The organism is Litorimonas haliclonae (assembly GCF_965138505.1).
GTDB lineage: Bacteria > Pseudomonadota > Alphaproteobacteria > Caulobacterales > Maricaulaceae > Litorimonas > Litorimonas haliclonae.
This window is the reverse complement of record NZ_CBCSCO010000003.1, coordinates 340,633-455,975: the sequence shown is the minus strand read 5'-3', so window position 1 is coordinate 455,975 and position 115,343 is coordinate 340,633. Positions and strand designations below refer to the sequence as shown.

108 protein-coding genes and 7 tRNA genes (2 of these 115 only partly in view) are annotated in these 115,343 nt (G+C 49.9%); 74 read left to right on the top strand and 41 right to left on the bottom strand.

The annotated features are described in order from the left end of the window. The 5 genes from ACNA05_RS09535 to ACNA05_RS09515 all read right to left on the bottom strand — a co-directional run. Window positions 1-120, bottom strand: the 5' end (the start) of a protein-coding gene (locus ACNA05_RS09535) for a glutathione S-transferase family protein (protein WP_415811239.1). Its footprint begins 516 nt before the window's first position; only the first 120 of its 636 coding nucleotides appear in the window; its start codon is at window positions 118-120; its stop codon lies off the left edge, out of view. 27 nt (window positions 121-147) lie between these two features. Beyond that, window positions 148-660: a DUF6702 family protein gene (locus ACNA05_RS09530; RefSeq protein WP_415811238.1), complete on the bottom strand. Its 513-nt coding sequence runs from the start codon at window positions 658-660 to the stop codon at window positions 148-150. Between the two features lie 9 nt (window positions 661-669). Next, entirely contained in the window at window positions 670-3,303 is a 2,634-nt protein-coding gene (locus ACNA05_RS09525; protein WP_415811237.1) for a M1 family metallopeptidase, read from the bottom strand. Between the two features lie 116 nt (window positions 3,304-3,419). Beyond that, window positions 3,420-4,478, bottom strand: a complete 1,059-nt coding sequence (locus ACNA05_RS09520; protein WP_415811236.1) for a glycosyltransferase family 10 domain-containing protein — start codon at window positions 4,476-4,478, stop codon at window positions 3,420-3,422. Window positions 4,479-4,519: 41 nt separating this feature from the next. Further along, window positions 4,520-6,193, bottom strand: a complete 1,674-nt coding sequence (locus ACNA05_RS09515) for a M28 family metallopeptidase (RefSeq protein WP_415811235.1) — start codon at window positions 6,191-6,193, stop codon at window positions 4,520-4,522. Between the two features lie 130 nt (window positions 6,194-6,323). Between ACNA05_RS09515 and ACNA05_RS09510 the strand changes: the two genes are divergently transcribed. The 6 genes from ACNA05_RS09510 to ACNA05_RS09485 all read left to right on the top strand — a co-directional run bounded on the left by ACNA05_RS09510 (window position 6,324) and on the right by ACNA05_RS09485 (window position 12,138). Continuing rightward, complete coding sequence (locus tag ACNA05_RS09510) at window positions 6,324-7,772, top strand: M20/M25/M40 family metallo-hydrolase (RefSeq protein ID WP_415811234.1); 1,449 nt, start codon at window positions 6,324-6,326, stop codon at window positions 7,770-7,772. A gap of 20 nt (window positions 7,773-7,792) precedes the next feature. Next, a complete protein-coding gene (locus ACNA05_RS09505; protein ID WP_415811233.1) occupies window positions 7,793-8,752 on the top strand; it encodes an NAD(P)H-dependent flavin oxidoreductase in 960 nt (319 codons plus the stop codon). A gap of 194 nt (window positions 8,753-8,946) precedes the next feature. Then, complete coding sequence (locus ACNA05_RS09500; RefSeq protein WP_415811232.1) at window positions 8,947-10,056, top strand: OmpA family protein; 1,110 nt, start codon at window positions 8,947-8,949, stop codon at window positions 10,054-10,056. 34 nt (window positions 10,057-10,090) lie between these two features. Continuing rightward, on the top strand, window positions 10,091-11,113 hold the full coding sequence (locus ACNA05_RS09495; protein WP_415811231.1) for a DUF2853 family protein: 1,023 nt from the start codon (window positions 10,091-10,093) through the stop codon (window positions 11,111-11,113). Window positions 11,114-11,203: 90 nt separating this feature from the next. Further along, a complete protein-coding gene (locus ACNA05_RS09490) occupies window positions 11,204-11,689 on the top strand; it encodes a YcbK family protein (protein WP_415811230.1) in 486 nt (161 codons plus the stop codon). Further along, window positions 11,674-12,138 (top strand): hypothetical protein, encoded by a 465-nt coding sequence (locus ACNA05_RS09485; protein WP_415811229.1) that lies wholly within the window; start codon window positions 11,674-11,676, stop codon window positions 12,136-12,138. Before ACNA05_RS09490 ends, ACNA05_RS09485 begins: the two co-directional genes overlap by 16 nt. Before the next feature lie 12 nt (window positions 12,139-12,150). Here ACNA05_RS09485 and ACNA05_RS09480 read toward each other — a convergent pair whose 3' ends face one another. After that, window positions 12,151-13,380, bottom strand: coding sequence for a DUF3667 domain-containing protein (locus ACNA05_RS09480; RefSeq protein ID WP_415811228.1), 1,230 nt, complete (start codon window positions 13,378-13,380; stop codon window positions 12,151-12,153). 125 nt (window positions 13,381-13,505) lie between these two features. Here ACNA05_RS09480 and ACNA05_RS09475 point away from each other — a divergent pair, with 125 nt between their 5' ends. Genes ACNA05_RS09475 through ACNA05_RS09455 form a run of 5 tightly spaced genes read left to right on the top strand, consistent with a single transcriptional unit; the run spans window position 13,506 to window position 17,891 of the window. After that, a complete protein-coding gene (locus ACNA05_RS09475; protein WP_415811227.1) occupies window positions 13,506-14,288 on the top strand; it encodes an SDR family oxidoreductase in 783 nt (260 codons plus the stop codon). Between the two features lie 30 nt (window positions 14,289-14,318). Beyond that, window positions 14,319-15,080 carry a glucose 1-dehydrogenase gene (locus ACNA05_RS09470; protein WP_415811226.1) on the top strand — a complete coding sequence of 254 codons (762 nt, stop codon included), beginning with the start codon at window positions 14,319-14,321 and terminating at the stop codon, window positions 15,078-15,080. Then, complete coding sequence (locus ACNA05_RS09465) at window positions 15,080-16,144, top strand: phosphotransferase family protein (protein ID WP_415811225.1); 1,065 nt, start codon at window positions 15,080-15,082, stop codon at window positions 16,142-16,144. Before ACNA05_RS09470 ends, ACNA05_RS09465 begins: the two co-directional genes overlap by 1 nt. Before the next feature lie 10 nt (window positions 16,145-16,154). Beyond that, window positions 16,155-17,402 carry an acyl-CoA dehydrogenase family protein gene (locus tag ACNA05_RS09460; protein ID WP_415811224.1) on the top strand — a complete coding sequence of 416 codons (1,248 nt, stop codon included), beginning with the start codon at window positions 16,155-16,157 and terminating at the stop codon, window positions 17,400-17,402. Window positions 17,403-17,405: 3 nt separating this feature from the next. Continuing rightward, the gene (locus ACNA05_RS09455; RefSeq protein WP_415811223.1) at window positions 17,406-17,891 is read left to right on the top strand and encodes a YajQ family cyclic di-GMP-binding protein; all 486 of its coding nucleotides are present in this window, start codon (window positions 17,406-17,408) and stop codon (window positions 17,889-17,891) included. 28 nt (window positions 17,892-17,919) lie between these two features. Here the strand turns inward: ACNA05_RS09455 and ACNA05_RS09450 are convergent, their stop codons facing one another. From ACNA05_RS09450 to ACNA05_RS09440, 3 genes are all read right to left on the bottom strand, one after another. Further along, window positions 17,920-19,632: an amidohydrolase gene (locus ACNA05_RS09450; RefSeq protein ID WP_415811222.1), complete on the bottom strand. Its 1,713-nt coding sequence runs from the start codon at window positions 19,630-19,632 to the stop codon at window positions 17,920-17,922. A 56-nt stretch (window positions 19,633-19,688) separates the two neighbouring features. After that, window positions 19,689-22,004 carry a PAS domain-containing hybrid sensor histidine kinase/response regulator gene (locus ACNA05_RS09445; RefSeq protein ID WP_415811221.1) on the bottom strand — a complete coding sequence of 772 codons (2,316 nt, stop codon included), beginning with the start codon at window positions 22,002-22,004 and terminating at the stop codon, window positions 19,689-19,691. A gap of 147 nt (window positions 22,005-22,151) precedes the next feature. Continuing rightward, window positions 22,152-22,226: transfer RNA gene (locus ACNA05_RS09440), tRNA-Thr, on the bottom strand. 472 nt (window positions 22,227-22,698) lie between these two features. Between ACNA05_RS09440 and ACNA05_RS09435 the strand changes: the two genes are divergently transcribed. The 13 genes from ACNA05_RS09435 (at window position 22,699) to ACNA05_RS09375 (ending at window position 34,555) form a co-directional block, all read left to right on the top strand. Then, window positions 22,699-25,293 carry a TonB-dependent receptor gene (locus tag ACNA05_RS09435; protein WP_415811276.1) on the top strand — a complete coding sequence of 865 codons (2,595 nt, stop codon included), beginning with the start codon at window positions 22,699-22,701 and terminating at the stop codon, window positions 25,291-25,293. A gap of 75 nt (window positions 25,294-25,368) precedes the next feature. Then, on the top strand, window positions 25,369-27,375 hold the full coding sequence (locus ACNA05_RS09430; RefSeq protein ID WP_415811220.1) for a tetratricopeptide repeat-containing sulfotransferase family protein: 2,007 nt from the start codon (window positions 25,369-25,371) through the stop codon (window positions 27,373-27,375). A 2-nt stretch (window positions 27,376-27,377) separates the two neighbouring features. Next, on the top strand, window positions 27,378-29,009 hold the full coding sequence (locus ACNA05_RS09425) for a BCCT family transporter (protein ID WP_415811275.1): 1,632 nt from the start codon (window positions 27,378-27,380) through the stop codon (window positions 29,007-29,009). 25 nt (window positions 29,010-29,034) lie between these two features. Continuing rightward, complete coding sequence (locus ACNA05_RS09420; RefSeq protein WP_415811219.1) at window positions 29,035-29,517, top strand: MarR family winged helix-turn-helix transcriptional regulator; 483 nt, start codon at window positions 29,035-29,037, stop codon at window positions 29,515-29,517. 71 nt (window positions 29,518-29,588) lie between these two features. Continuing rightward, window positions 29,589-29,738: a hypothetical protein gene (locus ACNA05_RS09415; protein WP_415811218.1), complete on the top strand. Its 150-nt coding sequence runs from the start codon at window positions 29,589-29,591 to the stop codon at window positions 29,736-29,738. A 94-nt stretch (window positions 29,739-29,832) separates the two neighbouring features. Beyond that, the gene (gene murA / locus ACNA05_RS09410) at window positions 29,833-31,101 is read left to right on the top strand and encodes a UDP-N-acetylglucosamine 1-carboxyvinyltransferase (RefSeq protein ID WP_415811217.1); all 1,269 of its coding nucleotides are present in this window, start codon (window positions 29,833-29,835) and stop codon (window positions 31,099-31,101) included. Continuing rightward, on the top strand, window positions 31,091-31,528 hold the full coding sequence (locus tag ACNA05_RS09405; RefSeq protein ID WP_415811216.1) for a DUF2948 family protein: 438 nt from the start codon (window positions 31,091-31,093) through the stop codon (window positions 31,526-31,528). Before murA ends, ACNA05_RS09405 begins: the two co-directional genes overlap by 11 nt. A 52-nt stretch (window positions 31,529-31,580) precedes the next feature. Further along, complete coding sequence (locus ACNA05_RS09400) at window positions 31,581-32,039, top strand: UPF0262 family protein (protein WP_415811274.1); 459 nt, start codon at window positions 31,581-31,583, stop codon at window positions 32,037-32,039. Between the two features lie 2 nt (window positions 32,040-32,041). Further along, on the top strand, window positions 32,042-32,476 hold the full coding sequence (locus ACNA05_RS09395; protein ID WP_415811215.1) for an arsenate-mycothiol transferase ArsC: 435 nt from the start codon (window positions 32,042-32,044) through the stop codon (window positions 32,474-32,476). A 94-nt stretch (window positions 32,477-32,570) separates the two neighbouring features. Further along, on the top strand, window positions 32,571-32,789 hold the full coding sequence (gene infA / locus ACNA05_RS09390) for a translation initiation factor IF-1 (RefSeq protein WP_189499413.1): 219 nt from the start codon (window positions 32,571-32,573) through the stop codon (window positions 32,787-32,789). Window positions 32,790-32,795: 6 nt separating this feature from the next. Further along, entirely contained in the window at window positions 32,796-33,365 is a 570-nt protein-coding gene (locus tag ACNA05_RS09385; protein ID WP_415811214.1) for a Maf family protein, read from the top strand. Beyond that, a complete protein-coding gene (locus ACNA05_RS09380) occupies window positions 33,362-34,384 on the top strand; it encodes a ribonuclease E/G (protein WP_415811213.1) in 1,023 nt (340 codons plus the stop codon). Before ACNA05_RS09385 ends, ACNA05_RS09380 begins: the two co-directional genes overlap by 4 nt. 6 nt (window positions 34,385-34,390) lie before the next feature. Continuing rightward, window positions 34,391-34,555, top strand: a complete 165-nt coding sequence (locus tag ACNA05_RS09375) for a DNA gyrase inhibitor YacG (RefSeq protein ID WP_415811212.1) — start codon at window positions 34,391-34,393, stop codon at window positions 34,553-34,555. Here the strand turns inward: ACNA05_RS09375 and ACNA05_RS09370 are convergent. The 3 genes from ACNA05_RS09370 to ACNA05_RS09360 all read right to left on the bottom strand — a co-directional run bounded on the left by ACNA05_RS09370 (window position 34,552) and on the right by ACNA05_RS09360 (window position 36,065). Continuing rightward, window positions 34,552-35,361, bottom strand: coding sequence for a glycerophosphodiester phosphodiesterase (locus tag ACNA05_RS09370; RefSeq protein ID WP_415811211.1), 810 nt, complete (start codon window positions 35,359-35,361; stop codon window positions 34,552-34,554). The two genes, ACNA05_RS09375 and ACNA05_RS09370, sit on opposite strands and share 4 nt — an antisense overlap. 71 nt (window positions 35,362-35,432) lie before the next feature. Beyond that, complete coding sequence (locus tag ACNA05_RS09365) at window positions 35,433-35,894, bottom strand: DM13 domain-containing protein (protein ID WP_415811210.1); 462 nt, start codon at window positions 35,892-35,894, stop codon at window positions 35,433-35,435. 95 nt (window positions 35,895-35,989) lie between these two features. Continuing rightward, a tRNA-Phe gene (locus ACNA05_RS09360) sits at window positions 35,990-36,065 on the bottom strand. Window positions 36,066-36,248: 183 nt separating this feature from the next. Between ACNA05_RS09360 and ACNA05_RS09355 the strand changes: the two genes are divergently transcribed. The 11 genes from ACNA05_RS09355 (at window position 36,249) to ACNA05_RS09305 (ending at window position 50,053) form a co-directional block, all read left to right on the top strand. Beyond that, window positions 36,249-36,533, top strand: a complete 285-nt coding sequence (locus ACNA05_RS09355) for a FeoA family protein (RefSeq protein WP_415811209.1) — start codon at window positions 36,249-36,251, stop codon at window positions 36,531-36,533. Window positions 36,534-36,535: 2 nt separating this feature from the next. Then, window positions 36,536-38,416: a ferrous iron transporter B gene (feoB, locus tag ACNA05_RS09350; RefSeq protein ID WP_415811208.1), complete on the top strand. Its 1,881-nt coding sequence runs from the start codon at window positions 36,536-36,538 to the stop codon at window positions 38,414-38,416. A gap of 219 nt (window positions 38,417-38,635) precedes the next feature. Continuing rightward, a complete protein-coding gene (tkt, locus tag ACNA05_RS09345; RefSeq protein WP_415811207.1) occupies window positions 38,636-40,630 on the top strand; it encodes a transketolase in 1,995 nt (664 codons plus the stop codon). 3 nt (window positions 40,631-40,633) lie between these two features. Further along, a complete protein-coding gene (locus tag ACNA05_RS09340) occupies window positions 40,634-41,065 on the top strand; it encodes a protein tyrosine phosphatase family protein (protein WP_415811206.1) in 432 nt (143 codons plus the stop codon). Window positions 41,066-41,105: 40 nt separating this feature from the next. Next, a complete protein-coding gene (locus ACNA05_RS09335; RefSeq protein WP_415811205.1) occupies window positions 41,106-42,851 on the top strand; it encodes a SulP family inorganic anion transporter in 1,746 nt (581 codons plus the stop codon). 131 nt (window positions 42,852-42,982) lie between these two features. Next, on the top strand, window positions 42,983-44,125 hold the full coding sequence (locus ACNA05_RS09330) for a Ppx/GppA phosphatase family protein (RefSeq protein ID WP_415811204.1): 1,143 nt from the start codon (window positions 42,983-42,985) through the stop codon (window positions 44,123-44,125). Further along, complete coding sequence (locus ACNA05_RS09325; protein ID WP_415811203.1) at window positions 44,122-44,883, top strand: RlmE family RNA methyltransferase; 762 nt, start codon at window positions 44,122-44,124, stop codon at window positions 44,881-44,883. Before ACNA05_RS09330 ends, ACNA05_RS09325 begins: the two co-directional genes overlap by 4 nt. A gap of 86 nt (window positions 44,884-44,969) precedes the next feature. Beyond that, window positions 44,970-46,427 (top strand): IMP dehydrogenase, encoded by a 1,458-nt coding sequence (gene guaB / locus ACNA05_RS09320; RefSeq protein ID WP_415811202.1) that lies wholly within the window; start codon window positions 44,970-44,972, stop codon window positions 46,425-46,427. Between the two features lie 113 nt (window positions 46,428-46,540). Then, window positions 46,541-47,839 carry an RsmB/NOP family class I SAM-dependent RNA methyltransferase gene (locus tag ACNA05_RS09315; protein WP_415811273.1) on the top strand — a complete coding sequence of 433 codons (1,299 nt, stop codon included), beginning with the start codon at window positions 46,541-46,543 and terminating at the stop codon, window positions 47,837-47,839. Then, window positions 47,836-49,416, top strand: a complete 1,581-nt coding sequence (guaA, locus tag ACNA05_RS09310; protein WP_415811201.1) for a glutamine-hydrolyzing GMP synthase — start codon at window positions 47,836-47,838, stop codon at window positions 49,414-49,416. The genes ACNA05_RS09315 and guaA overlap by 4 nt, the downstream gene beginning before the upstream one ends. Window positions 49,417-49,453: 37 nt before the next feature. Beyond that, window positions 49,454-50,053, top strand: coding sequence for a glutathione S-transferase N-terminal domain-containing protein (locus tag ACNA05_RS09305; RefSeq protein ID WP_415811200.1), 600 nt, complete (start codon window positions 49,454-49,456; stop codon window positions 50,051-50,053). A gap of 57 nt (window positions 50,054-50,110) precedes the next feature. Here the strand turns inward: ACNA05_RS09305 and ACNA05_RS09300 are convergent, their stop codons facing one another. The 8 genes from ACNA05_RS09300 to ACNA05_RS09265 all read right to left on the bottom strand — a co-directional run bounded on the left by ACNA05_RS09300 (window position 50,111) and on the right by ACNA05_RS09265 (window position 58,890). Continuing rightward, complete coding sequence (locus ACNA05_RS09300) at window positions 50,111-51,733, bottom strand: DEAD/DEAH box helicase (RefSeq protein WP_415811199.1); 1,623 nt, start codon at window positions 51,731-51,733, stop codon at window positions 50,111-50,113. Window positions 51,734-51,825: 92 nt separating this feature from the next. Further along, on the bottom strand, window positions 51,826-52,410 hold the full coding sequence (gene aat, locus ACNA05_RS09295) for a leucyl/phenylalanyl-tRNA--protein transferase (protein WP_415811198.1): 585 nt from the start codon (window positions 52,408-52,410) through the stop codon (window positions 51,826-51,828). Window positions 52,411-52,463: 53 nt separating this feature from the next. Further along, entirely contained in the window at window positions 52,464-52,946 is a 483-nt protein-coding gene (locus ACNA05_RS09290; protein ID WP_415811197.1) for a sterol desaturase family protein, read from the bottom strand. Beyond that, a complete protein-coding gene (locus ACNA05_RS09285; protein ID WP_415811196.1) occupies window positions 52,943-53,692 on the bottom strand; it encodes a fatty acid desaturase in 750 nt (249 codons plus the stop codon). Before ACNA05_RS09285 ends, ACNA05_RS09290 begins: the two co-directional genes overlap by 4 nt. After that, window positions 53,692-54,780, bottom strand: a complete 1,089-nt coding sequence (locus tag ACNA05_RS09280) for an ABC transporter permease (RefSeq protein WP_415811195.1) — start codon at window positions 54,778-54,780, stop codon at window positions 53,692-53,694. Before ACNA05_RS09280 ends, ACNA05_RS09285 begins: the two co-directional genes overlap by 1 nt. After that, window positions 54,777-55,727, bottom strand: a complete 951-nt coding sequence (locus tag ACNA05_RS09275) for an ABC transporter ATP-binding protein (protein WP_415811194.1) — start codon at window positions 55,725-55,727, stop codon at window positions 54,777-54,779. The genes ACNA05_RS09280 and ACNA05_RS09275 overlap by 4 nt, the downstream gene beginning before the upstream one ends. A 2-nt stretch (window positions 55,728-55,729) precedes the next feature. Next, the gene (locus ACNA05_RS09270; protein ID WP_415811193.1) at window positions 55,730-56,653 is read right to left on the bottom strand and encodes a polyprenyl synthetase family protein; all 924 of its coding nucleotides are present in this window, start codon (window positions 56,651-56,653) and stop codon (window positions 55,730-55,732) included. A gap of 26 nt (window positions 56,654-56,679) precedes the next feature. Continuing rightward, window positions 56,680-58,890 carry an exonuclease domain-containing protein gene (locus tag ACNA05_RS09265; protein ID WP_415811192.1) on the bottom strand — a complete coding sequence of 737 codons (2,211 nt, stop codon included), beginning with the start codon at window positions 58,888-58,890 and terminating at the stop codon, window positions 56,680-56,682. A 222-nt stretch (window positions 58,891-59,112) separates the two neighbouring features. Here ACNA05_RS09265 and nrdR point away from each other — a divergent pair, with 222 nt between their 5' ends. From nrdR to thiL, 7 genes are read left to right on the top strand one after another with little or no spacing between them, the layout of a single operon-like run. Further along, complete coding sequence (nrdR, locus tag ACNA05_RS09260; RefSeq protein WP_415811191.1) at window positions 59,113-59,598, top strand: transcriptional regulator NrdR; 486 nt, start codon at window positions 59,113-59,115, stop codon at window positions 59,596-59,598. A gap of 6 nt (window positions 59,599-59,604) precedes the next feature. After that, window positions 59,605-60,264 (top strand): RibD family protein, encoded by a 660-nt coding sequence (locus tag ACNA05_RS09255; protein ID WP_415811190.1) that lies wholly within the window; start codon window positions 59,605-59,607, stop codon window positions 60,262-60,264. Between the two features lie 17 nt (window positions 60,265-60,281). Next, window positions 60,282-60,917: a riboflavin synthase gene (locus ACNA05_RS09250; protein ID WP_415811189.1), complete on the top strand. Its 636-nt coding sequence runs from the start codon at window positions 60,282-60,284 to the stop codon at window positions 60,915-60,917. Next, window positions 60,914-62,056, top strand: coding sequence for a 3,4-dihydroxy-2-butanone-4-phosphate synthase (gene ribB, locus ACNA05_RS09245; RefSeq protein ID WP_415811188.1), 1,143 nt, complete (start codon window positions 60,914-60,916; stop codon window positions 62,054-62,056). Before ACNA05_RS09250 ends, ribB begins: the two co-directional genes overlap by 4 nt. Before the next feature lie 5 nt (window positions 62,057-62,061). Further along, window positions 62,062-62,496 (top strand): 6,7-dimethyl-8-ribityllumazine synthase, encoded by a 435-nt coding sequence (locus ACNA05_RS09240; RefSeq protein WP_415811187.1) that lies wholly within the window; start codon window positions 62,062-62,064, stop codon window positions 62,494-62,496. Beyond that, complete coding sequence (nusB, locus tag ACNA05_RS09235; RefSeq protein WP_415811186.1) at window positions 62,496-62,981, top strand: transcription antitermination factor NusB; 486 nt, start codon at window positions 62,496-62,498, stop codon at window positions 62,979-62,981. The genes ACNA05_RS09240 and nusB overlap by 1 nt, the downstream gene beginning before the upstream one ends. A gap of 2 nt (window positions 62,982-62,983) precedes the next feature. Then, window positions 62,984-63,979, top strand: a complete 996-nt coding sequence (gene thiL / locus ACNA05_RS09230; protein WP_415811185.1) for a thiamine-phosphate kinase — start codon at window positions 62,984-62,986, stop codon at window positions 63,977-63,979. Between the two features lie 18 nt (window positions 63,980-63,997). On the opposite strand, the gene ACNA05_RS09225 is transcribed toward thiL, so the two are convergent. Then, complete coding sequence (locus ACNA05_RS09225) at window positions 63,998-64,507, bottom strand: outer membrane protein assembly factor BamE (protein WP_415811184.1); 510 nt, start codon at window positions 64,505-64,507, stop codon at window positions 63,998-64,000. A 94-nt stretch (window positions 64,508-64,601) separates the two neighbouring features. Between ACNA05_RS09225 and ACNA05_RS09220 the strand changes: the two genes are divergently transcribed. From ACNA05_RS09220 to ACNA05_RS09125, 20 genes are all read left to right on the top strand, one after another. Continuing rightward, window positions 64,602-65,135, top strand: coding sequence for a ubiquinol-cytochrome C chaperone family protein (locus ACNA05_RS09220; RefSeq protein WP_415811183.1), 534 nt, complete (start codon window positions 64,602-64,604; stop codon window positions 65,133-65,135). A 100-nt stretch (window positions 65,136-65,235) separates the two neighbouring features. After that, complete coding sequence (gene plsX, locus ACNA05_RS09215) at window positions 65,236-66,288, top strand: phosphate acyltransferase PlsX (RefSeq protein WP_415811182.1); 1,053 nt, start codon at window positions 65,236-65,238, stop codon at window positions 66,286-66,288. Continuing rightward, window positions 66,288-67,247 (top strand): beta-ketoacyl-ACP synthase III, encoded by a 960-nt coding sequence (locus tag ACNA05_RS09210; protein WP_415811272.1) that lies wholly within the window; start codon window positions 66,288-66,290, stop codon window positions 67,245-67,247. Before plsX ends, ACNA05_RS09210 begins: the two co-directional genes overlap by 1 nt. A 106-nt stretch (window positions 67,248-67,353) precedes the next feature. Next, window positions 67,354-67,671, top strand: a complete 318-nt coding sequence (locus tag ACNA05_RS09205) for an integration host factor subunit alpha (RefSeq protein ID WP_415811181.1) — start codon at window positions 67,354-67,356, stop codon at window positions 67,669-67,671. A 38-nt stretch (window positions 67,672-67,709) separates the two neighbouring features. Beyond that, the gene (locus ACNA05_RS09200; protein ID WP_415811180.1) at window positions 67,710-68,324 is read left to right on the top strand and encodes a MerR family transcriptional regulator; all 615 of its coding nucleotides are present in this window, start codon (window positions 67,710-67,712) and stop codon (window positions 68,322-68,324) included. 61 nt (window positions 68,325-68,385) lie between these two features. Then, a tRNA-Pro gene (locus ACNA05_RS09195) sits at window positions 68,386-68,462 on the top strand. Between the two features lie 61 nt (window positions 68,463-68,523). Then, window positions 68,524-69,570, top strand: a complete 1,047-nt coding sequence (locus tag ACNA05_RS09190; protein WP_415811179.1) for a COX15/CtaA family protein — start codon at window positions 68,524-68,526, stop codon at window positions 69,568-69,570. Between the two features lie 136 nt (window positions 69,571-69,706). Further along, window positions 69,707-70,177 carry a 50S ribosomal protein L13 gene (gene rplM / locus ACNA05_RS09185; RefSeq protein ID WP_415811178.1) on the top strand — a complete coding sequence of 157 codons (471 nt, stop codon included), beginning with the start codon at window positions 69,707-69,709 and terminating at the stop codon, window positions 70,175-70,177. A gap of 4 nt (window positions 70,178-70,181) precedes the next feature. Beyond that, window positions 70,182-70,682 carry a 30S ribosomal protein S9 gene (rpsI, locus tag ACNA05_RS09180; RefSeq protein WP_415811177.1) on the top strand — a complete coding sequence of 167 codons (501 nt, stop codon included), beginning with the start codon at window positions 70,182-70,184 and terminating at the stop codon, window positions 70,680-70,682. A 90-nt stretch (window positions 70,683-70,772) separates the two neighbouring features. Next, the gene (gene argC / locus ACNA05_RS09175) at window positions 70,773-71,819 is read left to right on the top strand and encodes an N-acetyl-gamma-glutamyl-phosphate reductase (protein WP_415811176.1); all 1,047 of its coding nucleotides are present in this window, start codon (window positions 70,773-70,775) and stop codon (window positions 71,817-71,819) included. A 109-nt stretch (window positions 71,820-71,928) separates the two neighbouring features. Then, a complete protein-coding gene (locus tag ACNA05_RS09170; RefSeq protein WP_415811175.1) occupies window positions 71,929-72,261 on the top strand; it encodes a hypothetical protein in 333 nt (110 codons plus the stop codon). 9 nt (window positions 72,262-72,270) lie between these two features. Beyond that, the gene (locus tag ACNA05_RS09165; RefSeq protein ID WP_415811174.1) at window positions 72,271-73,476 is read left to right on the top strand and encodes an LL-diaminopimelate aminotransferase; all 1,206 of its coding nucleotides are present in this window, start codon (window positions 72,271-72,273) and stop codon (window positions 73,474-73,476) included. Between the two features lie 79 nt (window positions 73,477-73,555). After that, a complete protein-coding gene (glpX, locus tag ACNA05_RS09160) occupies window positions 73,556-74,509 on the top strand; it encodes a class II fructose-bisphosphatase (RefSeq protein WP_415811172.1) in 954 nt (317 codons plus the stop codon). Beyond that, entirely contained in the window at window positions 74,509-76,275 is a 1,767-nt protein-coding gene (gene recJ / locus ACNA05_RS09155) for a single-stranded-DNA-specific exonuclease RecJ (protein ID WP_415811170.1), read from the top strand. Before glpX ends, recJ begins: the two co-directional genes overlap by 1 nt. 84 nt (window positions 76,276-76,359) lie before the next feature. Further along, a tRNA-Glu gene (locus ACNA05_RS09150) sits at window positions 76,360-76,434 on the top strand. A gap of 90 nt (window positions 76,435-76,524) precedes the next feature. Beyond that, window positions 76,525-77,004, top strand: coding sequence for a DUF192 domain-containing protein (locus ACNA05_RS09145; RefSeq protein WP_415811168.1), 480 nt, complete (start codon window positions 76,525-76,527; stop codon window positions 77,002-77,004). A 48-nt stretch (window positions 77,005-77,052) separates the two neighbouring features. Further along, window positions 77,053-77,129 (top strand) — tRNA-Pro (locus ACNA05_RS09140). 87 nt (window positions 77,130-77,216) lie between these two features. Next, window positions 77,217-79,166 carry an ATP-binding protein gene (locus ACNA05_RS09135; RefSeq protein WP_415811166.1) on the top strand — a complete coding sequence of 650 codons (1,950 nt, stop codon included), beginning with the start codon at window positions 77,217-77,219 and terminating at the stop codon, window positions 79,164-79,166. Window positions 79,167-79,226: 60 nt separating this feature from the next. After that, a complete protein-coding gene (locus ACNA05_RS09130; RefSeq protein WP_415811164.1) occupies window positions 79,227-79,532 on the top strand; it encodes an ETC complex I subunit in 306 nt (101 codons plus the stop codon). A gap of 36 nt (window positions 79,533-79,568) precedes the next feature. Beyond that, a tRNA-Arg gene (locus tag ACNA05_RS09125) sits at window positions 79,569-79,645 on the top strand. Between the two features lie 38 nt (window positions 79,646-79,683). Here ACNA05_RS09125 and ACNA05_RS09120 read toward each other — a convergent pair. From ACNA05_RS09120 to ACNA05_RS09100, 5 genes are all read right to left on the bottom strand, one after another. Beyond that, window positions 79,684-80,904, bottom strand: a complete 1,221-nt coding sequence (locus ACNA05_RS09120; RefSeq protein WP_415811163.1) for a glucuronyl esterase domain-containing protein — start codon at window positions 80,902-80,904, stop codon at window positions 79,684-79,686. Then, window positions 80,904-82,046: a cystathionine beta-lyase gene (gene metC, locus ACNA05_RS09115; RefSeq protein ID WP_415811161.1), complete on the bottom strand. Its 1,143-nt coding sequence runs from the start codon at window positions 82,044-82,046 to the stop codon at window positions 80,904-80,906. The genes ACNA05_RS09120 and metC overlap by 1 nt, the downstream gene beginning before the upstream one ends. Further along, window positions 82,043-82,879 (bottom strand): sulfurtransferase, encoded by an 837-nt coding sequence (locus ACNA05_RS09110; RefSeq protein WP_415811160.1) that lies wholly within the window; start codon window positions 82,877-82,879, stop codon window positions 82,043-82,045. The genes metC and ACNA05_RS09110 overlap by 4 nt, the downstream gene beginning before the upstream one ends. Continuing rightward, on the bottom strand, window positions 82,873-83,871 hold the full coding sequence (locus ACNA05_RS09105; protein WP_415811159.1) for a cysteine synthase A: 999 nt from the start codon (window positions 83,869-83,871) through the stop codon (window positions 82,873-82,875). Before ACNA05_RS09105 ends, ACNA05_RS09110 begins: the two co-directional genes overlap by 7 nt. 104 nt (window positions 83,872-83,975) lie before the next feature. Further along, entirely contained in the window at window positions 83,976-85,196 is a 1,221-nt protein-coding gene (locus ACNA05_RS09100) for a DUF3089 domain-containing protein (RefSeq protein ID WP_415811158.1), read from the bottom strand. A 97-nt stretch (window positions 85,197-85,293) separates the two neighbouring features. On the opposite strand from ACNA05_RS09100, the gene ACNA05_RS09095 reads away from it, so the two are divergent. Further along, on the top strand, window positions 85,294-86,049 hold the full coding sequence (locus ACNA05_RS09095; protein WP_415811157.1) for a DUF502 domain-containing protein: 756 nt from the start codon (window positions 85,294-85,296) through the stop codon (window positions 86,047-86,049). On the opposite strand, the gene recG is transcribed toward ACNA05_RS09095, so the two are convergent. After that, window positions 86,050-88,149: an ATP-dependent DNA helicase RecG gene (recG, locus tag ACNA05_RS09090; protein WP_415811155.1), complete on the bottom strand. Its 2,100-nt coding sequence runs from the start codon at window positions 88,147-88,149 to the stop codon at window positions 86,050-86,052. An 85-nt stretch (window positions 88,150-88,234) separates the two neighbouring features. Between recG and ACNA05_RS09085 the strand changes: the two genes are divergently transcribed. Together ACNA05_RS09085 and mfd are read left to right on the top strand one after the other, a co-directional pair. Then, window positions 88,235-88,489, top strand: a complete 255-nt coding sequence (locus ACNA05_RS09085) for an FAD assembly factor SdhE (RefSeq protein ID WP_415811153.1) — start codon at window positions 88,235-88,237, stop codon at window positions 88,487-88,489. A 3-nt stretch (window positions 88,490-88,492) separates the two neighbouring features. Continuing rightward, window positions 88,493-91,966, top strand: coding sequence for a transcription-repair coupling factor (gene mfd, locus ACNA05_RS09080; RefSeq protein WP_415811152.1), 3,474 nt, complete (start codon window positions 88,493-88,495; stop codon window positions 91,964-91,966). Window positions 91,967-91,983: 17 nt separating this feature from the next. On the opposite strand, the gene ACNA05_RS09075 is transcribed toward mfd, so the two are convergent. Both ACNA05_RS09075 and ACNA05_RS09070 read right to left on the bottom strand, forming a co-directional pair. Further along, window positions 91,984-93,378, bottom strand: a complete 1,395-nt coding sequence (locus ACNA05_RS09075; RefSeq protein WP_415811151.1) for a PleD family two-component system response regulator — start codon at window positions 93,376-93,378, stop codon at window positions 91,984-91,986. Between the two features lie 60 nt (window positions 93,379-93,438). Further along, a complete protein-coding gene (locus tag ACNA05_RS09070; protein WP_415811149.1) occupies window positions 93,439-95,295 on the bottom strand; it encodes a M2 family metallopeptidase in 1,857 nt (618 codons plus the stop codon). A 153-nt stretch (window positions 95,296-95,448) separates the two neighbouring features. On the opposite strand from ACNA05_RS09070, the gene hemH reads away from it, so the two are divergent. Continuing rightward, entirely contained in the window at window positions 95,449-96,459 is a 1,011-nt protein-coding gene (gene hemH, locus ACNA05_RS09065) for a ferrochelatase (RefSeq protein ID WP_415811147.1), read from the top strand. Here hemH and ACNA05_RS09060 read toward each other — a convergent pair. The 3 genes from ACNA05_RS09060 to ACNA05_RS09050 all read right to left on the bottom strand — a co-directional run bounded on the left by ACNA05_RS09060 (window position 96,442) and on the right by ACNA05_RS09050 (window position 99,112). Beyond that, on the bottom strand, window positions 96,442-97,086 hold the full coding sequence (locus ACNA05_RS09060; RefSeq protein WP_415811146.1) for a shikimate kinase: 645 nt from the start codon (window positions 97,084-97,086) through the stop codon (window positions 96,442-96,444). The two genes, hemH and ACNA05_RS09060, sit on opposite strands and share 18 nt — an antisense overlap. Before the next feature lie 3 nt (window positions 97,087-97,089). After that, complete coding sequence (gene thrC, locus ACNA05_RS09055; protein WP_415811144.1) at window positions 97,090-98,433, bottom strand: threonine synthase; 1,344 nt, start codon at window positions 98,431-98,433, stop codon at window positions 97,090-97,092. A 61-nt stretch (window positions 98,434-98,494) separates the two neighbouring features. Next, on the bottom strand, window positions 98,495-99,112 hold the full coding sequence (locus ACNA05_RS09050) for a helix-turn-helix domain-containing protein (protein WP_415811142.1): 618 nt from the start codon (window positions 99,110-99,112) through the stop codon (window positions 98,495-98,497). A 162-nt stretch (window positions 99,113-99,274) separates the two neighbouring features. Here ACNA05_RS09050 and cysG point away from each other — a divergent pair, with 162 nt between their 5' ends. Genes cysG through ACNA05_RS09030 form a run of 4 tightly spaced genes read left to right on the top strand, consistent with a single transcriptional unit; the run spans window position 99,275 to window position 103,800 of the window. Next, on the top strand, window positions 99,275-100,660 hold the full coding sequence (gene cysG / locus ACNA05_RS09045) for a siroheme synthase CysG (protein WP_415811140.1): 1,386 nt from the start codon (window positions 99,275-99,277) through the stop codon (window positions 100,658-100,660). Continuing rightward, a complete protein-coding gene (locus tag ACNA05_RS09040; protein ID WP_415811138.1) occupies window positions 100,657-100,980 on the top strand; it encodes a DUF2849 domain-containing protein in 324 nt (107 codons plus the stop codon). Before cysG ends, ACNA05_RS09040 begins: the two co-directional genes overlap by 4 nt. Window positions 100,981-100,982: 2 nt before the next feature. Next, window positions 100,983-102,623 carry a nitrite/sulfite reductase gene (locus ACNA05_RS09035; protein WP_415811136.1) on the top strand — a complete coding sequence of 547 codons (1,641 nt, stop codon included), beginning with the start codon at window positions 100,983-100,985 and terminating at the stop codon, window positions 102,621-102,623. Continuing rightward, entirely contained in the window at window positions 102,610-103,800 is a 1,191-nt protein-coding gene (locus ACNA05_RS09030) for a phosphoadenylyl-sulfate reductase (RefSeq protein WP_415811135.1), read from the top strand. Before ACNA05_RS09035 ends, ACNA05_RS09030 begins: the two co-directional genes overlap by 14 nt. 115 nt (window positions 103,801-103,915) lie before the next feature. Here ACNA05_RS09030 and hisIE read toward each other — a convergent pair whose 3' ends face one another. The 9 genes from hisIE to ACNA05_RS08985 form a co-directional block, all read right to left on the bottom strand. Further along, entirely contained in the window at window positions 103,916-104,521 is a 606-nt protein-coding gene (hisIE, locus tag ACNA05_RS09025) for a bifunctional phosphoribosyl-AMP cyclohydrolase/phosphoribosyl-ATP diphosphatase HisIE (RefSeq protein ID WP_415811271.1), read from the bottom strand. After that, the gene (hisF, locus tag ACNA05_RS09020) at window positions 104,521-105,288 is read right to left on the bottom strand and encodes an imidazole glycerol phosphate synthase subunit HisF (protein WP_415811134.1); all 768 of its coding nucleotides are present in this window, start codon (window positions 105,286-105,288) and stop codon (window positions 104,521-104,523) included. Before hisF ends, hisIE begins: the two co-directional genes overlap by 1 nt. Then, complete coding sequence (gene hisA / locus ACNA05_RS09015) at window positions 105,282-106,007, bottom strand: 1-(5-phosphoribosyl)-5-[(5-phosphoribosylamino)methylideneamino]imidazole-4-carboxamide isomerase (protein WP_415811132.1); 726 nt, start codon at window positions 106,005-106,007, stop codon at window positions 105,282-105,284. Before hisA ends, hisF begins: the two co-directional genes overlap by 7 nt. Further along, the gene (gene hisH, locus ACNA05_RS09010) at window positions 106,004-106,603 is read right to left on the bottom strand and encodes an imidazole glycerol phosphate synthase subunit HisH (protein ID WP_415811131.1); all 600 of its coding nucleotides are present in this window, start codon (window positions 106,601-106,603) and stop codon (window positions 106,004-106,006) included. Before hisH ends, hisA begins: the two co-directional genes overlap by 4 nt. Next, window positions 106,600-108,249 (bottom strand): histidinol-phosphate transaminase, encoded by a 1,650-nt coding sequence (hisC, locus tag ACNA05_RS09005; protein ID WP_415811130.1) that lies wholly within the window; start codon window positions 108,247-108,249, stop codon window positions 106,600-106,602. The genes hisH and hisC overlap by 4 nt, the downstream gene beginning before the upstream one ends. Continuing rightward, window positions 108,242-109,543 (bottom strand): histidinol dehydrogenase, encoded by a 1,302-nt coding sequence (gene hisD / locus ACNA05_RS09000; protein ID WP_415811129.1) that lies wholly within the window; start codon window positions 109,541-109,543, stop codon window positions 108,242-108,244. The genes hisC and hisD overlap by 8 nt, the downstream gene beginning before the upstream one ends. 2 nt (window positions 109,544-109,545) lie before the next feature. Beyond that, a complete protein-coding gene (hisG, locus tag ACNA05_RS08995) occupies window positions 109,546-110,430 on the bottom strand; it encodes an ATP phosphoribosyltransferase (RefSeq protein ID WP_415811128.1) in 885 nt (294 codons plus the stop codon). Next, the gene (locus tag ACNA05_RS08990) at window positions 110,427-110,714 is read right to left on the bottom strand and encodes a YerC/YecD family TrpR-related protein (protein ID WP_415811126.1); all 288 of its coding nucleotides are present in this window, start codon (window positions 110,712-110,714) and stop codon (window positions 110,427-110,429) included. The genes hisG and ACNA05_RS08990 overlap by 4 nt, the downstream gene beginning before the upstream one ends. Before the next feature lie 89 nt (window positions 110,715-110,803). Beyond that, window positions 110,804-110,893, bottom strand: a tRNA-Ser gene (locus ACNA05_RS08985). Between the two features lie 574 nt (window positions 110,894-111,467). On the opposite strand from ACNA05_RS08985, the gene ACNA05_RS08980 reads away from it, so the two are divergent. The 4 genes from ACNA05_RS08980 to ACNA05_RS08965 all read left to right on the top strand — a co-directional run. Then, window positions 111,468-112,460, top strand: a complete 993-nt coding sequence (locus ACNA05_RS08980) for a septal ring lytic transglycosylase RlpA family protein (RefSeq protein ID WP_415811125.1) — start codon at window positions 111,468-111,470, stop codon at window positions 112,458-112,460. A gap of 125 nt (window positions 112,461-112,585) precedes the next feature. Next, complete coding sequence (locus tag ACNA05_RS08975) at window positions 112,586-113,731, top strand: D-alanyl-D-alanine carboxypeptidase family protein (protein ID WP_415811124.1); 1,146 nt, start codon at window positions 112,586-112,588, stop codon at window positions 113,729-113,731. A gap of 3 nt (window positions 113,732-113,734) precedes the next feature. After that, entirely contained in the window at window positions 113,735-114,394 is a 660-nt protein-coding gene (tmk, locus tag ACNA05_RS08970) for a dTMP kinase (protein ID WP_415811123.1), read from the top strand. After that, window positions 114,395-115,343, top strand: partial view of a DNA polymerase III subunit delta' gene (locus ACNA05_RS08965; RefSeq protein ID WP_415811122.1) — the 5' portion only. It continues 116 nt past the right edge of the window; the window shows 949 of its 1,065 coding nt (coding positions 1-949); its start codon is at window positions 114,395-114,397; its stop codon lies beyond the right edge, outside the window. It begins immediately after the preceding gene.

The following is a 115,343-nucleotide window of genomic DNA, read 5'->3' as shown; positions in this document are numbered from 1 at the left end:
CGCGCGATTAGTCTCAGGATTGCGCTCATAATGTTTAATTTCATATTCAACTTCCAGCTCCTCTAATAGCCAGAGAATACGCTGAGAGCGGGAATGGTTGAGATGGTGTACAACAATCATGCCCCTATATGCTCATTGAAACGGGGGTTAGGCAAGCACCTTTTTAATGCCGTCCGAGCCTCGAAACTGTAAAGAGGTGACTTTGCCATTAACGACCACATCCACATTATTGATCTGGTTGTGAACGAATTTGCGCATCATTTCTGCTTTAATAGAGAGCTCTCCAATGGGCAGGCTTAGTTTGCCTTGTTGGTAGGCCAGAACATTGCCGCGGTCGAGCTCAGCTCCGACGACCTCTAAAGGAACGATCTTCTCATTCTGATAAAGCGAGAACGTCTCTTGGGTGTAAAGAGCGAGCTGAGCGCGTTCCTTCAAAGCGGAGAGGTTTGGGGAATCTATGAGACCCTCCGTTGCCAGTGCCGTCTCTGTATCATGGACATGAAAGCTATGAATCACTTCCACCAGCCCTGTTCCAGAATCGATATCTACATGAGTGGTTGTTGTCGTTAAGCGGTGCGCTAAAACAGGGGAGGCCCCGCCCATGACACCCAGGGCGGCCGCGCCCAAAAGGGCGTGTCTACGATTAAGCCAATTGTCCATATTAAAAGCTTACTTTCCGCCCAACATTCTTTCGAGGGTTTTGCGCAGTGTCGATTTTTGCTCTTCAGTTCGGTCCTTGGTTTGAACGTCTTCGTCAGAGTCTCCCAGATTTTCGGCGGAGGTTTTGTCCTCTGCCTCATCGGTGGGTTCAACTGTCTCCATAGGGAGGTCTTTGTCCTCGCCGTCGTCGGACTTTGCTTCATCCGGATTACCTTTTAGCTCGACGAGCATGTCGGCCATCATAGAGGAGGCTTTATAATCCGACTTATACATTTCGATACGGCTTTGTGTGACTGATTGCGGGAAGCTATTGTTACCATAATCGGCATCTGCCGTCTGGTGATGCGCGTCCAGCTCAATCGAAGTAATTTTGCGGTCACGCACGATGAGCTTCGTTACGCTCTCCGTGTCACGTCTCCAGATTTCAGCCGGAATCATGATTTCTTCCGTGTTGCCGTCCTCATAAGTCAGCGTCAAAGGCAGGGGAGAAATCAGACCGCCGATATTTTTGAAATCGACAAAGTAGTAATAATCATTGTCTTCAAGAGCGCGGTCATAAACCTCTCTTTCCCAATCTTTCAACCCTTCGAGGAAAGATTTGAAAGTGTTCCGGTCTTTGTTTGTAACTTCGAAACGGTCGTTTTCATTATAGAAGTCTTCAAGCTCTTGATACCGGCTGACGCGGGTTTCAATACCTTCATCCCGATTGCGGCGCTGCGTAATCGTTTCCGGGGTGTTGGCGTTATATTCGTCCCGTTCCATATCATTTTCGATTTCAGGGTCCTGAGAGGAAATTTGATATTGGCGAACATCTGTCAGAGCAATGTCAACATGGTCGGTTCCAAAGAACCAACCGCGCCAAAACCAATCCAAATCAACGGCAGAGGCATCTTCCATAGTGCGGAAGAAATCCGCCGGAGTGGGACGCTTGAACTTCCAACGGGTCGCATATTCGCGGAAAGCAAAATCAAACAGCTCGCGCCCCATAACGGTTTCGCGTAATACCATAAGCGCCGTGGCGGGTTTAGAGTAAGCGTTCGGCCCAAACTGCAAGACAGAATCCGACTGTGTCATGATCGGCACTTGATTTGAACTGGTCATATAGCGGGAAATGTCATCCATTGGATTGTTGGACCCATAGCGGCTGATCGGGAAGTTTTCTTCCCACTCATATTCTGCCTGATATTCAAGGAACGTGTTGATCCCTTCATCCATCCATGTCCATCGACGCTCATCTGAATTGACGGTCATAGGAAAATAGATATGGCCGATTTCGTGAATGATAACACCGATAAGGCCGTATTTGATGTTTCGGGAATATGTGACTTCACCCGTTTCTTCATCCTCTGACGGACGATATCCGTTAAAGGTAATCATCGGATATTCCATGCCGCCGCGTTCCCAGGAGTTTACAGATTGGGCGACAGGGTAGGGGTAATTAAAAGCGAACTTGTTATAGACATCCATTGTGTGGACGACGGCTTGTGTTGAATATTTTGACCAAACCGGGTCGGCTTCTTTGGGGAAAAAGCTCATGGCGGTGACAGTTGGGTTGGCTTCGTCGTCCTGCTCAAACAGCATCGCGTCCCAAATATATTTACGGGAACTGGACCAGGCAAAGTCGCGTACATTTTCGGCTCTGAACTTCCAGGTCTTGGTTCCTTCGGCTTTGGTCTTTTCGTTTTCTTCAGCCTCTTCCGGTGTCACGATATAGATGGGTTCTTCCGTGCCTGCGTCTGCAAGACGGCGGCGCTGTTCTGCACTCAAAACGTCGCGTGGGTTTTGCAAAACGCCTGTGGAAGCAACGATGTGGTCTGAGGGTACGGTCAGATTGACGTCGTAATCGCCGAATTCGAGCGTGAATTCGCCGCGGCCTAAGAACTGTTTGTTCTGCCACCCGGTATAATCCGTATAAGCGGCGAGGCGAGGGAACCATTGCGCCATGCCGAAAATATAGTTTTCGTCCTCTTCGAAATATTCATAACCGCCTCGGCCGCCCACAGCGACTTCATCGATAATATTGTGATCCCAATCGATATTAATGATTCTGCGCTCTTCGGGTTGAAGCGGCTTTTCGAGATCAATCCGCATCATGGAGTCGTTGATTGTATAGTTTAGGTCATTGCCATTTTCGTCTGTAACAGCCTTAAACTCAAACCCGTATTCCCGGTCTTCATTCGCCTGGCTATAACGTAGGCTAGAGAAGCTAACCCGGTCTTGTTTGGAGGATCCGTCGCCGCGGCTTGAGCCGGCTGCGGCGGCTGTGGCGCTCTCGCGCGCCAAACTTCCATCCTTGAAACGATTTTGATCCAGAGCGACCCAAATGTAATTTAAAGGGTCAGGAGAGTTATTAATGTAATCAATCGTCGATTCTGCACTGATACGGCGCTCTTCTTCATCGAGCACGACGTCGATTGTGTAATTAGCTTGTTGTTGCCAATAGGCAGGTCCAGGAGCGCCGGCGGCGTTTCGGAAAATATTCGGCGTCGGTAATTCTGTCCCGAGTTGACGGAATTTACACACTTGGTCTTCTGAATTGCAAGCGGGTCCGTCTGCGAGCACTTCGCTTCCGAGTACCAGAGCGCCCATGGCTCCGCTTACTGAAATTAGACTGAAGCGAAAAGCTTGACTGAATTTTGGCATTGAGTACGTCCGTTATCGAAATTTGTTGGATGTTAGACCATAACATTAGGAGAGTTCTACTAAATTCTCGTAAACAGAGAAAAGTTGGTTCTAAACTAAATTGGAAAGCGTCAAATCTATGAGTTTGAAAGGAAGTGTCTTGTTTTAAGACCGTGAATAGCATCCGACAAAGCAAAGAAGGGGTGCTTTTTCCGGAAAACATGACGGCCCAATATCTCGCCTCCGTATGAAGAACTAGGGACTGCCAGCGGGTCCAGCCTCTCCACGGTTTTGGCAATGACGGCGATTAAATTGTATTTTTTGAGAATGAGAGTTCTTGCCTCCCAAATCGCAGGGAGCCTTTTCTCGTATTCACCCCTTGCGATTGAATGTCTGATCGTAGCCTCAGCTTCATCCATTTTAAAAATATCGATTGGTATGGCCGCCTCCACAGGAAAGAACGAGGCGTATTCGGGATCGCCATAATAAAAGGGCAGGCAGTTGGCGAGCCAAGCATCAGAAAGTTTTTCGGTCCAATGTCCCGCAGCGTGATGATTTTCAATCGCTAGCGTATAGCGATAGTCATCCATCGCCTCGTCTTTGCGGTCTATGGGGTTTATGCCGCGCCCATATACATCAAACATATCGCCCAGGCGGTCTTTCATCTCCATGGTGAAGTTGTAACGCTGGGAATGCACAGTGTGGGACATCTGTTTATTACTGCACACTGTTGAAAGCGTTTTGGTTTTGGGGAGAGGAGCGCGAGCTAGAAACTCATCATAATTGATATATTCCCCAGGCTGCCCTCCTAACGGACGCCCGTAAAACCAACGGAGGGGCGGGGTTTCGAAAATTTGATTAGGGTGTTTCATCACGCTAGCAGGCTTTGCGCTTAGAACATGTCCATACTGCCTCAGATAATGCGGGCCTTCCACCCGTATGGAAGCGGGTTCAGTGGTAATGAAAAGGGTTTTTTCCCTGGGGCAAGCCAGGGGCTCGATGCGGTTTACCTGCCTATCATTGGGGAGCATAGGCAAGCCTTCATAGACGACGAGCCAGTCATAGTCCCGGGCATCCATATCAAAGGTGAAAACGCAATCTCCCCAGCGCTGGTCTGTGCCGGGGAGGAGAGAGGTCCAAAGCTGCGGATCTTGCTCCGCATGGGTTTTGGCCATAAATTTAATGTTTATCGTCATGATCTTAGCGACGAATCTTCTTGGGTTTAAGGGGGCTTGATTTAGTTCTTTCTCATCTCGTCCCGTAAAGCCCGGAACTCTGTTCCTTCATACCAATTCGGCCATTCATCTGAATTTGCAATGTCCAAGCCGAGTTCATAGAAAATTTCTGTGGCTTGAGTAATGCCTGAGAGATCCCAGCTATTGTCATATTCGTCGCCCGGCTTGTGATAACGGGCCTTATTGTATTCCGATGCAAAATCTTCCCCATAGGTTAGACCCTTGGTCACATGATCATTCCCTGGATCCGCATAAAGCATTGGCACACCTTTTTTTGCCAGACTTATATGGTCTGACCGATAATAGGATCCGGCTTCCGGCTTGTCGTCTGGCACAATATACATATCGCGTGTGTCTAGTTCAGCTTTGAGCAAATCTTCCAATTCAGACGCACCATAACCTTTGACCATAATGTCTTTGGTTCGGCCTGTCGGAAGCATGGCATCGATGTTAATGCCTGCCACCGTTTGATTTAGTGGAATGAGCGGGCTCTCTGCATAGTAAGCGGACCCTAATAATCCGGATTCTTCCGCTGTGACAGCCACAAAGATGACCGAACGTTCTGGCGCCGGGCCTTGGGCCATGGCTTCGCCGATTTCAATAATGGCCGCTGTGCCTGTCGCGTTGTCGACGGCGCCGTTGTAAATTTTGTCATCGCCTGGGAGTTCGTCATTTTTTCCTAAATGATCCCAATGAGCCATATAAAGGACATACTCGTCGGGGTGAGTGGCCCCGGTTACGCCCCCAGCGACGTTTCGGGACGTCGTTGTTTTGACGTCTTGTTTAATGGTGGCGTCAAGACTGATGCCTTCAAGCGGAACTGGCTTGAAGCCCTTAATGGAAGCTTGATTTTTAAGAGATTGATAATCAAGTCCAGCAGAAGCAAATAAATCCTCTGCTGCGTCTAAATGGAGCCAGCCTTCGAGAGCTGTGCGTGAGGCGCCTCTGTCTGGACGAACAAGGTCGTATTGCGCCCCTGTCCAAGAGCCGGAGACAACATCCCAACCATAGCTGGCCGGTGCCGTTTCATGCACAATAAGCGCAGCTGCCGCGCCCTGCCGAGCAGCTTCTTCGTATTTATATGTCCAACGACCATAATAAGTCATGGCATTACCATTAAACAGCGCGTCATCCTGAGTGGCAAACCCTGGGTCATTGACCAAAATAACGACGGTTTTGCCTTCAACGTCGAGGTCAGCATAATCGTCCCAGCCATATTCCGGAGCTGTGACGCCGTACCCGACAAAGACAAGATCTGAATCTTCCACACTGACTGTTTCGTCCAGACGCTTAGTCCAATAGACGGAGTTGGACTTTAAATCTGAAGTAAGAAGAGGGGCTTCCTCACCGTCCTTATGAATGGACATAGAGGAATCATTTTTTCGAACGGTAGCTTCGCTCAATTCCACATTTTGGAAATATGTTCCATTATCGCCCATAGGGGAGAGGCCGGCGCGCTCCATTTCGTCAGCTATATATTGTGAGGCTTTCTGCCCGCCCTCTGTTCCCGGGGCCCGGCCTTCAAAGTCGTCCGAGGACAATGTTTCAATTCGGCGTCCAAGGTCGGCGGCGGAAATAGAGGCGTCCACTTTTTCGACGGGCGGTGCTTCAGAGCTACAAGCCGTAAGGAAAGCGGCGGCGGCCGCAGTGGCCACGAGAGATTTACTTGGTATCATTCTACACTCCTGAGGCGGCGATATTCAAAAATAATTGAGTCCGCAGCTTGAAAAAGACTTGAAACTGTTCAACCACATCCTGCACATCAGATAAAGATGATATTTATTCTCTCCGAAAAGGAATTTTCACATGCCCTTTACTCAACTGCCGTTTAAAAAAACCGTCTCCACAGTAACGCTGGCGTTTGTATTGTCAGGAAGTCCTTTCAACGCCGTGAGTTTTGCGCAGTCCGCAGACGCGCCCACAGCTGATGTGTCCTCAGCAAATAATGCGAGCGTCTCTGAGACGGTTCAAGGCTTAATCGATTCGGCGATGGCAGGCTCGTATGGATACGATATCACACGGGATCTGACGACCGAAATCGGAGCCCGAATGGCGGGTACAGAAGCCGAGGCGAGGGCACGCGAATGGACGGTCGAGAAGTTCAAAGAAATCGGTTTGCAGAATGTTCGCATTGAACCGTTTACGGTTCCAGGGTGGGAGCGCGGCGTGGAAACGGCAGAAGTCGTGTCTCCGTTCCCTCAGACCTTATTTATCACGGCTTTAGGAGGCTCTGTAGCGACGCCGGAAGAAGGTATCACAGCGGACGTCGTGTATTTCCCGACCTTTGAAGATTTGGAAAGCGCTCCTGAGGGCGGACTGGACGGTAAAATTGTCTTTATTTCAGGGCGTATGGAAAAGGCTCCGGATGGGGCGGGGTACGGGCCGGCAAATCGCAAGCGTCGATCCGGCGCAACAGAAGCCGGTAAACGCGGCGCGGCCGCCGTAGTCATTCGCTCAGTCGGTACTGACAGCCACCGTTTCCCTCATACTGGTCAGATGCGCTATGCGCCTGATGTCGAGCCAATTCCTATCGGAGCGCTCTCTGGTCCCGATGCGGATCAATTAGAGCGGATGCTGAAAAATCAAGAGGAGGTAGAGCTGAAATTGGTTCTTACGCCTAAATCTGTCGGCGACCTTCCTTCCGGAAATGTCATCGGTGAAATTGTTGGAACGGAACGACCGGACGAAATTGTTCTGATTAGTGGCCATTTAGATAGCTGGGATCTAGGGACAGGTGCAATTGATGATGGAGCCGGCATTGGAATCTCCGCCGGGGCCGCTCAAGTCATTCTTGAGGCTGGGTTAAAACCAAAACGCACGATCCGTGTCGTTGCTTTCGGGGCAGAGGAAATTGGTCTGAAGGGCGGCTTTGCTTATGTTGAGGCCCATAAGGACGAGCTGGCTAATCACGTTCTGGCGACCGAATCCGATTTCGGGGCTGGTCTGGTGTACGAAGTTCAATCCGGCGTGACAGAAGGCGAAGGTGTTTTGAAAGCGATGGCCAGCGCGATGAGTATTCCTTTTGCCGAAGGAAAAACTACGAATGGGGGACCTGATATTGGCCCTATGGCGAATGAAGGCGTACCGACCATGCGTTTCCAACAAGACGGCACTGATTATTTCGATTTGCATCACACGCCGGACGACACATTCGACAAGATTGACCCGAAAGAGATGGCCCAAAATGTGGCTGCTTTTGCCACAATGGCCTGGATGGCTTCCGAAGCGGAAACAGATTTCCGCGCTGATAAATAGTATTTGAAAGATATACTCTCATGACCCTACCTGCGATTTTGGAAGATTTGGATTTTCCCGTAATTGCCGCGCCCATGTTTATCGTGAGCGGGCCTGAATTGGTGATAGCGCAATGCAAAGCCGGAATTGTCGGATCCTTTCCTGCGCTTAACGCGCGCCCGGCAGAGATGCTGGAGAAGTGGATTGTTCAAATAAAATTGGAACTTGAAAAATTCCAGAAAGACAATCCAGACAAGAAAGTTGCTCCTTTCGCGGTGAACCAGATTTGTCACAAGTCGAATAATCGTCTTGAGCACGATATGGAAATTTGTCGCAAGCATGAAGTACCGATTATTATTACGAGCCTTCAGGCCTCAAAGATGGTTTATGATACGACACATAGTTACGGCGGAATTATCCTTCATGACGTGGTCAATATTCGTCATTCTAAGAAGGCGCTTGAAATGGGCGCCGATGGTTTAATTGCGGTTTGCGCCGGAGCAGGCGGGCATGCAGGACTTCTATCTCCTTTCGCTCTTATCCCTGAAATCCGCCAATTCCATGATGGCCCACTTCTGTTGTCGGGTTCTATTGCTACGGGCGGATCCGTCGCGGGGGCCCAAGCCATTGGTGCGGATTTTGCCTATATTGGAACACGTTTCATTGCTTCGGAAGAAGCCAATGCTGAACAAGCCTATAAGCAAGAGATCGTCGATTCGGCTGGGGAGGATATAATTTACTCCTCTCTCTTCACAGGAGTTCACGGAAACTATTTAAAAGGTTCAATAGAGAAAGCCGGACTGGATCCAAATAATTTGCCAACGGCAGATAAGAAGTCCATGAATTTTGGCTCCGGCGGAAATACGGATGCCAAAGCCTGGAAAGATATCTGGGGCGCCGGCCAAGGTGTCGGGAGCGTTTCCTCCGCTCCGCCCGTCGCCGAAATTGTGGCGCAGATGAAAGAGGAATATGCGGCGGCAAAATCCCGTTTGTCATTCTGAGCCTAATCCCGATTAATTGCTGTTTTCATTTCCGCTTTCCCGAGATTGAGGGAGGCTAAATTAAAAACCTTGCAAATCCTTCATCCTTATTGCAACGGCTTCACCCATGCTCTAAAGGATATTTATTAGTTTGGCTCCAAAGTTATTTAATTGGGCCATGGACTAATATTGATGCCTAGACCTTCGGAGGACTTATGGGGAAGTGGTTGTTAGGGATATTACTTTTAGTCATCGGCGCAGCGGCCTATGCGCTGATTATGGGGCCGAAAATATCTGAGAATATGGGGGACGATATTCGCGCCGCTCTTCAAAATCAAAATTATGATTGGGCCGGTGTAGAGATGAACGGCCATATTGCGACAGTAACAGGCAATGCGCCTTCTAATGATGCAGCTCGCGGCGCTGTGGAAACCGCACAAAACACTGTTTGTTCGGATTGTCAGACGGACAGTCCTTGGCATCGTGTTCTAAGTGACGTGACCGTGACAACCTCTCAGCAGGTTCAAGCCGTTGAGCCGCCTGCGGCTACTGTCGAATCTCCCTACACATTTAGTGTTACCAAATTGGAGGACGGGAATGTCACTCTTGATGGGTATGTCGGCAATGCTCAAGAGCGCGACTCGGTTCTAGCAAAGGCCAATACAGCCTTTTCTGAATCAGTTCAGAGCGCCAGTGTTGAGATTGCCAGCGGGGCGCCGGATGAAAACTGGGTAAGCGTTATCGAACAAGGTATCGAAGAATTAGCCCTTATGGATAGCGGACGATTTCAATTAGAGAATAATAACTTTTTAATTCACGGCCAAGCCAGTTCGGCAGAAATACGGGAGCGTATCAACAACTTCGCATCTGATGTACCAGCTGCCTATAATGGAGCGTCAAACATCAACGTCCCTAATTTGGCTTCTGATGTTATTGGACAGGTTGAGTCCCAGGCAATCTGTCAAACTCTATTCGATGATTTAAACGAAGGTACGAAAATCGAATTTCCGTCAGGACAGTCTGATATCACCGGAGATTCTAGTTTTGACCTCTTGGCAGAAATTTCCGCCGCCGCGAATCAGTGCCAAAATTTCCGTATTCAGATTGACGGTTATACGGATAACACTGGTGATACGGAGGCGAATCAGCAATTATCTGAACGACGGGCCAACCGTGTTCTGGCGTATTTGACCCAGCAAGGTGTCGAGCGTAACCGTATGACGGCAACAGGACATGGGGAGTCAAATCCGATCGGCGATAATGCCACGGCGCAAGGCCAAGAAATGAATCGCCGGACTACCTTCACGCTAACACAGGCCCAGTAGACACGCCTGATCCATTCTTATAGGAGACATTTAAATGAACTTAAGTTATATAATTGGATACCTAATCGTTCCCATGGTGATTGCAGCTCTGATCGGGCTTTTTCTAGGGTGGCTTTTATTCCGAGGTAAGAAGCAAGAAGGCGATTTATCTGTCGAAGGCGAAAAAGCTCTCCGGGCAGAAGCCGATAAACTGCGCACAGAGAACCAAGCTCTCAAAGGCAGACTATCTGCAAATGAAACGGAAGTCAGTGATCTTAAAGGTAAGCTCGCTTCTGCTGGCACTGGCGCGAGCGTTGCGTCGGCGGCCCCAGCGGCTCAAGGCGGCGATGATGATGAAACTTACGCGCTGGAATGGCGTAACCGTTATTTAGCGGCGCGGGTGAAATACCTTGAGGGCCGTTTATCGGAAGCGCCGAAAGCCAAGGCTAAAAAGGCGCCTGCGAAAAAGGCAGCAACCAAAAAACCTGCTAGCAAGAAGAAGGCGACGGCAAAAACTGCAGCTTCGGCAACAGCTAAAACCAAAACAGCTAAGAAGCCTGCTCCTAAAAAAGCGGCAGCTAAAAAGACGACAAAGCCTAAAGCCGTTGCAAAAACGGCCGCTGCGACAAAAACTAAGCGTAAACCTGGACCGAAACCGGGAACTAAACGCGGTGAACTGACAGCAGCTGGAAAGCCCCGCAAGAAGCCTGGACCTAAGCCAGGGTCAACGCGTGCCAAGAAACCAAAGGTAAGCAAAGAAGAAGCGGCGTTTGAAAAATACTACACCAATGTCAAAAAGTATGATTCAAAAGCAAAACGCAAGACCGTTGAAAACATCGTGAAATATTGTGGTGTGGCTCTACGTTCGCGCGACAGTTCTCTTGTTGCCTGTTCCGACGAAGCCGAGCTGAAACGGGTCGCAGATGGATTTGTCACTAAAAAACTAGAAAAAGATTCCGGTCAGATGGAACTTGTGAAAAAGGTTTGTCAGGAAATGAAAGGCGACCGGTTTAAGTCCCGCGTAACCTTCTATTACTTGGCGGCAAAGAAAGCCCGCAAGATGAGCTTGTTTAACTAGGGTTGCTCACAGGCTGGATTTAGATCCACGTTTATTTTACTCTAAAGGCCCGCTTTTAAAGCGGGTTTTTTATTGCGTCCTCACTCTGTGATGCTGAGCTATATTCAGATCATGATGAGACACACAAATAATTGTCAAAGGCGTACGGGTACATTCGTCCCGAGTGAAGAAAACAACAACCTATCTATCTCTGACGCTTGGCAGCCTAGGCGTTGGCCAAATTTTTCCTTCGCTGAAATGGCGTGCCGTCACTGCGGGGAGGGGTACATCTGGCCAGAGTTTCTGGATAGGTTGCAAAACCTTCGAAGCGATATGAAGGCCCCTCTGCATATTCTGTCTGGCCATCGCTGCGCGCTTCATAATGCGCATGTTGGCGGGGCGCCATTATCTCAACACCTGAAACTTGCCGCAGACATCAATCTACGGGACTTGAACCGGTTTCGATTACGAGACGCCGCAGAGCGAAACGGTTTTACGGGATTTGGTTTTTACTCAACATTTTTACACATTGACTTAGGACGCCCCCGTCACTGGATCGGCTCAGAGAAAGCGAGGAAATTATGGCAACTGCATTAACGCTTGGATTGGACGCTGCAGCGGGAGGATTATTTGGTATCGTGGGAACGGCTTTGGGCCGCATTGCTGGGTATTTCGAACAAAAGCAACAACACGTCCAAGAGCGCGCCCGGTGGGGGCATGAATATAAACTGCATGAACTCAATATGGCAGCGCGGCATCAGGAAACTGAGTTGGAGTTGGCTCTATCTGCACAACAAGGCTCCTGGGCGGGGCTGGAGGCTTCTATCAAAGCCGAAGCGGCTTTAGGCAAAGCCAGCCAATGGGTCATTAATATACTTCGGCTCGTCCGGCCGGCCATTACGCTTATCCTGTGGTGCATTACGGCAGCTATATTTCTGATCACAAAAGAGAGCGCGATTACGGAAGCCGCTGTATTCGCGGCAACGGCGGCGACGCTTTGGTGGTTTGGGGATCGGGCGCCGAAATCCCCCATCAGCATTTCTTGAGGTATACCGAAACTATCTTGCAATCAGATAATTCTGCATTCCCATTACCGAAAGATAGATCAAAATTGAAAACATAACCGTTAAGTAAATTCCGGCGATGCAGTACGTGGCCCAAACCGTTTTTATGGGGCCTCTTTTAAACATGTGTTTCAAACTGAGCGGCAGGTAAAAAAACAGGTAGGTGGTGAAAACAAGGAAAATCAATCCTCCGGGCAGAAACGAAAAACGGGCCAAAATCAAACCTGCGAGTAATAGGAAAAAGACAATGGCGTGGATATAGGCGGCATGGACCAAATGGTCATAGAGAAAAGCATTGCCTCTGCCTCTGATAAAAAGGGCGCCGAGAAACATCGTGAAGGGCATCATGACAAACATAATGCGCGGGATGTATTTTGAAAAAGTTTCACTGAAATCTGATGGATCCCGCATGAACCGAATGACGCCGTCTCGAAATGACGCTCCGGTCAAATCAACTTCCTGATTGTTTAACATCACTCGATTGGGTCTATTTCCCTGAGTAACAGCCGAACGAAACGTCTCTTCGATAGTTTGTTCAGAAACGGGCGCGCTCTCAGTATCACTAACATCGGCCTTTTCGCTCTCGTCTGTAGATTGGGTTGTTTCAGGGGGCTCCTTTTCAAAAACCAAACCGCCGTCGGAAATTTTCATATCATAGCCAGAGCTATCAAAAACCATCCCAATATATTCAAAATTTCGTTCAGAATTTCTTTTTTCAATTTGGGCTTTGGTCTCAAACATTGTCATGGCGAGAGTCATTTTAAGATCTTCAAGCGTCACTTCATCTGCCGGTTTTTCTACAGTCGCCTTGGGTTGGACGTTTATATCCAAGCTCACAATTTGAGTTTGTGTGATTGCCAGATATCCGAAGAGCAGTAAGCTCATAGCCAGATAAATTCTAACTGGACTACTCCATTTTGTACGTTTGCCATTGGCGAATTCGCGCGCAACTCGGCCGGGTTTCAGCAGAAGCGCAAACCAGGTTTGCCACATACGAGAATCAAGGGAGAAAACAGAGGCAACTCCGTCTTTCGCTAAGGAAAATATAGAACGCCTATAGTCGTCGTTTTTTTGACCGCAGTCTTTGCAATATAGACCCGTAATTTTACTGCCGCAGGAGAAGCAGGTCTCACTCTGATTTTGGTTTGGCACTTTGTCACGATCAAGGACACTCGTCGCGAGCAAGGCTTCAAATTCTATCGTTTCTGATGAGTTGCTATTCACAGTTTTTCCCCCGCTCCCTGTTTGAACAGTATAAGCTGATTTCGTAATCCGTGAACCCGCAAATAAGAACAAATCGGGCAGGGGAAAATACTTGCTCGTTATTTTGCGTTCCGTAAGGTGAGACTATGTTTGAAAATCAGATTATTGCTATCACAGGTGCAACAGGTGGAATAGGTCGCGGCATTGCCGAAATGTATATTGCTAACGGGGCCAAGGTGGCGATTAGCGATTATAAAGACTGCCAAGAAACAGCTAAAGAAATCGGAGCGAAAGCCTATATCTGTGATGTGAGCGATGAAGCGTCTGTCAAAAACTTTATCGCCTCCGTTGAAGCCGACCTTGGGCCAATTGACACCTATATCTCAAACGCAGGGGTCGGTTCCGGAAATGGCCGCTATGTTGCCAAAGCTAGTAATGAAAGCTGGGAGCAGGCGTGGCAGGTCAATGTGATGGGGTCCGTTTATGCCGCGCGAGCCCTGATGCCGTCCTGGGTGGAGAGAGGCTCCGGCCGCTTTGTTGTCACGGCGTCAGCGGCGGGTCTTTTAAATCAAATCGGAAGTGCTTCTTATACCGCAACGAAGCACGCGGCAGTCGCGTTTGCGGAATCGGTGGCAATTGAACACGGGGCAGACGGTATAAAAGCCAATTGTATTTGTCCGCAATATGTTCGCTCTGAAATGACAAAAGGCATGGCCATGGCTGAGAATAGTCAGGACGGATATCTTGAGCCGTCCGACGTCGCCAACGCTTTGAAAGCGGCTATAGAAAAAGACCAATTCTATGTTTTTCCGCATGAGGTTGTTCAGGAGTATTTTGTCAATCGGGCAAAATATCCGGACGCCTATCTGGACGGAATGGGCAAGCTAAAACAAAAAGTCGGCGACGCCTTTGCTGCGGCAAAAAAATAACAGGCACAATACCAACTAACGGGAAGAGTTATGACGAAGAGATTTGATTTATCCGGCAAGGTTGCTTTGGTCGCGGGCGCGTCTCGCGGTATTGGCGAAGCTGTCGCGCACGGCTTAGCGGAACACGGCGCGACAGTTATATGTTCAAGCCGGAAGCAAGCTGACTGCGAGAAAGTCGCGGAGGCTATTCGGGAGAAGGGCGGTAAAGCTATCTCTGCGGAGCTTCATCTGGGCGAACTAGATCATCACGACAAGGTCTTGTCCATGATCGAAAAGGAGTTTGGTCGTCTTGATATCTTAATCAATAACGGCGCTACGAGCCCGCATTTCGGCCCTGCCCACGAGGCCAGTGAAGGCGCGTTTGATAAGACAATCGAAGTGAATACACGCGGCCCGTATTTCCTGACAACCAAAGCTTATAAAATGCTCAAAGCTGATGGCGGCGGCTCAGTGGTGAATGTTGCGTCAATTGACGGGCTACAGCCAGCTGAGTTCCGCGTTATCTACGGCATGAGTAAAGCGGCCCTGATCGCGATGACAAAGGGTCTGGCCAAGGAGTATTCACAACATGGCGTAAGAGTGAACGCTCTGCTGCCGGGCTTCACGGATACAAAACTCGCCAGTGCTTTGAAAGACAACCCAGCCATGGATTTGTACGTCAAAATGAACTTGGCGATTAAGCGTATGGCTCAACCCGAAGAAATGGTCGGCGCGGTGCTGTACATGGCCTCTGAAGAAGCAAGCTATTATACCGGTCAATGCATGGTGGTCGACGGGGGCGCCGTTATTTAATGGCTGATATCAATCCAACAGTAGAGGTTCGTAAAGGCGAAGAACTGGATATCGACGCTATAGATGCGGTTCTGAAAAAAGAACTGCCTGATTTGAAAGGGAAACCCGAGGTCACTCAATATCCATCGGGCGCGTCCAATTTGACATATGCTCTAGATTATCCGGAGCGTCGTATGGTTTTACGCCGTCCGCCTTTCGGAGATAAGCCAAAATCCGGCCATGATATGAGCCGCGAATACAAAGTGATGAGCGGCTTGAAAGGTGAAGTCCCGGTTCCGAACACGCTTTATTACACGGATGATTCTTCCATTATTGGATCAGAATTTTATGTCATGGATCGTTCCGAAGGGCCGTTGATACACAACAAAATTCCGACAGAGTGGAATTGGACTGAGAAAGATACGCGAGAGCTTTGCGAGAATTTCTTTCAAACTCTGGTTGATCTTCATAGTGTTGATTATGAGGCCGTCGGACTTGGAGGTTTCGGAAAGCCCCAAGGATATGTGAAGCGCCAAATCACGGGCTGGAACCGCCGTTTCGAGGCTGCTTGGACGGACGATATTGAAAAATTTGAAGATGTTCAAAACTGGCTCGTTGACAATATGCCCGCCAAGGAACGCGGCGCGGCTGTTATTCACGGCGATTACCGCATTGATAATTGCATTTTGAAGGCAAGCGACCCGACCCGGATAGAGGCGGTCCTGGATTGGGAAATATCCGCACTCGGCGACCCCATGATGGATTTAGGCAATACGCTTGCGTACTGGATTCACGCGGACGACCCGCCCTTCATGCAAATGATGGTGCGGCAGCCCTCCGGCGCGCCCGGCATGATGACGCGGCAGGAAATTTTGGATTTTTACGCAGAAAAAACCGGAGCGGATGTCTCGGGCTTTCAGTTCTATTACGTTTACGGCATTTGGCGTTTGGCGGTTATCATCCAGCAAATTTATGCAAGATTTTATCGCGGGCAAAACGACAATCCGAGATTCAAAGACTACGGACAAATGACAAGTGCTCTCGGGCAACTTGCCAGACTGAAAATCAAAACAGGCGAATTATAAGGGAAAGATTATGGCAGTCATGGATTTAGGTATGAGCGAGCGCGTCAAGCCGCTCGTCGAAAAAGTACGGGATATGGTTCAGAATGAAATTCTGGACGCAGATGCAGAGTATCACGCCGAGGTCGGAAAAGCCGGGGATCGATTTAAATTTACGGATCGCCAAAATGAAATTCGTGAGGGTTTGAAAGCGAAAGCGAAGGAGCAGGGGCTTTGGAACTTCTGGCTCACAGACTCAAAACGCGGTTATGGTCTTTCTACTGTAGAATACGCTTATCTTGCCGAGCAAATGGGGTGGTGCACACTTGCCCCGGAAGTTTTCAACTGCTCCGCCCCTGACACGGGGAATATGGAAGTCTTGGAGCGCTACGGTACGGACGAGCATAAGGAAAAATGGCTTAAACCGCTTCTGGAAGGTGAAATTCGTTCCGCGTTTCTCATGACAGAACCTGATGTGGCGTCCTCTGATGCGACGAATCTGGACTTCAAGGCTGAGAAAGACGGCGATGAGTGGGTTTTTAACGGCGAGAAGTATTGGTCTTCCGGCGCAGGCGATCCGCGTTGCGAAGTCTATATTTTAATGGCCAGGACGGCCGCGCGTGATAGCGGCGTTCCGCGTCATGGGCAGCATTCTATGTTTGCGATTGAGGCTGATTTGCCGGGCGTTGAAATTCTTCGCCCGATGACCGTCTTCGGTCATGATGATGCCCCGCACGGACATATGCATATTAAATTCACGAATGTACGCGTTCCGGCTGATGCACTTTTGATCGGCGAAGGTCGCGGATTTGAAGTCAGTCAAGGCCGCCTCGGCCCCGGCCGCATCCACCATTGCATGCGCGCTGTGGGCCAAGCTGAACGGGCTTTAAAGCTTATGTGCGAACGCTCTTTGAGCCGGACAGCGTTCGGCCGTCCTTTGGCAAAACTGGGCGCTAATTACGACATCATCGCGGAATGCCGTATTGCGATAGAGCAGGCGCGCTTGCTTTGCCTGAAAGCCGCTTGGATGATGGACCAAGGCGACTCCCGGGCGGCGGCGCCTTATATTTCCCAGATTAAAGTGGCCGCGCCAAATATGGCTTTGAAAGTGATAGACGAGGCCATGCAGATGTTTGGCGGAACAGGTGTCTCGCAAGATACGCCTCTAGCCAATATGTATGCCGGAATGCGGACGCTTCGATTCGCCGACGGCCCTGATGCGGTTCACCGTATGCAGGTCGCCCGAAAAGAGCTAAAGCCATATACCAACACAAAGGTCTGATATATGCCAAGCTTTGACATCGTTTCAGAGGCCGATATGGCCGAGGTCGATAACGCCATCCAAAACGTAACGCGCGAAATTACCGTGCGTTATGATTTTAAGGGGTCGAAATCGACGGTTGAAAGTACAGACGGAGCGATAAAGGTCTTCGCTGATGACGAATTGAAACTCAAACAGATGCACGAAATACTGCGCGGCAATCTGCAAAAGCGCGGCATTGAACCGGGCCAACTCGACTATCAAAAAGTAGAGCCTGCTGCTGGGCAGTCTGTCCGGCAAAACATTCTCGTGAAAGACGGGATTGATAAGGAGATGGCGAAAAAAATCGTCAAGGAAATCAAAGGCTCAAAGATAAAGGTTCAGGTATCTATTCAAGGTGATACCCTGCGCGTCACTGGAAAAAAACGAGACGACCTTCAAGCGGCCATTCAGTTTGTAAAAGATATGGGACTTGAACAACCCGTTCAGTTCAAAAACTTCCGGGATTAAAAGCGCCGTCTTACGATAAGGACGGGAATTATTCTTCCCGTCCGTCAAATGCCATTTTACCGTTGACCATGGTAAACAGGGGTTCGCTCGTCAGTATTTCTGGGCCTGGCGCTGTCATTAAATCTGTTTTGAAGGCGCTAAAATCAGCGCGTTTGCCGACTTCAATTGTTCCAAGTTTATCTTCTTCAAATGACGCGTAAGCGGGCCAGATCGTAAACATTTTCAAGGCTTCCTGACGGCTGACCTTTTCCTCTGGGTACCAATTTTCATCGCTGTACCCTTCCATATCTTTACGCTGCGTGGCAGCATAAAATTCAATGCGAGGGTCGCCGACCTCAACTGGTGCGTCAGATCCACCGACTATGATAGAGCCGGAATCAATGAGGCTCCGCCATGCATACCCGCCTTCGAGGCGCTTCTTTCCCAGTCGATCAACCGCGAAGTGAAGGTCGCCAATCGCGTGGCTAGGCTGCATGGACGGAATTATTCCATATTCGGCAAAAAGAGGAATATCCTCGACATCAACGATTTGAGCGTGTTCCACTCGCCAGCGAGGGTCCTCCACTTTCCAGCTAGATTTAGGAACGGTTTCAAACGCGTCCTTATACCATTGCAGAACGTATCGGTTTGCCCGGTCGCCGATGGCATGAGTGTTTACCTGAATTCCGTTGCGTAGCGCTGTTTCGAGAAAAGCTTCGACTTGAACTTCTTTAAGAGTCATCAGTCCATCATTGTCCGGGTCGTCCGAATAAGGCGCGAGGAGGGCGGCGCCCCGCGAACCTAAAGCGCCGTCCGCATAAAGCTTGATCGCGCGCGTTGTAATAAGGTCGTTTTCTGCTGTATCCGTCTCCATGGTTGGTATGGCGCGGTTATTCTGAAGGTCAATAGAATTATAGACTCGGATTTTAATATCTTCTGAATTGGCAAGTTCCTGCATAAGAGCAATATCATTAGGCTCAACAGACATAGAATGGAGATTGGCCCATCCCCTCGAGGCATAAAGTTCCGCTCCTTGAATATATGCCTCCCGACGACGCTCGGGCGTTAGGGATGGCATGAGGTCAGAAACCAAATCCTGGGCTTTATCGATTAACATTCCTGTGGGTTCACCGTCTGAGCTCAGATTAATCGCGCCGCCAAAGGGAGCTTCCGTTGCTTTATCAATGCCGGACTTTTCCAGAGCAAGCGAGTTTACAACGGAGGCGTGACCGTCGGCCCGCGTCAGAATTACGGGATTATCCGGCGCGACTTCATCCAAATCTTGGCGAGTTGGAAATCGTTTTTCTGGCCAATGGGTTTCGATCCAACCCCGTCCATATACAGTCTGCCCATCTTCAGCCTTTTCCACCTCTTCTGCGAGTTGGGATTTTAAATCCGCTATAGAGTCTGTGCCTTCAAGATTGAGGGTCATTTCGCGCAGGCCGATACCGATAAGGTGAGCATGGCCGTCTGTGAGACCGGGATAGAGAGCGGCCCCGTTTAAATTAATACGCTGCGACGTTTCACTCTGGCACCACTGGTCTGTTTCAGGGCCCGCATAGGTGATTTCGCCAGACGTGACTGCTACAGCTTCAACAGTGGGTTGCAAGTCAAGCGCCGTGTAAATTGGGCCGCCCGAAATGCACCAACTTTTTTCAATGTGTGCGTTTGCCTGCCCGCGATTTTCAGCAACCTTTTCGGGCCCGCAGGCCGCAAAGGAAAAAGCGATTCCGGATAGCAGAAAAGTTTTGTAAAGTGTCATATCTTATTTCGGTCTGGGTTAAGTCCCAATCAAGATAAGGATTTTGAGACAAGAAACTAGCCCGTCTGTTGAATAACATTCTGAGTTTCGGAATTTGCCGATAGTTTTGGACTGATCGTCTCAAAAGCATTTAAGAGTTCTGTGAGTTTAACAGGTTTCGCTAGAGCTTCATCCATTCCGATGTTCCGGCAGAGGCGCTTTTGCTGATATTGGGGGTCCGCTGTTAAAGCAATGATTGGAATATCAGCATAGGGTTTCTTACTGCCGCGTATAGACAGAGTAGCTTCAATTCCGTCCATTACCGGCATATGAATATCCATGAGGACAACATCAAAAGCCTGACTGTCGAGCTGATCAATGGCTTCCTGACCATCGCTTGCAGTTACGATAGAGCCAACCACGCTTCCAAGCAAAGACGACACCACCATGTGATTGGTTGCATTGTCGTCGACGACCAACAGACGCAGATTGGAATAGGGCGTATTATCTTCTGTGTTGCCCTGTTTCTGAGGCGATGCCGCGAGCATATCGCTTATCAGGCTGCCTGATGTGGCCGGAGAAGTTTGCTCCGGCATTATGTCTGGCGCGACTGAAGTGTTTTGTTCTTGAGGTTCAACAGCTTTAACTGTCTCTGGCTCTTTGGGGGCCTGCGGCGTTGCTGCAGGTGCCTTAGGGCGGGGCAAATCAACTTGTCTTTGTGAGTTTTCCACGTTCGAAGCTTTCTTCGTTCCCGAAGGTTTGGGGGCCGAGGCGGAACACTCTTTAAACGGTATAGCAATGATGAAAACAGTGCCTTCGCCTTCAGCTGACTTTACCTTGATAGAGCCGCCCATGAGTTCTGCAATTTGCTTCGTAATCGTCATGCCGAGCCCCGTACCGCCAAAACGACTTGAAATGGATTCATCCGCCTGTGTGTAGGGTTCGAAAATTTGTGACTGTTGTTTCGGTGTCATGCCGATGCCGTTATCTTTGACGGCCAAGACTAGTCGTGCGGGGGCGCCAGGTTTCGAAATAGTGGTCAGGACAACGTGAACTTGTCCGCCTTGAGTGAACTTCACAGCATTGGAAAGCAGGTTGTTCAAACATTGCTCGTAACGAAAGCCATCCATCATAATTGTGGAGGGAAGGGACGGGTCAAAACTATAGGTTAGTTTTGTATTGTTCTTTTTGGCCTGATCCTCCCAAAGCCTGCACACCATTTCCACGCAAGCTTTTGGATCGGTCGGCACTGGAACTAGTGAAACTTTCTCTTCTTCCATTTTACTGTGATCCAGAGTGCCATCGACAATTCTGATGATTTTTTCAGCGGAGTTCTGAATAAGCTCCAGCTTGGGTTTTGTCACAGGGTCAGGGTGGTGGTGTAACAAGGCGTCGGAAATGCCGATTACGGCGTTCATTGGCGTCCGGACATCATGGCTCAATCGGGCAAGGATATCGTTCTTCGCCTTTAAAGCTTTTTGAGCTTTATCTAAAATTTGACGTTGTTTTTCTTGCGCTTCAACCTCTTTGGTAACGTTCACGAAATAACAGAACATGCTAGTTATTCGGCCGGTATCCGAAATCTGTGGCACGCCATTGAATTTAAGGTGAAACGCGTTTCCGCTTGCATCCACAATTCGTGTCTGAAGATCCCAGCTTTCTTTAGATTTTATGGCGTCGTTCCAGGCGTCTTCACAATGCTGCCTATCGTCTGGGTGCATTAGGCAACTGAAGTTCCCAGTCTCTGCCTGGCGAATTCGCTCGGCGCCCATAAGTTGTTCGAAGTTTTTGAACGAAGTTTTCCAACTCTTGGTTTCAAAGTTAAAAACCCAGTATCCGGCGGAACCGACATTCATGGCAATATCAAGGGCACGCTCTGTGACCACCCTGTCTGTAATGTCTCTTATCGTTACCAACATCCGACCATCACGCCCATAGCCTTGGGAAAACGACAGGTGTTTGCCAGCGGGGGTTGTGATCTTCCAGTCCGCCGTCTGCTTTGGGGCTTGCAAACGGGCGTTGGTGATCAAATCCTCGGTCAGGGCTTTTAATGTGGTTTCAGATCCTTCTCCGAAGTCTCCTCTGGCAACGCAATATTCAATTAGGTCGTCGTAGCAGGTCAGACGTTCAAAATCAGCGTCGCTCAGGCCAAAAAGATCATTGGTCAAGGCGTTGCAATATTCAAGATTTAGGGATTTGTCGAACACCATCAAGGCCTGTCCGGATAGTTCGCCGAGGCGCTCTAACCAGAAATAGTCTTCGGTTCTTCGATTTGTCTCGCGGCGATCCATGATCGTTTTCGTGGCAGCTCCGTCAGGGCCATTGACCGCGACATAGTTTTGTTCGCCTTTTACATCAGGCAAATTTTCACCGCTTATGCGTGTGCGAATCATCCAAAACGCCCCATTCTCTCTAAAATTTAGGAATAATAGGAACGGAAAAGACAAAATGTCGTTAACAAGTCGTCGCCTAGAGCTGAAGGTCGCCAATAATGTCCGAAAAAGGAAAACAGCACTAATAGAGTGTAAAGAATGGGAGGCTGGTGCCGCGAGGGAGAATTGAACTCCCGACCTCATCATTACCAATGATGCGCTCTACCACTGAGCTACCGCGGCGTTAAACCGGAAGCGCGGCCTATAACGCAGAGCCGCACAATTGAAAAGACCCTTTACGGGTTCCAACTCATAAAACTTATATCGAATCCAAACCTTATATCGAATCGCTTCCTCAGTATTTGGCCTGCGTGACGTATTGTCTCAAAACTTACCTTTTTTGGGGCCTTTTTTGCCAAACTTTCTCTAACGCCACCTGTTTTAAGGCTGATATCTCTGATTTGTGCCTTCTAGTTGCAAGTTAACTGTTTCGTTTTTCGAAATAACTTCCTATAAGACTTTCATCAATTTTAAATTTGGTGCCTGACGCAAGCCTCCTAGCTTTGCCTGTCACATCATTACCGAGGTCATCAGGGCCAATATTTCCTGACCAGATGAATCAACTATTCCGAACAATGAAGGAGTTCGTTACGTGAAAAGAAGTATTTTAAGTAGTGCCGCTATTGGAGCATTAATTGCCGCAGGGTCTTCGCAAATGGCTGTCGCTCAGTTGAAGGATGAAGTAATCGTTACAGCGACAAAACGGTCTGAGAGCGCTCAGGACATTCCGGTCACAGTTTCTGCGCTCGATAATTCGACTCTAGAAGAGCTAGGCGTTGATGTTTTCACAGATTATTTGATTCAACTTCCTGGCGTCACGTCCGGCGGTAACGGGCCAGGACAAAACACTATTTATATTCGCGGCTTGGCCTCCACGACTCCTGCTAACACAATTGCAGGTGTCGCGGGCTTGGCCCCTAACGTGGCGCTTTATTTAGACGAGCAGCCTGTTTCGCAGCCAGGACGTAACTTAGATGTGTACGCTGCCGACTTGGAACGCGTTGAAGTTCTTTCCGGCCCCCAAGGCACTTTGTTTGGAGCGAGTTCTCAGGCCGGTACGGTGCGGCTCATTACAAATAAGCCCAAACTTGGAGTTTACGAAGCGAGTGCTAATTTCGGAGTCTCATTCACTGAAGGCGCCGAAATGAGCGAGAAAGTTGAAGCCGTAATCAATGTGCCTGTATCGGATAAATTCGCTCTTCGCGGTGTATTCTATAATGATAATCAGGGCGGCTATATTGATAACGTTCTAGGGACGCGCACGACTTTGGGTGGCGGCTCTACTGGAACGCCTATAACTGGCCGATTTAGACCGGAAGGCACAGTTCGCGCCAACGGAGTCCCTGTTGGGGCCTTGCGTGCTGGTTTTCAGTCTCAATCTGACCTAAGCGGCGTCACATTCTTGACGGATACCAATGATGAGTTTGTAGAAGAGGACTTCAACGATACAAATTATACAGGGTTTCGGGCCAGCGCGCTTTACGAATTTAACCCGGATTGGAAGGCCTCTGTGCAGGTCGGACGTCAGGAGCTAGAGACAGAAGGGACTTTCTTTACCGATCCGACGCTGGACGATTATGAAATTGAACGGTTTACGCCGGATGACCTCCAGGACGATTACACGAATATCAGCTACACGGTAGAAGGCCGTCTCGGCGCGCTAGAGGCGCTTTATACCGGGGCCTTTACGGATCGAAACACCAACCAAATCGCGGATTATACGGACTATTCCTTCGTAGCCCAATATTTGCCGTATTATGTGTGTGATGGATCCGTCAGCTACCCTGGAACCGCAGCTCCAAGCGGGACCTGTCAGCCACCAACATCGCAAACCGTTTCCGTTTCCAATACAGAAGTGTTCACACAGGAATTGCGGTTTAATACGCCTGCTGAAAAACGCCTGCGGGCAACGGCCGGGGGTTTCTATAGCGACCTTGTTTTAGAAGAACGCAATGATTTCCAATATTTAGGCTCTACAGCGCCGGGCGTCGCGTTTGGCGCGACAGCCGTCGACAACTTCGCTCAACCCGCCCCGTCTTTTGCGACAGACCGCGGAGCTTTTCCGGATGCGACCGTTTTCAGAAATGATATTCGCCGTACGGACGAGCAATATGGCGTGTTCGGTGAGGGAACATTTGACCTCACCGAGAAACTGTCTCTGACAGTTGGCGCGCGCTACTACGATATCGATGTCGATATTGAAGGCAGTGCCAACGCTACGTTCTGTAATAGCAGCGGCGTCGACGAAAACGCCTTCGGGACGGACATCAGTGACCAATATGATGGTGACGGATCCTATACCTTTATCGGGAGTTGCGACGACTCCTTGCGTCAAACCTTCACGGCCGGCCAATCCGTTCAGGACATCATGGATGCCGGATTATCTTCATCGCAGGCCCAACAGGTCTTCAACGCGTTGTCAGCGCCAGATACGGCCTCCACAAGTGGTGTTATCTTTAAAGGGACAGCGAGCTATGAGCCAAACTCTGATTTGCTATTCTACGGGACATACTCCGAAGGCTTCCGCCCCGGCCTCCTGAACAGACCTGGCGGAGCGGTTCAAACTGGTCCGAATGGCAGCGTGAATTTCACGGTTCCGTTTGAAGTGGATACGGATGAGGTCAAGAACTATGAACTGGGTTGGAAGACGACTTTGGCCGGAAATCAACTGCGCTTTAACGGCAGTGCTTTCTATGTTGATATCAGTGATCTTCAAACAACGATTTTTGACCCGAGTATTACCAACCTCTTTTTCTCTGATAATGCGGCCGACGCTCGGATTTACGGCGTAGAAGCGGATTTTCAATATGCTCCGGATGCTATTCAAGGCCTCACAATTAATGGCGCTGTGTCAATTCTGGATACGGAAATCACCGACGTTATTACGCCTACCGATGATGTGGTAGAAGGCGGCGAACTTGCCTTTGCACCTAGTTTTCAGGGCAATTTGACGGCGCGTTATACGTGGGACTTATCAACGGAATATCAGGCTCATGTTCAGGCGAACGGTGTTTACTCAGCTGAACAGACAACGGATATCATCGAGATCAACCGCGATACTCTGGATAGCTACTTCCTTTTGGGGACCTCTATGGGCGTGGCCAAAGATGGCTGGTCAGCTGAATTATTCGTCAATAACCTGACAAATGATGTGGCGGCGACCTCTGGCTTCTTTAACTTTGATGTCCAGCGCCATGTGGTAGCGCGTCCTAGGACTTACGGGGCTCGCTTCTCGGTACGATTTGAATAGATCTGCCAGACGTCGTAAGACAAGGAATAGTAAGACTTGGAGGAGTGCTCTGCTTGGCAGGGCACTCTTCTTTTAATGACAGGAAGAGATGTGTCTGACGTGGAGCCTTTCACAGATCAGTTGGAGACCGCCAAGGCTCATATGCAGCAGGGCGATTTCGGATCAGCCCAAACCTTATTGAAATTGGTTTTGAACGAGGCATCCGATAGCCAAGACGGCCTATATATGTTGGCTGTTTGCGAAAGACATCTTGGCAATTTTGACCAGGCTGGTCTTAATTTGGATCACTTGCTTAGCCTCTCGCCGGAATATGGCCGGGGCTTCCAAGAAAAAGCTCACCTTCATCGCGACAGAAACGACTTGGCGGAGGCGCTCAAGGCCTATCAATATGCTACCCAGTTAAATCCAGCTCTACTTGCGAGTTGGGATTTTCAGGTCAAAATACTTGAAGGTTTTGGCCGTTTAGAAGAGGCTCAGGCGGCCCGACAACAAAGGCAATATTTTCAGTCCCTTCCAAAACATTTGCTCGCCGTTGTGAATTATATGCACGAAGGTAAAATTCTGAAAGCTGAAAAGATCTGTCGTCAATTTATGCAGCATAACCCTCGTCACGTCGAAGGGATGCGTCTTCTCGCCGAGATAGGAAAACGGTTCGGCGTCATGACAGATGCTGAATTTTTGCTTCAAAGCGCTGTGGAGTTCTCTCCGGATAATATTCAGGCTCGGCTGGATTACATCGACATTTTACGTAAGCAGCAAAAGTTTGAGACGGCGCATGACAACGTTAAGTATTTATATGATAACCAGCCCAATAATCCGCTGTTTCAGTCCCATTACGCTCTCGACCGGATGCAGGCCGGCGAATATGAACAAGCTTTCGAATTGTTCGATAACGTATTGGAAAAAATACCAAATGATCCTGCCACACTGACCTCTAAAGGCCATGCTCTAAAAACCTATGGTCGCCAAGACGAGGCCATTGCCAGCTATCAGGCGGCCTATCGGGCCAAACCGGATCACGGGGATGCCTATTACGCGCTAGCCAATCTTAAAACCTACAAATTTTCTGACGATGAAATCAGCTCGATGCGTAAAATTGAGAGTCAAACGGGACTGTCTCATCAAAACCGAATTTTTCTGTGCTTTGCGCTCGCCAAAGCGCTTGAGGACAAAGAGGATTATGAGGGGGCGTTTGAGTTTTATGAACGGGGCAACAGCCTGAAAACTCTGCAAACCCGTTATAAACCTGAAATTATGACGAAAGAACTTCAGGCCCAGATCGAGATTTGCACACCGGATTTATTTAACGCGGACGAGGCGCGCGGCCATGAAGCGCCTGATCCCATTTTTATTGTCGGCTTGCCACGTGCAGGCTCGACACTATTGGAACAAATTTTGGCTTCTCATAGCCAAGTGGACGGAACGCAGGAACTCCCGAATATACTGTCACTAGCGCATCGCCTGCGGGGCAGGGGGACTTCGACCGAAAGCTCGCATTATCCCGCTAACCTCCACGACTTAAGCGCTAAGCAGTTTGAGGAATTTGGCCGGGCCTATATCGAAGATACCAAATATCACCGCAAGGGGGCGCCGTTCTTTATTGATAAAATGCCGAATAATTTCCGGCATATAGGTCTCATTTCACTCATCCTGCCTCAGGCAAAAATTATTGATGCCAGGCGTCACCCGATGGCGTGTTGTTTTAGTGGCTTCAAACAACTCTTTGCAGAGGGGCAGGAGTTCACTTATGGACTTGAGGAAGTCGGAACATATTACCGGGATTATATTGGCCTGATGCGGCATTGGGACGACGTCCTGCCCGAAAAAGTTCTTCGGGTTCACTATGAGGACGTGGTGACTGATACAGAAGTTCAGGTGAGACGTTTACTTGAATTCTGTGGCTTACCCTTTGAAAAGGAGTGTCTCAGCTTTTATGAAACCGACAGATCGGTCAGGACCGCTAGTTCTGAGCAGGTTCGTCAACCCATCTACACCTCCGGGCTAGAGCAATGGAGGCATTTCGAGCCATGGTTGTCGCCCCTGAAAAACGCATTGGGCCAAGCCCTGACGGAGTACCGCTAGATATGGAAGAGAATAGTTTGCCCGAACTCAATACCGAACCTGCCGGGCTCATTTCCTATGATACGGAATATGAAACCGGACAGGACAACGTTCAGTTATTGGGAATGGATTTGCATAATCCGGTGTTTTTTATCTCTGCGGCGTCTATTTTGCTGTTCATCTCTTTTGCGTTAATTTTTCCGACTAGAGCAGGCGACCTTTTAATTGGGGCAAAGAACTGGACGCTTGAGAACTTTGATTGGTTCTTCATGCTGACCACAAATGTGGCAATTCTGTTTTGTTTATTTATTGCATTCTCAAAGTTCGGAAAAATTCGCTTCGGCGGTGAGTCTGCAAAACCAGAATATGGTTTATTGTCCTGGCTCTCCATGTTGTTTTCGGCTGGTGTCGGTATCGGGCTACTTTTCTACGGCGCGGCCGAGCCGATGGCTTATTATACGGACTGGTTCGGAACGCCCCTAAATGTCGAGGCCATGACGCCGGAAGCCAAGAGACTGGCATTTAGCAGTACAATTTTTCATTGGGCTTTATCGCCATGGGCTGTTTATGCGGTCGTAGGGATGTCTTTGGCCTTCTTCGCTTATAATAAAAAGCTGCCACTCACCATTCGATCCGCGTTTTATCCCATATTCGGGGATAGAATTTGGGGGTGGCCCGGCCATATCATTGATTTGCTTGCGGTGCTGGCCACTTTGTTTGGACTAGCAACATCTCTCGGCCTTGGAGCGAAACAGGCTGCGACTGGCTTGCATTTTTTGTTTGGCGTTGAGAATTCCCTAAATACTCAAATCATTTTGATCGTGTGCATTACGGGACTCGCGATTGTGTCAGTTATCCGAGGGCTGGACGGCGGCATCAAACTTCTGAGTAATATCAATATTGTGATTGCCGTACTCTTGTTTTTATTTGTTGTTTCTGCCGGACCAACCTTGGAAATATTCAAAGGTTTCGGGTTAAACGCGGTGAATTACGTCAAAGACACACCTCGGTTGAGTAATATCTTCGGCCGCGAAGATGAAACTTTTTACCATGGGTGGACTATTTTTTATTGGGCGTGGTGGGTCTCGTGGTCGCCTTTTGTCGGTATGTTTATCGCCAGAGTGTCTAAAGGGCGGACTATAAGAGAGTTTTTACTTGCGGTGCTTGGCGTCCCCATGTTGGTCGCAATTGGATGGTTTACGGCCTTTGGAACGACCGCGATCAAACAGATAGATGAGAATATCGGAGAATTACCGGATGGTATTTCAGATATTTCTCTAACTCTTTTTCAAATGTTGGACAGTTTGCCCTTTTCAGAAATATCCTCTTTCGTGGCTATCCTGCTCTTGATTGTGTTTTTCGTGACATCATCTGATTCTGGTTCACTTGTGATTGATAACATTACGGCGGGAGGAAAGCTTGCCGTACCTGTTCCGCAGCGTGTTTTCTGGGCCTCTGTAGAGGGGTTAGTGGCAATTGTACTTTTGGTCGGAGGAGGAACAAAAGCTCTGACGTCCATTCAGGCAGGGGCAATTACTGCGGGCCTTCCTTTTGCTTTTGTGATTTTAGTTTGTTGTTATAGTCTCTATCGAGGGTTATCCGAAGATAGCGCGGTTGCGCTTAACTCTTTCGAGACTAAAGAAGTTGAAAGTTAAACAGTGAAGTCTATTTTACACAATTATGCCGTCACGTTCTGAAGATGCGCTGATTTCTCTGAGGCAGATATTTCTGGCCGTCGAGATTGATTCGCGCGCGCTTGCAAAGCAAACGAGTTTAAATCCATCACAGTTCATTTTACTCCAACTTTTGAAGTCAAAACAATTTATGACTCCAGGAGAGATTGCCAAGAACATGTCCTTGGCTCATGCGACGGTTAGCACGCTGACTGAAAAACTTAGAAAAGCCGGCCTCGTGAAACGCGAAGTAAGTTCCAAGGATAAACGCAGCCAGACGATTTCTCTCACCGAGCTAGGGAGTGAGACATTATTTAAGGCGCCCGACATCCTCCAGAGGCGTTTCGAAAAACAATTCGAGAATATTAGAGAAGAAGAACAAGAGCAGATTGTGTTAGTCCTCAAGCAATTATCCTCTATTCTTGGAGCTGGCAACATTGACGCGGCGCCGTTGCTTGATGTCGGTTCGGCCACGTCTGTCGCTCAGTGAGCTCAATAAGAGAATGTTTCTATAATAGGGCTAGGCTTGCAGGCTGATTTGTGAGCCTGTAAGGCATTTTTATGAGCGACTCCTCAAAAAAGAAATCCGCCGACAAGACTATGAGCCGGGAAGAGCGTCTGGCAAAAACCTTGCGGGATAATCTTCGTAGGCGAAAACAGGCCGCACGAAAAAAAGCTGCTCCAAATGATAAGACCAAATCCGGGTCATAGACTTGACCAAATGAAGCCTCATTTCTTTGGAATAAGGTTTTATGCGCGATAATCTCCTTGCGCTGTAAATCGTCACTCAATAGGCACATACCCTATGGATAAAATTGTCATAAATGGCGGATTTCCGCTCAACGGTGAAATCGCAATCAGCGGCGCGAAGAATTCTGCTATTAAATTGATGGCAGTTTCCTTGCTAACGGATCAGCCTGTTGAGCTCCCCAATATGCCCCGGCTAAGAGATACGCGCTTTATGGGGCAGCTCTTGGCGCATCTAGGCGTGGAAGTTGAAGAGGGGCCGGGCCCTAAAATGACCCTCCACGCTAAAGAACTTTCGGGCACAGAAGCACCTTATGACCTGGTTAGAAAGATGCGGGCTTCATTCAACGTCTTGGGGCCGCTTTTGGCGCGCGAACACAAGGCGCGTGTATCGCTTCCCGGTGGATGCGCCATTGGTGCCCGCCCGGTTGACTTACATTTAAAGGCCTTTGAGCAGCTCGGCGCGAAAATCGAGCTTGAGAAGGGGTATGTGGTCGCGTCCGCAAAAGGCGGTTTGAAAGGGGCGGATATCACTTTTCCTTTCATCAGTGTTGGGGCGACAGAGCATACCATTTTAGCAGCTGTTCTCGCTGATGGGGAAACTACTCTGAATAATTGCGCGCGCGAGCCGGAGATTGTTGATCTGGTAGAGTGTTTGAACGCAATGGGCGCAAAGATTTTTGGAGCCGGACGATCCGAGATAAAGATAGAAGGGGTCTCCAGCCTGTCAGGTGTTTCGCACAGCGTCGTGCCTGACCGGATTGAGGCGGGGACCTACGCTCTTGCCGCAGCTACCGCCGGTGGGTCGGTAAGGCTTACAAATATCCGTTCGGATCACCTGGGTTCGTTGTGGCCGTTAATAGCCCAGGCGGGATGTAAGGTGAGTCTGGACGAAACAACCGTATTGATTGAGCGGGGCGGAGGTCGTCCCAAAGCGGTTGATGTCGAAACACAAGCCTATCCCGGATTTCCTACAGACCTTCAGGCGCAATTTATGGGGCTAATGTGTTTGGCGGACGGCGTTTCCATTATTAGAGAAAACATTTTTGAAAATCGGTTTATGCATTGTCCCGAGTTGGTACGTATGGGCGCAGATATTACAGTTAAGGGGCGAGAGGCGATTGTTCGCGGCGTGAAGGAGCTTTACGGCGCGCCTGTGATGGCGACAGACCTACGGGCCTCAGCGTCGCTGATTAATTGCGCTTTGGCGGCAAAGGGCGAAACGCATATTGGCCGCGTCTATCACCTTGACCGAGGCTTCGAGCATATCGAAATAAAACTTGGACAATGTGGAGCCAGAATAGAACGGATGCCGGATGATGAGTAAGAACACCAAACATTTGAACCTGAAAGCCGAGAGCCAAGAGGACTTGTCAGTCATCGCGGGGGCGGTGCAAGACTCTATCCTTAGGGTTCATGGGATCATGTATGACAAGAAGGCCAAGAGCCTGACGTTAGGACTGCAAAGGTTTCGGCGTGAAACGGACAAACCAAGCCGAATATTGTCAGGGCTTCGGTTTGATGGCGTTTTGGGAGTCCAGAGTACTGGCATAGATAAAACAAATAGCGAGGCCTTTCTGGTGCTCCTCTCTTGTTCATTTAAAGAAGAGGCCGAAGGAGCCGGGCAGGTGGTCTTTGAATTTGCCGGGAACGGGAAGTTAAAGGCTAAAGTAGAGTGTCTCGAAGCCATGTTATTGGATCGCGGGGAGGCTTGGCCGGCGAAGTCCATACCTGATCATTCCACAGATAGTTAGGCATGAGTGTTTGAACGACGAGTCAAATATCGACCCCGCCGAAGAGCATTATATCTCTGAGCTGCATATTGATGACGAGAGTCTGCCCGTCAGCTCTGTTGAAATGCAGCATGAACGCCGCGTCGCGATTTTTGACCTGTTGGAAGAAAATGTGTTTCGACCTTTGGACAGCCCGCGTGGCCCCTATCTCGTCCGGCTATCTCTCGCAGATGGAAAGCGGCTGATAATAGACGTGTCTCGAACCAATGGCGGGGATAGGGGAGAATATAAATTATCTCTTGTACCGTTTCGCCGGGTTATCAAAGACTATTTTATGATTTGCGAAAACTACCACAACGCGATTCGAACGTCGACGTCGGCTCAAATTGAGGCGATTGATATGGGTCGCCGGGGCCTGCATAATGAGGGATCCCGTATGTTAACAGACGGACTGCGAAACTCTATTGAGGTAGATTTTAATACCTCACGACGCTTATTCACGCTTATATGCGCCCTACATAGACGGACTTAATTATGGCGCTTCCTAACTCTATCCTCTTTGTTTGCCAGATGAACATGGTGCGTTCTCCCATTGCGGAGGGGCTCATGCGCAAGCTCTATCCGAGTGTAGAGCGCGTGGAATCGTGCGGCCTTGCGCAAGGGGATAAAGAGCAAATGGTTGAAACCATCATGGCTGAAATCGGTATAGATGTCAGCGATCATGAGCCGACCGTGTTGCAGGATTACAAGCCTGAAAATATTGATGTTGTCATTGCTTTTACGCCGCAAGCCTTTCACGCTGCTCAAAGTTATTTCGAGGGCAATGACACGGAAGTCCTCAACTGGCCGCTACCTGACCCCGGGGCAGGATCACTGGATGTTCGGGCTATGATGGATAGTTACCGGGCTATGAGAGATCTCATCAAAAACCGAATCTCGCGCCATTTTGGGCCGTCTGACGCCAAATAACCGCAATAAAACCTATGATATTTGTAAAAACCCCCTATATACGCAGGGTAATAACGCTCTGAATGAGCAGGCAAACTAAGAAAAAGGACTTGATTTGGCTAAAGAAGAACTACTTGAGTTTGAGGGTGAAGTTGTCGAACTTCTCCCCAACGCGACATTTCGCGTAAAACTCGTCAATGATCACGAGATCATTGCCCACACTGCAGGACGCATGCGTAAAAACCGTATTCGTGTATTGGCAGGTGACCGCGTTACTGTCGAAATGACACCTTATGACCTGACTAAAGGTCGTATTACTTATCGCTTCAAATAAACCGATATGCGCTTCATTTTGGCAAGCGCGTCGCCCAGGCGACTCTCTTTACTCAAGCAAATTTATTTGACGCCGGATGACGTGATTCCGGCAGACATCAATGAAGACCCGATCCCCGGCGAATTACCGGGGCCTCATGCCAGACGGCTCGCAAATGAGAAGTGCCAGGCCATCGCTGATATAGAAGCAAATGCTATCATTCTCGCCGCTGATACGGTTGTTGGGGTCGGACGGCGTATTTTACCTAAAACTGAGACTGAAGCGGAAGCCGAGCAATGCCTCGATTTACTCTCCGGGCGCGCGCACCGCGTCTTCACAGGCATTGCGGTACATTCTCCTGACCAAGGCTTGCAGAGCCGCGTTGTAGAAACCCGTGTGAAGGTGAAGCGGCTGTCGGAGCGTGAGAGGGAAATTTATATTGAGTCCGAAGAGTGGCGCGGGAAAGCCGGGGGGTATGGTATACAAGGCTATGCCGAGAGTTTCATTCAGTCCCTCTCCGGATCATATTCGAATGTCGTTGGCCTGCCTCTGACAGAAACCCGAAACCTTCTTCGATTTTACGGAATTGGAACATGAAACACCGCGCCGTGCTGGAAAAGGCAATCGGGGAAACTCGCGCCGCCGTCTATGAAGGCCGCCGTTTGGTTGAACTTCACTTGGAGCGAGAGAGCCAGATATCTGTTCCGCAGTCAGGGGATGTTTACCTGGGGCGGATCGCAAATTTAGAGCCTTCATTGAACGGAGCCTTTGTCGACCTCGGAGGCTCCAACAGCGGATTCCTGAGCTTCACCAACAATCGAACAATGCCGAAAGTGACGGAAGGTCAGCTATTGGAAGTGTCTGTATTGCGTCCCCCTCTGAACGGGAAAGAAGCGACACTTCGATTTTCCAAACCTGCTGAGAGCGGGAAGCCGGGGCCGGTCACAAAGATTGATTTGAAAACGCGTCTTTCTGATCGGTTCAAAGGTATCACCTTTGATGAGGCGACGGTCTCCGTCATGGATGAGGTCACAGAACGTCAAATCGCTCTCAAAGGGGGAGGGGCGGTGACGTTCGACCAGACCCAAGCCTTGCTCGCCATAGATGTTGATAAAGGGCAGGGGAAAACAGCTCTGGATGTTAGTTTAGCTGCAGCAGAGCTCATTGCGCACCAATTACGTTTGCGAGGTTTGGGGGGATTAGTTGTAATTGATTTTCCTAATTTGCGTCAGACGCGCCAGCGAAATCAACTTTTCAAAGCGGTAGAACGAGCTTTTGAAGCCGACCCCGCTATTGTGAAGGTCGCGCCGCTCTCTCGCTTTGGATGTGTAGAGTTAACCCGGTCACTCGATTACCCCTCTTTGGATTCGGTGTTGAATGACCGCTTCGGGGAGCCGACGGTTGAAACCAAATCTCTTCGAGCCTTGCGGCAATTGGTAAAAGAAGCTTCCGAAAATAAGGGGGCGCAGTTTTCTCTAACGGTTTCAAAAGAGATAAACGACTGGCTGGGCTCAAAGTTAATCGACTGGGAAACTGATTTGAACGATCGGATTGGACCTCGCTACACGATTAAAACCCAAAGCCGTGACGGGTTTTCGATTCAGGCGGATAGGTAAGGCATTATGGCGAAAGCACTGTGTCCGATATGCAAAAAGAAAGAATCGACTGAAGACTTTCACCCTTTTTGCTCAAAGCGTTGCGCCGATATTGATTTGGGGCGTTGGCTAAAAGGCGGCTACTCCATTCCGACAGAGGAAGTTGCGCCCGCCCCTGTAAATGATGCCTAGCGGGGCTTAAATTCTTCAAAAAGTATTTTGTTATCAATAAAATACGCGTCTAGCTTTAAGCGTTTGCTTTCCGACTCAATTGCTTTTTTTCTTGTATAAGAAAACGCGCTGACCTGAATGCCGTCTATTTGATATTGCGTTACGAGGTCAGGCCAAATTTGATTGGCCGGCACACAAACATGGGTCAGTATTCTTCTTAAATCGCCCCGCACCGCTCCGTCCACAAACCAACCCGAGCGTTCCCCGACAACTACCCTACGACTTGGCCGTTCTATGTGGCCTTTGTCCGCAGAGAAAACATGATGAATGGCCCGCGTCCACCGGCCGGGCCGCCGGCACCAATGGCTAAAACAAAGTGATTGGCCTGCTTCAATATCGTTCATGGCATAGAGAACTTCCGGGAGCCAAGACACCCAAATGATTCTATTTGCCAGTCCAAATGACTTGGCTAATGCGTAAAGCGCCGTCTCCACGCCAGCATCTTTTATATCAATAAGTAAAGCACAGTCTTTATGGGGATGTCGGGCAATATCTGAGAAGAGCTGCTCAGCCGTAGGCATGTGGGAGAAATCGCCACCTGTCTTCGCAAAATCTCGGGCCATGATCTGGCATAAATAACGAGATTTCCCAGAACCGTCGCGGGCGGTTTCATCATGATAAATCATTGGGGTGCCGCAGCGGGCCAGACGAATGTCGAATTCTATTTGGCGGACACCGAAGCTTAAGGCGCTATTTAGTCCTTCGAGAGAATTTTCAAACTCAGAAAAGCCTCTGAATCTATGAGATATAAGCTTTGAAAAATCCATTACAGGTTTTTGATAGCACGGCTTGATTTAGAGACAAAAGAAATACGGTGCGGGGGCGCTCCGAACTTGTTTTATAAGTCGAAACCACCCCAAAGCTTAGAAAAAGCTTCGCAATGAATCACCACACTTTTATAATTTTCCAGTGAGAGGTCATCCGGGATCACATAGCTTTGCGTGCCCTGTCTGGATTTAAGGACCCCAATTTTCACACTGTTCGGCGTAACAGTCGTATCTTCTAACTCTGAAATGGACAATCTTGAAAGATAGACTTTCAAATCTGGGCCGCTACGGGTTTCAAAATTATCGCTAAAGACAATTTCTGTCCCAGTTTGCGTCTTTAAGACCTTTGCTTCTCCGCCAATTGTATAGTGCTTTTTGGTGAAGTTGTGAGAAAATGCGGTACTTTCGGGTGATTGAGGGGTTTCATCTTGTGCAACAGAATCGGTTGGGAAGGAGGCGACGAAGAAACCGATTAGGATTAATCCAAGCAGTCCCAAGGATTTATTTTTTAAAACCATATTATCTTCTTCCATATTCTGGCCTGCGAAACCAGTCACGAGGCTGTTATTGCGCAGCTATAAGGTCGGGGCCGCCGCAAAATCTGTGAAAATTAGGCTTAAAAGAGAAATGGTGCCCGAACCTGGATTTGAACCAGGGACACACGGATTTTCAATCCGTTGCTCTACCAACTGAGCTATTCGGGCCCGGGCTCTATAATAAATCATAGGAGCCGAAGCGAAGCGCCTTATAGGGAAAGGGGTTTTGCGTGTCCATGCCCAAAACAGGCAAAAAACAGGAAAAAATGGACGCGATTTCTAGGCCAGCAAATTCCGCTAACATTATGTGCTTTTCCTTTGATTTCAGAATTGTTCGCATTACTAAGGGGCATGACACTTGATAAGCTAAAACGAAAAACGCCCGCTAAAATCACGGGCTTTTCCTGCGATAACAAAGATTTGGAAACGCGTTTGCGTGAAATCGGCTTCGCAGAAGGCGATAATATAGAAGCCTTGCACTTTGGTCTTTTCAATAGAAACCCAATATCTGTCCGGTTGAACGGGGCTATCATAGCGCTTCGCCGCTCCGACGCCTCAGCTATCACGCTTGAGCTTGTTGAGAGCTCATCTAGTCCCATCGATATCAAATCCGCCCGCGTAACCCGCGTCGCCTAATCATGGATACGGTTACATCGCCTGAGAGCGGAGTGGTTACGCCCATTTTTGCAGACAAAACCTTGCGGCTTGCTCTGTTGGGAGCGCCTAATTGTGGGAAAACCTCATTATTCAATGCTCTGACAGGCGGCCGAGCGAAAATTGCAAATTACCCCGGGGTGACGGTTGAATATCGTGTTGGGCATTTTGAATTACCAAGCGGGCAAAATGTAGAACTTTTGGATCTTCCAGGCGTTTACGGCGATTGCGGACACTCTATGGACGAAAGGGTCGCGTTGGATGCCGTTCGAGGAAATCTTGAGGGTCAAAGGGCTCCGGATGCTCTCGTCTTTATGATGGACGCTTCTCATATCTCCACTCACCTCCATAATATATTACAAGCCAAACAGCATGGTCTGCCGATCGTTTTGGTTTTGAATATGATGGACATGGCCGCTCGGGACGGCATGACCATTGATATTGCCCAGCTTGAAGAAAAGCTTGGCGTCACCGTGATTTCCTGTGTTGCTGTTAGGGCGTCAGGACGCGGGGCACTGATTCAATTTTTGGATGCTTGGTCAGGGGATGTTCTGGCAGGTAAAGCTGACTTGCCATCGCGAGCCAAAGGTGAGCTTAAAGATTTACAAGCTCAAGCGAGGGCGATTACCGCTACGACAGTCAAGCGAGTGAGAAAGGTCGAAACCTTTACTCAACGAATCGACCAATTCGTCATGAACCCCGTTTTGGGGTTGTTGCTGCTTTTCGGCATTCTCTTTTTAATGTTCCAAGCCGTTTACTCTTGGTCGGCGCCTATGATCGAGGGCATCGAAGCAGGCTTTGCTTGGCTTCAAGCGGTTGTAGAAAGCGTCATCCCAAGCGGGTGGGTTCAATCTCTCATCAGTAGCGGCATTATTGCCGGCGTCGGAAGTGTGATCGTTTTTCTGCCCCAGATCGTGATACTCTTTGCTTTTATTCTGTTACTGGAGGCTTCGGGCTATATGGCCCGTGCGGCGTTTCTCGTAGACACGCTGATGTCAAAGGTCGGTCTAAATGGCCGCGCCTTCATTCCGCTTTTGTCCAGTTTTGCATGCGCTATTCCGGGCATTATGGCCGCGCGGACAATTGAACAAGAACGAGATCGTCTGACCACAATCATGATCGCTCCGCTCATGACCTGTTCTGCACGCTGGCCAGTTTACTTTCTGATTATCGGAGCTTTTATTCCAGACGAGAAGGTTGGCGTATTTAACCTTCAAGGCGTCGTCGCATTTGGTCTTGTTATTTCAGGCATCATATTTGCCATGATAATGGCGTTGGTCTTTAAAAAAACCCTCACGCGCGGAGAATCTTCCAGTCTGCTGATTGAATTGCCTAGCTATAAGATGCCGGTCTTCAAAGACTATCTCCAAGGTTTGTGGGATCGGGCGGCTATATTTATGTCTCGCGCGGGCCGTATCATCTTACCAGCTTCCATTCTGATTTGGTTCCTTGCGAGTTATCCGTCGAATGCGACATCCATCCGTGAGACCTTCGCCGGGAAAGTCGGCAGCGTTCTAGAACCGCTTTTAGCTCCTATTGGTTTTAACCTTGAGATTGCAATCAGCCTGATTCCCGCCATGGCGGCGAGGGAGGTTGCCGTTGGCTCACTTGCAACGATTTACTCTTTGGGCGAAGAGGACGTAGATGGCCTTGGAACTATGTTGCAATCTGCTTGGTCGCTTCCGACGGCGCTTGCCTTTTTAGCTTGGTTTGTTTTTGCGCCGCAATGTCTGTCGACATTTGCGATTATTCGGAAAGAAACGAATAGTTGGAAATGGCCGTTCTTTGCTTTCGCCTATCTCTTTGTTCTGGCCTATGTGGCGGCGGGCATCACATTCCATGCTGCAACGGCTGCGGGTCTTTAACCTCAGCGTCGCCGTTATCTATAAAGTCTTTCGGAGGAAACTTATTCAAATTGGATAAGTGGTGTTTTATCAGGTGTATATCTGTGGACAAGGCGAGAATTGACAGCGCTATCTAATCCATTTACCGCGAGGCCGCATCTGGCACATACCGACAAATTGTGACAGGGTGCGCGGGAAAATGTGACTCGTAGCGTCGAACGGACTTCAACAAGGACTATCATGACTGACCTATCAAAATCTCAGCAAGAACATCGGGATATGTCCAATGCGATCGCAGCTCTTTCCATGGACGCGGTTGAGAAGGCCAATTCCGGCCATCCCGGCATGCCAATGGGTATGGCTGATGCGGCGACAGTGTTGTTTTCCAAATTTTTGAAGTTTGATCCCGCCGATCCGAATTGGGCGGATCGGGATCGATTTATTCTTTCGGCCGGTCACGGGTCTATGCTGATCTACAGCTTGCTTCACTTGACTGGATATGAAGCCGTCACAATGGATCAGATCAAAAATTTCCGTCAGTTGGGATCTATCACTGCGGGACATCCCGAATATGGACACGTGCCAGGGGTCGAGACGACAACCGGTCCGTTGGGACAAGGAATTTCAAATGCCGTCGGGTTTGCCTTGGCCGAACGTCATCTCAATGCTCGATATGGCGACGACCTTGTTGATCACAGAACCTATGTGATTGCAGGGGACGGTTGTTTGATGGAAGGGATTTCACAAGAAGCCATCTCTCTCGCCGGACATCTGAAGCTTAATCGCCTGACTGTTTTGTGGGATGATAACAATATCACGATTGATGGACCAGTCTCTCTGTCCGATTCCACTATCCAGAAAAAACGATTCGAGGCGTCAGGTTGGAAAGTGATCGAAATTGACGGGCATGACGCGGATCAGGTCGAGAGTGCTCTTAGTGAAGCACAGAAATCTGATAAGCCCACAATGATTGCCTGTAAGACAGCCATCGGCAAAGGCGCGCCTAATAAGGAGGGAACCAATAAAGCTCATGGCTCTCCGTTGGGGGCGGATGAAATTGCCGCCACTCGTGAAGCTCGTGGTTGGTCTCACGGCGCTTTTGAAATTCCAGACGACGTCTATGAAATGTGGAAAAAGCCTGGCCAAGAAGGTCAAAAAGCTCACAAGGAATGGGCCGATCGGTTGCAGAATTCAGAGCACGCTGCAGAATTCAACCGCGCTATGTCTGGCGAATTGAACGAAGGCTGGCTCGATAAATACCAAGCTTATAAGGATTCTGTCGCGCAAGATAAACCGACCATGGCGACACGCGTGTCGTCAAACAAAGCGCTTGGACCACTGACGGAAGCGCTGACGGACATGATATCCGGTTCGGCGGATCTTGAAGGTTCAAATAAGACGAAAACCTCAGCGACCTCTCAAGAGATACAGGCCGGAGATTATGCCGGGCGCTATATCAATTACGGCGTTCGCGAGCACGGCATGGCGGCGTGTATGAACGGTCTCGCCCTTCATGGCGGAGTTATACCCTATTCAGGCCTTTTCATGGTCTTTATGGACTATTGCCGCCCTTCAGTCCGTTTGGCGGCGCTAATGGAAATTCAGACGATTTACGTCGCAACCCATGATTCTATTGGTGTAGGCGAAGATGGCCCAACCCATCAACCGGTAGAGCATTTGGCTTCTCTTCGGGCGATCCCGAATACGTTTACATACCGTCCGGCAGATGCGCTGGAAGTGGCGGAATGTTGGGAATTGGCCGTCCGCCGTAAAATTGGACCGTCTATTTTGGCTTTGACTCGTCAAAATGTTCCGGCTGTTCGCGATGATGCGACGAAAAATATGTGCGAAAGAGGCGGGTATGTCCTCACGCCCGGGAAGGGAGCTGACGATATAGTTCTTATTGCCTCAGGCTCTGAAGTTCATTTGGCGCAAGAAGCTCATGAGGCACTCGCGGAGCAGGGCGTCTCTGCTCGAGTTGTTTCCATGCCGTGTCTGGACGTGTTTCTTGAACAGGATGAGAGTTATATTCGCTCAGTGCTTGGAAAAGACCTCCCGAAAATTGTCGTCGAAGCCGGCATTCGCCAAGGCTGGGACGCGTTAATTGGTCGGGATGGCGGTTTCATTGGTATGGACAGCTTTGGCGCTTCTGCTCCCGGGGCAGAGCTGTTCCCGCATTTCGGTATTACAACAGAAGCGATCGTCGATATGGCGGTCAAAAAGGTTAAAGGCTAAACCATGTATGAACTTCCCGGGGATGTGTTTGTTTGCGGACAGCTCCTCCCTGCGCAGCTCCAATCCCTTTCAGAACAGGGAATTCAAGGTATAATCAATAATCGTCCGGAGAACGAAGCGCCCCTGCAACCGACATCAGAAAGCATGGGGCAGGCGGCACAGGCATTATCATTGGAGTATCATTTTATTCCCATGTTGGGCGGGCTCTCTTCAGAGCTTATTGAGGCGAGCGTCTCGGCTTATGAAAAGACACCTCGGCCAATTGTTACTTTTTGTGCCAGTGGTATGCGCTCCGCCGCGCTATGGGCCTTTGCGCATGTCAAAACCATGGGAGCAGATTCAGTAATTAAGGCGTTAGAAGAAAGCCCTTATAATTTAACGCAAATATACCCTCTATTGAACGAGTATGAATTAGAGAGAAAAGATTCAGAGTAGGATAAAGGGTTTTCTTAATGACATTACAGGATTTTGACTTGTGAAATTTGTCGGGGCAGTTCGTAAACACTTCGATTGGCTGCAAGGCTACTCCCCGGTCGTTTTTGGCGAAGATCTGGTTTCGGCGACAATTGTCTCTATTCTGCTTGTTCCCCAATGTCTTGCCTATGCTCTCTTAGCTGGGCTTCCACCTCAACTTGGGATTTATGTCTCTATTTTCCCGCTGATTGCTTATGCGCTGCTTGGGTCATCCCGTCAGCTTAATGTCGGCCCTACCGCCGTTATTTCACTTATGACGGCTGCGAGTATTGCCGTTCTACCAGAAGGCACTCGTTTAATCAGCGCCGCCGCACTTGCTGCGCTAGTCGGTGTTTTTCTGATCGGTGCAGGATTGCTTCGCGGTGGGTTTTTGATGAATTTCGTCGCCCGGCCAGTTGTATCTGCCTATATCACGGGCGCTGCCATGCTCATTATCATCTCTCAACTCAAACATATCTTGGGCGTGACGGCGTCCGGAACAACCGCATTGAGCCTTACTGATTCGTTATTGGACAGCCTGGGTGATACAAAAGCGGTGGCTCTGATAGTCGGGGTGTCGGCCTGTATTATTTTACTCATCATTCAGAGAAACCTTGGACTGGCACTCGTGAAAATTGGCATGAAAAGCCGGCGAGCAAAACTACTCGCCCGCATGGCGCCGATTGTCGTTATCTCTGTTTACATTCTGATTAGTCTGGGGTTGGGACTGCACGAGCGGTTTGGCCTAGCGGTCGTTGGCCGCGTGCCCGCCGGACTTCCTCCCTTCAAAGTTCCGGCGGCTTCGCTGGATATGCTCAAAATGCTAGTTGTTCCCGCGGCCGTAATTGCCGTCGTGTCTTTTGTAGATAGCGGTTCTACCGGTCAGGAATTCGCGGCCAGAAACAGAACAAAACTCGATATGAACCGAGAGCTTTTGGGATTAGGGGGCGCAAACTTCGTTGCCGGATTGACCGGAGGCTATCCTATTAACGGGAGCATGTCGCGAACGGCGGTAAACGCAACAGCGGGCGGGAAAACTCCTTTAGTCAATGTAATTGTAGCCTTCTTCATGGCACTAACGGCGCTCTTTTTGACGCCAGTTCTAAAAGCTTTGCCACTGGCCGTTCTGGCCGCGCTCATTATCATCGCCTGTCTCTCTCTTCTTGATTTTAAGAGTCTGTGGCGCACCTGGGTCTATAGCCGAGCGGACGGCATTACCGCTTTGGCAACATTCTTGTCGGTTTTGATTTTCGGTGTGCAATGGGGCGTTTTGGCGGGGGTTATACTCGCAATGGCGCTGCATATTCGCCAAACGCTACACCCTCACATCGCAGAGGTTGGTCGCTTTCCCGGGACCGAGCATTACCGGGACGCCGCCCGCTTTGTTGTCGAGACGAATGAGGAGGTCAAAACACTAAGAATTGACGAGAGCCTCTATTATGCAAACGCCCGGTCGTTGGAGGAGAGAGTGTCCGACCTGATTTCGGAAAGCCCGGATATGCGGGATTTAGTACTCATGTGTACGGCTGTTAGCCGGATTGACGCGAGCGCTCTATCTAGCCTGTTTGAGGTGAACAAGCGGTTGAAACGTATTGGGGTCAAACTTCACTTTTCGGATATGCAGAGCCGGGTAAAGGAGCGGCTTTTCAGATCGAACTTCCTAGATCACCTAACGGGACAAATATTTCTGTCCCAACACGACGCGATGGAAGCGCTAAGGCCCGAACCGGATTGGTCACAGCTCTCTGACCATATCGATATTCATTAAGATCCACTCTCTGGACTAACTCCATTTTCACATTTACCAACCGCTTTTAATCCGTTACCGTCTAAGGGAACAGACAGTGAGGCGCTCGGTTTTTACCTGAAGCGACCCTGTCATAAAAATGAGAGCAGACCATGCCGGACCAAAAATCGTCCGGATCCGCCTCCTCATCGGCAAAGGGCCATGAGCGACGGAGACGGTCAGGGCGACCCCGCAGACGAAGCGGAGAGAAGCCCGCCACATATGCGGCCTTAGATCTTGGTACTAATAATTGCCGTCTTTTGATTGCAAAAGAACTGAGCCATGGGTTTCAAATCGTTGACAGCTATTCGAAAGTTGTTCGATTAGGGCAGGGGCTTGCCGCTTCCGGCCAGTTATCCCAACAGAGTATGGACGCCGCCGTGAATGCTTTGGGCGTTTGCGCACGGAAAATGAAATCCAAAAATGTAAAACGATGGCGCTGTATTGCGACCGAAGCCTGCCGCCGGGCCGGGAACGGCGAAGAGTTCCTGTCACGGGTCAAGAATGAAACGGGTATCGCCTTGGAAATCATTTCTGCCCGGGTGGAAGCGCGTCTGGCAGTCATGGGGTGTCTCAACCTTATAGACCCGACCAAGGATGTAGCTCTCGTTGTTGATATTGGTGGGGGCTCCACGGAACTTAGCTGGGTGGATATTCGCAAATTGCGGGATCCCAATCACAAAATGAAGACCCACCGTCCGCCGATTAGCGCTTGGGCGTCTTTACCTATCGGCGTCGTCACGCTTTCTGAACGCATACCTGAAACCGCGGACCGTGAGAGCTGGTATGAAGATATGAAGCAGTTTGTCAGAGACACGATTGCGGAAAAAGCGTGCGACACGCGTTTCACGCGAGCTTTCGAGGACGGGAAGGGACATATTATCGGGACGTCTGGGACGATCACCTCTCTGGCGGGAATTCATCTCAAACTCCCATATTATCAACGGGATAAAGTCGATGGGCTTTGGTTCCGCTCACGCGATGCCGTAAAAGTTGCCCGTAATATGGCGAGCCGTAGTCCTGACGATCGAGCGAAAGAGCCTTGTATCGGACGGGACCGAGCGAAATTGTTGGTAGCGGGCTGCGCTATTACGGATGTAATCTGTGAAATGTGGCCTAGCAAAATGATTCGGGTTGCGGATCGAGGTCTGCGCGAAGGTATGTTGATGGGGCTTATGAATCGGCAGCAAACAATTCGAACTTTGCCCGATAATGATGAAGTCCCCCCGAACGATGAAGCAGAGGCCGCAGAATGAGCAAACCTCCAAAAGATACACGTCCGCGCCGCATGTCGGGCGGAAAGCCATCGGCGCCGAAACGGGGGCGCCGTACGCCTAAGGCCGAGCAAGATAATGCAACCCGCATGATGCACAAAAAGGTGAAGACCGCACGCGGGCGAAAAATTTCTTCGAAGCTTTGGATCGAACGCCAGATTAATGACCCCTATGTGCGCGAGGCCCAAATTAAGGGATACAGATCCCGGGCGGCTTTCAAGTTAGAAGAGCTCGATGATAAGTTTAATCTTCTGAAACATGACAGCCTCGTCGTAGATCTGGGCTGCGCGCCCGGAGGTTGGGTGCAAATTGCCCTGAAGCGCGGCGCCAAACGCGTTGTTGGCATTGATATTCTGCCTGTCGATATGGTCGCGGGCGCAGATTTGATAGAATATGATTTTATGGAAGAGGATGCTCCTGAGAAGATAAAAACCTATCTGGATGCCTCGCCGGATGTTGTTCTGTCTGATCTCGCGGCCAATACGACCGGTCATAAACAAACGGACCATTTGAAAACCGTCGCGCTGGTCGAAGCTGCCGCAGATTTTGCAATGCGAACTTTGCGGCCAGGAGGCCATTTTGCGTCAAAAGTGTTTCAAGGCGGGGCTGAGTCTTCCTTGCTGAATGAGCTGAAATCGCGTTTCCAGACGGTGAAGCATTTCAAGCCGGAGTCATCACGAAAAGGAAGTCCAGAGATTTATCTCGTCGCGTTGAACTTGCAAAATCCCAAAACAGACTGATTTATTAACAGCTCCTTACGGTTTTCTCTTTGCGAGTGCGAAGGATTCCTGATAACCCCCGCCTGCAAAAGAGATAGGAGACTCCCATGGAGATTCGAGAAGGGTTAACCTTCGATGATGTCCTTTTGCAGCCCCAGGCTTCTGACATCGTACCCGCTGACGCCACCCTTAAAACGCGTCTGACAAAAACGATTACGATTAACGTGCCCTTGGTCAGTGCGGCTATGGATACAGTTACGGAAGCCCCACTGGCAATTGCCATGGCTCAGACGGGCGGAATTGGCGTAATACACCGCAATCTTTCTATCGAAGAACAGGCCGAAGAAGTCCGTAAGGTAAAGCGGTACGAATCCGGGATGGTGGTCAATCCAATCACGATTGGCCCTGAGGCAACTCTGGCTGATTTGCGTACGTTAGCTGGCCATCACAGTATTTCCGGTATTCCTGTTGTCGAACCTAGCGGAAAGCTAGTCGGTATCGTCACCAATCGCGATGTCCGCTTTGCTGATGAGCCGTCTGTGTTGGTCAAAGATTTGATGACCACGGATTTAGTGACTGTAAAAGAAGGCGCATCCGAGTCAGAGGCGAGGGCGCTATTGCACACCCATCGGATCGAACGGCTTTTGGTCGTAGATGATGCTTATAATTGTGTTGGACTAATTACCGTCAAAGACATGGATAAGGCCGAGAGCTTTCCCAATGCCTGCAAGGATGAAAAAGGTCGATTGCGCGTCGCTGCGGCCTCCACAGTGGGGCAGGCGGGATATGACCGGGCGGTCGCTCTGATCGAAGCAGGAGTTGATGCCGTAGTAATTGATACGGCTCACGGACATTCGTCCAAAGTATTGGACGCGGTCAGGCAATTAAAAACGGATTACCCAGACGCACAGATTATCGCCGGGAATATCGCAACTGCGGCAGCGGCAGAGGCGCTTATTGACGCTGGAGCGGACGCTATTAAAGTAGGAATTGGCCCAGGTTCTATCTGCACAACACGCATCGTTGCAGGGGTGGGCGTGCCCCAGCTGACAGCGATTATAAATGCCTGTTCCGTCGCCCATAAGGCGGGCGTACCTGTCATCGCTGATGGCGGTATCAAATATTCAGGGGATATGGCCAAAGCCCTCGCGGCCGGGGCAGAATGCGCCATGGTAGGCTCTCTCTTGGCCGGCGCTGAAGAGACCCCCGGGGAAGTCTTCCTCTATCAAGGGCGGTCATATAAATCCTATCGCGGCATGGGCTCTGTCTCTGCTATGGCGAGAGGGTCAGCGGATCGGTATTTCCAAAAGGAAGTCAACGACTCCATGAAACTTGTCCCCGAAGGCATTGAAGGCCGCATAGCTTATAAAGGTCCCGTCGGTCCTATCTTGCACCAATTGATCGGCGGCATACGGGCCGCAATGGGGTATACAGGATCTCGCACGATTTCCGAGCTTCATAAAAACGCGGAATTTGTCAAAATATCTAATGCGGGATTGCGCGAAAGCCATGTCCATGACGTTCATATTGCGCGCGAAGCGCCCAATTATTCAATGCCCACCTAATGCAGAAATTAACACATTTCAGTCCGTAGTAGCGCTGCATTCTGATGGTCCTTACTGCAGACATCTATCTAAATACTCAGCAGAATACTATTTTTGGAATTTCAGGTAAATTTATGAGACTTGGCGGACGAATACAGGCGGCGGCGGAAGTTCTAGGAGATATTCTGGAACGCAAAACACCTGCAACTATGGCTCTCCGTGATTGGGGAAAGAAACACCGCTTTGCAGGTTCGAAAGACCGTTCTGCCATTGGAAATTATGTGCATGATGCCCTACGTTCAAAAAGTTCAATCGGGTTTCGTATGGCAAGTGAAACGCCGCGAGCGCTTGCATTAGGGGCCGCTGTTTTCAGAGGCGGTCATACCGTTGATGATCTAATAAAGGAATTTGCCGAAGACCAACACGCGCCCTCAAAATTAAGTGCCGAAGAGCAGAAACGCTTGAAGGGTTCTATTCAAATCGACTCGGCGCCTGACTGGATAAAAGCGGATGTGCCGGAATGGCTTTGGCCGATGTTCGAAACCAATTTTGACGAAATGGCCGTTGCGGAAGGCCAAGCTCTTACCGCACGCCCGCCTCTCGACCTTCGTGTGAATACTATTAAAAGCAAGCGGGACAAAGTTTTGTCCTCCCTGAAAGCCAAGGGGCTTAAAAAAACCGAAATTTCTCCTATTGGTCTGCGCGTTGAGGCTCTTGAAGGGGATGCCCGTCTGCCAAATGTTCAGATTGAACCGGAATATCAAACAGGGGCGATAGAGATTCAGGATGAAGGATCTCAGATTGTCAGCCTGCTGGTTGATGCTAAGCCCGGCGAGAAAGTGCTTGATTATTGCGCCGGAGGAGGCGGAAAGTCTCTCGCTCTGGCTGCAGACATGGAGAACAAAGGTCAGGTATTTGGATTTGATATAGATAAGCGCCGGCTCTCTCCGCTGTATCAGCGAGCGCAACGTGCGGGCGCGTCTGTCATAGAAGTGCGTCAGCCACCTTCGGAAAGCCTCAAAGACTTAGTTGGGAAAATGGACCGGGTTTTGGTCGACGCGCCCTGTACCGGAGTCGGAACATGGCGTCGTAAACCGGACGCGAAATGGCGGTTATCAGAAGACGCGTTAGAAAGACGTAATAACGAGCAGAGATCAGTTTTGAAAAGCGCTAAAGGATTTGTGAAACCTGATGGGGGACTGTTGTTTTACGTGACTTGCTCCATGCTTGCCGAAGAAAACGAAGCCCAAGTTTACGCCTTTCTTGAAGAAAACGAGAACTTCACTCTGCTGTCGGCAGGGGAGGTTTGGGAAGAAAAATTTGGCGTAAACGCTCCGAAACCTTGGTCGGCGGACGGGTGCACCCTGACATTGACGCCAGCGGCGACAAATACTGACGGCTTTTTCTTTGCCGTTATGGAGAGAACGAAATGACAGATACGCATGAGCTCGTTACCGAACAACATGAGCAGTTGCTGATTATCGACTTCGGATCTCAAGTGACAAAGCTTATCGCCCGGCGAGTAAGAGAAAGCGGCGTTTACTCTGAAGTTCACCCTTATAACCGTGTCGATGCGAAGCTGCTTAAGTCGTTCAATCCGAAGGCTATCATATTGTCTGGCGGGCCGAGCAGTGTAACTGGTATTGGAACCCCCCGGGCCGATGAGGCTATCTGGACATTAGGCGTACCTGTCTTGGGGATATGTTATGGTCAACAGACTATGTGTGCGCAGCTAGGCGGCTCGGTTGAGGCGTCGAACGACCAAGAATTTGGCCGCGCTGATCTAAGTATCGTTAAAGACTCCCCTCTTTTCGCCGGATTGGCGAAGGTTGGCGCGGATGAACGTGTCTGGATGTCTCACGGAGACCGCGTGAGTAAAATGCCAGAGGGCTTTGAAATTATTGCAAAGTCTCCGAATGCACCTTTCGCCGCAATTGCGGATGAGAGCCGTGATTTCTATGGCCTGCAGTTCCATCCAGAAGTTGTTCATACCAGAAATGGCGCAATGATACTTCGCAACTTCACGCATAATATTGCTGGCTTTAAAGGCGACTGGACAATGTCTGCCTTTAAGGACGAGATGATTGTCGCGATCCAAAAACAAGTGGGCGAGGGGAAAGTCATTTGCGGTCTTTCTGGCGGAGTCGATAGTTCAGTCGCCGCGATTCTTATCCACGAAGCCATCGGGGACCAGCTCACCTGCGTTTATGTTGATACGGGCATGATGCGCAAAGGGGAGAGCGAACAGGTCACGTCTCTCTTCCGCGATCACTATGACATCAACCTCATTCATGTCGACGCAGGGGAAGAGTTTCTGGGGCTACTCGAAGGTGTTAGCGACCCTGAGCAAAAGCGGAAAATCATTGGCGGAACCTTCATCGATATTTTTGAACGGGAAGCGAAATCTATTGGAGGAGCTAAATTTCTCGCTCAGGGCACGCTTTATCCAGACGTAATTGAAAGCGTGTCTTTTGACGGCGGACCGTCTGTGACGATTAAATCCCATCACAATGTTGGCGGGCTTCCGGAACGTATGGATTTGGAGCTCGTGGAACCCCTTAGGGAACTCTTCAAAGACGAAGTCCGAGCTTTAGGGCGTGAATTGGGACTTCACGCAGATTTCGTTGAGCGCCATCCGTTCCCAGGACCGGGCCTTGCTATCCGCTGCCCTGGAGAAATAACGGCTGAGCGCCTGAATATACTTCGTGACGCCGATGCGATATATCTAGACCAAATTAGAAAGCACGGCCTTTACAATGATATATGGCAGGCTTTTGCCGTGATACTGCCTGTTAAGACGGTGGGCGTCATGGGGGATGGCCGAACATATGACTATGTCCTCGCCTTGAGGGCCGTAACCTCCACTGACGGAATGACGGCTGATTACTATCCTTACACTCACGAATTTCTTGGCGAGACGGCTACTCGAATCATCAATGAAGTGCGCGGCGTTAACAGGGTGGTTTATGACGTAACATCAAAACCCCCCGGAACAATTGAGTGGGAATAGTCAAAATCTTTTTCTAGGCTAGGAGAGTAAGCGCGTAATGAACCTTTTCTGTCATCCGATTTCTCCTTATGCCCGCAAAGCCATGATTTTGGCCCGCTATCACAGGCTAGAAATAGCTGAAACTCGACCCGAGAAAGAGGGGGCTAAGGGCTACATAGCGGGTGACAACCCGCTCGGTAAAATCCCGGCTTTGGAATGGAAACCCGACCAGTATTTATTCGATAGCCCTGTCATTTGCGAATATCTGGATAGCCTAGGAAACGCTCCCTTATTGCCGAAATCAGGAGACGCGCGTTATTTGAACCTCTGGCAGCATGCTCTTGGCGACGGTTTATCCGACGCAGTTTACAATTATCGGCAAGAAACAGTCAGGCCTAAGAGCTTGCATTGGGATGAGGCGATAAATCGCCATGAAACGGCTATTGTCCAGTCAATCGAGACGCTTGAGCGTATTTGTAAATGGATTGATGGGCCTTGGACGTATGGTAATTTGGCGATTGTTTGCGCGCTAGATTACGCGAGTTATCGAGCAGGACATCTGAATTGGCAAGACCGGGCCCCGGGGCTAGAAAATTGGAAGTCAAATTTTGAAAATGATCCGCATTACACAGCTACATTCGGATACGAAACGGCTTAACGACTTCTGACGTTTTGAGGCCTTTGACGGTTAGGGTCGTCGTTTTTGTTTCTCGACTTAAACCTTGAAAAAGTCTGGCATATTTCCACCAAAGCCTGTGTCTTTATTGTGAGGTAAACCATTTCGGTCACGCCCTTTATTTGAAGACTTTCCTTTTGAGGAATCAGAGGTTTTTTTATCTGACGACTTTGAGGGAGATTTCGAAGGTGTGGATTTAGAGCTTTTCTTCTTAGTATTGCTCTCTGCTTTCAAATCTGTAGGCTCTTTTTCTGACGTCTTGTCAGAGTTGTTCTTAGTTGGCGCTTTCCTGCGAGAGGGTTTAGCTTTTTTCTCTTCCTTTGGAGCTTCCGAAGGGGGTGAAGATTTTGACGATTTATCAGAATTATTGTCTTTAGACGTATTATGCTTGCGATTTGAGCCCTTGTCGCCGCGGCGGCCTTTGCGATCACCTTTGCGTCCGCGGCCTTTTTTGCGGCCTCCGTCTTTCGGGAAATCCTCAATGCCGGGCACGTCAATTTCTTCGATCCCATCAACTTTCAAGAGATTGAGAATATCCTGATAGTTGTTTTCATCCAATCGGGCGACGAGCATGATGGTATCGCCCTCGCGGCCCGCCCGTCCTGTCCGGCCGATTCTGTGGACATAATCCTCGGAGTGATTAGGCACGTCATAATTGAAAACATGACTCACACTTGGAACGTCGAGCCCTCGTGCAGCCACATCACTGGCGACAAGATATTTTATTTCGCCGTTTTTAAATTTATCCAGAGTCTCGGTTCGAAGGGACTGCGATAGATCGCCGTGAATTGGCGCCGCCGATTCACCGTGAACCGTCAGAGATTTTGCAACAATATCGACGTCGCGTTTGCGGTTACAAAAGATTATCCCGTTATCGACATCTTCCTGCTTCATAATCCAGCGAAGCGCCGTACGTTTCTGTTTAGAGTCAGAAGAAGGCATTCGGATAATGCGTTGGCGGACGGTTTCAGCCGCAGAGGATTGGCGCGCAATTTGTACCGTAACGGGCTGATGTAAGAACTGATCAACCAGGCGCTTAATCTCACTCGCCATGGTTGCAGAGAAAAACAGAACCTGACGCGTGAAAGGCGTCATTTTGAAAATCTTCTCAACGTCGGGGATAAAGCCCATATCCAACATTCGATCGGCTTCGTCGACCACGAGAGTCTGCACGCCCGTCATCAAAATTTTACCGCGCTCAAATTGATCCAAGAGACGTCCTGGAGTCGCAATGAGAATATCTACGCCCTTGGAAAGTTTACGGTCTTGCTCGGCAAAGCTTACGCCGCCAATTAAGAGCGCCATTTCAAGTTTCAGATATTTACCGTATTGTTCTACATTTTCTGCGACCTGCGCGGCAAGTTCCCGCGTGGGACAAATGATAAGACAACGGGGCATACGTGCTCGAGCGCGGCCTCTTTCGAGTTTGTGTAGAGTAGGGAGGACGAAGGCACCGGTTTTACCCGTACCAGTCTGGGCTATACCCAGAACGTCGCGTTGCTCCATGGCCGCAGGAATAGAGCGGGCCTGAATAGGAGTCGGCTTTTCATGGCCCATATCATCGAGTGCCTTCAGGATTTTAGGCGCGAGGCCTAACTCCTTAAAGGTAATCGTGATTTCTTCGTCCGCTGGGACTTCTTCAATATCTTCGGAGGCGCTCAAACAGTGTCAACTTTTCGACAAATAATGGCGGCTATATCCGCCCGTTTCTTCTGCGCGCAACATATACAGGCAAAGCCCTACGTCAAGTCGAGTCATCCGCTTGAGTTTTCTCTTGATAATGCGCTGACAGGAATAGTCATTTGGGGAAAATGAGCGATTTTTTCAAGAGCGGTCGAAAGCCTGCGTTGGTATTCGGCACGGGAGATTTCGACGCCCCCGAGACTGGCCAAATGAGGCGTCAGAAATTGAGTGTCTAAAAGCGTAAAACCTGCCTCTGTTAGTGCCTTGACCAGAGCTACGAGGGCTACTTTGCTCGCGTTGGTCTTATCAGAGAACATGCTTTCGCCAAAATAAGCGCCCCCTAAGCAAACGCCATATAAGCCCCCCACAAGGGTCTCTCCATCATAAACGCCAACAGAATAGGCGCATTCGGCTTGATGTAGTGCGATATAAAGGTGCTCCAGACCTTCGCTTATCCAAGTGCTTTCCCGCCCGTCATCGGGTGCGGCGCAAGCACGGATTACAGAGACGAAATCATTATTGTATTTTACGGTCCAATTCGATTTGCGGATAAACTTCCGCAAAGACCGGGAGATATGCAAACCATCCAATGGGATGATGCCGCGTTGATCCGGGTCCATTAGAAAAACTTGCGTGTCCGACCGGGAATCCGACATGGGAAACACCCCGCGCCTGTAACATTCCAACAAGGCAGATGGTCCAAAGGTGTTCATGAAATCATTTTGCGCTGATTTGATTTCAGCTCTGCTTTGAGCTTGCGGACATCTCCGGCATATAAAAATCCAAATGAGACCGCTCCATCCCGATCATGCGTCGCGTGATGAAGGCGGTGTGCTTGGACCAATCGCTTCAAATATCCGCCTTTGGTATGAATGAAGAAAGGCCACCTCTGATGTACTAATCCGTCATGAACTAGGCCGTATAAAACGCCGTAAAGAGTCAGTCCCAGGCCTACCATCCAGAGGGCGGGATACCCCACGGAGCCAACAATGAATAATGCGGCCGCAATAACGCTAAAACAAACGGCGTAGAGGTCGTTTTTCTCAAAGACGCCTTCAGTTTCAACGTGATGGCTTTCGTGCCAGCCCCATCCCCAGCGGGAATGCATTACATATTTATGAATAACCCAAGCGAAGACTTCCATTCCGACAAGGCTCAATATCACAATGAAGGTCGCGACATACCAACTCATGATGCGTTCTTTTCAAACTTTCGGCACGGCAGGCGCCACCACGGCTCATGCGGAAAAAGGTGATGTTCATGGTGATAGCCGAAGTGAAAACAGGTGAGCAGTGAAAGCCAACGCGGATAGCTGTTCGTTCTGGCATTATGGTGATCGGCGAATTCGCCAGCGTGTCTATGAGTGAGATACGTTCCAAAATAGAAGAGCTGAATAGAGGACAAAATGGCCGGAACGGCCCACATCACAATGGTGTTGAGGTAGTTTGCTCCAAATATAAAAATATAAGCGAGTGTAAATCCGAGAAGCACGGCGAGTTGTTTCCAGCCGAAATAATGCGTGAAGAATTTCACATACCAAGGCCAAAACTGATGAGGGTTATCAAGATTGAAATCCGGGTCCCCGTCGCGGCCTGAATTATCGTGATGGGCGTGATGGGCGGCTCTCATAGATTTCCAGCTAAACCCAGCATAGATGAACATGATCCCAGTTCCGAGCACAGCGTTTACTTTAGGCCGGTTCGGCGCGAATGAGCCGTGCATTGTATCATGCGCGATAATGAACATACCCGTATACAGCCAGCATTGCAGCGCAATCAAACCAAGCGTTTGCCAGAGTGGGGCGCTTAGAGCATGGAAAAAGACACTGTAAATGTGCACCGTAGCCCATGACGTCACGACAAGGAATCCGAGAGGGAGTCCCCAATTCAATCGCCGGGACTCCAGCTTATCAGAGTCTGATTTCAGGCCTGCGTTCACTATACTCTCATCAGTTTATGCGATAATATTGCCGCTAATCCCAATAGCACAAATGCAGATACAAATATAACGCTCCACACAGACCAAAGGGAGAAGACCGACTGTCCCCGTGCGAGCAGACCGTAATACCCTTCTATCACCCAGTAGTTTGGAGTAGCGATACCGGCGTTTTGTAGCCAGCCCGGCATCATGAAGCGCGGCACCATGGAGCCGCCGACGGCCGAGAACAGTAAAACGACAAAGGTCGAGACCGTGTGCATCTGGGTTTGGGTCGCACAAAGCGCAGCGGTAAAAAGGGCGAGGCCTGACGCTAGCATAGCCGTGCCAATAGACGCTAAAACCAGTCCGCCTAGAAAAGGCAATATCTGAACGCCGAAGAACAAGTTTGCAACCGCGATGATAACCACGGCTTGTAACACCCCTATTAACGTCAGAAATAGAAATTTTCCGGTCAGCATAGCTAGAGCGCCGCCAGGCCCAACCATTAAGCGTTCAGATATGCCGGAACGTCTTTCATCTATTGATATCGAGGCTCCCTGCATGGCCGCAAACATAAGAAATAAAATGGCCGTCGCCCCAATATAATAAGTAACGGATTTATCCGCAGGGCCGTTGATATTTGATGTTTCAGGGAGTGCCGAAATTGTTGTAAAAATATCCTGACTTGCACCGCTATTATCTGCCAGAATTTGGCGGATTTGTCCCTTTACTACGGTGGCAGCCACTTTTCGGCTTGGGTCTTCCACAATTGTCATCTGGGGCCGGGCGCCATCTTGGGGAGATATAACCAGCCCAACATCCGCTTGGCCAAGTTTGACTTGTTCCTTTAGATCCCCGCCGGACCATTTTTCATTTTCGAGAATGTCAAAAGTGGCCTCAACCCGGAGGGTGTCCGCTAAGGCTATGACGGCTGGGTCCTCTCCGACTGCTGAGAAGGCCACGCGCAAATCCAAGGATCCGCCTGACGCGGTTGAAAATATCGCGGCAAATATAGCAAAGATAAATCCAGGCAGAACAAAAGCCAGAACCAAAGCCCCTTTGTCTCGCCAGAGCCGGAGTCCCATCGTTTTGAGGACGGCATAAATCACACAATCAATCCCTTTTCGGCTTCCACATGGTGCATGAGAGCCGTCAGACCAGGACGCCGAATAGAGATTTCCCTCACAGTGTCTGTCTGGTCTTTGAGTGTCTCAATCAATCCGGTCATAAATGCGGGCTCACTTAGGCGGGTGGTGGCTATCCAAACCTCGTCTGAGTCTGACCGTTCAAACTTAAACGAGCGCATCGCTTCGAGCGTTTCCGGAGAGGGAGAGCTCGCAAATCGGAGAATGACGTTTCGCGTCTTTCCAAATTGTTGAGACAAAATGCTTAGCGCCGAGTCGAAAGCTAGTTTTTGGCCGTCCAAGAGGAGCAAAATCTTGTCGCAAAGCGTCTCGGCTTCCTTGAGTTCATGTGTGACAAGAATAACCGCTTTGCCCAGTTCGGCTTGCCGGCGGGCTAATCTGTGCAGCTCGTCGCGGGCAGGGATGTCGACCCCCGCAGTGGGCTCATCAAAAATGACGATTGCCGGGTCGTGCATAATGGCAGCGGCGACATTGATGCGCCGCTTCATTCCGCCTGATAAATCCTGAATCAGACTGCTTCCCTTCGAGGTCAAGCCGACCGCTTCTAGGGCCTGTTCAATGCCCTGAACGCGCTTATCTGATTTTACACCCAGCAATCGGGCGATAACATCCAGATTTTCTCTGGCCGTAAGCTGGGGATATAACCCAATATCTTGAGGCACCAAGCCGATTTTGCGTCGTCTATCCTGCCCGCGTTTTAAGGGTTGTCCTGCAACGAAAATCTGACCTGTCGATCCAACGCGGCCGCAAAGTGCTTTTATAAAGCTGGTTTTCCCGGCTCCGTTCGGGCCTATCACCCCGACTAATTCGCCTTTTTTTACTGATAGGCTTAGACTTTTTAGGGCCTGAAACTCTCCGTAGGTAACGCTCAGGTCTTTAACCTTAAGTGATGGCGTGCCGGTGTGAGACATCACTAGACGTCATTTAGGAAAGCAAATTGACGGTCAATCACAGATTCAAGCAAGGTAGAGTTCTGCAAACCTGCGCGGTGAAGGGCGCCTTTGGCAGAGGAGAGATAAGTTTTGAGAGTCTGTTTGGATTCTTCCGAGCCCAGTAAAGCGAGAATTGTTGCCTTACCCTCATCTTTACCAACGGATTTTTGCGCTTGCTTGTCGTCCATGAGACTGTCTTTCAAGTCGTCCAAAAGCTGAAAGCCAAGACCGAGGTGATAAGCGAAGTCCTTTAACTCTTCTTTTTGCCCCACTGTAAGCTCCGTCAAAATTGCGGCGCTGTAGATCGTAAATTCGAACAGAGCGCCGGTTTTAAGACGGTTTAAGCGTTCGACATCCTGAAGATTGGTTTGAGCGTCATCATTTGCCAGGTCCGCCATTTGTCCCGCGATTAGCCCGGTGGAGCCGACTGAATAAGACAATAAATCCACTAAAGCGATACGGATTACTGGGTCAATGTCTCGCAAGCGGGCCAATACTCCAAAGGCCCGATTTAGAAGGGAGGTCGCGCTTAAAATCGCTGTGCTTTCATCAAAAGCAATATGTGTGGTGGGATTGTTACGGCGCAAGGCGGCGTTATCCATGCACGGAAGGTCATCCAAAATCAGAGACGCGGCATGTACCATTTCGGCGGCGCAGCCGACATCTATAGCTGCTTGACGCTTTGCGATGTCCTTTGAGGCGCCCTGGGCAATCAAGACACAAAGCAAGGGACGAAAGCGTTTTCCGGGAGATAAGAGCGCGTGGCGCTGGGCGGCATGAAGTTTGACGGGCCAAGTTTGATCAGAAGGTATGAGATCGGAGAGTCGATTTTCGATTTGTGCCTGTAATGGGCTTAAATCTTGGGGGTCAGCGATTTCCAGAACGTTTGTAGACGGTTTCTTCACCCGAGTCTCCCTTTGGAAACGGCTTATCAGTCACCGTTTTGCAAGGCAATCCGCTTCTCATTGACCATCTTGAGTAATTCTGCCGCGGCTTGCGCATCGCAAAGGGCGCGGTGATGACTTTTCAAATCAATTTCAAACTCTTGGCAGAGGTTCTTAAGGCTATATGAGCGATATCCCGGATAGAGTTTCCGCATGGAAGAACAGGTGCAAATCTTAGGGTGGCGGAATTTTCGATCAATCATCTGATATTCAGTGGAAATAAAGCCATAATCGAAATTCACATTATGCGCAGCAAAAATGGCGTCGCCCATAAACTCGGCGAAACTATCAGCAATATCAGCAAATAACGGTGCTCGCGCCACCATAGACTCATCAATGCCTGTGATGCGGGTGATGTTCGGCGGAATGGATCGCTGCGGATTTATCAGGCTTTGCCACTCATCAATAACTTCCCCACCACGCATTTTGACGGCGCCAATCTCGGTCAAACGATGGAGCCCGGGCCGCCCGCCTGTAGTTTCAACATCCACAACGACATAGGTTTGGTCCGGATCTATGTGCCAGCCTAAACGAAGGATCTCCGCTTTATACCCGGCCGACTTCAATTGTCGAAGCCGAGTGAGTTGATTGCGCCGTAAGACATCGCCCTCAGCTTTGATTTCAACAAATCTGATCTGTCCATGTTCGATGAGCATGAGGTCCGGGAAGCCGCTTTTGGTCGAGATGTAGTTTTGCGCCATTTGGCGTAAAACCGACGTCAATGCCCCTTCCGGTGAATGAGTCATCAAGGCTTTAATCCTATCCAATGACTTTCCGCCCCAGGTGAAAACGCCATTTTCCTCTTTGTAATGGCGAGTAAGGGTTTTCAAAAGTTTCAATAAGGTTGCTGATACATGGGATAAATCCGCGAGTTTCTCCTCAATAGAGGATTTGTGAGTCTCATAAAAACTGCCCGTTTTTAGGCTGTCTGGAAGTCTCCAGCTGCGCTCCACACCTTTTCCATAAATTTCGTCCCAAAACAAAAGCCCAAAGAGCATTTGCCAAGGACGGTTTTCAGTCCTGTAAGCCTCAATTCCTTGTTCTTTGAAATGCCTAAGAGCGGCTTGTTCAGGGGTGTGGCGAAAAGCTTCATCCAGAAACAGAATTTCGCTTTTCCGTAGCAGATCGGTTACGACGCTTGTGCGCTTTTTTTCAAATTTACGGGCATAAAAGTCTTCGGCGAAAGCGTGCTCCTCATCACTTTCCGGGTTTTCGATCGCCTCCTCGAGCCGTTGTTCAACCCAATCTCTATCTCCATCAGCGTTTCGGGAATATCGAATGCGAATAATACGCTCGTTACAAAGCCCGCTGTCGGAGCGCTCGTATAGGGAGAGCGCAGATCCAATGTCGCCTTGACGTTCGCACAGTCCCCCTAGTTTTAGGAGGAGTTTTCCCCGTTTTACAGAGACTGGTCCGTCCACAGACCCCGGCCAGTTATCCACTGTTTCAATTAGGTTTTGAATCTCGTTGTCATCATCATCTTTAAAGCTCTGCAAAGCAGAGGCATAAAAGTAAGCTGTTTGGGCGTCTTCCAGACCACAGAATTTGAGGTGCGCGGCATCAGAGCGGGCAGGGCGGACAAGGCCTAACTCCTTCAAGGTTTTGGTTTGCAGACTAGTTTCTATTCGGCCGAAATATAAAAATAAGAGGTAGTTGAATGCTTTTAACCGTGACTGAACGATATATCCGTCGGGAATATCGACGTCATCAAAATCCATCTGTTTGCAAGCAATGTCTATCAACCGCGCCTTCTTCCAAGAGCGCTTGAATTTGGTTTCGCAAACCCTGTCTAGCATTAAACTTGTCAATTCCGGCTTGGTCAAAGCGCTTAGATAAGATCGGATATCTTTGCTTTCGATTAGTCGGACGAACCCCCGTTCGCGTAATAGGTCAAATTGACCTGGAATATCTTGAATTTCGGAATAATGCAGGTGGTGGAAATTAAAAACCGTGCCTTTACGCCCGGCAATGCGAGCATAGGCGCACTGGGCGGGAAAGGGCAGGGACTCAAAATCTCGGATAAAATTGGTATGCTCTGTCGCCATCAATTTTGTATGGCGCGTACTGACATGGGTAAGCATGTCGCAAAAAGTCTTGTGATAATAGTATTGAGGCAGTTCTTTAACTGTCCACTGCCGACCCTCGGAGGCGCGGCGAAACCGTCTCTGCTCTGCGCGGATGTAGCTATGCGCTTTCAAAACTGATCTTCTCCTCAAGCGGTACAAAGCTTATCAACCTTCTTATCCACAGTCTTGCAATCAGACCAGTCGAAGAACAAAGGTTGAACAACCTTGTGAATCGAGGCAAGACATAAATCAAGGCTTTTTGTCTCTATATGCAGTATCTAAATCCTTGCTGATCAAGGCGTTAAACACGGCCTGAATATTGCGACGTCAAAGAAACTGTGATACCTGCCGCCGATGCGTTGCCCATTTTGCTCCTCTGAAAACACTCAGGTGAAAGACAGCCGACAGGCCGAAGATAATTCAGCGGTTCGGCGGCGTCGGTTATGCGCTCAGTGCGGAGGTCGGTTTACGACCTTTGAACGTGTTCAACTTCGAGAGTTGACGGTCATCAAAAAATCAGGTCGCCGGACGCCCTTCGATCGAGATAAACTTGCCAGGTCGGTTATGATAGCGCTCCAAAAACGCCCTGTCGAAACAGATCGTGTAGAACAAATGATAAGCGGCGTCGTTCGTCAGTTGGAAAGCATAGGGCAGGCGGATATTACCTCCGATCAGATCGGGACACTGGTGATGGAAGGGCTCGCAAGGCTCGATGATGTCGCCTATGTGCGATATGCCTCAGTGTATAAAGACTTTCGCGCAACGCAGGACTTTGAAACCTTTATTGAGAGTGAAAAACTCCAGCCTGACATGGAACAGTCCGACAAAGAAGAGGAATAATCTGGTTTGCATCGGCCTCTCATAACCCTGAAACTCGCCACGTCCTTAGACGGCAAAATTGCTCTGGCAAATGGGCAATCCGAATGGATTACGGGCGAAGTCGCGCGCAAGGAAGGGCGTAAACTTCGTGCCCGACATGACGCTATCGCGGTCGGGTCCAATACTGCGGTTACGGATAACCCTCAGCTCACGACGAGAATTACTGGCGAACCCGATCCAGTGCGTGTGATCTTTGATTCCCAATTAAGAGTGTCACCCGACTCTAACCTTGCTCAAACTGCCTTTGAAACTCCGACCTATATTCTGACGCGCTCTGATGAAGGAAATGCGGCTATGAAGCTGAAAGATTTAGGGGTTCAGTTAATTGTTGTCCCTTATGAAAAAGGACTAAGCCTGCCACACGCTCTGGACAGCCTCTTTAACCTCGGAATTCGAACGCTTTTATTGGAAGGCGGCGGAACGCTGGCAGCTAGTTTTCTGCGTGAGAGCTTAGTCGATACAATTGAATGGTTTAGGGCGCCGGTTATCCTTGGCGCAGAAGCCCGGCCTGCGATAGGCGATCTGGGGCTAACGAATATAAACGCAATTTACCGTTTCGAGCGCACAGACTTGAATGAAGTCGGTTCGGATATATGGGAACGTTACGCCTTGAAATCAGCTGATTAAGCGTCACATAAACGGATATGTTTACAGGAATTATCACAGATATAGGCCGTGTCGTCTCAATCGACCGAGACCAGAGCGGAAAGCGCTCTGAATGGGGAGATACGCGCATCGTTGTTGATAGTCATTACGATTGTGAAACAATTGCGATTGGGGCCTCTATTTCCCACGCCGGAGCTTGCATGACGGTCGTGGAGAAAGAGCAAACGGCACAAGGGTGTCGCTACGCCTTTGATGTTTCGGATGAAAGTCTCGACAAAACCACACTGAAAGGTTGGAGTATTGGGCAAGAAATGAATCTAGAACGCGCCATGACGGCTACCGATGAGTTAGGAGGGCATTTGGTCACGGGCCATGTCGATCAGATCGGCGCTTTGCTGACCAGGGAGCCGCTCGCAGGCTCGCTCAAACTTGTTTTTAGTGCGCCCCCGGAATTAATGTCTATGATTGCGCCGAAAGGCTCCATCACCATTGATGGCGTCTCGCTAACTGTAAATGCCGCTGACAAGGTGTCATTCAGCGTGAATATTATTCCTCATACCGCAGAGGTGACAACCCTTGGTCAATTACAGCCAGGCGACAAAGTAAATCTGGAAATAGACCTGATAGCCCGCTATGTGGCGCGTTACCTGTCGCAAATGAAAGACAAATCGTGACTGACTTGAAACGCGCCGAGGCGGAAGAGGTTTACAACCTCGCAACGCCAGAAGAAATTATCGAGGATGCCCGCAATGGCCGGATGTATATCCTGGTAGATGCTGAAGATCGGGAAAATGAGGGGGACCTCATAATTCCGGCCCAGTTCGCAACGCCTGATGCCGTCAATTTCATGGCGAAGTATGGGAGAGGTTTGATTTGTCTTGCACTGGAAGAAACCAAAGCAGACGCCCTCGGGCTTCGCAATATGAGCGCCGAAAACCAGTCTCGGTTTGAGACGGCTTTTACCCAGTCCATCGAAGCCCGCGAAGGGGTGACGACGGGTATCAGCGCCGGCGACCGGTCACATACTATCCAAACAGCGATTGACCCGGAGTCCCGTAAGGATGATATTGTATCCCCCGGCCACATGTTCCCCATTATTGCCAGAGACGGCGGCGTTATGGTGAGAACAGGTCATACCGAAGCGTCTGTCGATATTTCCAGAATGGCCGGGTTGAACCCGTCTGCTGTGATTTGCGAGATCATGAATGATGATGGAACAATGGCCCGTTTGCCTGATTTGGTCGGCTTCGCCCAGTTTCATGGTCTAAAAATCGGGACGATTGAAGATCTGGTGAAATACCGGATGAAGAAAGACCACTTCGTCAAACACATTGCCTCGTCTGAATTTACGTCTCAAAATAACGACTCTTTCCAAATTCATATTTATCAAAATTTCCTCGACGGCTTAGAACATGTCGCTCTAAGCAAAGGCGAACCTGACCCCAACAAAGAGTCACTGGTTCGGGTGCACAAAGTCGATTTTGCCGGAGACATTCTTTACGAAGACAGTCCTCGGTCCGGCCTCATTTGGGACGCTATGAAAGACTTAGCCGCTTATGACGGTCATTCTGTATTGGTGTTGATCCGCGAAGGCTCTATCGACACGCTGCTTGAACGGCTCGGCGCTCACAAATCCTCTATTGACCGCAAAGAACAAAACATTCGAGAATATGGCGTCGGCGCACAAATTCTGGTAGATCAAGGCGTCAAGAAAATGCGGTTGATTACAAACACGATGCCGAAGCTTATTGGTCTCGAAGCCTATGACCTCGAACTCGTCGGTATCACACCACTTAAGAATTCTAAGGTCTAATCAGAATGAATATTCTTGTCATCGAAGCCCGATATTATAAGGGCGTTTCCGACGCGCTCTTGGAAGGCGCTCTTGCGGTTTTACAAGAAGCAGGCGCGTCTATCACCAAACTCACCGTACCCGGTGCGCTGGAGATTCCACATGCTATCGCTTATGCCGAGGCCGGGTCTCAAAATTTCGATGGCTATGTTGCTTTGGGCTGCGTTATTCGCGGGGAGACCACCCACTATGATTATGTGTGCCAGGAATCCGCGCGTGCTTTGATGGACCTTGCCGTCGATAAAGCGCTCGTTATTGGCAATGGTATTATTACGGTTGAAAACGAAGATCAGGCTTGGGCCCGCGCGAAATCTAACCAAAAGGATAAAGGGGGCTTTGCAGCCAATGCCGTCCTTGAAATGATCCGAATTAGAACGGCTTTATCAGAGCCAGCAACATAATGGCTGGCGCAAACCCAAAACACCGCCGCGCCGCTCGTATCGCAATTGTTCAAGCGCTTTATCAGATGGACGTTGCAAACGCCCCATCTAAAGCGGTTGTAAGAGAATTTCTAAACCATCGGTTCGGCTATAGTGATGAGCCTGGCATGGTTCGAGCGGATGAAACGTTCTTCGAAGAAATCATCGAAGGAGTTGTTGTTTCTCAAGAAGCGATTGATAAAAAAATTAGCTCTCTGCTGCCGGAGAAATGGCCGCTTCGCCGCCTAGATTTGACGCTACGAAGTCTTTTACGCGCCGCCGCCTATGAAATGATCCGCCGTCCGGATATTCCCGCGCTTGTAATTATCAACGAATATGTGTCTATCGCGGCTGACTTTTTCGACGGGAAAGAGCCTGGCATGGTCAATGGTATCCTGGATAAAATTGGCAAAGAGGTTCGGGGTGCTGAATTCGGACTAATTGGCGAGTCGGCGAAAGAGACCTGAGTTTGGACGAGTTCGATTGGATTCAAACTTATCTCGCCCCTCTTGCAGGGCCAGAGGGCCTGAAACTCCTAGACGATGCAGCCCTTTACACGCCCAGTGATGGTCAGGATTTAATTCTGACGCAAGACAGCCTGATTGAGGGAATCCATTTTTTACAAGGCGAATACGGCGCGGGCACGGCCAGTCGATTGATGGCCGTAAATCTTTCAGACCTCGCCGCAAAAGGCGCTCGCCCGGTGGGTTATCTTTTGTCTGTCGCTTGGCCGAAACATCTTAGCTCTTCTGATCTTAAAAGATGGATGCACGCGTTTTCCAAGGGATTGAAAACGGAACAGGACAGATTCGGGTTTTCTCTGTTTGGCGGCGATACGGTGAAAACCGAAGGGCCTATGTCCATCAGCGCCACCTTTATCGGGGTTGTTCCTCGCGGAAAGGCTGTCTTGCGGTCTGGGGCCCAACTTGGAGACGATATATGGGTCACCGGGACGATCGGAGATGCGTATTTGGGCCTGCAATTAGCGCAAAAAACACCCGAAACTTTGAAACATGGTCCAAGTCGAGAAGACCTCTGGGTTTGGGAAGAAGCCTTCCGCCACCCAACGCCAAGACTGTTGTTTCGAAAAACGCTTCGTCGTTACGCGACCGCCTGTGCAGACATTTCTGACGGTTTATTGTCCGAAGCGGGACATATTGCCAAAGCCAGTCAAAAGTCTCTTTCCGTCAAATTAGCAGATATTCCCCTAAGTAATGCCTCTTTGAAATGGTGCACCGCAAAAGCGGAGGAGGCGAGGCGAGTGGAATTGGCAACAAATGGCGATGATTACGAGCTATTGTTTACGGCTAGACCGGAAGACGCGGGTCACATCCTGACAGGCGCAGACAAAATCAATTTAGCTGTCACGAGAGTTGGAAAAGTTACCGAAGGAGAAAGCGTTCACTGCCAAGGTCTAAAGGGGCAGCAATTGCCGCTCCAAAAATTAGGCTACTCTCACAATTAGCTAATGAACGCCGGGCTTCTAGCGTCCGCCGCCAGGGCCGCCCGGTCCACCTGGAATATCCTGATTGCCGCCGCCAAGACGATCAGTCGGGATCCGGCCAATTGTACCGAAAATTTGTTCGAGGACGGAGAGTTCCCGTCCTCGTGTCGGCGTTTTACGGCTGACGTAATCGACATATTGTCCGTCTTCAATGCCGTATTCGGCCACTTGCGTGACTTGCCCGTCCAGATCGAATGTAATCGCTGTTATGCTGCGGTCTTCGATTTTAGGCCGCAAATAAGCATAACGTTGACGAACGCTATTCATGTAGAACCAGATGTCTTCGTCCAGATCCTCATCAAATGTGCTCTTGATAGATGGGTTTCCTAAACGTGCCAAAACACTGGCTTTCGTATCCGTTTCAGGGTTTACCGCCTGTGGTTTGGCTTCGGTCGCGACATAGCCATGCGTCCGCAAAATAGGGTTGCACGCAGTGAGTGAGAGCATCAAAGCTCCGAAACACGCTGTTTTAATAAGGTTAGAGGTCATATCGCCACTTTTACTTCTGTCTGAACGCGCTAAGACCTAACCAAAGCGCTGCCCACTGGCAAGACAGATACTGTGTTAAACAAAGGTTAGATTTATGGGGTTTATGACTCGGCTATTCGGACGCAATGATACGGTGAAACGCGATGCTGCGCTCATCTATACCAAGCTCATGCAACAATCCCGTAATCCGCATTTTTATGGCGGGGGGCGTTTTCCTGATAGTTATGATGGCCGAATAGATGTTCTTACCCTCCATATGGCTGCTGTCCTAGAGGCCCTAAGATCCTTCGAAGAGCAGGGACAGCGCCTCTCACAAGCTTTGTTCGACCATATGAAAGATGATTTTGAAATTGCTCTCAGAGAAGAAGGTATTTCCGATACAGGGGTAAAGAAACGCATTAAGCCTATGATTCGACTCTTTTATGCCCGTGCGAAAGATTATACCGAAATGTTGCCGAAAGAAGGTATAAAATCGGTTGCGTCCTCGCCTTACGCTGAAACGGAAGATGAATTGTCCGTCGAGTTCCTGGATCATCTTCAAATCTATAGTGTCACTTTCCGCCAGTCGCTTTCACAAAAATCACTCGGGCAAATCGCTTCGGCGAAGTTTGATTTTCCACCGCTTTAAGCTCTTTCAAGTGATTTTAGATTAATAAATAGGCATGAGTGCTCACCTTGGCTATAGCGGGGCGCTCGGCTATAGCGGCACGAGAGAGTAAAGGGACTTTATGCTAGACGGTCTAATAGTTTCGATTGATGCGATGGGCGGGGATGATGCGCCTGAAATCGTTATCGAGGGCATCGAATATTTTTTAAAACATGAGGGCAAGGGCCGCCGCGCGCGTTTCCTGCTGCATGGAGATCAGCCGCGTCTGGATAAGTTGCTTAAAAAAAATCCGTTAACCCGCGAACGCTCCGAGGTTTGCCATAGCCCAACCGAAATCGCGATGGATGAGAAGCCATCGCAAGCTCTTCGCAAAGGCAAAGGCACAAGCATGTGGAACGCTATTTTAGCCGTGAAAGAGGGCCGTGCTAACACAGTCTTATCGGCTGGAAATACAGGTGCTCTCATGGCGATGTCCATGCTTCAATTGCGCCGTATGCACGGAATTCAGCGTCCGGCTCTCGCGGCTAACTGGCCTCGCCCGGAAGGCATTAGCGTTGTCCTGGATGTAGGCGCTAATGTTGAAGCCACGGCGTCTCAACTTGCAGAGTTTGCTGTTTTGGGGGACGCTTTTTACCGGGCGCTTTTCAAAAAAGAACACCCCTCGATTGGCCTGCTTAATGTCGGTACAGAAGATCAAAAGGGGCACGCGGTTATCAAAGCCGCCCATGAACGACTAGCAGAAAGCGATATTGGCCTAAATTATAAAGGATATGTCGAAGGAAATGATATTTCATTCGGCAATACAGATGTGGTCGTAACGGACGGTTTCACAGGGAATGTTGCGTTGAAGACAGCTGAAGGCACTGCAAAGCTTATTGGGAAGTTTTTTAATGAAGCCCTCCAAGGTAACCCTTGGTCGAAATTTACGACCATGTTGAACAGCGTTGCCTTGATAAAGCTGAAGAAGCGGATCGATCCGCGTGGCGTGAATGGGGGCGTGTTTTTGGGGCTGAACGGCATAGTGATAAAGAGCCATGGCGGTACGGATAAAGTCGGTTATTCCAATGCTTTGAATGTCGCAATTGGCTTGGCCGGAAGTAATTTCTTGGAAGAGATTGAACGCGAGGTTGAACGCCTCCATGACGAAGACGACAATATTGGATTTATCGAATGATGCGCCGCGCTGTTTTAAAAGGGATTGGGGGATACCTCCCGGACCATATTCTCAAGAACGAGGATTTGGACAAGTCACTGGATACCAGTGATGAATGGATAAGAGAGCGGACAGGAATTCATCAGAGACATATCGCAGCAGAAGGTGAGACCACATCTGATTTAGGATATGAAGCAGCTGTTAAAGCACTTGAAGATGCCGGATTAACAGCTGATGATTTAGATCTGATTGTTGTTGCGACGTCGACGCCGGATTATACTTTTCCTTCAACGGCGACCCTAATTCAGGAACGTCTTGCCATGACCCATGGCGCTGCTTTTGACCTTCAGGCGGTATGTAGTGGGTTTCTTTATGGGGTCAGCGTCGTTGATTCTATGATCCGCTCCGGCGCGGCGACTACCGTATTATTGATCGGTGCTGAAACATTTTCCCGGATTTTGGATTGGGAAGACCGTTCTACCTGTGTCTTATTCGGCGATGGCGCTGGCGCTATGGTTTTCAAGGGCGAAGAGGGAGGCGATAAAGGCGTTCTGGATCACCTCATTCGTTCCGACGGACGATACCGTGAAATGTTATATGTAGATGGCGGCCCGTCCAAAACCCAGACAGTTGGCAAGCTCCGAATGTTGGGTAATCAGGTCTTCAAACATGCTGTGACGGAAATTGCGGATGCAATGAGATCCTGCGCCGATAAAGCGGGAGTGCCGATATCCGATATTGATTGGTTTGTTCCGCATCAGGCCAATCAACGCATTCTAAATGGCGTGGCGAAAAAGCTAAAAATCGAACCGTCCCAAGTTATATCGACGGTTGCTCTTCATGCGAATACCTCTGCGGCCTCAGTCCCGTTGGCTATGCTCAGCGCGGTCGAGGACGGACGTATAAAGCCAGGTGACTTGGTTATGTTGGAAGCATTCGGCGGTGGATTTACGTGGGGCGCTGCCCTATTGCGGTATTAAACGACTTTAAATTTACCAAAAAGCAATCTAAGCCGGAGCTAAGTCTAGTCTTTTTAATATTTCGCTTGCGCCGCGCTAGGCAGATTTGCTTTAAGGGGACATGGTTATGGAGATCCAAAATCCTGGAACAGTCACGCGGGCCGATTTGGCCGAAGCGGTTTATCGCGAGATCGGCCTCTCGCGCTCCGAGAGCGCCGAACTGGTTGAATCTGTTATCGATTATATCTGTAACTCCTTGCTTAACGGTGAGCATGTCAAATTAGCCGGATTTGGGACTTTCTCGCTCCGCGACAAAAAAGAGCGCATTGGTCGTAATCCTAAAACAGGCGAAGAAGTGCCTATCACTTCCCGTCGCGTTTTAGTTTTCAAACCGTCTCAAGTTTTGCGCGAACGGGTCGATTCGTCATTGACCCCAAAAAAGTGATACACTGAATCATACAGAAATTGATTCGGTCATAAGTGATGCAAGCCAAGACGACCCAAGCAAAAACGACAAGGGCCTTCAGAACCATAAGTGAGGCTGGGGAAGAGCTTGACCTCCAACCGCATGTTCTTCGCTTTTGGGAGTCTAAGTTTTCTCAAATCAAGCCCATTAAACGTGGCGGTGGGCGGAGATTTTATCGACCGGAAGACATTGAGTTTCTGCGAGGTATAAAAATTCTCCTTCACGATGAAGGTCATCCCATCAAAGACGTTCAAAAGCTAATCCGTCTCAAAGGCCCGGGAAGAGTGCTAGAGCTGGGTCAGTCCGTGCAAAAGGCTTCGCGAGAACGCAAGGTCGAAGAGACTGTTCTTGTTCCCGAGCGGATACAAAAAGTTTCCCAGAGCGAGCCTGGCATGCCTGTAGCCCCGGCATCGGAGGAGGTCGTTCAGCCTCCCGTGACGCGACCGACTGAAGAAGTCGTTGTCTCCCATGACGTGCCGGACATAACCCCAAAAGTAGTGGCGTCTGCTCCGCAAGCTCCGACCCTTTCAGAGGGTGAAATTGCCCAGCGCCGTCAGGATTTTGAAGAGGCCCTAGAACGCTTGCAGTCCCTGAAAGCACGTTGGGCGCCGTTTCTGAAAAGCGCGAGCTGACTGGCATTCGGTTGTTGCCAATGAGTATCTCACAGACTATAGGCCGCCTCATCGAAGATGTCGGAGTATAGCGCAGTCCGGTAGCGCACTAAGCTGGGGGCTTAGGGGTCGCAGGTTCGAATCCTGCTACTCCGACCATCTTTGATTTTACCAGTTTTCTGTGAAAATGTCGCAGAGTAATCCTGTCCGGGCGGTTTATATGTCCCGTATGTCTGCAAATCCCCAACACCGTCCTGTTGCCATCTGGCTACTCGTTATGATTTTGCTCGTCATAGCTATTATTGTGATTGGCGGCGCAACGCGTCTCACGAATTCGGGCTTGTCTATTACAGAATGGGCGCCCATCCGCGGAGTTTTGCCTCCATTATCTAATGCTCAGTGGGTCGCGGAGTTTGAAAAATACAAAAAGATCCCCGAGTTTATGGCGGAACATCCGGATATGGATTTGGCGGGGTTCAAATTTATTTATTTTTGGGAATGGTCGCACAGACAGGTTGGTCGATTGATCGGTCTTGCTTACGTCGTGCCGTTTTTCTTCTTTCTGCTGAAAGGCAAATTGCCCAAAGGCTCCGTCTTTGGGTATGTTTCCGTCCTTTTTCTTATCGGGTTACAGGGCGCAATTGGATGGTGGATGGTTCATAGTGGCCTGCAAGATGGAATGGTTTCCGTCAGTCAGTACCGATTGGCGATACATCTGGGGATGGCATTTTTGATCCTCGGTATTCTTTTTTGGCTGTTAAGGGATCAAATCGAGCGCCCGCGATCATCTTTGACCTTTACGGGCAAAAGGTCATTTTATACGCCCTTAGCTATCTTCACAGTCGGCTTGGTCTATTTACAGGTCTTGGCGGGAGCTATTGTGGCGGGAACACATTCTGGAAAAACCTTCAACACCTGGCCGTTAATGGACGGCAGATTTGTGCCGGATGGCTATGCGATGATGTCTCCCTTTTGGCGAAACGTTTTTGAGAATACCGCTGCCATCCAGTTCAATCATCGTATGCTCGCTTATGTTATTCTAGGCACTGCTATTTGCCTTTGGGTCTCTGCTTTGCGGCAAAAAGCTCGTATCGGGGCGCTTTTGGCGTTTACAGGCCTTTTATTATGGCAGGTTTGTTTAGGTATCTGGACATTACTTGCTGTCGCTCCACTGAATCTGTCGCTTCTACATCAGTTTAGCTCAATTCTGGTCTTTCTCTGTGCAATGTGGGTTTGGAGAAACAGCAGAAAAGTTACGGTATTATAATACCGCTTTTTTAAACGCTTGTTTTTGCAGTAGTTTTTAGGGCAGGTCTCTGAATTCTTTTGTTGACGATAAGGGCGGCCTCCAGTAGTTAGCCGCCCTTAGCCGACAGGTCAGTCTGTCGAACGAAGAGGATATTATGAAAACGACCCAGTTTTTGAAAACTGCCGATATCGAGAAGAAATGGATTCTCGTCGACGCAGAAAATGCTGTCGTTGGCCGTTTGGCGACTTTTGTTGCTATGCGCTTACGCGGTAAACATCGCCCCGACTACACTCCGCATATGGATTGTGGTGACAATGTCATCATCATCAATGCGGAAAAAGTGGCCTTCACAGGTAAAAAACGGACAGACAAAAAATATTATTGGCACACCGGACATCCGGGTGGCTTGAAAGAGCGGACAGCCGATAAGATACTTGATGGACGTTTCCCTGACCGCGTCATGCGCAAAGCGGTACAGCGTATGCTTCCAAAAGAAAGCCCGTTGGCTCGTAAGCAATTATCCAATCTGCGCGTTTACGCCGGGACGGATCATCCCCATTCAGCTCAGGAACCTGAAGTCATTGATTTCGCGTCTATGAGCCCTAAAAACGTGAAGGGAGCCTAAGATCATGGCTGAGACCCAAACACTTGCCGATTTGAAAAACGTCATTGACGGCACTGCTGGCGGCGAAGGCGCGGCTGCAGTTGATAATACAGTATTGCCTGAGCCAAAGATTGACGAACATGGCCGCTCTTACGCAACAGGCAAACGTAAAAATTCTATTGCCCGCGTCTGGATCAAACCTGGAAGCGGAAAAGTGACTGTGAATGGCCGCGACCAAGAAGTTTATTTCGCGCGTCCGGTTCTTCGTCTTATCATCCGTCAGGCTTTTGAAGTTTCTGATCGCGTTGATTCATATGACGTTGTCGCAACCGTTAAAGGCGGCGGCCTCTCCGGTCAGGCGGGCGCTGTACGTCATGGCATCACGAAAGCTCTGACATATTATGAGCCTGCGCTGCGTCGTCCGCTGAAAGCCGCTGGCTTTATTACGCGTGACTCACGTGTTGTTGAACGTAAGAAATACGGCCGAGCGAAAGCCCGTAAGAGCTTCCAGTTCTCCAAGCGCTAATCATCGGTTCATTAAGACCTTACAAAGCGAATCATCGCGATGTTTTAAGCGCTTCGGGAAATCGGGGCGCTTTTTTTGTGGAACAAAACTATGGCGAATATTAAAAAGGCGGCAGTCTTAGGCGCGTCGGGATATACTGGCGTTGAAGTCATTCGCCTGTTGCAGCATCATCCAAAGCTGGAAATCGCCGCCTTAACAGGTCACAGCCGGGCCGGAGAGCGCGCCGGCGACGTTTTCGCCAACACGGCGCATCTGGGTTTACCTGATTTGCAGGACTGGAAAGATATAAGTTGGTCCGACATTGACGTTGCTTTTGCCTGTTTACCGCACGGTGCCAGTCAGGAAACGATAGTGGAGATACTTCCGCACGTGGACACCGTCGTCGATTTATCGGCCGATTTTCGGTTGCGTGATCCTGACCTTTATGAAAACGTTTACGGAAGAACCCATAATTTTCCGGAAATTTTGGAAACAGCCGTTTACGGGTTAAGCGAATGGGCAAGAGAACCGCTCGCAAATGCGAAACTAATCGCCTGTCCTGGATGTTTTCCAACTTGTACACTCTTACCGTTGCTGCCGTTATTGAAAGACGATCTGATTGAAACTTCATCCCTAGCTGTTTCAGCAATAACTGGCGTGACGGGGGCAGGCCGAAAAGCGTCTCTGGGGCTGAGCTTTACTGAGCTTGCAGAAGGGGCCCATGCTTACGGCGTCGGCAACCATCGCCACGCCCCGGAAATTGATCAAATTGTTGAACGTGTGACAGGGCAGAAAACAACTGTCAGCCTGACGCCGCATTTGGTCCCTATGAATCGGGGGATGATCACGACGACTGTCGTTAGTCTCAAAAAAGGTCGTGGCTACAATGACTTACGAGAATCTTTAAAAGCAGCCTATCAAAATAGCAAGTTTGTCACGGTTTTGTCAGAGGGAGAGGTTCCGCAAACCCGGCATGTGCGCGGATCAAATCGCTGTCATATGAATGTATTTCAGGACCGAACCGCTGACACAGCGATTGTGATCGCTGTGATTGATAATTTAACCAAAGGGTCCTCAGGGCAGGCTATTCAAAATTATAATTTGTCACAAGGCTGGGATGAAAACCTTGGCTTGGACATGATTGGATTTTTCCCCTAGATGAGACATAATTTAGATGACGGCGGGCCCAAAGCCGCTCATATCGAATATTAGACCTATGATGAGCCGAGGAGCCGCTGTGCCACTCAGATTTACACAGACTTTTAAAATGACTGGCCTGACCCTTGCTTGCCTCGCGGGATTGTCAGCCTGTAGTTCTGTAAATGCGCCTAAAATAGATTTGATGGGCGGGTCGGCATTCGACGAAGATGTTCAAAACATTGATTCTTCTATTCCATCTGTGGATGAAGCCCCCGAAGTCCCGAATGATATTCGATCCGATGCAAGTTGGGACGAATCAGCAAACACTATGATCAAAGTCAGGGACGGCTTTTCCGTTCCCGACAAAGAATATGTACAGCCCTCTGAAGCTGCCTTAGAGGCAAGGTTCGAAGCCCTTAAAAACCAAGCTCAGGCTTACAAGGCCGACGATCCGAAATAGGACAAAACCGTGGTCGAAACTCCAGATTTTTATCGCATTCAGCGCCTCCCGCCTTACGTTTTTGCGGAAGTCAATAAGCTCAAGGCTGAATTACGAGCGGGCGGCATGGATATTATTGACTTTGGCTTTGGCAATCCCGATCTCCCGACGCCTCAGCACGTTATCGACAAACTCGTTGAAACGGTGCAACGCCCCAAAACGACAGGGTACTCCGCGTCGCGCGGAATTAAGGGCTTACGCCAAGCTTGCGCCCGCTATTACCAAAGACGGTTTGACGTTAGTCTTGACCCGGAAACGGAAGTCGTTGCAACGATTGGCTCCAAAGAAGGGTTTGCGAATCTCGCCCAAGCTATCACGGCCCCAGGGGACGTGATATATGCGCCTGATCCGTCTTATCCTCTCCATGCCTACGGCTTTGTCATTGCGGGCGCTAAAATTCAGGGCATCCCCGCAATTACAGCAGATGAATATTTGGCCGGCGTGAAAGATGCCTTAGCAAAAGCTGACAAGCCTCCCATGGCGATTGTTGTATGCTTCCCGTCTAATCCGACCGGTCACATCGCGAATTTGAGTTTTTACGAAGAGATCGTAGAAATCGCGAAAGCGAACGACATCATCATCCTCTCCGATCTCGCCTATTCAGAGATCTATTTCGGCGAAGCTCCGCCCTCTATTTTTCAGGTGCCGGGCGCTAAAGATGATATTTTGGCGATTGAGACAACGTCTCTCTCTAAAACCTATTCCATGGCAGGGTGGCGTATTGGCTTTGCTGTGGGTTCAAAACGATTAGTAGCGGCTTTGGCACGTGTGAAGTCCTATCTGGATTATGGGGCCTTTACCCCTATTCAGGTGGCCGCCTGCGCTGCTTTGGATGGCCCCCAAGAATGCGTTCACAGCGCTCGAGAGATTTATAAATACCGCCGCGACGTGCTCATAGACAGCTTTGCTCGTGCGGGATGGGAAATCCCGTCGCCAGAGGCTTCCATGTTTGCCTGGACACCCCTGCCCAAAGGGTTTGAAAGCCTGACTTCGGTCGAGTTTTGTAAATTGCTTATGAAAGAAGCAGGCGTCGCTGTTGCTCCTGGAAATGGCTTCGGCCAAAACGGGGAAGGCTACGTCCGGATTGCTCTCGTTGAGAATGAGCAGCGCATTCGTCAAGCTGCCCGAAATGTGAAGCATTTCTTGACCGCCCACAGAGAAATGGCCGCGGAGTAATTACGAGCCGTTTCATACATGTTATTAAAGCACGACCTAGAAATTTGAATGAGCTTAGAACTTTGAAAGAGGGGCAGGAATGTCAAAAGTTGGATTTAATGCGGGGCTAGCGCTAAGAGCGGCACTCGTGACAGAAAAAGCGGCAATCGCGGCGTCAAAGCTAGCAGGCCGGGGCGACGAAAAAGCCGCCGATCAAGCTGCTGTAGACGCCATGCGCACCGACCTCAATGCCATGGAAATCAAAGGCCGCGTCGTTATTGGCGAAGGAGAGCGTGACGAAGCCCCTATGCTTTATATTGGCGAAGAAGTTGGTCTGGGCAAAGGTCCTGAAATTGACATCGCGCTTGACCCTCTTGAAGGCACGACGCTCACTGCGAAAAACATGGCCAATGCGCTTGCTGTCATGGCCTTTGCGCCGCGCGGAGGACTTCTCTACGCGCCTGATACCTATATGGATAAAATTGCAATTGGCCCCGGTTTTGAACCCGGACTGGTCGATCTCGACAAAAGCGTCGAAGACAATGTCAAAGCTTTAGCCAAAGCCAAAGGGGTAAGCGCGAAAGATATTACTGTCTGCGTTTTGGATAGAGCGCGGCACGGCAAAATTATAGAGACTCTACGTAATATGGACGCAAAGGTCAGCCTGATCAGTGATGGCGATGTCCAAGGCGTGATTGCGACAACGGATCGGGACACGCAAATTGATATGTATATCGGGCAGGGCGGAGCGCCGGAAGGCGTTTTGGCGGCTGCTGCGCTGCGCTGCGTTGGCGGACAAATGCAGGGACGTCTACACTTTAGAAATGACGATGAAGTCGCTCGCGCTCGCCGTGTCGGAATCGACGATCTAGACACGAAATATGATCTTGAAGGATTGGCGTCAGGCCCGACAATTTTCTCTGCGACTGGCGTTACCCAAGGTTCGCTCTTGGATGGCGTTAGAATCGCTAAAGGCCGCGTGCATACGCACACTCTCGTTATGAACTCTGTTGATAAAGCCGTTCAAAAACTCCGCTCCGCCCGTCCCGTTTAATGGGCGAGTCGAGCGCGCTTCTAGGCGTTGAAAGCTCTGTAAAGGGCAGGAAGTGGGTGTCTCGTGCGTCTCAGAGCGACGCTGAGGCGCTTCTGCTTGCGGCTGATATTTCTCCTCTGACGGCGCAGTTACTGGCAGGTCGGAATGTCTCAGCAGATCAAGTGGAGCATTTCCTAAATCCACGTTTAAAAACCTCCTTGCCAGATCCTTCGGTGCTTACCGATATGGATAAAGGCGTTGCGGCTATATTCGACGCGATCGACCAAAACCGGAAGATTTGCATCTTTGCCGATTATGATGTCGACGGAGGGACTTCTGCCGCGCAACTTTTGCGATGGGCGAGGGGAATCGGACAGGATTGGGGCCTTTATGTGCCTGACCGACTTTTAGAAGGGTATGGCCCCTCGGCGGAGGCATTTGAGAAACTTAAATCAGAGGGCACAGATCTCGTCATAACGGTGGATTGCGGCGCGGCGGCGACAGAGGCTCTAAACCACGCGAGTGAGATTGGGCTGGATGTTGTTGTGATTGACCATCACTTGATGGGCGATGATATTCCGGCGGCGCTCGCGGTTATCAACCCGAACCGCGCAGACGATACGTCTGGGCTCGGCCATCTTGCGGCGGCCGGCGTCAGCTTCTTGACGGTTATTGCATTGAACCGTGAAGCGAAGCAGCGCGGATTATCGCCAGCTGTTAAACCTATGAATTTATTAGGCTTTTCGGCCTTAGGGACAATCTGTGATGTTGTCCCGTTGACGGGATTAAACCGCTCTATCGTGGCCCAAGGGCTCAAAGTGCTTTCTCGCAAGGATGTCGCCGGAATCGAAGCTCTAGCCGATATTGCGAAACTCACACCGCCTTTCACGACGCAGGACGCTGGATTTGGATTTGGTCCGCGAATCAATGCCGGAGGGCGAATCGGGGTGTCCTTTATGGGGGCGGAGATGCTTGCGACTGAGAATGCGCAACTGGCTTACTCTCACGCCGCGGAATTAGACAGAGTAAACGCAGAGCGTCGGGCTCTACAGGCGCAAATTCAGACAGAGGCCATGGAGGAGGCGTTAAAATTACCGGAAGAGTCACCCATAATTATTGTCTCAATGAAGGATTGGCACGCGGGTATAATCGGTATTGTCGCAGGGCGAATCAAAGACCGTCTGGATAAGCCGGCTTTGGTCATCGGCATAGACGATTCGGGCGTCGGGAAAGGATCTGGACGCTCTATCAAAGGCGTAAATCTTGGCCGGGCTTTATCGAAGGCAAAGGAAGCAGGTTTATTATTGTCAGGCGGCGGCCATGAAATGGCAGGCGGATTGACAATAGACCCTGATAAAATTGCAGCTTTCAAATCTTTTATGGAAACCGAGTTAAGTTCCTCCGTGGCTGAAGCGCTTGAACATCAAACCTTAAAAGTTGACTCGATACTTCACCCTCGGTCCGTCTCTCTTGAAACATTGGATGTGCTCGACAAGGTCGCACCTTATGGCGCGGGCAACCCTACGCCCACATTTGTTCTGCCTGACATGACAGTTACTTTTTCAGAGATGCTGCGGGGAGGGCATGTTCGGGTGAGCGCCAAGAGCCGGGACGGCATCTCTATCCGCGCAATGGCGTTTCGAGCCGATGAAACGGGGCTAGCAGATTTGCTTTTATCCGGAGAGAACCATCCTTTGCACCTCGCAGGGAGACTGCAGCGGAACGAATGGAACGGGAGAGTCTCGGCCGACTTCCATATAAGTGATGCCGTACGCTCAAATCTGTGATTTTTTGCACTTCTCTGTTTTTTTTGTAAAATATGACTTGCACCTCTGAGCGCTCACTTCTATATCGCCCGCACACTGATAAGCGGTCCCTTCGTCTATCGGTTAGGACGCCAGGTTTTCAACCTGGAAAGAGGGGTTCGATTCCCCTAGGGACTGCCAATCAGCTTTCTCCTTATTGTTTTTATGTTTGAGAGTCGCTTTACTGATAAAGCACTTTTCGTTTCCGTTCCTATTGGATAAAGGAAACCCATGAAAAATCTTCTTTTATGTTTTGCTCTTATCTTTGTCACAGCGGTCAGCGCCTCAGCCCAAACGAATCGCGACGATGTCGTAGATTTCGGAGACCCGGTGCCTCTGATAATTCAATCCGAATCAGGCCCTCATGAATTTATGGTGGAAGAAGCCAAAACCCTTGATCAACAGGCTCGCGGAATGATGTTCCGCGAAGAGATGGGGGAAAATACGGGAATGATCTTTGAATTTGCAGAACCAAAGCTCGCGACTATTTGGATGAAAAACACGGCTATACCTCTGGATATCCTATTTGTGCGCTCAAACGGTAAGATTTTGAAGATCGAACATATGGCTCAGCCCTACAAATTACGCAGCGCCTCATCAGAGGCCGTTGTAGCCGCTGTGGTTGAATTGAAGGGTGGCCGCTCAAACGAACTGGGGATTCGGCCTGGTGATGTGATCGAACATGCATTTTTCCAAAATTCTGCACCTTAATCGCTTGAATTCTGACGCAACGGCTTTAATAGGCTCCTCACCGTATGTCGGGGCGTAGCGCAGCCTGGTAGCGCATCTGTTTTGGGAACAGAGGGTCGCAAGTTCGAATCTTGCCGCCCCGACCACGGTATTTCAATAAAATCCTCTTCAATCGTAAGTTTTTCCTAACGGAATAGGGCTATCACTTCTCCTGTCTTTGGAGAAACGTGACTATGCTGACATCACCACAGCCCGTTCAATCGGCTGCGCCGCAATCGAAAGAACAACATATCGAGATCGGCCGGATCATGAATGTTGGCTCTGCGACTGCAGTCATCTCCATTAATAAAACTCTGATTCGTAACAACCAGCTCCACCAAGCTCAAATCGGAACGATTCTGAAAATCTTGACGAGTGATTCGATTGTGGTCGCGATGGTGTCTTCGCTCAAAATTGGTGCCGCGGATGAGGAGGGGATGAATGATGGCTGTCTGGCCACGCTCAACATTCTCGGAGAGATCACAACGAATGCGACGACAAGAGCAACTAAGTTCTTCCGGGGAGTGCGATCTTTTCCGGTTCTGAATGCGCCGGTATTCAATATGTCTCGTTCTGACCTGAAGTTGATTTTTTCTCGGGAGAATTCTTCCTGTATTGAAGTTGGTCGCTTGCAGCAGGACAACTCTATCGTGGCAAAAGTCCGAACGGATGACCTGCTCTCCAAACATTTTGCTATTATTGGATCAACTGGGTCTGGTAAATCCTGCACCGTCGCGCTTGTCCTGCAAGCCATACTGAATCAGAGTCCTCAGGGCCATGTCGTGCTCTTTGATCCCCATAATGAATATTCCAAAAGCTTTGGGAACCGTGCAGAAGTTATCGATAGTGAGTCTCTGGATATTCCCCTCTGGATGTTTGACTTCGTTGAGACCGTTGAATTGCTGACCAGTGAAATTGAAGATCAAGCGAGAGAAGAACAGGAGATCCTTCACGATGTAATTCTTAAGGCAAAACGACTTTTTGACCGCGCCCGTAAAAACAACGATATATCTTCGCAAGTCAAACTCGATGATATTGAAGGGGAGCTACAGCGCGCCACGCACATCACGCTCGACAGCCCTGTGCCGTATCGAATTCGAGACGTCTCAAAGCTTCTAGACCACTATATGGGGAAGTTAGAGAATAACTCTAATTTAGCGCCGTATAAACGTCTCAAGCGCCGCATTGCCATGTTGGTTTCGGACCCGCGCTACAGATTCATCTTTAAAAATCAGGCGTCCCCGAGGCCTATTGAAGAGATAATCGGCCGGATATTCCGTATTCCGGTCAATAATAAACCGATTTCGATTTTGGATTTCTCCGGCATTCCATCTGAGGCCCTGAATATTGTGGTCAGCGTTGTTAGCCGACTAGCGTTTGAACTTGCGACATGGTCCGAGCGAAAAATCCCAATTCTTCTGGTCTGTGAAGAAGCGCATAGATATATTCCGAGGGATAAATCACTCGGCTTTCACTCTACCCGGCGCATCATCGGCCGAATAGCGAAGGAAGGCCGGAAATATGGGGTGTCACTGGGCATTATTTCTCAAAGACCGTCAGAGCTAGAGCCCTCCACCTTGTCACAATGTTCAACAATTTTCTCTATGCGCCTCTCAAATGAGGTCGACCAAAATTTCGTGAAAGCGGCGGTTCCGGACGGGGCGGCGGATTTATTGTCATTTCTACCGTCTCTCGGCACAGCAGAGACCATGGTCTTTGGCGAATCCGTAAATCTGCCTATGCGGGTTATCCTGAGCACTCTGGCAGAGGAATATCGCCCACACAGTTCCAGCGCCAAATTTACTGACCTTTGGCAGCGCGACACAACCTCTCCGGCCTTTATGGAAACTGTTTTTGACCGTTGGCGGTCTCGGAGCTTGAACTCGGGTGAATTGCCATCTGAAGCCATTACGTCGCCTGTAACGCAACATCCAAATGGCCGCCTTGTTCGTCCGACTCAGTCTCAACAGCAACAGTTTAGAGCGAAACCGCCCGCTCAACCAACTGCCCAGCAAAATACAGGTCAAAACCAAGGCATCAGCGCCGTTGCGCGCCAACGTATTTTAGAAAAAGCGACAGCCCAGCCTCAAAGTCTCTCTGAAGTGAAAACAATGCTGAACTCTGCCTTTAATCGGGATATGTGATTTACAGCGCGTCTTGATCTGGTAAGACGCTTACGTTGTTTTTGATACGGGTTTACGAGCATGTTTGCCAAAATTTATCAGCCAAATCCTTCTGCTATGACGTCTGGTCGAGCCAAAACCCATCATTGGTTGCTCGAATTTGAAACGAAAGGGTCGACGATTATTGACCCGCTGACAGGGTATAATCGCTCCGTTGATCCCAGATCTCAAGTAGAGTTGAAATTCGAGACTAAGGAAGAGGCAATTGCCTACGCTAAAAACAATAATATTCCGCATCGCGTAATGGACACCCATTCAACGAGCCGTATCCCTCGTTCATATGCAGATAATTTCAGCTATGACCGCAAATTACCTTGGACGCATTAAGCTGACGCATTAAAGACACGTCCATGAATGAATAGGGGATCCATAGCTCAACTGGATAGAGCAGCCGCCTTCTAAGCGGCAGGTTGCAGGTTCGAGTCCTGCTGGGTCTGCCATTTTTCTCAAATCTTTGCTTAATCTAGATAGCTAAATTTTATTTAAAATGCGCGTCAAGGAATTCGAGGAAGGCTGGCCAGTCTTCTTCAACGACGCCGTGCGTACCGGGCCGCATCCAAAAGGATAGGTCATCATTAGGGCGAAAGTCGTTCAATCGCGTAGCGGTGAGACCCGTGCCATCACCTTCTATCCATGCCGATGAGGCCGCTCTCGCGGCATTGAAAGCGCCGGACGGGTCAGACCAAACATCGCGCCTCGCATTTCCTAGTAGTACCGGACGGGGCGCTATTAGCGCGAGGAGATAATGTGCGTCTACAGGAAGGGCGTCTTTGTTCTCTGCATACTCTACGAAAGTTGATGTAAACCAGTGCGGATAACTCTCCATAATTTCTGCGATGCTTTCTCCCTTTTCGTCTCGCAATAGAGAAGCGCCGCCGGTCCCTGACTGATGCGCAATGACCGCATCTATCGACGCCGTCGCTGCTGCGGAAATCAAGGCGGTCTTTCCGTAACGAGAATGCCCATAAGTAATTACCGAGTCTGTTTCTCCTCCTGTCTTCAAAGTGTCGGCGAGCCAAACCGTCAGGCTCGCCCAGACGGACAAAGTCCCAGGGGTGGCCTTAGGTGTGTCGGAGAACATTTGCTTAAGTATCGCGGGCGCCTGTGAGGCGGAATCCGGAACAAACTCGGGCGGGAATATAACGGCCACGCTATACCCGTTGTCCAAAATCATCTGATAGGGAGGCACGGTGATGTAACGACCAAAAAAATAAGTGAAAATCGAACTTAAGATGCCTTCGCCCGAGCATTCAAAAAAATCACCTTCCGGATCTGTGACGTCTTTAACAGGAACCACGTCGCTATTTGGACAGAAGTTCTGCGTTAAAATCACGGAAGCCTTCAAATCTTCCGCGCGCCGGACAAAAACGATATGGAAGACACTCGTGGCGCGGCCATACCCTGCTTCCACAGCCCATTCCGTAATAATGTCGCCTGGCGTGAACGCGTTACGCGCGATCTCTTTTTTGGAAAGAATCCTCACATCTGTCAGCTCAGGAATTTTTCCGTAAATGTGTTCCTCCAGTCCGTTCATCATCTCTGAATTTGATTTCAGAGACGGTAGGTCGTGAAGAGGAGGCGCTTTGAGCGGCGCCTGTTGCATCATCAGACGCGCGCCTTTGCAGGAGACTAAAGACCCGACGAGGACTAAAGCAGCAATCCCGAACCAAAACCGTTTCAGCTTCAGAAATCGTAGCATTAATGCAGTTTAGTCAAGGCTTGCTCTATATCTTCTCGAAGGTCATCGACGTGTTCAAGACCGCAGGCAAAACGGATCAGCGGGCCGGGGAATTTTTCTCCTTCGGAACGCCGCAATTGCGGATCGCATTGAATGGCGAGGCTTTCAAAACCTCCATAAGAGTAGCCGACGCCAAAGAGACTCAAGGCATTTATAAATGCCTCTACTTTTTTTGCCGTTGTTCTCTGAGCGACAACGCTAAAAAGGCAACCGGAACCGGTGAAATCCCGTTTCCATAATTCGTGATCCGGATGACTCTCGAGGGCAGGGTGGAGAACGGTTTGAATTTCCTGACGATCTACTAGCCAGTGAGCAAGGGTAAGGGCTGTCGCTTCCTGTTGCCGAAAACGCGGCATGATACTCCGAAATCCTCTCAGGATTTGATAGGCGTCATCAGGAGAGCTTGAGTTGCCTAATAGCTTTGCGGCCTTTGAGACTTGCTGAGCCGTCTGCTCATCTGCTGAGACAGCCGCTCCGAACATTATATCGCTATGACCCCCAAAATATTTTGTCGCCGCATGACAGGAAATATCCACGCCGAGCGAGAGCGGTGATAAAACAATACCTGCCGCCCAAGTATTGTCGATGAGCGTTTTAACGCCTTTTTCCTTTGCCGCCTTAGTTATGGCCGGAATGTCCTGAATTTCAAATGTAAGAGAGCCAGGGCTTTCAAGAATAATCAACCGGGTGTTCTCTTGTATCAAATCTTTAATCTTGGCTCCGATATGGGGATCGTAAATATCAACGGAGACGCCCATTCCTGTCAGCATTTGGAGACAAAAACCGCGCGTGGGTCCATAAGCCGAATCTGTCAACAAGACATGATCCCCGGATTTAACTTGAGACATAATGGGGATTGTGCAGGCCATAAGGCCAGACGGGAAAAGAGTTGTACCGGCGCCGCCTTCCAGATGGGTGAACATATCACAGAGTTGGTCGTGAACGTCTCCGCCGTGCCGTCCATACCCTCTAACATCAGAGCGGTAGAGATCTGCAGCGTCACTAAACAATAGAGTCGAGGCTCGCGTGACGGACGGATTGACCGCCGTGCCTAATCCAGCTTTGGGCCGGGCAAGGTGAGTAAATTCAGTTTCTTTTTTCATGTCGTTTCGATCGGGTAATCTGAGGCGCCGTATTCCGTCCAAGAGCCTGTGTAAACAGAGATGTCTTCAAAACCGAGGTGCTCAAAAACCAACGCCAAAGCTGCGGCGGTAACGCCGGAGCCACAGGTCGTGATAATAGGGCTCTTTTTGTTGATGCCTTCATCTTCTAAAACTTGATGAATTTCGTTGTCTTCTAGAAGCTCACCTTGGGATGTCTTCAGACGGCCAAGTGGCAGGTTCAGAGAGCTTGGAATATGGCCGGATCGAAGACCCTCTCTCGGTTCCGGGGTTTCTCCTGAAAACCGTCCCGGAGGACGCGCATCGATAATTTGCGTGTTGGAGCTTATAGCCTCTAGTATAGCCTCTATCGAGACGCCTTTGACCGCAGGGTCAGAAATTCTATAGTCACTTCTGGTTCCGCTTGATTGCAAGTTCTCTGCAATTTCGCGGCCTGCTCCTGTCCAAGCCGGAAACCCGTCTCGCAACACCGAAATTTTTTTGTGTCCAATCGTTTTAAACGACCACCAGACACGGGCCGCTGAGAAATAGCCTTGCTTATCATAAACGATAATATGATTCTCAGCGTTTAAACCCAACTCGTCCGCCATGGACTTCAGCACGTCCTTAGGCGGATGAGCAGCCCCGAGAGGGGTTTTGGACTTTAGAAAGCCTAGGTCAAAGAACCTTGCTCCCGGGATTGCTCCGTCGGGGAGATCGGAACTGTTTCCCGGCACGCTCCATGTCGCATCCAAAACACGTAGGTTGGGATCCGAGAGATTCTCGGACAGCCATTTCACATCAACAAAATACGGAGCTTGTTCAGTCTCTAACATAACCAGTTCGGAACCGGTAAATTCCGCTCTCTCAAGAAGTCCGGGTTGTAGATTTTAGACTGATATCGTTGGCCGTAATCACAAAGAATAGTCACGATAGTATGCCCCGGGCCCATTTCACGCGCCATATGGATTGCCCCGGCAATATTGATTCCCGAAGACCCGCCAAGGCAAATGCCTTCCAGCTGGTTGAGTTCAAAGATTATTTGAAGCGCTTCTGTATCTTCAATCTGATAGGCGTGATCGACTTCAATACCTTCTAGATTAGCGGTAATTCGCCCTTGGCCGATACCTTCCGTAACGGAATCGCCATGGCTCTCCAATTCACCGTTCCTGAAATAAGAATACATTTTTGAGCCAAGCGGATCCGCAACACCTATCCGCACAGAAGGCTTCAAACTCTTCAGTGACAAAGAGATGCCGCCAAGCGTTCCTCCTGTGCCGACAGCACATATAAAGCCGTCTACATTTCCATCAGTCTGCTTGAATATCTCCGGCCCGGTTGTGTCGATGTGGGCCTGTCGGTTCGCGATGTTGTCAAACTGATTGGCCCAAAGTGCTCCGTTTGGTTCGGTCTTTGCAAGCTCTTCTGCCAGTCGTTGAGAGGTGTGAATGTAATTGCCGGGATTGGAGTAGGGTACGGCGTCAACTTCGATAAGTTCTGCGCCTAAAAGTTTCACAGAGTCTTTTTTCTCTTGGCTCTGTGTACGCGGCATAACAATTTTACAGCGATATCCGAGCGCCGAACAAACCATCGCCAATCCGATGCCCGTATTGCCGGCTGTACCTTCAACAACAACCCCGCCGGGGCTTAGAGTGCCTTGGTCTTCAGCGTGGCGGATAATGGAGAGGGCGGCGCGATCTTTTACCGACTGACCGGGGTTAAGGAATTCTGCTTTGCCCAGAATATTGCAACCCGTCATGGCAGAGGCTTCCTGCAATCGAATGAGGGGGGTGTTTCCGATAAGGTCTAGAACAGACTGGGCAATCATAGTGATCTCCAAATATTACTTGGCCCTGAAATGCCTGATTAAACAGGTAAAATCCACCGCTTTATCGACGAAATTTGAAAACTCTCAAATCTAGGGAATGGAAATTAATTCTCTTCTTCTGTCGCTTGGGGCGTGACATCGACAACCTCGCCAATTGGGCTTTCCTCAATTTCTTGAACTTCGAAACCATCCAAGAGCTTAGCGCGGCGGGGGAGCACATTGTCTTCAATCAGAGACTCTACCCTTTGCACCGCATTCAGCCTTAAATCTTCATAGAAAAGATTGGAGGGGAGGGTTCTAAATTTTCCGCCGACTTTTAATGGACGGCGAAGAGAGCGTGAGCGAGGCTTGTCAATCAGGAGCAAGCCGTCCTGACATTGCGCGCCGGCTTGGCGGGGCAGGGGCGCCGGACGAGTCTCAAGGTCGAGCCCTTCAGCCGCGACGCCGCCTTTGTGCAAGCGCGCCGGAGCGTAGTCTTCGCTCTGCGTCCATAAGAGCGGGTTTACACAGATAAGCGCCTGACCTTTAACAGAGCTATATTCCTCTCCATCATACGCCAAAAGCCGAGACCCAAAACGCTCCGCAATATCACCTTCATCCGGTGCAAACGCTCCAAATGCTACAATACATCGTGATTGGCTTGCCGTTTGACAGACCGGAATCCCCTCCATAGGGCCCTCCAAAAGGCTTTTCGTCAGGGGGTAATTTATGACATAGGCCACGGCGAGGCGTTTGAAATTATCTTCATTTTCCGGTCCGGAGAAGAAATCCGCTAAAAGACGCTCTACATGGCTGGCCCCTTGGTTGTGACCAACTAAAACAATAGGTCGTTCGGGCGGAGAATTTTTTAGAAAGTATCGGAACGCCCGCTTCACATCCTGATACGCCAGATTTTGCGCCATTCGGGCGTCCTCACGCTGTGTCATATAGGCGTAAAGCGAGGCTTGCCTGTAAAAGGGAGCAAATAACCTTCCTGCATCCGAATAAGGGGTGACATAGTTAGGACGAACGATTCGCTCTAGCTTGCGTTTTCTCTTCAGGTCATCGCTCGGTAAGTTCCAATGTTTCCCGCCGCGATAGACGCTCGGCACAACAACGAACACATCACCCTTGGAAGGGTGTTCAAAACTGTCTTGGGATAAATCCGGTAACGACAACCACGCATCCTTTTTGGAATAATCCGGCGGCGTCGGGCGCTTGTAGGTTTGAAAAGGTTGGCCGGGGTCTTGGATATGCTGGAAAATATCATCGCGATAAAGATACACCAAGGTGAGCGCCGTTATCAAAAGGCAGACAAGGCTGATAATGGCCGTTTTCATGCGCATATGATTTCCCTTTCCTGATTTGGCCCTATATCCTAGTTTGAGCGTCCCGTAGAGGGTAATTACCATGCAGTAACGCTAGAAAAGCGGAGAGCGGCCCATGACTGAAGAGTCAGTCCAAAAAAAGAAGAGTAGGCTTTTTCCAAACCGCTTCAAGGGAAGAGGGCGGATTGCCCGATTTGCATTTTTGAAGTTCATTCGAAACCGTCTTTTGACAGGCGTCATTGTGGCTTTACCGATTTTTGTCACAGTCTGGGCCATTACTGCCTTTATTCAGTTTATTGATACCACGGTCTGGAAGTTCCTTCCGTCGTCTATCAATCCTAAAATTCAATTTGGATATGATGTATGGGGCTTAGGTCTTATCATTGCAGTGTTGGGCCTGATCATCTTGGGTTCCCTAGCCTCTAATTATTTCGGTTCAGCCCTCTTGCGCCAGAGCGAACGTCTCCTAGCGCGCGTACCGGTTGTGCGTAGCGTGTATTCTTTCGTCAAACAAATAGTCGTCATGGTTGCCGAACAACGGGATAAAGCCTTTCAAGAGGTCTGTTTGATTGAATACCCGAAAGCGGGAATTTGGGCGATTGGTTTCATTACTACAAATTTGCAAGGTGCGCCGGAGCGTACTCTCGGGCCGGGTTATGTGTGCGTCTTCGTGCCAACCACGCCCAACCCGACTTCAGGTTTCCTGCTTTTCTCCAAACGCGAAGATATCAAAATTTTGGATATGACGCCGGAAGAGGGGGCAAAGATGATCATTAGCGGGGGCATGGTGTCTTCAAACGAAGAACCGTCAGCCTATAATCCCAATGACGTAAAAAGCAAAACTCACCCTAGCGGGAAAATGATTCTTTAGTCATCCTGCCCGCATCAGGGCAATGCCGTAGTCCTGTTCAAACAAGAATAGCAAATCTCTCGCGGCCTTACCACGTACTGATTTAAGTTCAGGATCGTTTTGTACCAAGAGGCGGGCGTCTTGAACGGCCGTCTCTAGTAAGGATTTATGTTTATCCAGATTGGCAAAGGCATAGTCTGGAAGCCCACTTTGGCGTGCGCCTAAGAGATCACCTGAACCTCTAAGCTCCCAGTCTTTTTCTGCAATCATGAACCCGTCTTCCGATTCGCGCATTACCTCCAGCCTTGCTTTCCCGCTTACCGAGAGAGGGCCTTTGTAAAGGAGTAGACAGGAAGACTGTTTGTCTGAACGCCCAACACGGCCCCGTAGCTGATGAAGCTGCGCGAGCCCGAACCGTTCGGCGTGTTCAATAACGATGATTGTGGCGTCCGGCGCGTCGACTCCCACCTCAATCACCGTTGTCGCAACAAGAACTTTATATCGCGCCGCCTTGAAATCATTGGATATTTGTTCTTTTTCTAGCCCATTCATACGCCCGTGAAGGAGGCCGACTTTATCGCCATAAATGGCCGTAAGCTGGCGATGACGGTCCTCAGCAGAGGTCAGGTCTATCAACTCGCTTTCTTCGACTAGCGGACAAACCCAGTACACTTGATTGCCTTCTTGTATCTGCCGACCAATACCGTCAATCACGTCGTCCAACCGTTGAAGCGGTAATATTCGCGTTTCAATCGGCTTTCGTCCTGCGGGTTTTTCATCAAGTTTGACGCTGTCCAAATCCCCATAACTCGTAAGGGCGAGCGTCCGGGGAATGGGGGTCGCCGTCATGACGAGTAAGTCAGGAGCCTGCCCTTTATTCGCAAGGCGGAGCCGATCACGCACGCCGAAGCGGTGTTGTTCGTCAATAATGACGAGTCCCAAATCTTTGAAAGTCATTGTGTCTTGAAATAAGGCGTGAGTGCCGACCACGACATCAATGTATCCGGCTTCAAGCCCGGAATTCAGAGCTTGGCGGGCCTTTCCTTTATCACGGCCCGTAATCGCTTGAACGGTTAACCCTGCTGGCTCTAAAAGAGCGCTAAGGGTCTCGGCGTGCTGCCGCGCCAGGATTTCTGTTGGAGCCATTAGGGCGGTCTGCACTCCGGCTTCCGCTGCATAAGCCGCGGCTAAAGCTGCGACAAATGTTTTTCCCGCGCCGACATCGCCTTGCAGAAGCCGCGCCATACGAAATGGCGACTGCATATCTTTTTCTATTTCCTCAAATGCACGCGACTGGGCTCCGGTGGGTTTAAAGGGGGCCGCGTTGAGAACATCCTGAACATAATGACCGTCATGGCGAAATTCCCGCCCATGCGCCCGCCTCGTGCTTTCACGCACAAGGGCAATTGCGAGCTGTTTGGCAAAAAGCTCATCATAGGCGAGGCGGCGTCTAATTGGACTCTCTGCACTAATATCAACGGCATGGGACGGATTGTGAAGCGTTTTCAGACTTTCCTGAAACCCGCTCCAGTTTTGCTGCGACACGAAAGAGCTATCCAGCCATTCTCCCATGTCTCTTATCGTTTCAAAAACAGAGAGCGCGGCGCGAACCGTTTTACCTGCCATCTTTTGCGATAGGCCGGCAGTCAAAGGATATAAAGGCTCTATCAAGGGGAGTAAGTCAGACTTTTGAGGGTCCAACACATAATCCGGATGCGTCATTTGAAGCTGGGCGTTGAAACTTTCGGTTTTGCCAGAGATCAGCCTCTCTTTGCCTTCCGGGAAAAGCTGCTCCATTTGCGCGGAGCGCGCTTTGAAATAGATGATCTCCATTTCGCCGCTATTATCATAGACGGTTATTTTATAAGGTCGATTGCGGTTGGACGGCGCTTTGTGCGAACCGATGGTCACCAGAAATGTCCCTATCTCTCCGGCAAGTGCATTTGCAATGCCCGGACGATTAGAGCGGTCAATCGCGCCTGTCGGGGCGGTTAAAAGCAAATCTTTAATCCGCCCACCCATGGCCCGCTCCAGCAATGGAGCCGTCTTGGGACCGACGCCTGATAACGTCTGAATGTCCGCAAAAAGCGGGAAGAGGTGCTGCGGACGGGCGGCTGACATAAAAGGCTTTTGACGCGACAAAACTGTTGAAGCAAGACCGCATTGCTACCGTGACAGCTCTGATTATTTCAGCTACAGCGCCGCCATGCTGGATGCCCGTCGAAAACGCCTTGTCTATCGCGCCAATTATCGAGGCTTTAAAGAAGCTGACCTTATCTTAGGGGGCTTCGCCAAAGCTCATATCGAATCTTTGTCTGACGATGAAATCACGATGTTTGAAGACCTTCTTATGGCTAAAGACCATGATATTTATGGCTGGGTTTCCGGAAACCTGCCTATCCCAGCCAATTACGATACGCCTCTCTTAAACCGCATTCGACAATACGACCCCTCCTCATAAGACATGCAAATTCAGCTCAACCGATATACGGGGCCTGAGAAGACTCTGACTGCGGCAGGCTTGCCGGAAGGGGCAGACGCGCTTGTCTTTTGCAAAGCCGTTAAACAGCGCGGCGGCAGAGGTGTCTTTATTGCGCGGGACGACACAAGGGCTGCGTCCTTCACGGCGGCTTGCCGATATTTTGCGCCTGATATTGTCGTCTTAAATATCCCGGCTTGGGACTGTTTGCCGTACGACAGGATTTCGCCGAGCCGATCTTTAGCGGCGAAACGGGCGGCCGCTTTGTTTACTTTGGCGACTTTATCACCTGATACACAATTGATTGTCGTTACAACCGGCAGCGCAGCGATGCAAAAGGTTCCGCCGCGTTCCGCTTTGGCTGAGGCTGGTTTTCAGGCGGTGGCCGGTCAATCTATGCCGCGCGAACAACTTCAATCTTATCTGGATCATAATGGATACTCCCGCGCGTCCACCGTTATGGAAGCCGGGGATTACGCCATTCGGGGCGGGATAATCGACGTTTTCCCGCCGGCTCTGAAAGATCCTATCCGTTTAGACTTCTTTGGCGACGAGCTGGAAAGTATTCGGTCGTTTGATGTCACCACGCAGCGAACGACTGGCAAACTGAAATATGTGCAACTGGCGCCTGTCAGTGAAGTGTTTCTGTCGGAAGACGCGATTAGTTTGTTCCGCACGAGCTATGTAGCCGCTTTTGGCGGCGGCATTAGCCGAGACCCAACTTACGCCGCTGTAAGTGACGGTATCCGCACCCAAGGCATTGAGCATTATCTACCGCTTTTTCATTCCCACACTGAAACCTTGTTTGACTATGCTGGCCCGGACGCACTTTATGCTTTTGACGGACTGCTCAACGAAGCCCGAGCCGAGCGTTGGGACACGATTGAAGACTTTTATTCCTCCCGCAAAGAACATGCAGAGGCCCGCGACACAGGGTCTGGCAACCCTTCAAAATCCGCAGGACTTTATCGCCCGTTAGAGCCGTCGCGGCTTTATTTGGACGCGGATGAATGGTCCAAGCTTACTTCTCCACTTCTCGTTAGAACACATTCCGTTTTCCGTCCGGCCGACGCCGAAAACTTGATCGACTTTGGGGGGCGTGTGGGTCGTAGTTTTTCTCCGGAACGTCGAACCGAAGGTGCAAACGTCTTCGAGGCAGTTAAAGATCATCTCGGCACACTGAAAACCGAGAAGCAAAAAATTCTTATCGCAGCTTGGTCAGAGGGCTCTCTAGACCGTCTCGGCAATGTGTTCGAAGATCACGAGTTCGCGCTACCGAAACTAGCTCGCGGCCCGGAAATATTTGACAAACCTGTCGGGACCGCTTGGCGAACAGTTCTGCCGATAGAGCAGGGCTTCGTTATTGACGGCCTGAGCGTGATTTCAGAGCAAGATATTTTGGGCGACCGATTGGTCAATCGCGGTCGCAAGCGCAAAGCCAAGAACTTTATTTCAGACGCCACGGCGATGCAGCCCGGTGACCTTATCGTACATATCGACCATGGTTTAGGGCGATATTTAGGGTTGAAGACACTCCAAGTGCAAGATGCGCCGCATGATTGTCTTGAGCTTGAATATCACGGGGGTGCAAAGCTATTCCTGCCCGTTGAAAATATTGAACTTTTATCCCGTTATGGTTCAGCAGCAGAAGGCGCGGCGCTGGATAAACTTGGTGGTGTGGCATGGCAGTCCCGCAAAGCCAAAGCCAAAGAAAAACTCAAAGACCTTGCTGCCGGGCTTATAAAGATTGCCGCCAAGCGGGCTATGCGTACCATAGAACCGCTGGATATTGATAGCGGTACGTATAACGAGTTTGCCGCGCGTTTCCCTTATGTCGAAACGGACGATCAGCTAAACGCCATTCAGGATGTCTTCACCGATCTGGAGAGTGGCCGACCAATGGACCGGTTGATTTGCGGGGATGTTGGGTTTGGTAAAACCGAAGTGGCCCTGCGCGCCGCCTTTGCCGTCGCCATGAGCGGACGGCAAGTCGCTATCGTTGCGCCCACGACTATTCTATCACGCCAGCATTACAAAACTTTCTCGGCCCGGTTTAAAGGCTGGCCTGTGCGTGTTAGGCAGCTTTCACGTCTGGTTTCAACCAAAGAGGCGACGGCAGCGAAGGAAGCTCTTTCTAACGGGCAATGCGATATCATCATCGGCACCCATGCTTTGCTTGCTAAGACGATAAAATTTGCCAATTTGGGTCTTGTTATTGTTGATGAAGAACAGCGATTTGGAGTTCAGCATAAAGAACGCCTGAAAGCCCTTCGCGCCGACGTGCATATGCTCACCCTGACGGCGACGCCTATTCCCCGCACACTTCAAATGGCGCTCTCCGGCATTCGCGACCTGTCCTTGATCGCGACCCCGCCTGTTGACCGTTTGGCGGTCCGCACCTTCGTCATGCCATTTGATGAGATTTCAATTCGGAAGGCACTGCTGAGGGAGCGTTACAGGGGCGGGCAGTCCTATTTTGTAGCGCCCCGTATAGCGGATATTCCCCGCATTGAAGAGTTTATGAGAGCGTCTGTGCCGGAGGTCCGATATGTCATCGCCCATGGCCAAATGGGCGCAGGAGCGCTCGAAGATATCATGAACGCGTTTTATGATGGCGAGTATGACGTGTTGATATCGACTTCGATTATTGAAAGCGGAATCGATATTCCGTCGGCGAATACAATGGTGGTCTATCGCGCAGACCGTTTTGGTCTTGCTCAGCTTTATCAAATGAGGGGTCGGGTCGGGCGCTCGAAAATTCGCGCCTACGCGTATTTGACAATGCCGGATGAGCATGTGGCAACGAAAGAGGCGCTGCAGCGCCTGAAAATCCTCCAGTCTCTTGATACATTGGGCGCCGGATTTACATTGGCGAGCCATGATTTGGATATGAGGGGCGGTGGTAACCCGCTGGGCGAGGAGCAATCCGGTCATATGAAAGAATTGGGGATCGAGCTTTACCAGCACATGCTGGAAGAGGCTGTAGCCGAGTTGCGCGACGATGAAGCGGCGAGCGATCAAAGCTGGACGCCGCAAGTAAATGTCGGGGTCGCAATCCTTATTCCGGAAGATTATATTTCCGACTTAAGCCTTCGTCTCACCACTTACCGTCGAATCGCGGATATAGAAGATGATGAAGGCGGGAATGCGTTAATGGCAGAGCTTATTGATCGCTTCGGGCCATTACCGGATGAAGTGCGTTCGCTTTTTGAAGTCATGCAAATCAAACGCTTATGCCGGAAGGCTCACGTTGAAAAAGTGGATGCAGGGCCTAAGGGCCTAGTCCTTTCCATGCGTCACTCTGACATAAAAGATCCGTCCATCATCATGAACGCGATCACGCAAAATAGCGGCTGGCGATTGCGCCCAGACCAAACCATTTTAGTGATGGGGAATTTTGAAAATGCAAAGCCGCGCGTAAGAGGGACAAAGCGGGCGGTTGAAGCTTTAATTAGCTAATCGATTTGATGGCTGAGCTAAGCCGACGCTTCCAAGAAATTTCGCGTTGGTTCTTGTTTCAAATCGGACATCAATCGCCCAATGGTGAAATCGCTGTTCTCGTGAGACATCGCTTCGGCAATTGCGTAATCAATAGTCAGCGTCAGAGGGGAGCTTTGAGACCCGCCCTCAAAGGCTGTGCAGGCAACCAAGCCTTTAACTCGCTCCAGGACCACTTTCGCTTCCGCTTCATTAGACCCTGGAAACATCAATAAATAGCGATCGGCCTCGTAAGCGGCGACAGAATCCTGCATGCGAACAAGGTTCTTTAGCATGTGTCCAAATTGCAATAAGGCCTTCTCTGCATGTTCCTCTGATACCTCTTCGGCGCAGCAGAGATGTAATTTTACTGCCATCAGCGTTACAGGCTCTTTGATTTTGTGATTGGCTCTAACGACCCGTTCTGCGTGGCGCTCCATAAAGAGGTTTGTAAAGCAGCCACTTTTTTCGCAAATGGAACTATTGCCGCCAAGAGATTCGAATTCTTCTTTCAAATTGTCATGAAGGCGGTGGTAGTTGGCGAGTTCCAGAATTCGGCCGCTTATTTCTTCTACGTCAGAATTTACATTTATAATGTCCCGCGCGCCGTAACTATGCGCTTTTTGCGAATACTCAAATGTGTCGGAGTTCACCAAGAAGAGGGTTGGTACATGGAAAAGCCGTGCATTGCGACGCATAGTTTCAGAAATCGACAAGGCCGGTTCCGGGTGATCGAGCGCATTCATAACGACCGCATCAAATTTAGTTTCATGGAGATAATCAAAGGCGCTAAAAGAGGTGAACGCGGCTACAGTTTCAACGTTTTTGCTCTGTAAGGCATTGATTATGACCATAAAACCGGGAGAGGCCTGTCCAATAAATAAGATTTTGAACGGCGGGTGTTCTCCGTCATCTTCGATCATGACGCTTTGGCCGAAATCTTTTTCTAACGTTCTGACACGGAGTTTTATCTCTCGCTCCATTGCTCCAAGTCGGACCAAGGAGTTCACGCGATTGGCTATTTGGGAGGCATGGACCGGCTCGACAAGTACCGTATCAAAAAATGTGTCTGTATGAATGTGCGGGACAGGCGAAACCCCTATAACCGGAATGTCGTGAGGCGCGTAATGAGATTTCAGGATGCGGATGATACCCGCAGATCTATCCATAAATTTTGTAAAATGACAGATTAGCGCTACGGGCGCGCGGCGGGGCGTCGCGGACAAGGTCTTTCCATCATAAAAAGAGATTTGGACATCATAGCGAAGCTGGCGCAGTTGCGCGGCCAAGTCTTTGATTTTCTCGACCGAGTCCGTTGCGATAAGAACGCGTGGAAACGTCGCGCGAATCGGCGTGTCGGAGTTTGAGTCTAGGTTTTTAACCGAGTTGGACATAACCAGAGGCTATGCCCAAATACTTTCGTCTCTCTTAACCACGTGCCGTGAACTTGAATTTTACCAGCCGCAAGTTCGGTTTTCATTCTGTTCTTCCAGATAAGACTGCAAAGGCTCGAAATATTCAAGAATCGCAGAGCCATCCATTTCGCGGGAGCCCGTAAAGGCTTCAAGCGCATCCGGCCAAGGTTTGGAGGCGCCCATTTCAAGCATGGCGTTGAATTTCTCGCCAACCTCTTGGTTGCCATAAACGGAGCAGCGGTGAAGTGGCCCTTCAAATCCAACGGCGTCACAGGCCGCTTTATGGAATTGGAACTGGAGGATGTGAGCAAGGAAATAGCGCATATACGGCGTATTACCTGGAATATGGTATTTGGCGCCGGGGTCAAATGCATCGGCTGGGCGTGGAGCAGGGGGTTTTACGCCCTGATATTCCTCACGAAGCTCCCACCAACCTTCATTGTAATTTGCCGGAGTAAGCTCGCCGGAAAAGACTTTCCAACGCCACTGATCCACCATCAAACCGAACGGGACAAAGGCAACTTTGTCCATGGCCTGACGCATTAACAGCGCCAAGTCTGCGTCTTCACCAGGGACTTCACTCTCATCTAGCAATCCGATTTTTACGAGGTATTCGGGTGTAATTGACAAAGCCACCATATCGCCAATGGCCTCATGGAACCCGTCATTCGCACCATTCCGGTAGAAAACCGGCTGATTTTTGTAGGCGCGCTGATAGAAATTGTGCCCTAATTCATGGTGCACAGTCGAGAAATCCTCGCCGTTGACTTTGGTGCACATCTTGATGCGGATATCGTCTTTTTCGTCAATGTCCCAGGCCGAGGCATGGCAAACAACTTCACGATCTTCTGGCTTGGTAATCAGTGACCGCTCATAAAACGTCTCCGGCAGCGGCTCAAACCCCATGGATGTAAAGAACTTTTCCGCTGTCTGAACCATTTTCAGTGCGTCATAATCATTGTCTTCCAGAAGTTTTGTTGTATCCACGCCTTCAGCGGCCCCTTCAGGCGCGACAGTCTCATAGACATTGCCCCATTGCTGAGCCCACATATTACCGAGCAAGTCAGCTCGAATAGGCTCATCCAGAGGCACAACCTCATTGCCGTATTTTTCATTGAGTTCTGCGCGAACATTACAATGTAATTGGTCGTAAAGTGGCTTCACTTGTTCCCAGAGGCGATTTGTTTCCGCGATGAATTCGTCCGCGTCCATGTCGTAACCGCCGCGCCACAAAGCGCCTGCATCTGCGTAGCCGAGCTCCTGAGATCCTTCATTCACAATCTCGACCATTCGAGCGTAGTCGTCCTTCATGGGCACAGAAATTGTCCGCCAGCCTTCCCAGATAGCTTTTAACTCTTCCGGGTCATCGGATTCGGCGATGATATCACTGGCTTCAGTTAGTGTGATCATTTCGCCTTTATATTCAAACTTCCCTGTTCCGTAGGCTGCATTAAGCCCGGTCATGATTTCAGAAAGTTCTTTGGCTGCGCCTTGGCGCTCAGGAGCGGGGAAATTGGACGCACGCTTCAAGCCGTCCATTTTTCGGCGCATGTCTTCCGGTAGGCTCAAATCGTTAAACTGCTTTGCTTCATTTGCCAGTCGCGTGTCCAGCAATGAGGCCTGTTCAGAGGCTTTCGCGGCCAGCCAATTCGTATCTTCGGTAATGAAGTTGTTATTGACCCAATCGACGCGGGCTTGGTATTCGTTCAGAACACTTTTCTCTTGTTCTGCATTTTCCAAAAACTCTTTGGCATCTTGCACGGTGACTTGATCGCTACTAGGACTTGCTGCTTCGACCATTTTGTCTACATTATCAGATGGAACTTCAACGGAGTTACCGCACCCCGCAATGGTTAAAGCCAAAACACTTACGGCGGATGATAGAAACAGCTTCATATTGTCCTCTTATATTTTTGCGCAGTTTATAGTTTAACTTTATTGCAGACTAATCTTGGCAAGCCAAACTTTTGCCTTATTCGTAAGCACTCCCGCGAGAAGGTCAATGCTGTCCGTGTATTGGTCAAGGTAAATGAGCCACGGAGCCTATTAATGTCATCGAAACCCGGACTGATTCTGGTAAATCTCGGGTCGCCAGACGCTGCTACGCCTCAGGCGACGCGGAAATACCTGTTTGAGTTTTTACATGACCGTCGGGTAATTGATACATCCCGGTGGATATGGTGTCCTATATTGCACGGCATCATTCTTCGAGTGCGACCTGCGAAGTCTGCGAAGGCCTATCGATCCATTTGGAACGAGCCCGAATTTTCCGAAAAGCAAGAGCTCGTCGAAACGGCACCACTTGTCAGAATTACGCAAGCGCAGACGGCGGGTGTGCAAAGCATTTTTGAAGATTCTGTCCATGTCGAAGCAGCCATGCGCTATGGCAACCCGTCCATTTCGTCTGCAATCGATAGCCTCATGTCGAAAGGCTGCACACGTATTGGAGTACTCCCTCTCTATCCGCAATTTGCGGGGGCGACGACGGCTTCAGTGTTTGACGGGGTTGCAAAAGCCCTCAAGGGCCGAATGGATATCCCGGAAATCCGTTTCCTACGGGACTATTACCGGGAGGAGGGGTTCATTAAATGCCTGGCTAACAGTTTGCGGGACCATTTGGACACGCTGGATTGGAAACCCGACGCCGTGCTGACGTCATATCACGGCCTCCCTCAAAGCTATGTAGATAAGGGGGATCCATACCAGGCGGAATGTCTGAAAACGACGGAGCTTTTACGAGAAAATACAGGCTATTCAGAGGACTTCCTTTACTCGACTTTTCAGTCGCGTTTTGGGCCGAAAGACTGGCTGCGTCCTTATACGGACAAAACCCTCGAAAGCCTGCCCGCGCAGGGGGGTAAAAATGTGGCTGTTATGATGCCGGGATTCGCCGCAGATTGTCTGGAGACGCTGGAAGAAATCAAGATTGAAGCGAGAGATAGCTTTCTGGAGGCGGGCGGCGAAAACTTTACGGCTGTGCCGTGCTTAAATATCCGGAATGACCACATCAGTTTTCTGAGCGAACTCGCAAAGGATAAGCTTTTACAGGGCTGGCTTTAAGTTTTTAAATATGTCTTCGACTGACACTGCCGAATTGAGGATATACTCACTTGAGAGAACAGCATCAGCCAAAGCGTCGTAGCTTTCAGCGCGCGCTTCTAGAAGCTTTGGGTAAGAGGCCAAAACAGCGTCCTTGTCAGACTGGCCCGGAACTTGTTCGAAATAGCTTTTCCAGATGAGGGGTTTAGGTTGTTGAAAATATTGCAGCTTCAGCCTTTCTAAAGCGTCCTCAGTTGCTTGTATATAAACCACATAATGCGTACGGCTAAGCTCTTTTAAGATGGTGTCTCCGGTATAAATAACGCTGCCCGTTGTATCGAGAATCGTATTGGGGGCGTTTATTCTAAGAGCTTTCCGAGTTGCCGCAGTTTCAAGACTGATCGATTTTTCTTCGCGTTCAGAATAGCCTTTCGAATAAGGCTGACCTTGCCATTCCGCGAAGCTGGCCATGTCGTCATGACCCAATTCTTCCCAAATCAGTTTATCGACCTCAATTAAAGTAAAGTCGAACTGATCCGCCACACGTTTGGCAGTATAGCTTTTGCCGATATTAGACATACCGATAAAAGCCAGCCGCAATTTCCCTGAGTTATATCTGGTTTCGAATTCTGAGCGGCTCAGTTTCACGTTTTACCCAAGATAGTCTGACAGAGCGTCAAGAGTCGGAGCAAGGGACGTAACGCGTTTTTCCTGTTTCATGGCTTTAGCCAAAGGGTCAGGTAGGTCGATTTTAGTATCGATAATCCGCTCGACGCTATCGGCAAATTTAGCCGGGTGGGCCGTTGCAACCGTAACCTTGATAAAATCGCGTTCAACATCTTTGGAGAAAGCTTCCATAGCCAGATGCCCAACGGCGGTATGTGGGCACATGATGTAACCGGTTTTATTGTAAATTCGGCGCAAATGGCGTTCTGTTTCTTCATCTGAAAAAGAAGCGCCCCAACAAAGTTCGGAAACTTTTTCAAAATCTTTGTCCAGAAGGTCGAGAATACGCGGGAAGTTGTTTGGGCGACCAATATCCATCGCATTAGATAGCGTTGGAACAGATGGGCGCGGTCGGTATTCACCGTCTTTAAGATAGTCAACAAACGGGTCATTGGTATTATTGCCGACAACAAAGCGATCGATCGGCGCCCCCATTTTCTTAGCAATAATTCCGCCTGTTAAATTGCCCAAATTGCCCGAGGGTATCGAATACACAATCGGTACGCCGGGATGAGCGGCTTTAATCTGTAACGATGTCCAAAAATAATAAAAACTTTGAGGAATAACGCGGCCAACATTGATTGAATTTGCCGACATAAGGTTATGTTTTTCACTTAACCCTTTGTCTGCAAAGGCATCTTTTACGAGTTGCTGGCAGTCATCAAATGTACCCTGAAGGCTGACGGCTTGAACATTCGAGTTATGTTTCCCGATGGTACAGAGCTGCTGTTGCTGAACTTTGCTAACCCCGCCTTCCGGGTAAAGAATAACGACCCGGATTCCGTCCTGATCTAGAAAAGCGTCGCCGACCGCGCCGCCTGTATCACCTGATGTGGCCACTAAAATCGTACGGGTTTGCCCTTTAGATTTCATGAGCTCAGAGGCGGAGCGTCCCATAAACCGGGCAGCAAAATCCTTGAACGCAAGAGTCGGTCCGTGAAAAAGTTCGAGAATATATTCATCCGCCACTTCGGTCATGGCCGTATCCAATTCAGCCCCCTGTAGCGTTTTCATAGGAATCGGGAAATTATACGCATCTTCGCAAAGTGACTTCAAAGCCGTTTCGTCAAAAGCTTCGTCAATAGAATGTTGAGCGAGTTCAGCGGCGCAGGCCCAGAACGGCAGGGCCCCCAATTTGGCAGTCTGTTCGGAAGTATAAAAGGGCAGACTGTCCGGCATCCACAAACCGCCGCCCGGCGCGAGCGAGGCTAGCAAAGCTTGGCTAAAATCGGCTTTTACTGACGTATCAAGGTGGGAATGGTAAGTCATGCTGGCTCAATAAAGCAGTTTTGCAGAGACGCAAGGTTTTAGGAAGTATGGCGTTGAACAGTTATAAGGCCTGAGTGCGCACCATATGGGCCAATATATTGACCATTGTGGCATGGGCGGGCTTGTCCCCCGTATTGGTGAGACTATGTTCAAAGTCTCCTCTGTAGCGGATCGTCTCTCCCGCTTTAGCCGTCCAGCTTTTTGAGCCTACTTCGACGGTCACTTCTCCGGCAAGAATGCTCAGATTTTCGACTGATCCCGCGGGGTGGGGGGAGCTTTTAAGGATGCCGCCCGGTTCCGCCCGAAAGTCGTACCACTGCACCCACTGCAATGTGTCGACGGAGCCAATGATACGGAGCTCACACAGACCGTCTTCACTTTTAAGGAGTGGGATATCCTGTACAAATAGTTTTTCTATTAAGACGTCCTGACTCTCATCCGCTGATACCATAGCTTCGACGCTAGTTTTCAGAGCGAGGCTAAGCCGAGATAAAGTCGCTAGCGAGGGATTTGTTTCGTTTTTCTCGATTTGGCTGATCATGGACTTAGCCACCCCAGACATTTCTGATAAATCGCCTAACGATAATTTATCCGCTGTGCGCAAACGTAGGATTGTCTGGCCTAGCTTCTCAGATAAAGCGTTAGTTTCAGGGCAATATTGTCGTTTTTGTCTCGCCATGGTCTTTCCTGTCTTATCCTCACGTCTCTGTGAAGATTTAACGCAAACTATTTTCCGCTTGGACTAGATTTTGTCCGCCTTGTTCTATATATAGAACACCTAAGTAAGGCAAGGGCCAAGAAGCGAGAGCTTTGAAACCCTTTTAAACCAGAGGCGGAAGACATGCGATACCTTCCAATACATATAGAGACGAAAGACGTGACGATCCGCGTCTTTGGCGGCGGCGAAGCGGCGGAAGCCAAATTGCGTACGCTAATAAAGACGGAAGCGCGTCTTGAAGTGATCTCAGAGAACATAAGCCTGGAGATATCCCGCTGGGCAGAGCAGGGGAGTCTGACCTGGCGTCAAAAATCCTTTGAAGCCTCAGATTTAACTGGTGCGCGGTTAGTCTATGCCGCTAGCGAAGATGACGGCCTAAACGCCCAAATCGCTAAACTGGCACGCGAGCAGGGTGTTTTAGCCAATGCTGCAGATCAGAAATCAGCCTGTGATTTTATTACTCCTGCACTCGTGGATCGATCTCCAGTTCTTGTGTCTATCGGAACGGAAGGCACGACCCCCGGACTTGCCCGGGCGTTAAAAGCCGATTTGGAAAAGCGTCTCCCGGCCGACCTTGGAAAACTCGCCTTGCTTACGAAAAAGCTAAGAGCGAAGGTCAAAAAGCAACTACCCAATCTGTCTGACCGTCAGAGTTTCTGGGCGAAAATATTTGGCGGAAAAGACCTCTCTCATCAATTGAGACTAGGCGCCGAGGGTTTTACAAATACAGTTGAAAGCGCGCTTTCAAATCCATCAGAGGAAAAGACAGGGCAGGTCGCCCTTGTTGGCGCAGGGCCAGGTAATCCAGACCTTCTGACTATTGCCGCGCAGCAGTCCCTCCACGGCGCCGATGTGATTATCTATGATCGGCTGGTCAGCCAGCAGGTTCTCGAATTAGGGCGGCGCGAAGCTGAATATATATATGTCGGAAAAACACCGAATGGACCGTCTGTCACGCAAGACGACATCAACGCCTTAATTGTCGAGAAAGCGCGCGAAGGACTACATGTCGTTCGCCTCAAAGGCGGCGACCCACTTATTTTTGGCCGCGCCGACGAAGAGATAAATGTCTTACGCGATGCGGATATAGCTTTTCGTATCGTTCCCGGCATTACCGCGGCGGCAGGCGCGGCGGCGGAAATCGGAGCGTCCCTGACAACACGCGGCAAAAATTCTTCCGTGACCTTCCTGACCGGGCATGACACCAAAGGTTATGCCGAGCAGGACTGGAAGGCGCTAGCAAAGCCAGACGCCCGCGCGGTTGTTTATATGGGGGTCGGCGCGTCTCGGTTTATTCAGGGACGCCTCCTCATTCATGGCGCCAGCGCAGAGACGCCCGTTACAGTGGTAGAAAACGCCACGCGTCCAGAGGAAGAAGTCGTTAGCACTACGCTCTCTTCCTTAGCTGACGATATGATCCAAGCTGGGATTAAAGGCCCTGCCGTTCTGATGCTCGGTTATTCGGCTAATAGAGCTGACGTTACCCAAATTCTAAAGGCTGTCTCATGAGTTCCGCAAAACATAAAGGGAAGGGGCCTCAATCCCTGACCGCGAATACGTTACGCGACGGTCTTAGCGTTTGGCTGACACCGGAGTTTGACTGGTCAATGAAGTACTCCGACGCGCTCATCACGGAAGACGATGAGACCATTGGAAAAATGGAAAGCATCGGCGAAGAAAGCGAACACGCCAATGACGTTGTTGCGCCGTATTTCATAGACGTGGAAGCAGAGTCAGGACTTCCGGTTCGCTACCGCGAAAAATTCCGGGTCAGAGGCCCCAGCTATGACACGGCCACCCTTGTTCCTCTTGATATTCAAAAGGTCTAATCATGTATAGATATGATGAATTTGACGCCGAAATGGTGTCCTCTCGTGTTGCGCAATTCAAAGCGCAGGTTGAACGCCGATTGAGCGGCGCGTTAAGTGAGGCTGAGTTTCGTCCACTGCGTCTAATGAACGGTCTCTACCTCCAGCTTCACGCCTATATGCTGCGGGTTGCTGTGCCTTATGGTACACTAAACTCTAAGCAGATGCGGAAACTGGCAGACCTCGCAGACAAATATGATCGGGGATATGGACACATCACCACTCGTCAGAATGTGCAGTTTAACTGGCCCGAGCTGACGGACGTTCCAGACATGCTCAAAGAATTAGCAAGTGTAGAAATGCACGCCATTCAGACCTCCGGCAACTGCATTCGGAATGTAACCTCTGACCCTTACGCCGGCGCTATTGCGGATGAGATTGAAGATCCTCGTCCGACATGCGAAATCCTGCGTCAATGGTCCACATTGCACCCGGAATTTGCCTTTTTGCCGCGTAAGTTCAAGATTGCTGTTATCGCATCTAAAAAGGATAGAGCCCTCATTCGCGCGCATGATATCGGACTTGAAATCATCAAAAATGACGCTGGCGAGATAGGCTACCGCGTTTATGTCGGCGGCGGTCTGGGGCGGACGCCTGTAATCGGTCAGGTTTTAAGGGACTTCTTACCAAGAGTAGAGTTGCTCCCATATTTAGAAGCGACGTTGCGTATCTATAATCGCTATGGTCGCCGCGATAATAAATTCAAAGCGCGCATTAAAATCTTAGTTCAGGAAACGGGTATCGAAGACTTCCGAACTCAGGTTGAAGCTGAATATGCAGAGCTTGTTCCGCTCGATATTTCTGTTTCGCCCGAAGAGGTGGCCCGTATAACGCAGTATTTCTCACCGCCTGATTATAAAGATTTAAAAGATATTGAGGTTAAGACTGACGACCCGGCTTTTGCCCGTTGGCTAAAACATAACGTTCTTGAAAATAAAACGCCGGGCTATTCCATCGTTAATATCTCTTTGAAACCGAAAGAAAGAGCGCCGGGTGATGTGACATCTGAACAGATGCGCATTGCTGCAGACCTTGCGGATGAATTCAGCTTTTCCGAGATTCGCACGACGCATCAACAAAACCTTGTTCTACCTTATGTAGAAACTCAAGAGTTGGAAAACGTCTATAAAAAACTGGTCGCGGCAAAAATGGCCGAGGGTAACATCGGACTTATCACAGATATTATCTGTTGCCCCGGTATGGACTTTTGTTCACTTGCCACGGCCAGATCTATTCCTGTGTCTCAAGCCATCGCCGAACGATTTTGGGACGCAGAACGCCAAGCCGTTATTGGCGAAATGCAGATCAAGATTTCAGGCTGCATCAATGCCTGCGGACACCATCATGTCGGCCATATTGGTATTCTTGGATTGGAGAAAGCCGGCGTCGAATTTTACCAAGTTAAAATCGGCGGTGACCCGTCAGAAAATACGGCTCTCGGCCAAATTACCGGGCCAGGCTTTTCCCAAGAAGAGCTTATCGACGGCATCGAGCGCATGGTCGACCATTATATAGAAATTCGTGAAAACGAAGAACGTTTTATCGACACGGTGCGCCGCGCCGGAGTCGAAACATTTAAGGAGGTGCTCTATGTCGACGCCTGATGTTTTAATCACTGGCGGGCAGCCGCAATCGCCTCCGCCGAGTGATAATATAATTTCTATCGAAGAGTTTTCTGGGCACAACAGCGCTGATATATTGCGCGTGGGCGGAGATGAATCTCTTGAAAATATTGAGCCGCATTTGCCGCGCGCGAGAACGGTTGTTGTGTCCTTTCCTGCTTTTACGGACGGGCGAGGGTTTTCATTAGGCCGACTTCTGCGAAAACGAGCTGGCTTTACAGGCCAGCTTATTGCCGAGGGACCACTCATTCCGGATCAATATGCTTTCGCGATGCAATGCGGGTATAATGCGGTTAAGTTAGAGGCTGAGCTTTTCCAGCGCCATACGGAAGGAAGCTGGTTTGAGGCGTTGGATCAATTCGATCTGACCTACCAACGGGGATATGCCGTCCCGTCCGGCCCTGCAACGAGTGTCCTCGACGCCCGTCCGACAGGGTTTAGGACGACCGAAACCTCCAAAGACCCGTATCACGGGCTTTCAGCGGAGAGAGCATTAAAAAAAGCGATTGAGGCCTATGAGGGACAGATAGTATTGGCATCCTCTCTTGGCGCGGATTCTGCCGTGCTCCTTCATATGGTCTCTAAAATCGAACCTGATCTGCCGATCATCTTTCTCGATACTGGTAAGCATTTCCGAGAGACTTTAGCCTATCGTGATATGCTTATTGACGACTTAGGTCTGACGAATTTTCAAAATATTCGTCCTGACCCGGAAGAAGTGAAGGCCGAAGACCCCACAGGCGATCTTAACCAATCCGCGCCGGATGCGTGCTGTGACCTCCGCAAGGTGCGGCCGCTGGATAAAGTTATTCGTCAATATGACGCTCGTATCACGGGACGAAAGCGATATCAGACCCCCCAGCGGGCCGATATGCCGATATTGGAGCTCGGCGGAGATCAGGTGAAAATCAATCCGCTGGCTTATTGGAGCGCCAAGGACGTGACAGCTTATATGCGCCGCCACGATCTGACGCCGCACCCTATGCTCGCCCTCGGTTATCTCTCTATTGGCTGTCAGCCTTGCACGACGCGGGTCTCCGAAGGTGAAGACCCAAGGGCAGGGCGTTGGCGTCATTCAGATAAAACTGAATGCGGTATTCATTTCATTGACGGTAAATGGCAACCGCTTCCGGTCAATAAAACCTATGAGGTTTTTTAGATATTGATGACTGTGTCCCCCGACTTGATCGGGGGCCTTCTTGCGGGGTGCGTCGTAGTTACCTTTACGGATATGCGATGGGGATCCCCGGTCAAGCCGGGGAACAAGTTATTCTTTACTTATGCCGCCCTTGCAGCACCTCAATCGCATCGGTTAGCGACAGCCCCTTTGCCCGTAGCAAGACAATCAGATGATAAAGCAAATCCGCACTTTCGCCCAATAACGCTTCCTCATCCTCCGCCACAGCGGCGAGGGCTGTTTCCACGCCTTCTTCGCCGATTTTTTGCGCCGCGCGGCGCAGGGGCCCCGAGAGGAGTTTTGCGGTATAAGACTCGTCCTCAGACGCTCCGACCCGCCCTTTTACGATATTATCGAGATGTCCCAAAAAGCCCACGCCGCTCGCGCCGTGATCGCCAAAGCAAGACACCGTGCCCGTATGGCAGGTTGGACCTTCTGGATTTGCCATTACCAGCAATGTGTCATTGTCACAATCAACGGTCATGGAAATTAGGTTCAGGAAATTTCCGCTACTTTCACCTTTCGTCCAAAGTGTCTTGCGCGACCGACTATAAAACGTCACTTTGTTTGTCTCATACGTCTTAGCGACGCTTTCTTTGGACATATAGCCGAGCATTAGAACTTGAAGGGTTTGCGAATCCTGAACAATGGCGGGGACGAGGCCGTCGCCTTTGGCAAAATCAATATGTTCTGAAATGTTCATCATAATCGTATCGCTATCCCGGATTTGGATAAGTCTGATTTTAAAGTGGGTATCGAAATAACATTCTTATGAAAAACGCTGGCCGCCAACGCCCCGTCTACATTGGCCTGTTCAAACACGTCTTTAAAATGCACAATCTCGCCTGCGCCGCCGCTTGCAATAAGAGGTACGGAGCATACTTTTCTCACAGCAGCGAGCTGCTTGATGTCATAGCCCTTTCGGACTCCGTCTTGGTTCATGCAATTGAGTACGATTTCGCCTGCGCCTCGCTCACACGCTTCTTTCACCCAGGCGAGCGTCTCGCGTCCCGTTTCACGTTGTTTGTTGGGGTCGCCAGTATGAGAACGGACGCGATAAGTGCCTTCATCTTCAAAACTATCAATTCCAACGACAATGCATTGCTGCCCAAAAGCATCGCTCATTTCGGTAATCAGACCGGGGTTCATTAGAGCCGGAGAGTTGATGCTGATCTTGTCGGCGCCAGCAGCCAATCTCGCGCCCGCGGCTTCGACAGTTTTAATGCCCCCTGCAACACAGAAAGGAATATCAAGGACTTGTGAAACTTTCTTTACCCAAACCGGGCTGACAGAACGATCATCAACCGAGGCGGTGATGTCGTAAAAAACCAGCTCATCTGCTCCGGCATCTCGATATCTGAGAGCCAAATCTAGAATGCCGCCGACGTCCTCATGATTTTTAAATTGGACGCCTTTGACAACGCGGCCTTCGCGCACGTCCAGACAGGGTATGATGCGTCTCGCTAACATGCGACCGCGTCTGCAACCGTGAGCTTATTTTCGTAAAGCGCTTTGCCGATTATGATGCCGTGGGGTTTTAGGGCCTTAAGCGCTTTCACATCCTTTATCGACCCGACGCCCCCGGACGTAATCACATTCAAGGTCGGATAACTAGACTGAACTTCTTTATAAAGTTCAACGTTTGATCCGCCCAAAACGCCGTCCCGGCCTATATCTGTAATCAATACTGTGTTCAGGCCAGATCCGGAATAATCATCCAGTATCTCCCAAAGCGACCTTTTTCCTGCTTCCAACCACCCTCGTGTTGCGGGGAAGGGCACGCCGTTCTCGTCCAAATTCACGTCCAGTGCGACAACAATTTTAGAAGGGGTGACTTCATTCAGCCAGAATTTGACCATTTGCGGATTCGTCACGGAGAGAGAGCCGACGACAACCCGGTCTATACCGCCATCAAGAAGCCGCTGAATCTGCGAAAGGTCACGGATTCCGCCACCGGTTTGAACTTTTAGTCCGCTTTCGGAGGCAATTTTCATAATCAAATCAGACTGGGATGACTTGCCGTGCTTCGCGCCGTCTAGATCCACGATGTGCATTCGCTCTGCGCCCTCTGCGGCAAAGCGTTTAGCGACGTCGATTGGATCCTCGTCATAATCGGTACGTTGATTAAAGTCGCCTTTATACAGGCGAACGCAACGTCCATTTATAAGATCAATAGCCGGGATAATCATGCGGGCAGGTCCAAAAAATTCTTCAATATACGTGAGCCTGTGGCACTACTGCGTTCCGGGTGAAACTGGCAACCCCTGAAATTGTCTTGGCGAATAATCGCGCTGAAAGATGTGCCGTAGTCGCATTTCATCAAGGTGTGATCGCCGATGGGTGCCGCAAAGGAATGGACAAAATAAGCGTATTCACCGTCTTGAATCCCATTTAAGAGCGAATCTTTCTTTACGGTCGAGAGCGTATTCCATCCCATATGCGGGCTTGGATTGCTATGAGTGTCCAAAGCCCCAACATGACCTTTGACCACGCCGAAACCTTCAACCCGTTGATCGCCTTCTTCCAGTGTTTCAAAGAGAAGCTGCATCCCCAAGCAGATCCCTAATAAAGGCTGTTTCAAGCTTCTTACCACAGGCACGAGCTGTCTATCCCGGATTTTTTGCATGGCATAAGGCGCGCTCCCGACACCGGGGAGCACCACACGCTCCGCCTGCTGAATGCGGCTTGCCTCCGCCGTAATCTCAGACTCGACACCCAAACGGCCAAAGGCAAACGCAACGGAAGAGAGGTTTGCGCAGCCTGTATCGATAATAATCAGGCTCACGCTAACATACCTTTCGTAGACGGCATTTCAGTCGTTCCTGTTTTGGCAAAAGCTGGACGGAGCGCGCGCCCCACCCCCTTAAAGCAGGCCTCAACAATGTGATGTGAGTTATCGCCCTGAACATCAATGTGGATCGCCGCGCCGAGGCTTTGCGCCAGGCTTTCAAAAAAGTGCGGACACATCTCGACAGGAAACTCTCCAATATGGTCAGTTGGAAAAGTGCCTTTGAAAACGGCCGCCGGACGGCCAGAGAGGTCAATCGCGACCTTGGCTTGGGTTTCGTCCATCGGCATCACGAAGCCGTATCGTCCGATACCCGCTTTATTCCCAAGGGCCTGACGCAGCGCTTCGCCAAAGGCGAGGGCAGTATCTTCTACCGTGTGGTGGGCATCAATTTCCAGATCGCCTTTACAGGTCAGACGCAGTCCCATCCCGCCATGTTTGGCGATCTGCTCCAGCATATGATCGAAAAAACCTAGCCCGGTTTCAATTTCAACCTTGGACGTGTCATCCAAATTGACGCGCACGGCGATGTCGGTCTCTTTGGTTGTGCGAAAGGTTTCTCCAACACGTTCTGCTTTGTCATCGGCAACCACTCCAAAGGCTTTCAAGGCCAAGGTGTTTTCAGCAGGAGACCCAATAGAAATCCTCATCCGGCCTGTTGTCGACCGATAATCGCGAATTTTAATAGCGCGCTTGCTCAGCTCTCTGATTAAACCTTCATCCTCTTTCACTTCTAAGAGCAAAAAGTTTGCTGCAGAGGGATAAACGGTTTTTACGAAAGGCGATTTTTTAAGCTCTTTCGCCATACGCTCGCGTTCTTCCAGGGTTTCTGTCAAACGTTCGGCATGAACGCCCATCGCGGCTGGGGCGAGGGCGCTCAAAATCGCTTTTTCGACAGGTCTGGCGATAGGATAAGGCGGCAAGACTTTAAGCATAAGCTCAATCACCCGCTCATCTGCAATGGCGCACCCGCCGCGCACTCCGGCAAGAGCGTAAGCTTTGGACAGCGTCCGCAGAACCACAAGGTTGGGATAGTCCGTTATATCGTCAATAAAGCTCTTACTTTCAGAGAATTCAATATAAGCTTCGTCAACCACGATAAACGTGTCGGGAAACGCTCTCGCCAATTCCAATACAGAATTACGGGTGATTTCATTGCCAGTCGGGTTGTTTGGCGAGCAAATGAAAATAGCCTTGAGCTTTTTCGTCTCCGATGCGGCTTTATGAATGCCGTCTACATCCCACTCATAGGTTTCCGATAGCGGTACTTCGATAGTTTTGGCGCCCTGAATATCCGCTACGGTCTTGTAATAGCCAAAAGTCGGCGGGCAAATCAAAATACTGTCCTGACCGTCCTCGCAAAAAGTTCGAAGGAGGATTTCAATGCCTTCATCCGCGCCGCGCCCGACTAGAATGCGCTCCGGCTTGGTGCCATAAATATCCGCCAAACGCTGCCGTAGAGCAGGGGGTTGCTGCTCAGGGTAACGGTTATAATTCGCGACACCTGTCACCGGCGGAGGCGCATATGGGTTCTCGTTGGCATCTAGATGCAATGCGTCCGTACTGCCGCCGCGGGCGGAATAGCTGTCAAACGCCAGCACCGCTTTGCGGGCAATTGAATATGGCCAGTCAGTTTTAGTCATTGAGCGTCTCCAATCGGAGCGAGACGGCCCGTCTATGGGCTTCCAGCTCTTCCATTGTCGCGAGTCTCTCCACTGTAGGGCCGAGGTTTTTCAAACCCTTTTTGGTCAGGCGCTGTACGCTGATGTACTTGATGAAACTTTCCAGCGTGACACCGGAATAAGCCCGCGCCGCGCCGTAAGTAGGTAGGGTATGGTTTGTCCCGCTTGCATAATCGCCGACCGCCTCCGGCGTCCAAGGCCCGAGAAAAATGGACCCGACATTCCGGATTTTCGGCACGAGCATTTCTGGATCTTTCATCTGAATTATCAAATGCTCAGGGGCATAGCGATTCACAATATCGACTACGTCGGCGCGGCTATCGGCAATAATAATGCGCGCATACTCAAGAGCTTGTTCTGCGATCTCCTTGCGCGGTAGAGTCTGAAGCTGTTCCTGCACCGCGTCTTCAATTTCTTGTGCCTTGTCCGGAGAAGTCGTGACGCAAACAACTTGTGCGAGAGTGTCATGCTCCGCCTGGCTGAGCAAATCAGACGCCACGAATACCGCATTGGATTTCCGGCCTGCTAATACCATGGCTTCTGATGGTCCGGCCGGAAGATCAATACCCGGCCCGCCCGGCTCCTGCGCTGCTAAGGACTTCGCCGTTGCGACCCAAGCATTGCCGGGCCCAAATATCTTGTCGCATTTGGGGATGGTTTCCGTGCCATAGGCGAGTGCGGCAATAGCCTGCGCGCCTCCGCAGGCATAGACGGCGGTTACTTCACATCGATGGGCGGCCGCCAAAATGGCTTGGTTGATATGCCCATCCTTAGCGGGCGGCGTCACGACAATGCGGTTGCGGACGCCGGCGACTTTAGCGGGGATAGCCAGCATTAAGAGTGTCGAGACGAGGGGAGCAGTTCCGCCTGGCACATAGAGACCAGCCGTGCCAATGGCGCGTGATTCCCTCCGGCAATAGACACCCTTCATCGTCTTCACGGAAATGTCCTGTGGTCTTTGCGCAAGGTGAAACTGCTCAATATTGCTTTTAGCTGTCTCAATGGCTGTCTTATCGGCATCGGGCAGGGCCTCCCAAGCCGCCTCCAGTTCTTCTGCCGGAATGAGGTGAGTTTCGGATTTCACGCCGTCAAATTTAGCCGTGTAATTACTAACCGCTTTATCACCGCCGGATTTCACGCCTGCCATTATCTCTCGTACGGACGCGACCAATTTGTCATCCCCAATAGCTGCGGGGCGGGAGAGGGCGCTTTCACGCATCTCTTCCGATAAACCTGACCAGTAGAAGCGCTCCATGATTAGCTCATCATCTTTTCAATGGGCAGAACAAGGATCGCTCGTGCGCCAAGGGCTTTCAGATCTTCAAGTGTTTCCCAGAAAATGTTTTCCGTACAGACAGCTTGAAGCGCCACAAGCTTATCTTTTCCTGCGAGAGGAATAATAGTAGGCGAGTCGGATCCCGGAAGCAGTTCCGTAATCGCAGCGACCTTGTCCTTGGGCGCGTTGAGCATAATATATTTCGTCTCGGACGATTTGATGACGCCGTCTATGCGGCTCATTAATTTGTTCAGAAGCGCCTGTTTATCCGCCGACAGTTTACGACCGGATTGGATCAAGACAGCTTCGCTCTCCAATATCGTTTCGAACGCGCTGAGGCCATTGGCTTCGAGCGTGGCGCCCGAGGACACTAAGTCACAAATGCTCTCTGCAATTCCAATAGATGGGGCCAATTCGACCGCGCCTTTCATTTCGACCGATTTAGCAGAAATGCCACGTTCTTTGAGGAAATTCCCGAGCACACCGGGATAGGTCGTGGCGATACGAGTTCCGTTTAACTGTTCCGTGTTATTAATATCCCCGTCATTGGGCGCGGCGAGAGACAGTTTGCAGCGAGAGAAGCCGAGGCGCATCGTGATTTCAGCGTCCAATCCTTCACGGCTGACAAGTTGTTCCTCAACTAAAACATTCTCGCCTACAATTCCGATATCGGCGGCATCATTGGCCACAAAACTAGGAATGTCATCATCTCGGACAAGTAAGAGATCAATTGGCATGTTCTTAACGCGTGCAAGCAATCCGCCGCCCCGGATAGCAAAACGCAAGCCGCATTTTTTCAGTAGTTCAAAGCTGTCGTCAGCTAAGCGCCCTTTTTTCTGAAGGGCAATCCTTAGACGGTCGGTCATGTCTTTTCTTTCAACTTATTATTTGTCACTTGTTCGAGGGCGAAGCGGTATCCGCCGTGTGGTTCGTCTCTGAGGAAGCGTGCTACCCGGCCTATCGTCGTTGTACTCACACCCGACTTGGCGTGGATTTCGCGATATGACAGCTCATCTCGATCTAAGAGCTGCGCGACGGCCCAGCGCTCTGTCAAAGCCCGACGCTCTGCAGGAGTACAAAGATCTGTCAGGAACGCGGCCACGGATTTCTCCGAATCTAATTCTGCTAATGTTTTTTCAAGAGTCTGCATGCTGCCTCACTGTGTTATCGTGTTAATACAGACTTACAAAAGCGACGCAAGCCCGAAATATCAGATCAGAGGTGATTTTTAGGGAGAAGTGGCGGGCGGGGAGGGATTCGAACCCCCGATAGGCTTGCACCTATGCCGGTTTTCAAGACCGGTGCATTCAACCACTCTGCCACCCGCCCACGGGTGTAAATTGAGCGTGCGCAGCGCTTAGTCAATTTTGAAACGCCGTTCAACCCATTTGTCAAAGGAAAGGTGCGAAAAGGTAAAAGAAAATCGATCCGCGTTTATCGGTTTTAAAAATTCTACGCTTTTAAGCCCTTACCTTTAATCTTAATAGATAAATCCGCGCTTTGGTTTTTGGGCCCCTATTAAAATCGTTCTCATCTACATGGGGCTGGCTGATATTACGTTAGCCGGTACTCCCAGCGTTTTCGCTATGTGAAGGCTGAGTGACTGAAATGTAAGAAGCGTATTCTATTTGTTTCTGTAAGGGTGCAGTGAATCGCAAGGTGAGGGTGAGGGGGTTAACCAAATCCTCACCTAGAATTTTGACAAGGTATTCACGGTAATCTCTAACCCCGACTTAAAGCTGTTTGTCTAAATATAGGGTCAATGAGAATAGTCAGAGAGGCGAAAAGCCCAAACTATTTTTAGCCATATAGGACCGGTCATCATGGTTATCCATGTGTTTTGGCCATCACAGTGAAAGTGGGTAAGAGAATGAAAACGGTAAGACAGAAGAGACTTTTAAAGATGAGCATTTCCGCCTTGATGATGATAACTTTAAGTGCGTGCGCTTCGACCAATGTTGTCAAAGTCTCGGAAGCTGCGCCTATTACGTATAAAATGGAACAGGGCGTCACCAAATATGCGTCTCTGGAAATGCCGTCTGCGCCAAATAGTATTCAACATCGTCGTCCGTCCACATTGCAAAGTGCACCGTCCCCTTACTTGCCTCAGGCAATATCTCCAAGAGGACCAAAATTTAATCCGAGCGATGTAGATGAAGATCTCTATTCGCATCAAAAAGTTGGGCAGCCTTATAAGATGGCGGGTTCAACTTATGTGCCAAAGCACGAACCTAAATATGACAAGTCTGGTTTAGCCTCTTGGTATGGCGCCAGATATCATGGCCGCCCTACTGCAAGCGGAGAGATATTCAATAAGAACGACCTGACCGCAGCCCATAAAACATTGCCAATGAATTCAATGGTTCACGTTGAGAACTTGGCCAATGGCCGGACGCTTACCGTCCGAATAAATGACCGCGGTCCCTTTGTTTCGGGTCGGATTATCGACTTGTCCGAAGCTTCGGCGAAAATTTTGGGATACACTCAAAACGGAACGGCGCGAGTTAGAGTTCGTTATGTGGGTCCTGCGGATCCGAACGCCGCTCACCAGAGCGCTCAATCGCTACCTCCCGTATTCGAGGCTCCCTCTTTGACAGTCGAGGCTCCGACCCCAAAGGCGATGCCATTTTCAAACCCCAAAGACGCTACGCCAATAGCACCGAAAGAATATCAAGAACGCGACTATTTCGAGATAGATCGCTCTCGTGATGCGCAAGATTATAATTCACCTATTGCGCCGTCTGCTCCGATTCCTGCTCCAAATGCCAGCGTGCCTGAATCTGACGGACAAGTGACGCTAACGATTAAAGGTCCGATCCGGATGGCAAAGAGTGAGAATAGCGAAGCTCAATTTATTCCGGCCGTAAACCGCAGGACTTATCAAACAAAAGACTAAACACCTCACTTGGACCGCAGCGCGGCCTTGCGGTTGCCCTAAAGCTGTGAGAATAAACTAAGGTGCTCTTTTGGGCGCCTTTTTTTGATTCTCTCCCCTATGATTAATCGGGATATTTGGTCTTTATGCGTTTCTTTTCCTCGCTCCTTCTCACTGGTCTGTTAATTCCTACGGCTGCGCTTGCGCAAGCTGGGGCAACTGGGTTTCAAACCGACGCCCCTCATGCCGTAATTTACGATTTTAATAGCCAGGAAGTCCTATTTAAAAAAGACGCTGAAAAACCAATGCCCCCGGCTTCCATGACGAAAATTATGACAGCCCTTATGGTGTTCGAGGCCTTAAAGGCCGGCGACATTACGATGGATTCTGAATTCCCTGTTAGCGAAGAGGCTTGGCGTCGTGGCGGCGCAAAATCCGGCTCTTCCACTATGTTTCTGAAGCTTCATTCTATGGTGCGGGTCGAGGACCTTTTACACGGTGTTATTACTCAATCGGGGAACGATGCGTGTATCGTGCTCGCCGAAGGCTTGGCCGGCTCGGAAAGCGCGTTTGCCGCACGCATGACCTCTCGCGCGCATGAGCTCGGAATGAATAGCGCTAACTTTGTGAATTCAACGGGATGGCCAGACCCGGGCCATGAAATCAGTGCGTTAGATCTGGCAAAACTGGCCGAATATACAATTCGGGAATTCCCTGAATATTACAAACTCTATGATATTCGAGACTTCACTTGGAACGGAATAAAGCAAGGCAACAGAAATCCCCTTTTGGGGCGGTTCACGGGTGCAGACGGATTGAAAACAGGTCACACTGAAATTTCCGGCTACGGCCTCGTCGGCTCCGCAGAACGTGACGGAGAACGCCGCATCGTAGTGTTAAACGGCACTGATAGTATGGCAGAGCGCCGCAACACAGCGATTACACTGATGACGGCCGCATTCACTCAGTTTAAAATTTATGATGTTTTCAAACCCGCCGACCGTATTGCCGAAGTCGACGTCTATATGGGTAAGGCGTCTAAAGTTGGCGTAACGACTGCGGAGCCTGTTAAAATTGGCCTGGCTCGGATCAACCGCCCAGGTCTTCGGTCTGAGCTCCATGCTAAAACAGCGGTTGCCCCCATTAAAGCGGGCGATGAACTCGGCGAAATCGTAATTTATGACGGCGATACAGAACTCAAAACTGTTACAGCCATAGCCGCTGAAGATATCGATGAACTGTCCGGGGTCGGGAAAGCTTGGGCCTCTCTGTTGAAAACTATCAGGGGCTAAATCATGGAACGAGGTCAGTTTATAACATTTGAAGGCGGTGAAGGCGCGGGGAAAACGACCCAAGCCAAACGTCTCTGTGATGCCTTACAAAGCGCGGGCGTCGAAACGCTCATGACTCGTGAGCCAGGCGGAACTTTTGGCGCTGAAGCTATTCGGGATTTGGTGCTCTCCGGGACAGAAGAGCGGTGGTCAGGGATGACTGAGCTCCTGTTGATGTATGCAGCGCGTTTGGATCATATTGAAAAACTTATTAAGCCTGCTCTGGAGCGGGGCGTCTGGGTAGTTAGTGATCGATTTGCAGACTCTAGCCTTGCTTATCAGGGATACGCTCGAGGACTGGGCCCTGACCGCGTAAAGGCTGTTCACGCTGCAGTTATGGGTAACTTTCAGCCCGACATGACAATCCTCTTCGATATTGATCCGATCATGGCGCAAAAGCGTGTTGAAACTCGCGGTGAAGAAATGTCTCGTTTTGACCGAGAGGGAATTGATTTCCACAATACTCTGCGGGAAGCGTTCTTAGATATTGCCAATGACAACGCCGAGCGGGTCTTTACGTTAGATGCAGGCGGAAGTCGGGATAATATTCATAACCGTATCATTCACGCCCTCACGACACGATACCCCCAACTCGCCGGCAAATTGGGCGGCGCGGAGTCTTAGGTGGCGAAGGGCTTCGAAACTGAAGACCTGCCAGAGTCGGATCGCGCGCCAGGATGTTTACACCCTCGCGAAACATATGATTTGCTTGGTCACGCGGATGCAGAACGGAAGTTCATCGAAGCAAAAGACTCTGGGCGTCTCCATCACGCTTGGTTGATAACCGGGCCGCCAGGCGTCGGGAAGGCCACAATTGCCTATCGTATGGCAAGGTCGCTCTTGGGCGGCGAGTCGTTGATGGAGGGTAGTCTCAATATTCCATCTTCTGACCCTGTGGCACAACGTGTTCAAGCCCGAGGCCATGGCAATCTTTTCGTCGTGAATAGGCCTTGGGATAAGAAAACCAAGAAGTTCAAGCAAGACATACCAGTCGATGCCATTCGGTCTATCGGAGGCTTTCTACAAGGAACAGCGGCCGAAGATAAAGAACGGCGAGTTGTCATTATTGACACAGCAGATGATTTGAACAGCAATGCCGAAAATGCCCTGCTGAAAATGCTCGAAGAACCACCCAAACGGACTGTCATGATCCTCCTGTCGTCGTCACCGGGTCGCCTTCTACCTACCATCCGATCTAGATGTTTGAGTGTTGCTCTTAAACCCGTTCCGAGAGGTGACATCAAGAACTGGTTGAAAAAGCAGGGGGACGCCTCTCCTGACCTTATTCAAGCCTGCGCCGTATTAAGCCGCGGCGGCCCGGGCAAAGCGGTCGCCTTGGCGCAAAACGCCAAAGAAGTTCTGATGCCTTTGAAACGGTTTCTTGCGTCTCTGGCTGGCGGGCAAGACAGCATCGATATGTCGATAGCGAAATCTCTAGCGCCGCAGAACTCGGCGGTCTCAAGAGCATTGTTTTGGGATGTTTTGGAAGATTCTATCCAGCACTGCGCGATGTACTCGCAAACAGGTGTGTGGGAGGGGGCATTTGAACCGCCGAATTTGACCAAAAGTTCGG

Excerpts from the sequence above, each read along its gene's own strand:
- ACNA05_RS09530 (WP_415811238.1), bottom strand. The coding sequence starts at position 660 with ATGGACAATTGGCTTAATCGTAGACACGCCCTTTTGGGCGCGGCCGCC.
- ACNA05_RS09525 (WP_415811237.1), bottom strand. The coding sequence starts at position 3,303 with ATGCCAAAATTCAGTCAAGCTTTTCGCTTCAGTCTAATTTCAGTAAGC.
- ACNA05_RS09520 (WP_415811236.1), bottom strand. The coding sequence starts at position 4,478 with ATGACGATAAACATTAAATTTATGGCCAAAACCCATGCGGAGCAAGAT.
- ACNA05_RS09515 (WP_415811235.1), bottom strand. The coding sequence starts at position 6,193 with ATGATACCAAGTAAATCTCTCGTGGCCACTGCGGCCGCCGCCGCTTTC.
- ACNA05_RS09510 (WP_415811234.1), top strand. The coding sequence starts at position 6,324 with ATGCCCTTTACTCAACTGCCGTTTAAAAAAACCGTCTCCACAGTAACG.
- ACNA05_RS09505 (WP_415811233.1), top strand. The coding sequence starts at position 7,793 with ATGACCCTACCTGCGATTTTGGAAGATTTGGATTTTCCCGTAATTGCC.
- ACNA05_RS09500 (WP_415811232.1), top strand. The coding sequence starts at position 8,947 with ATGGGGAAGTGGTTGTTAGGGATATTACTTTTAGTCATCGGCGCAGCG.
- ACNA05_RS09495 (WP_415811231.1), top strand. The coding sequence starts at position 10,091 with ATGAACTTAAGTTATATAATTGGATACCTAATCGTTCCCATGGTGATT.
- ACNA05_RS09490 (WP_415811230.1), top strand. The coding sequence starts at position 11,204 with ATGCTGAGCTATATTCAGATCATGATGAGACACACAAATAATTGTCAA.
- ACNA05_RS09485 (WP_415811229.1), top strand. The coding sequence starts at position 11,674 with ATGGCAACTGCATTAACGCTTGGATTGGACGCTGCAGCGGGAGGATTA.
- ACNA05_RS09475 (WP_415811227.1), top strand. The coding sequence starts at position 13,506 with ATGTTTGAAAATCAGATTATTGCTATCACAGGTGCAACAGGTGGAATA.
- ACNA05_RS09470 (WP_415811226.1), top strand. The coding sequence starts at position 14,319 with ATGACGAAGAGATTTGATTTATCCGGCAAGGTTGCTTTGGTCGCGGGC.
- ACNA05_RS09465 (WP_415811225.1), top strand. The coding sequence starts at position 15,080 with ATGGCTGATATCAATCCAACAGTAGAGGTTCGTAAAGGCGAAGAACTG.
- ACNA05_RS09460 (WP_415811224.1), top strand. The coding sequence starts at position 16,155 with ATGGCAGTCATGGATTTAGGTATGAGCGAGCGCGTCAAGCCGCTCGTC.
- ACNA05_RS09455 (WP_415811223.1), top strand. The coding sequence starts at position 17,406 with ATGCCAAGCTTTGACATCGTTTCAGAGGCCGATATGGCCGAGGTCGAT.
- ACNA05_RS09450 (WP_415811222.1), bottom strand. The coding sequence starts at position 19,632 with ATGACACTTTACAAAACTTTTCTGCTATCCGGAATCGCTTTTTCCTTT.
- ACNA05_RS09445 (WP_415811221.1), bottom strand. The coding sequence starts at position 22,004 with ATGATTCGCACACGCATAAGCGGTGAAAATTTGCCTGATGTAAAAGGC.
- ACNA05_RS09435 (WP_415811276.1), top strand. The coding sequence starts at position 22,699 with ATGGCTGTCGCTCAGTTGAAGGATGAAGTAATCGTTACAGCGACAAAA.
- ACNA05_RS09430 (WP_415811220.1), top strand. The coding sequence starts at position 25,369 with ATGACAGGAAGAGATGTGTCTGACGTGGAGCCTTTCACAGATCAGTTG.
- ACNA05_RS09425 (WP_415811275.1), top strand. The coding sequence starts at position 27,378 with ATGGAAGAGAATAGTTTGCCCGAACTCAATACCGAACCTGCCGGGCTC.
- ACNA05_RS09420 (WP_415811219.1), top strand. The coding sequence starts at position 29,035 with ATGCCGTCACGTTCTGAAGATGCGCTGATTTCTCTGAGGCAGATATTT.
- ACNA05_RS09415 (WP_415811218.1), top strand. The coding sequence starts at position 29,589 with ATGAGCGACTCCTCAAAAAAGAAATCCGCCGACAAGACTATGAGCCGG.
- murA (WP_415811217.1), top strand. The coding sequence starts at position 29,833 with ATGGATAAAATTGTCATAAATGGCGGATTTCCGCTCAACGGTGAAATC.
- ACNA05_RS09405 (WP_415811216.1), top strand. The coding sequence starts at position 31,091 with ATGATGAGTAAGAACACCAAACATTTGAACCTGAAAGCCGAGAGCCAA.
- ACNA05_RS09395 (WP_415811215.1), top strand. The coding sequence starts at position 32,042 with ATGGCGCTTCCTAACTCTATCCTCTTTGTTTGCCAGATGAACATGGTG.
- ACNA05_RS09385 (WP_415811214.1), top strand. The coding sequence starts at position 32,796 with ATGCGCTTCATTTTGGCAAGCGCGTCGCCCAGGCGACTCTCTTTACTC.
- ACNA05_RS09380 (WP_415811213.1), top strand. The coding sequence starts at position 33,362 with ATGAAACACCGCGCCGTGCTGGAAAAGGCAATCGGGGAAACTCGCGCC.
- ACNA05_RS09375 (WP_415811212.1), top strand. The coding sequence starts at position 34,391 with ATGGCGAAAGCACTGTGTCCGATATGCAAAAAGAAAGAATCGACTGAA.
- ACNA05_RS09370 (WP_415811211.1), bottom strand. The coding sequence starts at position 35,361 with ATGGATTTTTCAAAGCTTATATCTCATAGATTCAGAGGCTTTTCTGAG.
- ACNA05_RS09365 (WP_415811210.1), bottom strand. The coding sequence starts at position 35,894 with ATGGAAGAAGATAATATGGTTTTAAAAAATAAATCCTTGGGACTGCTT.
- ACNA05_RS09355 (WP_415811209.1), top strand. The coding sequence starts at position 36,249 with ATGACACTTGATAAGCTAAAACGAAAAACGCCCGCTAAAATCACGGGC.
- feoB (WP_415811208.1), top strand. The coding sequence starts at position 36,536 with ATGGATACGGTTACATCGCCTGAGAGCGGAGTGGTTACGCCCATTTTT.
- tkt (WP_415811207.1), top strand. The coding sequence starts at position 38,636 with ATGACTGACCTATCAAAATCTCAGCAAGAACATCGGGATATGTCCAAT.
- ACNA05_RS09340 (WP_415811206.1), top strand. The coding sequence starts at position 40,634 with ATGTATGAACTTCCCGGGGATGTGTTTGTTTGCGGACAGCTCCTCCCT.
- ACNA05_RS09330 (WP_415811204.1), top strand. The coding sequence starts at position 42,983 with ATGCCGGACCAAAAATCGTCCGGATCCGCCTCCTCATCGGCAAAGGGC.
- ACNA05_RS09325 (WP_415811203.1), top strand. The coding sequence starts at position 44,122 with ATGAGCAAACCTCCAAAAGATACACGTCCGCGCCGCATGTCGGGCGGA.
- guaB (WP_415811202.1), top strand. The coding sequence starts at position 44,970 with ATGGAGATTCGAGAAGGGTTAACCTTCGATGATGTCCTTTTGCAGCCC.
- ACNA05_RS09315 (WP_415811273.1), top strand. The coding sequence starts at position 46,541 with ATGAGACTTGGCGGACGAATACAGGCGGCGGCGGAAGTTCTAGGAGAT.
- guaA (WP_415811201.1), top strand. The coding sequence starts at position 47,836 with ATGACAGATACGCATGAGCTCGTTACCGAACAACATGAGCAGTTGCTG.
- ACNA05_RS09305 (WP_415811200.1), top strand. The coding sequence starts at position 49,454 with ATGAACCTTTTCTGTCATCCGATTTCTCCTTATGCCCGCAAAGCCATG.
- aat (WP_415811198.1), bottom strand. The coding sequence starts at position 52,410 with ATGTCGGATTCCCGGTCGGACACGCAAGTTTTTCTAATGGACCCGGAT.
- ACNA05_RS09290 (WP_415811197.1), bottom strand. The coding sequence starts at position 52,946 with ATGAGTTGGTATGTCGCGACCTTCATTGTGATATTGAGCCTTGTCGGA.
- ACNA05_RS09275 (WP_415811194.1), bottom strand. The coding sequence starts at position 55,727 with ATGTCTCACACCGGCACGCCATCACTTAAGGTTAAAGACCTGAGCGTT.
- nrdR (WP_415811191.1), top strand. The coding sequence starts at position 59,113 with ATGCGTTGCCCATTTTGCTCCTCTGAAAACACTCAGGTGAAAGACAGC.
- ACNA05_RS09250 (WP_415811189.1), top strand. The coding sequence starts at position 60,282 with ATGTTTACAGGAATTATCACAGATATAGGCCGTGTCGTCTCAATCGAC.
- ACNA05_RS09240 (WP_415811187.1), top strand. The coding sequence starts at position 62,062 with ATGAATATTCTTGTCATCGAAGCCCGATATTATAAGGGCGTTTCCGAC.
- nusB (WP_415811186.1), top strand. The coding sequence starts at position 62,496 with ATGGCTGGCGCAAACCCAAAACACCGCCGCGCCGCTCGTATCGCAATT.
- ACNA05_RS09225 (WP_415811184.1), bottom strand. The coding sequence starts at position 64,507 with ATGACCTCTAACCTTATTAAAACAGCGTGTTTCGGAGCTTTGATGCTC.
- ACNA05_RS09220 (WP_415811183.1), top strand. The coding sequence starts at position 64,602 with ATGGGGTTTATGACTCGGCTATTCGGACGCAATGATACGGTGAAACGC.
- plsX (WP_415811182.1), top strand. The coding sequence starts at position 65,236 with ATGCTAGACGGTCTAATAGTTTCGATTGATGCGATGGGCGGGGATGAT.
- ACNA05_RS09210 (WP_415811272.1), top strand. The coding sequence starts at position 66,288 with ATGCGCCGCGCTGTTTTAAAAGGGATTGGGGGATACCTCCCGGACCAT.
- ACNA05_RS09205 (WP_415811181.1), top strand. The coding sequence starts at position 67,354 with ATGGAGATCCAAAATCCTGGAACAGTCACGCGGGCCGATTTGGCCGAA.
- ACNA05_RS09200 (WP_415811180.1), top strand. The coding sequence starts at position 67,710 with ATGCAAGCCAAGACGACCCAAGCAAAAACGACAAGGGCCTTCAGAACC.
- ACNA05_RS09190 (WP_415811179.1), top strand. The coding sequence starts at position 68,524 with ATGTCCCGTATGTCTGCAAATCCCCAACACCGTCCTGTTGCCATCTGG.
- rplM (WP_415811178.1), top strand. The coding sequence starts at position 69,707 with ATGAAAACGACCCAGTTTTTGAAAACTGCCGATATCGAGAAGAAATGG.
- rpsI (WP_415811177.1), top strand. The coding sequence starts at position 70,182 with ATGGCTGAGACCCAAACACTTGCCGATTTGAAAAACGTCATTGACGGC.
- argC (WP_415811176.1), top strand. The coding sequence starts at position 70,773 with ATGGCGAATATTAAAAAGGCGGCAGTCTTAGGCGCGTCGGGATATACT.
- ACNA05_RS09170 (WP_415811175.1), top strand. The coding sequence starts at position 71,929 with ATGACTGGCCTGACCCTTGCTTGCCTCGCGGGATTGTCAGCCTGTAGT.
- glpX (WP_415811172.1), top strand. The coding sequence starts at position 73,556 with ATGTCAAAAGTTGGATTTAATGCGGGGCTAGCGCTAAGAGCGGCACTC.
- recJ (WP_415811170.1), top strand. The coding sequence starts at position 74,509 with ATGGGCGAGTCGAGCGCGCTTCTAGGCGTTGAAAGCTCTGTAAAGGGC.
- ACNA05_RS09145 (WP_415811168.1), top strand. The coding sequence starts at position 76,525 with ATGAAAAATCTTCTTTTATGTTTTGCTCTTATCTTTGTCACAGCGGTC.
- ACNA05_RS09135 (WP_415811166.1), top strand. The coding sequence starts at position 77,217 with ATGCTGACATCACCACAGCCCGTTCAATCGGCTGCGCCGCAATCGAAA.
- ACNA05_RS09130 (WP_415811164.1), top strand. The coding sequence starts at position 79,227 with ATGTTTGCCAAAATTTATCAGCCAAATCCTTCTGCTATGACGTCTGGT.
- ACNA05_RS09120 (WP_415811163.1), bottom strand. The coding sequence starts at position 80,904 with ATGCTACGATTTCTGAAGCTGAAACGGTTTTGGTTCGGGATTGCTGCT.
- metC (WP_415811161.1), bottom strand. The coding sequence starts at position 82,046 with ATGAAAAAAGAAACTGAATTTACTCACCTTGCCCGGCCCAAAGCTGGA.
- ACNA05_RS09110 (WP_415811160.1), bottom strand. The coding sequence starts at position 82,879 with ATGTTAGAGACTGAACAAGCTCCGTATTTTGTTGATGTGAAATGGCTG.
- ACNA05_RS09105 (WP_415811159.1), bottom strand. The coding sequence starts at position 83,871 with ATGATTGCCCAGTCTGTTCTAGACCTTATCGGAAACACCCCCCTCATT.
- ACNA05_RS09100 (WP_415811158.1), bottom strand. The coding sequence starts at position 85,196 with ATGCGCATGAAAACGGCCATTATCAGCCTTGTCTGCCTTTTGATAACG.
- ACNA05_RS09095 (WP_415811157.1), top strand. The coding sequence starts at position 85,294 with ATGACTGAAGAGTCAGTCCAAAAAAAGAAGAGTAGGCTTTTTCCAAAC.
- recG (WP_415811155.1), bottom strand. The coding sequence starts at position 88,149 with ATGTCAGCCGCCCGTCCGCAGCACCTCTTCCCGCTTTTTGCGGACATT.
- ACNA05_RS09085 (WP_415811153.1), top strand. The coding sequence starts at position 88,235 with ATGCTGGATGCCCGTCGAAAACGCCTTGTCTATCGCGCCAATTATCGA.
- mfd (WP_415811152.1), top strand. The coding sequence starts at position 88,493 with ATGCAAATTCAGCTCAACCGATATACGGGGCCTGAGAAGACTCTGACT.
- ACNA05_RS09075 (WP_415811151.1), bottom strand. The coding sequence starts at position 93,378 with ATGTCCAACTCGGTTAAAAACCTAGACTCAAACTCCGACACGCCGATT.
- ACNA05_RS09070 (WP_415811149.1), bottom strand. The coding sequence starts at position 95,295 with ATGAAGCTGTTTCTATCATCCGCCGTAAGTGTTTTGGCTTTAACCATT.
- hemH (WP_415811147.1), top strand. The coding sequence starts at position 95,449 with ATGTCATCGAAACCCGGACTGATTCTGGTAAATCTCGGGTCGCCAGAC.
- thrC (WP_415811144.1), bottom strand. The coding sequence starts at position 98,433 with ATGACTTACCATTCCCACCTTGATACGTCAGTAAAAGCCGATTTTAGC.
- ACNA05_RS09050 (WP_415811142.1), bottom strand. The coding sequence starts at position 99,112 with ATGGCGAGACAAAAACGACAATATTGCCCTGAAACTAACGCTTTATCT.
- cysG (WP_415811140.1), top strand. The coding sequence starts at position 99,275 with ATGCGATACCTTCCAATACATATAGAGACGAAAGACGTGACGATCCGC.
- ACNA05_RS09040 (WP_415811138.1), top strand. The coding sequence starts at position 100,657 with ATGAGTTCCGCAAAACATAAAGGGAAGGGGCCTCAATCCCTGACCGCG.
- ACNA05_RS09035 (WP_415811136.1), top strand. The coding sequence starts at position 100,983 with ATGTATAGATATGATGAATTTGACGCCGAAATGGTGTCCTCTCGTGTT.
- ACNA05_RS09030 (WP_415811135.1), top strand. The coding sequence starts at position 102,610 with ATGTCGACGCCTGATGTTTTAATCACTGGCGGGCAGCCGCAATCGCCT.
- hisIE (WP_415811271.1), bottom strand. The coding sequence starts at position 104,521 with ATGAACATTTCAGAACATATTGATTTTGCCAAAGGCGACGGCCTCGTC.
- hisF (WP_415811134.1), bottom strand. The coding sequence starts at position 105,288 with ATGTTAGCGAGACGCATCATACCCTGTCTGGACGTGCGCGAAGGCCGC.
- hisA (WP_415811132.1), bottom strand. The coding sequence starts at position 106,007 with ATGATTATCCCGGCTATTGATCTTATAAATGGACGTTGCGTTCGCCTG.
- hisC (WP_415811130.1), bottom strand. The coding sequence starts at position 108,249 with ATGACTAAAACTGACTGGCCATATTCAATTGCCCGCAAAGCGGTGCTG.
- hisD (WP_415811129.1), bottom strand. The coding sequence starts at position 109,543 with ATGGAGCGCTTCTACTGGTCAGGTTTATCGGAAGAGATGCGTGAAAGC.
- hisG (WP_415811128.1), bottom strand. The coding sequence starts at position 110,430 with ATGACCGACCGTCTAAGGATTGCCCTTCAGAAAAAAGGGCGCTTAGCT.
- ACNA05_RS08990 (WP_415811126.1), bottom strand. The coding sequence starts at position 110,714 with ATGCAGACTCTTGAAAAAACATTAGCAGAATTAGATTCGGAGAAATCC.
- ACNA05_RS08980 (WP_415811125.1), top strand. The coding sequence starts at position 111,468 with ATGAGCATTTCCGCCTTGATGATGATAACTTTAAGTGCGTGCGCTTCG.
- ACNA05_RS08975 (WP_415811124.1), top strand. The coding sequence starts at position 112,586 with ATGCGTTTCTTTTCCTCGCTCCTTCTCACTGGTCTGTTAATTCCTACG.
- tmk (WP_415811123.1), top strand. The coding sequence starts at position 113,735 with ATGGAACGAGGTCAGTTTATAACATTTGAAGGCGGTGAAGGCGCGGGG.